The organism is Prosthecobacter sp. (assembly GCF_046154365.1).
GTDB lineage: Bacteria > Verrucomicrobiota > Verrucomicrobiia > Verrucomicrobiales > Verrucomicrobiaceae > Prosthecobacter.
In genome coordinates this window covers 1-96,093 of sequence record NZ_JBJXFV010000166.1, presented here as the reverse complement: position 1 = coordinate 96,093, position 96,093 = coordinate 1, and the positions used below count along the sequence as shown (strand labels likewise).

The window sequence follows — 96,093 nt, the reverse complement described above, 5'->3', positions numbered from 1 at the left end:
GTCAAAGAGGCTGTTTTGTGCGAGTGAATCGGGGGCGTTGAAGTGGCGCATGAGTGAAGGTGTGCCTTCTTGTACCAGCTCCCCGAGGCATGATCAAGCACCTTGGACTTTTTTGCGCTCGCGTCTGGGAAGGATTATATCTTTCATTACAAGTCCGACGGCACGCTGCTCCGAGCTTGGGGTGGCAACATCGGTGAGGCGCGGGACCAATTGAAGCACTGGGGGCCGCATGGTGGCGCGTTTGACGAGCGCGATGGCACGCCGCGTGTCGTCATCGGCATGAGCGACCAGCAGGAAATCCGCCGCTTCACGCCGGGGGGGCGGTTCATCGACGAACTGCCGTTTCCTGGTGGTAATCCACGTGACATCGTGCTTTTCGGCCTGCACACGATCATTCCTCATCTCGGCGACAACTGGCCGAAGGACAAGAATGCGCCAGGGTTCATCTCCATCGTCGATTCGAGTTGGAAGATCGTCTCAAACATCGGCGCACCGGCGGCGGTGTATGAGAACGGCGTGCTGCAGCCGATGAAGAGTGATGGAAAGACCTTCATTCATCCGCATGGCGTGGCGGTGGATGCGGAAGGAAACCTCTACGTGGCCCAGTTCGCCTCGCCTGCGGCTCCCTTGCTGAAACTGGAGCGGCTCAAGTGAGCGCAACATTTTGGCCCGAGGCCAGTTTTACTGAGGAGATGAAAACCGCGCATAGCTATGAAGTTGCCAAACCAACGCAGCGGCGGAACATGCCCGCCATGCGCCCCCTGGCCTTGTTTTTAGCCCTCGCCACGACTGCTGTTGCTCAGTCAGAAGACACCAAGCCACCTCCGCCGAAACCGGGTGAGGGGCCGTCGTTCCGCGATGGCGAGCGTCGCGGGCCGCCAGGCATGATGCCCGGCATGGGCGGGAAGCCCACGCGGGGCTTCGATGGTTTTGAAAAGCTGTCCGAAGCGGAGCGCGGCAAGGTGCGTGCAGCCTTTGAAAAGGCTTGGCAGCGGCCCGAGGTGATCGAATCGCGTGATCAGGCGATGAAGGCGAACGAGGAACTGCGCAACACGCTGCACAAGGCGCTCAAGGAAATTGATCCCGAGGTCGTGGGCATTTTGGAGAAGATCAAACCGCCGTTCCCGATGGACCAGCGTGGCCTGCCGGAGATGCCGAAGCCGGATTCACCGGAGTTTGGCCGCATGGCGGCGATTCGCTTGGGTGCCGAGATGATGTCCGTGTCGAAACCCGAACGCCGTGAGGAAACCCGGCGCTTTCATGACCGCATCATGCAGTTCCCGCGTCTGAAAGAGGCGCTGGAAAAGCTGGAACAACTGCCGCCGGACCAGCGCATGGCCGCCTTCCAGCGTTTGCGAGATGTTTATCGCGAGGTTGCTGGCGAGGAGTTCAAAAAGGTACGGGAAAAATTTGAGGGCAAGGACGGTGGCAGCGGCGGCTTCCGCCGACCGCCGGAAGGGGGCAAGCCCCCTGAATCGGAGCAGAAGTGAGTCACCAATGGTTTCCGCTCATGTATCGGCTTGTGATGTTTCTCCTCATCGGTGCTTCAGCTTTTGCTGGGGACGTCCGTGTGCGCGGATCGATTGTCGGTCGTGTTGAAAATGACGGCACCGTGCGCATCAGCGGCAGCATCGTCGGAAAATTCGAGAACAACGGCGACATTCGCGTCAATGGCAGCATCAAAGGCCGCATTGAGAGCAGTGGGAGCATTCGCAAGAACGGCAGCCTCGTGGGCGAGGTCGAATCCAACGGCGATGTGCGCAAAGGCGGCAGCATCATCGGAAAAATCGAGGTGAACGGCGATGTCCGCGAACGCGGCAGCATCATCGGTCGTGCCGAGGGCATGACGAAGGAGCAGGCGGCGGTGCTGTTCTTCTTCGACTTCTTTGAAGTGCGATAATGGAACTGAAATGCTGGCTGATAGGGCGTTTTCATTCTCTGGGATTGTTGATTATTAGTAACAAGTCAGTTCATCCTCACCGCAGAGCCTGACGACCAACTGACCGCCGCCAACCAGAGGTAAATCCACCACCGTTTCTAAAAATGAGTGAGTCCATCCAGCCTCACCTAGACCCAGGGCGGCCGCCTGTTTAGCGCAAAGTGCGCCAATCAAGTTTTAAAGCCTTCCAGCGCGAAGCGTGAAAATGCCCTGCAAACACGGCCCAGATGCGAGATTTGGGCTTGCCACCTGGGTTTGGGTCTGAGTAGCATGCTCCGCATGAAGCATTCCCTTCTCCTCCGCATCGGGGTCGCGACGCTGTTCGTGGCCGTTTCGTCATCACTCATGGCCGCCGCTGGCGACGCTGAGTGGAAAAAAGTCGAGGCAGCACTCGACGCCATCAAAAACCCGAAGGAGAAGCCCAAATCACGCGAGGAGGCGATCGCGAATCTCAAGGCGGGCTTGAAGGAGTTCGACGCAGCTCATGCGGACGCGATGAAGGCATCGACCGCGAATCCGGTGCGCTGGAGCGCGGCGGTGTTCAATGCCAAGATCGAGAAATCACGCGGCATCGTCGGAGCGCCGCCGGTTGAGAACCTGACGGCAGAGCTTGAGGCTCTCGTCAAAGCCGGCGATGCCAGCACCGAGGACAAGGCTGCGGCGGAGAAGGCGCTCAAAACCATCAAGACCATGGCGGAGCTGAAATCGAAGCCATTGAATCTGAAATTCACCGCTGTGGATGGACGAGAGGTCGATCTGGAGAAAATGCGCGGCAAGGTCGTGCTCATCGACTTCTGGGCCACCTGGTGCGGGCCGTGCGTGGCGGAACTGCCCAACGTGTTGAAGGCCTACAAAGAGCTGCATCCGAAGGGATTTGAGATCGTCGGCATCTCGCTCGACTCGGACAAGGCCAAGCTGGAGAAGTTCGTGAAGGACAAGGGCATGGAGTGGCCGCAGTTCTTTGACGGCAAAGGCTGGAAGAACGAGATTTCCTCCGGCTTCAGCATTAATTCCATTCCGGCCATGTGGCTGGTGAACCAGGACGGCATGGTCATCGACACCGCCGCCCGTGGCGGACTCGAGGAGAAGGTGGCGAAGCTGCTGAAGTAGCGCATCACCGTTGGTTTTGGCTTTCATCAGCATATTGGATTCTATTCCGGTAAATGGGAAATTAGCATTTGCCAATTTACCGGAATTGCGTCCAATATGCCGCCATAACCATGAAAGCACTCGTCAAAGCACACGCGGAGCGCGGACTCTGGCTCCAGGATGTACCGGAGCCGCAGGTCGGCATCAATGATGTCCTCATCAAGGTCCGCAAGACCGGCATCTGCGGCACTGACCTGCACATCTACAAATGGGATGCCTGGGCGCAGAAGACGATCCCCGTGCCGATGGTGGTGGGGCATGAGTTTGTGGGCGAAGTTGTCGCCGTCGGCAGCAACGTGAACGACTTCCATCCCGGCGAGATCGTCAGTGCCGAGGGCCACGTTGTCTGCGGTCGCTGCCGCAACTGCCTCGCTGGCCGCCGTCATCTCTGCAAAGACACTGTCGGCATCGGCGTGAATCGCACCGGGGCCTTCGCCGAATACATCAGTGTGCCGATGACCAACGTCTGGCACCATCGCGAAGGCGTGGACGAGGAAGTGGCGAGCATCTTCGATCCCTTCGGCAACGCCGTGCATACCGCACTGGCTTTTGAATGCATGGGCGAGGACGTGCTCATCACCGGCGCAGGCCCCATCGGCATCATGGCCATTCCTGTCGTCAAACACGCGGGTGCGCGTCATGTCGTGATCACCGACGTGAACGAGTATCGCCTCGATCTCGCACGCCAAATGGGCGCAACGGTCGCTTTGAACGTCAAAACCGGCAGCATCTCCGACGTGCAGAAGCAGCTCGGGATGAAGGAAGGATTCGATGTCGGCCTGGAGATGAGCGGCAACGCCGCCGCCTTCCGCGACATGATCGACAACATGTGTCACGGCGGCAAGATCGCCATGCTTGGCATCCCCAGCGAGCAGATCGCGATCGACTGGAACAAGGTCATCTTCAACATGCTCACCATCCATGGCATCTATGGCCGCGAGATGTACGAGACCTGGTATCAGATGAGTGTCATGCTCGAAAGCGGCGTGAACATCAAACCTGTCATCACCCACCGCTTCCACTATACCGACTTCGAACAAGGCTTCGCCGCGATGGAATCCGGCAACTGCGGTAAAGTCGTGCTGGACTGGACTTATTGAACCATGTCCTCACCCGAACAACCTACCACTCTCGATGAGCGTCGTGCGCAGACACACTCGCTCAGCTGCGTTCAGGCGCAGAACATTCACTGTGGCTCGTCCGCGAGGCGTCCGCTCTTCAATTTGTGGGCCGACAAAACAGAAATGAAGCGCCCATTCATCGAGACGCGGATGAAACAAAACCTCCACCTAGCCAGTCAGCGGATCGACTCCAGAGAGGTTTGGTCCTTTGCGTCGATTGCATTGAAAGTACGCGAAACAGAGATTTTGCTCAACAGTCTCCCCACCATGTTGTTCCGCGATGATATGATCCACCTCGTGCGGGAGCAGCACTTCGTTCTCGTGAATGCCGCAGTACTCGCATTGGCTTCCAGCGCGTTCGATGACAAGCCTGCGCAAAGCGACGCTGATGCGCGTGGTGCTCACGCCACCTGCGTGAGTTTTTTCCGCGCTTCTGCTTTCAAGATGGAGACCAATGAGTCGAGCTGTGCCAGTTCGTCCAGCTCGGCTACCTCTTCAGGTGCCAGACTGCCAGCGGTGCTCTTTTCCAGAAGATCACGGCTGCGTTCTGCGAGCTGTGCCGAAGGCTTAAACGTCACGATGGCCGCTGGCGTCGGTCCACTCGCGAGAAACTCGATCACCTCACGGCCAGCTCCTGCCGTGGCAGACCACACGTCACGCAGCCCGCGCTCCAGAATCGAAATGAGCTGCCCAGGCTCCGTCGGCAGGCGTTTCGCTATGGATTCCGGAAGATCGAGGGTGACTTGCATGCCGATAGTTTGATGTCTCACCGCCGGAATTCCAACCTGTTTCTTTAATCCTACCATGAACCTGCGCCTCATCACTCTCCTCGGTCTTTTATCAACTGCTCATGCCGAACTGAGCGTGCCAGGCTTCACCGCTTACATTGAGCCGGATTTTCGCGGACTTGAGGTTTCGAAGGAAAAAGGCATCACACACTGGCAAAACGACACGCAACGAGTGCTATGGTTCGGTGAAGTCAAAACGCCGGGAAAACTCAGAGCGAAAATCAAACTCAGTGGCGATGAAGGTCGCAAGCTGCGCCTCAACATCGCTGAGACGAAGCGCGAGGCCGTCGTGACGGATGGCGTGGCGGCGTTCGGCGACTTTGAAATCGCGAAGGCAGGCTATGTGCGCTTTGAACTCGTGTCGCTGAGCGATTCGGATGGCAAAGGCATCATTGAATCGCTGGTGCTCGATGGACCTGCCACCACGGACGCGAACTTCAATCTCGATCCGCGTCGCAATGCCGCCTCGGTGCATTTGATGTATCCGACGCCGAAGGACGAAAAGATCGCGATGTTCTACAACGAGGTCACGGCGGTGAAGGAGCCGCTGTACACGTTCTACATGGCCTGCGGTTTCTCGCGCGGCTACTTCGGCATGCAGATCAATTCAGCGTCGGAGCGACGCATCATTTTCTCGGTGTGGGATGCCGGCAGCGGCCAGAAGGCCGACGACCGTTCCGCCGTCGCTGCCGATGATCAGACGCAGCTCCTCGCTAAGGGTGAAGGCGTGGAGGCGAGCGTCTTCGGCAATGAAGGCACGGGCGGGCACTCGCATCTCGTTTATCCGTGGAAGACGGGCGAGACGCAGAAGTTTGTCGTCGCCGTGAAGCCGGATGGTTCTCACACGACTTACAGCGGCTACTGGTTCCATCCCGAAAAGAAGGCTTGGATGCTCATCGCGAGCTTTCGCGCACCGAAGGACGGCAAGTATCTGCGCGGCCTGCATTCCTTCAGCGAGAACTTCGGCGGTCAAAACGGCCATCAGCAGCGCAAAGCGCTCTATGGACCGCAATGGATCGCCAACGCTGATGGCAAGTGGACCGAACTCACCACCGCGAAGTTCAGCCACGATCCCACGGGCAAAGCGCATCGCCTCGACCGCTTCATGGGCGTCGAAGCCGGCAAATTCTTCCTTTCGCACGGCGGCTTCGTCGAAGGCTTCACGAAATACGGTGAGCCCTTCACACGCCCTGCCACGAACACGCCACCCACGTTCAAGCTGCCATGAATGCTGCTTTCCAAGACCATCTCACGTCTCAACTCGACGCCATCCGAGCCGCAGGCACTTACAAGCGTGAACGTGTGCTCAGCACGCCGCAGGGCACGCTCGTGCGTGCGAACGGCGGCGCGGCGGTGCTGAACATGTGCGCGAACAACTACCTCGGTCTCGCACAACATCCCAAGGTTCGACAAGCAGCGCATGAGGCGCTGGAGCATTGGGGCTACGGACTGGCGAGCGTGCGCTTCATTTGCGGCACACAGGGTGTCCACAAAGAGCTGGAGGCCAGTTTGGGCGACTTTCTCGGCACGGAGGGCACGATCCTCTATGGATCGTGCTTCGACGCGAATGGCGGCCTGTTTGAGACGATCCTCGGCCCCGAGGACGCGATCATCAGCGATGAACTCAACCACGCGTCGATCATCGACGGCGTGCGCCTGTGCAAAGCGCAGCGCTACCGCTACAAGAACTGCGACATGGCCGATCTGGAGGCGCAATTGATCTCGGCGGATGCCAAAGGCGCGCGCTTCAAGCTCATCGCGACCGACGGTGTGTTCTCGATGGACGGCTGCATCGCACCGCTGAAGGCGATTTGCGATCTCGCGGACAAATACAATGCTTTGGTGATGGTCGATGACTCCCACGCTGTCGGCTTCATGGGCAAGACGGGTCGCGGCACGCATGAGCACTGCGGTGTCATGGGCCGCATCGACATTTTAACCGGAACGCTCGGTAAAGCCCTCGGCGGCGCCAGCGGTGGCTACACGAGCGGGCGCAAAGAGATCATCGAGCTGCTGCGCCAGCGCTCGCGGCCTTATTTGTTCTCGAACACGCTCTGCCCGAGCATCGCGGGCGCTTCCATCGCCGCGCTCAACCTGCTCAAGCAGTCCACCAAGCTCCGCGACACGCTTGAGGCTAACACGCGCTACTTCCGTGCCGCGATGACCGAGGCCGGCTTCGATATCGCACCGGGAGAGCATCCCATTGTGCCAGTGATGCTCGGTGATGCCGCTTTGGCCTCGAAGTTCGCCGACGTGATGCTGGAGCACGGTGTCTATGTCATTGGTTTCAGCTTTCCAGTCGTGCCGCAGGGCAAAGCCCGCATCCGCACGCAGATCAGCGCCGCACACACGCGGGATGATTTGGAGAAGGCGGTGAAGGCGTTTGTACACGTGAAGCGCGAGCTTGGAGTCTTATCATCGAAAACAAACCCATCGCGACCATCCTGCATGCCATGAAGCCTCAGACGAAGGGATTGATGACCGTGGCTCCGCAACGTTTGAAATCATCCACGTTGCGCGTGGCGACGGTGAGGCTATGCCGTTTGGCGCTCGCCGCGATCAGCGTGTCGCGGATTTCAATGGTGAAGCCAGAACTCTTGACCGCAGTGACGATGGGTCCCCACTCCAGGGCGGTTTCGAGAGTCCAGTCGAGACAGGGGATTTCCGCCTTCAACCGTGCAAACCAAACGGATAGGGCGCGCTTCTTTTGGCCTTCTGGCAGAGCCACGATGCCACGCCAAATTTCGGCCATTACCACGGCATCGACGACACAGTCATCGCGGTTGGCTCTGAGCCACGCTTTTACTTTGTCGCTGGCGAGCGTCTTGGTGGGTTCGGACAGCACGTTGACATCCATGAGGAACTTCATTCGAAGCAGGATGCTGGCAGTTCATCCGTCGTCTGGCGGTTCGAGGAGGGTTCATGCCAGTCGTGTGCCGGGCAGTCGAAGAGGATGTCGAGCCAGGACAGTCTTTGGTGGGCAGGCTCGTCTTCGGTGCGAACGCGGAGCCGGTACTCGCCGCGGCCAAGCCGCTCAATGTCGCAGGTCTGCCCGTCCCGCACGCGGTCTGACTCACGGAACAGAGGAGGGATTTCGATGAAACCGTTGGCTGAGATGGTCGCTGTCATGCACGGAGACTACCTGACAGGCCGGGATTCGTCAACGCGCCAACCTTTCGCCTCCAACCATGCACAAGCTCCTCACTCTTCTCCTCTTGCTGACGATCACCACCCATGCGGAGGATTTGTACAAACAACCTTCCAAGCCGCGCAAAGTGACGAAGATCAGCTCGAAAGATGCCACGGCTTTGGTGGACACGAATGACGTACCGGATTTGAAGGAGTGGGGCAACAAGGCGGGCACGTTGTGCGTCGAGTGGTTTCCGAAAATTGCCGCGCTGCTGCCGAGCGAGGGCTTTGAGGCTCCGAAGCAGGTCACGCTGTATTTTGATCCGGCGATGAAGGGCGTGGCACATGCGGCGAATGGGAAGATCACGATCTCTGCCGCCTTTGTGCGGTCACATCCCGATGACTGGGGCATGGTGGTGCATGAACTGACACATGTGGTGCAAGCGTATCCGCCGGGCGGGCCGGGCTGGCTGGTGGAGGGCATCGCGGACTACATCCGCATCGTGCATTTCGAGCTGCAAGCTCCGCGACCCAAGCTGACACGTCTTGCGAGCTACAAGGACGCCTACAAGACCACGGCGATGTTTCTGGAGTGGGTTGAGAAGAATCACACAGCGGGCCTTGTCGTGAAAATGAACGCAGCTCTGCGCAAAGGCGAATACAACGATAAATTATGGTCCGAGTTGACTGGAAGGCCGGTGGACGAGCTGTGGGAAACGTTCATCCGATCGTTCAAACTTCGAGACATGGAGTCTGAGGCCTCTGATAAGAAAACCAAATGATCATGCCTACTTGGATCGAATACTTCGCCGTCGCAGTGTGCGCGATCTCTGCTGTGCTGGCAGCGGAGGGGAAGCGGATGGATTTGTTTGGGGTGATGGTGCTGGCGCTGGTGACGGCGGTGGGCGGTGGGACGATTCGTGATTTGTGCCTCGGTGTGCGGCCAGTGTTTTGGATCGAGCAGCCGCATCAGGTGTGGACGGCACTGATCGCGGCGGTGGTGACGTTTGTGGCGGCACGGTTCGTCCACATGCCAGCGAAGATGCTCGCTATCGCGGATGCGTTTGGATTGGCGTTGTTTGGCATTGTCGGGACGGAGAAGGCGCTCGCGTTTGGCACGCCTGAGATCGTGGCGATCCTGCTCGGTATCGTCACCGGCGTGGCGGGCGGCATTTTGCGGGATGTGCTGCGCGGCGAGCTGCCGCTGGTGTTTCAGCCAGATGTGAATCTGTATGCGACGGCGGTGTTTGCCGGTGCGCTGGTGTTTGTGCTGCTGCAAAAGTGGCTTCCGCTATCGGAAAGCCATCGCTACATCGGGATGGCGGTGATTTTGGTGCTGCGACTGGCCGCGATGCGGTGGAAGCTGAGGCTGCCGACGTTTCAGAGTCGAAGTGGCGCGTTGTAGCGCGGAATTCCGATTCCGCGAAGGGGTGATCTCGGTATCGGAATACCGAGCTACAAGACGTGCTTCTCGAAAGGTGCTGCGGAGTCGTGGTGTTTCAGAATCATGAACCGACGCCATTTCATCACCACGACTGCCGCCACCGCTCTTTCCGTGCCGTTTGTGCGGGCGCAGAGCAAGACTTCGCTCCATGGGAGCATCATTGGGCACGGTGAGTATCGGTATCGAGTGGATCTGGAATGGTGCCAGGCGAAGCGGGAGGTGCATCCGGTGAAGAACTGCCATGAGATGGTCCTGGATGCGCAGAAGCGGCTGATCATGATCACGGACGAGGCGAAGAACAACGTGCTGATCTTCGACAAGGAAGGGAAGGTGCTGGACGCGTGGACGTTGAAGCTGCGTGGCGGACACGGGCTGAGTTTGGATGCGCGGGACGGCAAGGAGACGCTGCTGCTTTGCGATCCGAGTGGCGGCCGTGTGGTGAAGACGACTCTGGCAGGCGAGATCGTGCTAGAACTGCCGCATGCGAAGGATTGCGGCGCCTATGACGCGGTGACGAAGTATGCACCGACGGAGGCCGTGGCGGCACCGAATGGCGACATCTACGTGGCGGACGGCTACGGCTCGCAGTTCATCCTGCATTTCGATGCGAGTGGAAAATTCATCCGCAAGTTCGGCGGCACCAGCACGCAGGCGATGAACGCGGGCAAATTCATGCAGGCGCATGGCGTGACGATCGACATGCGCGGGCCTGAACCGCTGGTGCTGTGCACGGAGCGTGTGCGCAATGAATTCCATTGGTACAAGCTCGACGGCACCTACTCGCACTCGGTTTACCTGCCGGGAGCATTCATGAGCCGTCCGGTGATCGCGGGGGATCTGCTGCTCTCCGGCGTGTGCTTTGGCATGAAGCCGAATGATTTCCGCATGTGGCGTGAGCGCGGGTTCATCATCATTCTGGACAAGAATAACCGCGTGATCTCGTGCCCTGGAGGCCAGCAGCCGAAGTATGAGGGCGAGCAGTCCAGCCTGCTGCTGCAGGACCAGCCGGTCTTCCGCAATGTGCATGATGTGTGCGTGGATGACGCGGGTGATCTATATGGCTGCCAGTGGAATGCGGACCAGGTGTATCCGTATAAGCTGCACCGGGTGTGATGTGAGTCCTGCCGCAGGCTCAGGCGTGCAGGTAGGCCATCATGCCGTCGTAACCGTGAGTGACCTCAATGGAGTGGTGCCCGATCTCTGCCAGAATCTGCCGCGTAAGATTCAGCTTGGCCTCAAGGAAGGTGTCGTCGTGCATGGGGTCGTGGTGGGTCACGATCCAGCGGGGGATGCCGGCCAGTTTCATGAGCACGCAGGCGTTGGGGACGGAACAGTGCCCCCAGCCGATTTTCTGCGGATATTCTTCGGCGGTGTATTGCGCCTCGTGGATGACGACATCCGCTCCGGCGATAAATTCGATGACTTTATCAAACGGGCGCACGAGACCGTGGTCGCGCGTGAGGTCGTGGGGCGGGCCGATGTGGCCCTGGAGGAATTCATCATCGGGCATCCACACCAGGGTGCGCCCGGCGGCCTCGATCTTGTAGCCGACGGTGGGCAGCGGATGATGGGAGAACTCCCAAGTGATCCTGGCACCGCCGATTTCCACTGGGGTGTCTGACAGCAGGCGGAACTGCAGGTTTGAGTGCATGTCCTCCAATTGCACGGGGAAGTAATCCCGGTCGAGCTGGCCGCGAAAGATGGCCTCTAAATCCTTGCCGAACCCCTTGGAGCCATAGACGATGATTTCGAAGCCGGGGACGTAGGCGGGGATGAAAAAGGGAAAGCCCTGGATGTGGTCCCAGTGCGTGTGGGTGATGAAGAGGTGCATCTTGCGAATCTTGCCGCTCATGACCTCGATGCCCAGATCGCGGATGCCGCTGCCGGCGTCGAAGATGATCAGTTCGTCGCCGATGCTGAAGGACATGCACGAGGTGTTGCCACCATGCCGCTGAAACCGCGCGCCGAGCGTCGGGGTGGAGCCGCGGGTGCCCCAGAGCCGGAAGTGCGGACGCCCGGTCTTGAGCGTGGGAATCCAGGCTTCGTCACGTGATTGTTCCGGCGTGGAACCGGCAGGCACGGACGGATGCTGGCCGAACACGGCGGTCACCTTCGCGACGAGCGCGGCGGCATCCGAGGACTTGATGAAGTAATCCACCGCGCCGAGTTGCGCGGCGATTTCGCGCTCGGTCTTGAAGTCTTTGGCGCTGCAGACCACCACGGCGAGACTGCGGGTGCTGGCATCTTCGCGGAGCCGTTTGAGCACCTCGATACCGTCCAGTTTAGGCATCATGATGTCGAGCAGCAAGAGGTCAGGAGGATCGCTGCGTGCCATTTGCAGGCATTCCTCGCCATCGCGGGCGATCTGCACTTCATAGCCGGCTTGCTTCAGCGCGTGGGCCATACTCATGGCGATGACGTTGACATCCTCGGCAAGAAGGATGCGGCGCTTGCGAGAGGTGGCGGGCGTGTTCATATCAGGATCCATTGAGCAGCAGTTGCACAACATCTACGCCGACCACGCACATGTCGTCGTCGAAGTTTCCGGTGGCGGCGGTTTGCCTGATGCTGGCGAGCAGTTTGTCGAAAAGTTCCGGTGTGGGCAGGCGGGAGAGTCCGGTTACGGCGGTGCGCAGCCCGTCTTTGTCAAAGATGCTGCCGTCGGTGCGCTCAACCTCGTAGAGGCCGTCGGTGAAGATCATCACCATGTCCTGTGCTGACACGGGACGGCGGGACTCTGTGAACTCGGCCGTGTCGAAGATGCCTAGGGCGGGGCCGGCCTCGGTGTCCGCCATGATCGGTTCGGCGGAGCTGTCCGAGCGCCGCACGTGCAGTGCGGAAGGATGCCCGGCGCTGGAAGAGCGCAGTTCTGCCTGCTCAAGGTCCACGACCAGGTAGAACGCGGTGGCAAACATCTGGGTGGGAGTCTGTTTGAGAATGGTGCAGAGGCTGCGATTGATTTCGGTGAGGAAACGTCCCGGCGCGTCTGCGATCGGCCTGAGTTCCTCCATCAGGCCGCGCAGAATGGAGGCCACGAGGGCGGCCCTAACGCCATGCCCCATGACATCGCACACCAGCACAGCGGCCTTGGTGTCCGAGAGTGCGCGGATGTCAAAGAAGTCACCACCGAGTTCGGTGGTGGTGGTGTAACGATAGCAGAACTGGAGGGCGCTCTGCTCCGGCGATGACCGTCCGGGAAACACGGGATAATGCCGGGGGATGAAGGCGGCCTGGAGTTCGCGGGCCATTTCGAGGTCGGCCGCCATCTCGGTGTTTTTTTCGCGCAACTGACAGGCCTGTTCTTCGAGCTTCTCTTTGGCCTTGCTCAGCTCGAGATTTTTCTGCACCGCCGTCTCGTAGGTGGAGAGCAGCAGATCGATGGAGTGGATGCCAGTGGCATGGAGCTGGTATTTGCGGCCGGCAAAGAAGAACTCCGTCACCGGGCGGCCATTCGCGGCGCGGCGCAGTTCGAGATTGGCCAGTACATACTGGACGCGCGAGAGCAGGAACTCCTCGTCGTACGGTTTGACGATAAAATTGTCCGCGCCGCATTCGAGGCCGCGCAGGATGTCTCTGGGATCGGAGAGCGAGGTCAGCAGGATGACCGGGAGCCCTTGCAGCTTCGGGTCATCTTTGATCCGCTGGCACAGCTCATAGCCGTCCATCTCCGGCATGTTGATGTCAGTGATGACGAGCGTGGGCACCTGCGTGGCGAGTGCGGCGAGCGCTTCGGTGCCGTTGCGGGCGGTCGTGACTCGGTAACCGTGATGACTCAGCACATGCATGAGTTTCAGCGCCTGCGTGGGACTGTCCTCGACGATGAGGATGCTGATGCCTTGTGTCGCGGATTGCTCAGTCGTGTTCATGGTGTGGCGGTGGAAAGCTGGCGTGGCACAGTGGCGGCGAGCGATTGCAGCAGTGCGGTGATGCGCTCCGGGTTGCCCACATGCACCGCCGCACCCAGACGGATGGCTTCTCCGGGCATGCCGTGGACGATGGAGCTCGCTTCATCCTGTGCGATGGTTACTGCGCCGCAGTCACGCATCAGCTTGAGTTCTTCCGCGCCATCGCGTCCCATGCCGGTGAGCAGCACTCCGACGGCTTGTGAGCCGTAGTTTTTGGCAATGGAGCGAAAAAGAAACGAAACGGAAGGCCGCAGGCCGTGCTCGGCGGGTTCCAGACCGAAGACAAGACGACCATCGGTCTCGACGCGCAACTGGCCGCCGTCCGGCGCGACATAAGCGGTGCCTGGCTGGACCAATTCACCATGCCGCGCGAGGCGGACTGGCATTCCGGTGGTATTTTTGAGCCAGTCCACGAGGCCTTGCACAAAGCCGGAGCTGATGTGCTGGACGATGACGATGGGCAGCGGAAACGGCTTGGACAAACCGGCGAGCACCGTGTGCAGCACCGGCGGGCCGCCAGTCGAGGCCCCGATCACGACCAGCCGTACCCTAGCACCCGCACGCGGCAGCACTGCGGTCTCCGTGGCCCGTGCCGCCATCCGCTGTTTCGTCCAGCGCCGGACGACACGGACCTCAGCCATCGCTTTCACAATGTTGATGAGCTTGAGCACTCCTGCGGCGTGGTTGGGATGCCCGACACCTGCCGGTTTTCCGATCGCTGCCACCGCTCCAGCCTCCATCGCGCGGAAGGTTTTTTCCACATCCACCGGATCGTAGCTGCCACTGACGATGATGATGGGCAGCGGCTGAGTTTCCATGATCTGTCGTGTGACCTCGTAGCCGTCCATGCCGGGCATGTGGATGTCCATCGTTACCACGTCGGGCTTGTGCCGGCCGAGCGCCGCAATGGCTTCCACGCCGCTGTGGGCACCGCCAACGACTTCAAACGCGGGATCAGACTGCAGCAGGTGCGCGATGAAATCCCGGCTCACTGCGGAGTCGTCCACGACGAGAACTTTGATTTTGCGGGAGATCATGGACGAGGAGTCGATAGTTGAGAGTTGATGGTTGATAGTCAGGGGAACGCTGCGGGGCCATCAACTATCAACTCAAGACCATCAACGTGGGGTATCATGGTCATACAAGTTTGCGAATCACCTCCAGCAAGTTGCTCTGATCAAAACTGCTTTTTACAATGTAGGCGTCCGCTCCCACATCAATGCCGCGTTCTTGATGAGCGCGCGAACTGAGCGCGGTGACGAGCACGACGGGGAGTTCCGCGAGTTTTTTGTCCGCGCGGATTTTTGCGGTGAGCTCGAAGCCGTCCATGCGCGGCATTTCCACATCGGAGACCACCAGATCGAAAGCGCGGCTTTTCAGTGCGGTGAGCGCATCCACGCCGTCAACGGCGGTGGTCACCTGGTAGCCGGAAGATTCGAGGATGTTCTTCAACAACATGCGCGAGGTGACAGAATCATCGGTGACGAGGATATGCAGCGCATGGGGAGTATCTCCTGCCTGTAGGGCGCCCGCAGCAGGGCGGCGGCCCGTGCCCGCCAGGCGCACGGCGGACTTGAGCAGGTCGGCCGCATGCAGGATGACCACGGGCACGCCCGAGCCCAGAACGGTGGCGCCGGCGACGTTGCGGACGCGCAGCAGCGGCTTGCCAATGTTTTTCACCAGCACCTCCTGCTCGTAGAACACTTCGTCCACCGCAAAGCCGATGCGTTTATCTCCAGCGCCGAGCACCACCACCTCAATGAATCCGCCTTGCTCCGCCTGGAGGCGCGGCGGCAGCTCCAGCACTTCATGGAGCCGCACGAAGCTGATGGCATGACCGTCGAGACTCATTGTTTCCGTGTTTTCCACGGTTTGGATGTCGTCACGCTTGATGCGCTTGATGCGTTCAACATTGGTGGTGGGAATGACGAACGACTGCCCGCCCGTGCCTACCAGGATGCCTTTGAAGGTGGCGAGGGTGATCGGCAGCACGATGCGGAAGATCGTGCCCGTGCCGGGCACCGTCTCGATGGCAATCTGCCCGCCGAGCTTCTCCACTTTTTCACGGACAATCGCCATGCCCAGCCCGCGTCCCGAAATCTCGGTGATGATCGGGCTGGTCGAGACGCCCGAATCGAAAATATGAACGAGCGCGGCTTGCTCATCGAGCTGGAGCGCGTCATCCGCCGACAGCGTGCCGTTGCGGATGGCGACCGCTTTCACCATCTCCAGGTCGATCCCGCGACCGTCGTCACTGATGACGATTTCGACTTTGCCGGCGTCCCGCTGAGAGACGGCCACGGTGAGGTTGCCGCAGGACGGTTTGTGCGCCTGGGCACGCCCGGCGGGTTGTTCGAGACCGTGGTCGATGCTGTTTCGCACGAGATGAATCAGCGGGTCCTTCATCTCTTGAAGGATGCGTTTGTCGATCTCGACTTCGCGACCACGGAGGCTGATGTCGGCCTCTTTGCCTACGGTGCGGGCGAGATCGCGCACCAGCTTTGGCAGCAGATCGAGCAAGACGCTGCTTGGCAGCATCACGAGGCGCTTCGCATCCTCCAGGAGACCGTCCACGAGTGTGCTGATGCCGCGTTCGTCGCGCTCGGCCGTGCCCGTGAGCAAGGCGAGGCGCTTGGCGAACGAGCGCATGTGGTTTTGGTTCCAATCCAAAAAATCACCCAGCTTTGTCAGCGCAGTCACGCTTTGGTCCCCGAGGCTGGGACGTGCCCAATCGCGTACTTTTGCGCACTCTTTGTGCCAAGCTTCGAGCTCATCCTCCAGTCCGCGTAAATCCATCACGTGCTGTCTGGCGATGAGTTTCACGGCGACCATTTCCTCCGCCTGGCGCAGCAGAGAATCCATTTTTGCCATCGGGATACGGACGGTTTCGGAGAGGTGTGGGCCTGCGGAGGGCAGGTCAGATGGAACCGGGCCGGCCGGATTCCCAAGATGGGACGAAATGGAATCAGGCGAGCTTGGTTCGGCAGAATTGCACACGCGCCCTTTTACCGGGACCGGCTGCGGCGCGGGTGGTGGATCATGCAGTTCACCGAGCTGCCGGACCATGTCAGTCACCGCCTTTTTTTCCGCCATGGTTTTCACCACATCCGGCAGTCGAAGCAGTTTATCCACGAGATCGAGGGCACGGTTCAAGGTGTCGAAGGTTTCCGCTGCCATACTGACCGGCTGGAGCTGCCACTTGGAAAAAATGCTCTCCAACGCCTGGCAGACTGCCTCGATGTCAGTGCGGTTCACTGCGCGTGCCGCGCCTTTTAGACTGTGGGCATCACGAAACACGAACTCGATGATCTCCTTGCGCCGGAGTGCCTGGGGATTTTTTTCCAGCTCAAGGAGGCCGGACGTCATGGCCTGTAGATGCTCACCGGCTTCCACCGCAAAAGCCTCGCGCAATTTGATGAGAAATTCTTCGTCGGTCATGACAGAACTCCGGTTGATGGCCTGAAACTCACCTGCGGAGTTAAACTCAGATGCCTCCACCAATGGCTGATGCTCCGGCCATCAACCATCAACCATTCACTATCAACTGAGGGTTCCAGGTTCACACTTTGAAGCGGGCCACCAATTGTTTCAGTTTTTGTCCGAGATCATGCAACTGCTGCGCGGCGGTCTCCGCCTGCTTGGTGCTGGTGACGGTCTGGGTGCTCGCGATCTTGATGTTTTCCATCGCCAGCGCGACCTGGTCCATGCCGACGAACTGCTGTTGGTTCGTTGCCGCGATCTGCGTCGCCGCCTGGGCCGCCTCGGCAATGTTGCCCGAGAGCGCACTGATGGACTCTCCGGCGGAGTTTGACTGGCGTACGCCTGCTTCCACGGCCTTGCTGCCCTGCTCGGTGGCCAGCACGGCACTGCTCGTGGCTTTTTGGATGTCATTCAAGATGGCGCGGACCTGGGTGGTGGCTTGCTTGGACTGTTCGGCGAGTGATTTCACCTCCTGCGCCACGACGGAGAAGCCTTTGCCTTCCTCACCTGCTCTTGCCGCTTCGATGGCGGCGCTCACGGCCAGCAGCTTCGACTGTGCGGCAAGGTCGTCCACCGTCGCGATGATCTCGCCGATGGCCTGGCCCTGCGCGCTGAGGCTGAGAATGCTCTCCGCCACCAGACCCATCTGCTGGCGGATGCCGCCCATGCCTTCGATGGTCTGATCCACCGCCCGCTTGCCACCGCGTGCGACATCGGCGGCTTTCTGCGATTCTTCAGCCACTGATTTCGCTTTCTGGCTGGAGATTTGCGAAGTTTGCTTCACTTCCTCGACGGTCGCTGTCGTCTCGGTGATCGCCGCCGCGGTTTCAGCTGCGCCGGCCGCAAGCTGCGTGGTGGAGGCCATGATCTCGCTCGCCGAGGAAGCGAGGACGTTCACCGCCTCCAACAGTTCCTGCATGATGCGGCGCAGGCCCGCCAGCATGTTCGCAAAGGCATTGCCGAGCACATCGCGCTCGGATCGCGGCGTGATCTGCGCCGTCAGGTCGCCGTCGGCGATTTGTCTGGCGCGGTCTGAAAGCACTGACAGCGACTGCGTCATCCGCTGGAAAGTCTTCATCAACGCCCCGACCTCGTCACCACGATCCACACCGGTGAATTCAACATTCAGATCGCCGTTGGCGATTTTGTCCGCCGCAACGGCGATTTTTTCGAGCGGCTGCGCAATCAGGCGGCCCAGGCCGACGATCATCAAGATCGCCGTCAGGACCGCGCAGCCACTTAGAATACCGAAGACGACCTGTGCCTGTGCCAGCCGGGCTCTTGACCTTTCGGTCAGTACTTGAGTGAACTCACGTGAGATGGTGCGGATCTTCTCAAACCGTTCGGATTGTGGTCCGAGAACAAGGGTGGCGGCTTCCTCCTTTTTCTGCTGGCGGATGAGCGGAATCACCTCGGTGTCACGAACTTGCACGAATTCCATGCGGATGGAGGTGATCTGCTCGACGTACGGCAGCATTTCAGCATCACGCCGATACAGCGCGTCCAGCCGCTTGAGAACTTCGGTGTTGTCGCTCGAGTAACCGTGCACTTCCTGCAATTTTGATTCCACCTCAGTCCCGGCGGGCTGGAGTATGGCGGCGAGCAAAGCCGAGCGCTGACCGTTGAAGTTGTTCCGCAGCGACATCGCGTCGGCGATGCTGATTTCGGCATCACGGACCGCGTACATCGAAGTCCAGGCCGTGATGATGACCGCGACGAGCACGAGAATCACGATGCCGAAGCCCGTTGTCAGTTTGGAACTTGTCTTGAGGTTGATGAACCAGCGCATGGGTTTGCCTTTCGTTTGGTGTTGGATTCAGGGGGACACTTCCTCGTTAACGAGGATGCGGTTGTCGGAGAGTATCTTCGCGGCGTCGAGCACGACGAGCCGTTCGCTGGTGATGCCACGTAGATAGTCGGCACGGCGGCCGGTCAGCGTGGGCAGTGCTGGTTGCAGTTCATCCAGGCGGATGCGGCGCACGCCGAGGATGGTGTCGGCCAGGATGCCAACCTGCATGTCGTCGTGCTGGATGATGATGATCTTGTTCAGCTCCGTGATGCCTTTGGCAGGCAGGTCGAAAAACTTTTTGAGGTCTATGACCGTGCGGATCTCACCGCGGAGATTGATGATGCCGAGTACGAACGGTGGCGCGCAGGGCACCGGTGTCAGCTCCTTCAGCAGACTGACCTCCTTCACCTGCGCCAGGGCAATGGCGTAGTGCTCGCTGGCCAGTTCAAATTCGACCGTCTCCAGGATGTCCCCCGCCACCTCCTGGGCTTGTGGCTCCCGCGCGAGTTCCTGCGCACGTTTCTTCAACAGCCTGCGCTCCGCCTCGGCCGAAAGCGCGAATCCCGTCTCGATGGCCGCACGGGCTGCGTCTATCTGGCGGCGAACTTCTGTCCAGTCTGTCGGTGCCGGTGTTTTCATGCGGCCACCTCCTGCATGGATGCCAGAATCGCGAGCATGCGCCCAGCGGTGGTGCCGTCGGATTCAGGCAGCACCGCTTCAGGCGACTGCTTGCGCAGCAGCGCGCGGGCATTTTCAAAGCAGCGCCCGGCATCGCGGCTGCGGCCCAGTCGCAGCATGAGATTGCCGAGGGTAAAGTGCGCCACGATAAAATTCTGGTCGAGATACAAGGCGCGTTTGATCGCCAGTGCGGCTTCTTCGATGGCATTCTGCTCATGCAATATGACGCCACGCAGGTAGTGGCTGGCGGCGGAAAGCTTGTTTGTCTCGATGGCCTGGTCGCAGGCCTTGAGAGCTGCGGCCAGGCTGCCTTCATTGGCCAGGCGCCGCGCCTCGGCGATGAAATCCGGCAACACCGGGGCAGCAGCAGCCACCACCGGTTGGGAAGGCTGGGGCGTCGGTGTCACCGCAGTGAGTGCCGCCGGCTCGAGCGTCAACATCGGCGTCAGCAGCTCCGCTCTCTGGGGTGCCGGGCCGCCTTTGCGGTAAGCCGCAGTGCCGGAAAATCCTGCAGGAGAGAAGTCGGTGAACAATTCCTGCGACGCCTCCGCAGCGCTGATGAACAGCCAGCCGGGGTCAACCAAGGAGCGGTGGAGATTGGCGATGACCTTGCGCAGTTGCTCGCGCGAAAAATACATCAGCACATTGCGGCAGAAGATGATGTCCAGCGCATTGGTGTTGTTCATCAGCGATGGAAACACATCCTCCGCCAGATTCAGACAACCGAACTCAACCATCCGCCGAATGTCCGGCAGCACCTCAAAGCGCCCCTCCACGGTCTGCCGAAAAAACTGATGCTTCATCCCGTCCGGCACGCCGCGGAACGACCACGGGCCATACACGCCTTGGACCGCTTTTTGCAAAAAACGCGGGTTGAGGTCGGTGCCCAGAATCGATATCTGCCAGTCCTTAAAATCTGGCAGAGCACGGTGCAGCGCCATGGCGATGGAGTAAGGCTCTTCTCCAGTGCAGCAGCCGGCGCTCCAGATGCGCAGCCGTTTCGCCTGTCCCCGCCGTGCCTGCACGATGGCGGGAATCACCTGCGTTTCCAGCGCTTCAAACGACTGCGGATCGCGGAAGAAGTATGTTTCGCCGATCGTCAGATGCGCCGCCAGCGATTCGATCTGCTTGGCGCCCAAGACGGAGCCTGCCATCTTTCGTGCGCAGGCCTCGGTGCTTTCAAAACCCAGTTCTTTTGCCGCTGCGCCCAGGCCGCGCTCCAGATCTGACCAGCGTTCACGCGGATAGTGCAGTCCCAGCCGGGCTTCCACTGAGTGGCTGACCGCCTCCAAAAGTTCCGTTGTGAGCATGGATGTCATGGCTGCGGGTTGAGCATCAGCTGCAATGCCGCGTGATCTTCGATCGAAAGAAATCGCTCCAAATCGTGCACAAGCACCAGGCTGCCATCGCGCTTCATCACACCTGTGACCATGTCCAGTTGCGGCAGGATGCCCGCCGTTGGCGTGATCTGCACTTCGCCTCGAGAAACCACACTCGTCACCGAGTTCACCAGCAGCGCGACCGTGCGCCAGTACGTATGGGCGATGACGAGGTGGTCGGTCGTGCGCACTTCACGTGTTGGCAGGCCAAATCGTGTCCACAAATCAAACACCGGCACGATTCGCCCCTGAAAATTGATCACCCCACGAACGCCGTGCGGGGCCTCAGGTATGGGAGTGACCTCGACGGCCCTCACAACCCGCTCCACCACCGCCAGCGCCACGGCGAACTCCTGTTCATCGAGATTGAAGACCACCCACGCGTCTGCACCGTTTTGCATGCTTCTTGCCGGGGGAGAATGCTTTGGGGAGGCTGGTAGTGGTGAATCCATGTCAGATATCTCCATTGATCAGTTCGCAAACCTACATAAGCCATGCGGCGATGTTTTAGGCTCGGCTCGGAAACCCACAGCGCAAGTTTTTTCCTATCAACTGCCCGGTACAAGCGGTGGCGGGTGTGAGAGAGGCACGACTTGCCGGGCGTAGTTGATGGCGTCCATGCAGCCGCACTTTCCAACCACGCCATTCAACCGCCGCGACTGGCTGCGCGTCGGTGGGCTGGGCTGTTTGGGGCTGTCGCTGCCGCAAATGCTCAAAGCGAAATCGCTGCGCAGCAAGGATGCGTCGTTTGGCCGGGCGAAGAGCTGCATCATCCTGTTTCTCAGCGGGGGGCCGCCGCAGCATGAGACGTTCGATCCGAAACCGGACGCACCGCTGGAGATTCGCGGTGATTTCAAATCGATCCCGACTTCCGTGCCGGGGATTCATTTCTCCGAGACGCTGCCGCGCACGGCGAAGCTGATGCAGCACCTCGCGGTGATCCGCTCGATTACCACGGGCATCAATGCGCACTCCACCAGCGGCTGTTTCATGCTCACGGGCTATGCACCGGCGTCCAAAGCTGAAAGCGTGCCGCCGAGTGCGAATGACTGGCCCAGCATCGCGTCGGTCGTTGGTGCGTTGAAACCGAGCGAGCGTTCGCCGCTGTCGTCGGTCGTTTTGCCGGAGCGCCTTGAGAACAACGGCAACGTCGTCTGGCCCGGCCAAAACGGTGGCTTCATGGGTGCGCCGTGGCATCCGCAGCTCATCAAGTGCAACCCCAGTGCCGAGCGCTTGCGCATCGAAGGCATGAGTTTGACCGACGGCATGACGGATCTGCGGTTCTCCGAACGCGGCAGCTTGCTGCGGCAGTTGGACGTGCAATTCCGTCGCTCGCTGGCGAACCCGCTCATGGAGGAGGCGGAGGCGATGCAGCAGCGCGCCTTTGATTTGATCCACTCGGAGGCCAGTCGTGCCGCATTGGAGATCGAGCGTGAGCCTGCGGTGATGCGGGAGCGCTACGGCAGGCATAAATTCGGCCAGAGCGTGCTGCTGGCGCGTCGGCTGGTGGAAGCCGGTGTGCGGCTGGTGCAGGTTAACTGGCCACGTGAACCCGGCGATGACAAGGAGGGCAGTCCGCTGTGGGACACGCATCAGCGCAACGGTCCGCGTGTGCGCGAGGTGTTGTGTCCGCAGTTCGACATGGCTTACTCAACGCTCATCCAGGATCTGCACTCGCGTGGTTTGCTCGATGAAACACTCGTTGTTGTCATGGGCGAGTTTGGCCGCTCGCCCATCATCAACAAAAGCGGCGGTCGCGATCATTGGGGCAATGTCTTTTCCGTCGCCATGGCCGGAGCGGGCATCGCCGGTGGTCAAATCATCGGCGCGAGCGACAAGATCGGCGGATTCCCGGAAGACCGGCCCGTGCGTCCGCCGGATCTCGCCGCCACCATTTTCCACCTGCTTGGCATTCATCCCAATCACGAATTCATGGACGCGTTGCAGCGCCCGCGCACTGTCACTGACAGCGGCGTGCCGCTGCGCGAACTCGTCGGGGTCTAATTTCATTCTCATGCGTCATCTCATCCTCTCCCTCCTCCTCACCGTCACCGCACTGGCTGCGGAACTGCCCCAAGAACAGCGCATCGTCTTCCTTGGCGATTCAATCACGCAAGGCGGAGGTTACATCGAGATCATCGAGGCCGCGCTGATCGCGCAGCATCCTGAGGTGACGAAGGAAATCATTCCGCTCGGTCTGAGCAGCGAGACGGTGAGTGGTTTGAGCGAAGACGGCCATGCGGGCGGCAAGTTTCCGCGTCCTGACCTGCACGAGCGTCTCGACCGCGTGCTGGAAAAGGCGAAGCCACAGCTCGTCTTCGCGTGCTACGGCATGAACGACGGCATTTACCTCCCGCTCGGTGCCGTGCGCACGAAGGCCTTCCAGGACGGTATGAAGAAGTTGCACGACAAAGTCACCGCTGCCGGTGCCCGCATTATTCATCTCACGCCGCCGGTGTTTGATCCGGTGCCGATCAAGGCACGCGTGGTGCCGGGCGATCAAGTGAAGCCGGGGCAGTTCTACGCCGGCTACAACGAGGTGCTCGACTTCTACGCGGACTGGTTGCTCGACATGCGCAGCGAGGCGAAATGGAGCGTCTTAGACATCCACGGGCCGATGAATGCCGCCATCGCGGAACAGCGGAAGAGCGATCCTGAGTTCACCTTTTCCAAAGACGGCGTGCATCCCGGCCCGGAGGGTCATCTGCTCATGGCGCATGCTGTTCTCGATGCCTGGGGCCTCAAGGTGAAAGCCGATGGCACGCCCGATCATCCGAATGGCGCGGCGATCCTCGCGGTGATCAAAAAGAAGCACGCGATCCTGCGCCCCGCGTGGTTGAGTCATGTCGGACACAAGCGCCCCGGCAACGCGCCCGGTTTGCCACTGCCCGAAGCCGAGGCAAAGGCCGCTGAATTCGATGCCGAGGCCCGCAAGCTCGCGAAGTCGAAGGAGATCGTCTTCCCGAACCAAGCTGCTGAATGGAACGGCTACCCGAAATACGAACTCACCATCGCAGGCAAGCCCGTGACCGTCGTCGCGCCGAAAACCGCCGCCGCAGGCCGTCCGTGGGTGTGGCATGGCGAGTTCTTCGGCCACAAGCCCGCGCCGGACATAGCGCTGCTCGGCAAAGGCTTCCACATCGTTTCTATGAAGATCAACGACATGCTCGGCTGCCCCGATGCGGTGAAGCTGTGGAACCAATGCTATGCGGAACTCACCACGAGCTATGGCTTGAGCACGAAGCCAGCTCTTGTCGGCCTCAGCCGTGGTGGTTTGTATTGCTACAACTGGGCCATCGCCAATCCCGACAAAGTCTCCTGCATCTACGGCGACGCGCCCGTGTGCGACTTCAAGAGCTGGCCTGGCGGCAAGGGCAAAGGGAAGGGCGACCCGCGGAACTGGGGCTTTGTGCTGAAGCTGTGGGGTTTCAAAGACGAGGCTGAGGCGTTCGCTTACAAGGGCAATCCCGTGGACAGTCTTGCCCCGCTGGCGAAGAACCATGTGCCGTTGCTGCATGTCTTCGGTGATGCCGACGATGTCGTGCCGTGGGAGGAAAACACCGGCTTGATCGAGTCACGCTACAAGGCGCTGGGTGGAGACATCACGCTGATCCGCAAACCCGGCATCGGGCATCATCCGCATGGCTTGGCGGACTCGACGCCGATTGTCGAGTTCATCGCGAAGCATGCGAAGTAAGCCACGCGTCCACTCGCGGACTACGCATCCAAGCCAAACGCCGTGTGGACGACGCGGGCGGCGTTTTCGATCTCGCTTTCGTCCACGATGACGGCGGTCTTGATCTCGCTGGTGGAGATCATCTGGATGTTGATCTTCGCATCCGCGAGGGCCTTGAACATCTTGGCGGCGACGCCGCTGTGGCTGCGCATGCCGATGCCGACGACGCTGAGCTTGGCGATGCTGCTCTGCGTGCGGAGCTGGGCTTCGTCACCGAGAGTTGGGAGGATAAGCTTCAATGCGGCTTCGGCCTTGGCGAGATCAGCGGCGCTGAGAGTGAAGGAGATGTCGGTGATGCCGTCGAAGCTGACGTTTTGCACGATCATGTCGATCATGATGTTCGCGCTGGCGATGGCACCGAAGATGGCGGCGCTAATGCCGGGACGGTCGGCGACGTCGTCGATGGTGACCTTGGCCTGGTTGCGTTCGAGGCTGACGCCACGGACGACGACGGCTTCCATGCCGGGGGATTCTTCTTTCACGATGGTTCCGGGGTTGTGGTTCATGCTGTTGCGCACTTCGAAGCGCACACCAAATTTGTTCGCAAACTCGACGCTGCGGCTCTGCATCACCTTGGAGCCGGAGGAGGCCATTTCGAGCATCTCCTCATAGCTGATCTCAGGGATCTTCTGCGCGGTCTTCACGACACGCGGGTCGCAGGTATAAACGCCGTCCACGTCGGTGTAGATCTGGCAGAGGTCGGCTTTAATGGCCGCGGCCATGGCGATGGCGGTTAAATCGCTGCCACCGCGGCCCAGCGTGGTGATTTCGCCGCTGGCGGTCTCGCCTTGGAAGCCGGCGAGCATGACGATGTTGCCTTCATCGAGCATCTTCTTCACGGCATCGGGCGTGATGTTGACGATGCGGGCCTTGGTATGCACGCGGTCGGTGGAAATGCCAGCCTGTGCGCCGGTGAGTGACACCGCTTTGCCGCCGAGAGCATTGATGGCCATGGCGGTGAGGGCGGTGGTGGTCTGCTCACCCGTGGCGAGCAGCACATCCATCTCGCGCTCGACGGGCTCGCGTTCAGGCGAGACTTCCTTTGCCAGCTTGATGAGCGTGTCCGTCACGCCGGACATCGCGGAGACAACAGCGACGACCTGATTGCCCGCACGCTGCGTTTCCAGGATGCGACGTGCGCAATTGCGGATGCGCTCGGGATTGCCGACGGAGGTGCCGCCGTATTTCTGGACGATGAGGGCCATGCTGGGATTGGGGAAAGGGCGCGGAAAATGGCACGGTGAACCGGAGGCGCAAGGGCGGAATCACTGCGGGCAGAGTGTCGGCCCCGGCGGATGTCTGAGCGCGCGCCAGCCCTTCCTGCGGCAGCCCTGGCCGGGGCTGCTGGAATGAAGGCTGGGCTGCCGCCACCGGCCATGTTATGAAATGGCAGAATTTTTGCCGCGTTTGGCGGCTCGCACGTCATGCAGCAGTAATGACATCATCTTCCACATCCCTTTGTCCTGTTTGCGGCTGCCCCCTGGAGACCGCCGAGGCAGGTGCCTGCCCGCGCTGCCTCATGCTGGCCGCCATGGAACCAACCGCGCATTCGAGCGAGGCCTCGCGCCAGCCACCGCCGTCGCTCGAGGAGGTCAGCGCGGCGTTTCCACAGCTCGAAATCCTCGAACTGATCGGCCAGGGCGGCATGGGCTGCGTCTTCAAGGCGCGGCAGCCGAAGCTGAACCGGCTCGTCGCGCTGAAGCTGCTGCCGGCCTCGCTCGCGGAGCGCGATGCGGCGTTTGCGGGGCGTTTCGAGCGCGAGGGGCAGCTCCTCGCGCGGCTGCATCATCCGAACATCGTCGCGGTGCATGACTCCGGCACGGCGGGCGAATTTTTCTACCTCATCATGGAGTTCGTCGATGGCGTGAATCTGCGCCAGGCCATGCGTGCGCGACGCTTCACGCCGGTGCAGGCGCTGGCCATCGTGCCGCACATCTGTGACGCGCTGCAATACGCGCACGACGAGGGCGTGCTGCACCGCGACATCAAGCCGGAGAACATCCTGCTTGATGCGAAAGGCCGCGTGAAACTCGCCGACTTCGGCATCGCGAAACTGCTCGCCGAGTCCGAAGTGCCAGCCAACGACGCCGCGCCCGCCGACGCCGGTCTCACGCACGCGGGCACTGCGCTCGGCACGCCGAGCTACATGTCCCCCGAGCAGCGCGACACGCCCGCAGACGTGGATCACCGTGCGGACATCTACTCGCTCGGCGTCGTCTTTTACGAACTCCTCACCGGCGAACTCCCACAGGACCCGCTTGCGCGCCCTTCGGCGAAAAGCGCCGCCGATCCGCGCGTGGACGCCATCGTGCAGCAGGCGCTGGAAAAGGAACGCGGTCGCCGCCAGCACAGCGCGGGCGAGGTGAAGACGCAGGTGGAGACCGTGGTTGCCACTCCCGGCGGCAGCCAGGGCGGGGAAGCTCAGGTTTCCAGCGCCCCGCCGCGCTTCCGCAAAATCGGCAGCGGCACGCTGAGCACGCCGGAGTTGCTCGCCACCGCCGAGGGGCAGTTCTTCGCCTACCGCACGCGCGGGCAGCTCATTCTCGATGAGCGGCAGCTCACGCACTCGCGCACCGGGGTGGACACCGTCATCCCGCTGGCAGCCATCCGCGATCTGAGCCTCGGCAGGTATCCGCGCACGATGGCCCCGGCGGGCATTGACCTCATCAGCCTGAGCTTCGAGGAAGGCGGCCAGCGCAGGCAGGTCCTGCTTTTCCCGATGCAAGGATGGTTCGGTTTCCCCTCGAGCGCGAACGCGCACGTTGCCGAGTGGCTCGTGGCGATCCGCGAAGCCGTCACCGCCGCCACGGGCCACACGCCCGGCTCGACACCGGCGGACAAATTGGGCGTGCCATCCAGCTCACGAAGCGTGCTGGTGCTGACGTTAGGCGCACCGCTGTGCGCGCTGTTGGTCTTGACGGGCAGCTTGATTTACCTCGCGATCATGCGCCAGACCCCCGGCGCTCCCACAACCTTTCCATTCAACATCAATCCGATGTGGGTCGTGTTCGCGCTGCCTTTCCTGTTTCCATTGGTCGCCTTCCGTCTCCCGTGGCTGCTGCATCGGCGGGCGCGGAAAGGCAGTTCGTCCGCCACAGTCTCCGGGCAGGCGGTTCTGCCGCCGGACAGCCCGGCGAGCACGCCGCGCTACTCGCGTATGGCCATCGTGGGGGCGGTGTGGTTCGGAGTGGCGTTGGTTGGCATCTTGACGGTTGCGGGTCCGATTCAGAAGGGGCTGCCGTGGTGGCAAACGCTGCTCAGTCTCATGATTTTATTGCCGACGGTGTCCGCGCCCTTCGGCACGACGATCCTCGGCTGGGTCGCCGTCTCACAAATCCGGCGCTCGGCGGGACGGCTCCATGGCCTGCGCCTCGCGGTGGCCGATGGTTTGATGTTCCCGCTGCTGCTTCTGGACGGTCTGCTGGGTGGGGCTTGGTGGTTCATTGCGCGATGGCTCGTCGATTTCCTCGCCAACGAGCCGATGCACATTCGCGCGCTCAGCGACCCTGAGCACGTCCATCTGGGTTTCGTGACACGGCTGGCGAACGATCTGGCGCATCACGGCACCAGCAGCGTTTTATTCGTCTTCGGGGCGGCTGTGACGGCCATCGCGGCGGACTATTTCATCATCCGCGCCGTCTGGCGCGCGGTGAGGCGGCTATCAGCCAACTCCATCGCAAACGCCCCCGCAGCCCCGCTCAAGACGAACCTCTTGATTCCCCTCGTGCCGCTCGTGCGCAACTGCGGCTCCGGTCGCAAGGCGGTGACGCTGGTCGTGGCCTTCACGCTCGCCGCGCTGATTGGCTACCGGGCATGGAGCATGGCAGGCGGTGCGCCGATTCCCTGGTCTCCAAGCGTAGCGGTCGGGCTGATCCCTGCCGCAGTCTTCGTTGCGATCCTCATGGTGCTGGTCGTCCGCAATGCCGTGGCCGACCGCAAACCCGTGAGGTTGGCCGTGGGCATGCTTGGGCTTCTGGCCATCGCAGTCGCCGCATTGATGGTCTTCAAGAGCATGGCACCGCAGACCGATCTCATTCAATTGGCTGCCAACGATCCCGCCAGGCACTTTCCCTCGGGCGCGCACATCGGTGGCAACCATCACAGCGTGATGGTGACTCACGATAAAGCCCAAACGGCTTTGCACTATGTCCTCTACTACGCTGGGGACTTCGGGACGACTTCCTCCGGGACGCAGAACCTCGTCACGAAAACCTGGGTGGACGAGGGAGCGGTGAAATTGAAAAACGGGCGCACCTTCGGCTACCGGCGCGAGGGGCGCTATCCCGACGAGCTGCATGTGAACGGCACCCCCTACGACTTGCGCAAAGGGCGCGTGCTCGTACTGCGCGACGACGGCACGGCGGAGCAGTTGAAGCTGTTCCCGCCTCTCACGGTGGCGCGTGATCCAGAGGCTCTGGCGAAGCTGCTGACCGCACCATCGGCGTCCATCCCGCAGCACATCGAATTCAAAGTTCTCCGCGTCGAGAACCCTCCCGGCACGCGGAACATCCTCCTGCACTTCGAGCGCGACTCGAATTATGGCCTCGCCCTCGAAGTGTGGCAGGACGTGACGCGGTTGCAGGGCCGTCCCGGTCCCGCGCCTGACCAGCGAGATTGGCGGCAGAAGGAATGGGTGGGCGTCAACGACCCTCGCGTGTTGAGATGGGCGTTGCCGCAGGAATTCACCCCGGACGAAGCGAAGGCGCTGGCGAAGGAAATGGAGCGAAAGTGGAAAGGCTCCCATCCGCTGCCGGATGGCGCGGTGCCGGAGTTTGCCACCGCGCTGCATCGCGATGGCTGGAAGTATCACCTCGTCACAAAGGTGCTGCGCGAGCCGGGTTCGCCACGTCCGCCCGCGCCGGCTGGAGCCTTGTTCACCAGCGAGCAACGGATCAACTGGCCTGCCGATGCGCTGGTGCGGTTGACTCTCGACCAATCGACGAACGGCGGACCAAAGACGCGCCTGGGAGAGGAGCTTGTCTTCAAGACTGCGCCGGACCGCGCGACAGGATTTGTCCTGCGCTGGCACGCCTACCCTGCGCAGCAGGGGAAGTTCGGGAATCAATGGATTCTGGATTTGGTGGACCCGGACACCGGCGTGATCTTTCACCGCGTCGAAAACCGCTTTGCCATTCCGGTGAAGCTGATCTCGCCCGATCATCTCCCGCTTCCCGAAAAAAACCAAAGCCACATCCTAGCGGAACCGGGATCGTATTCACCGTTCCATTTGCTCCGTGCGGAACAACCCGGCCCGCCCGGCGCGGCTATCACGGCCTGGTGGGATCTACAGGCCGTCGTCGAGTTCATCAGTCCGACCGAGAAGGGGGTCGTGCCGGCGTTCCAGTTGCCCTCATTGCCAGCGGGCGGCCCGCGCTAAAAAAATCCACGTCGCCAATCAACCCATGAAAACAAGCCTCACCGTCTTCGCCACCACGCGCTGGACGCTCGTGCGCCACGCCACCGGCCACAGTGCCGAGGGCCAAGCGGCTCTGAGTGAGCTGTGCGCGGCGTATTACGAGCCGGTCGTCGCTTTCCTCCGCCGCAGCGGGAGCGCAGCGGATGCGGCACGGGAGACGGCGCATGAGTTCTTCGAGGTGATCTTGGAAAAGCCGGCGCTCGGCGGCGCGGAGCCGGGGCGCGGGCGGTTCCGCAGCTACCTGCTCGGCGCGCTGAAACATCACCTCAGCCATCGTCGCGAGCACAATGCGCGGCAAAAGCGCGGCGGCGGCGTGGAAAACGTGGCGCTGGCTGCGGGCACCGACACTTCGCCCGGCATCGACCCCGGCGATCAACAGACGCTGCCGCCGGATCGCGAGTTTGACCGCCAGTGGGCGCTCCATGTGTTGCGCCGGGCCACGGCTGCGCTGGCGGCCGAATGGGCCGCTGCAGGTCGTGCGGCTGAGTTTGCACTGCTGCAGCCCTTCATCGCCGGTGATCCAGACCACGGTGACATCGCGTTGCTGGCGGAACAACAGGCGCAAAGTGCCGCCACACTGCGCAAAACGCTCAGCCGACTGCGGCAGGCATTTCGGCAGAAGGTCAAAGCAGAAATCGCGCCCACCCTGGATGTCGGCAACGATGCGAATGACGAAATGCGCGAGCTGCTGCAGGCACTGACGCCGTGACTGCTCAGCCGGCAGCGCGGTGTTGCTCCGCAGCGGTCAATTCGCGCCACTGGCCTGGCTGGAGCGTCAGATCGGCCAAACGCAGGCCACCGATGCTCACGCGGATGAGCCTGAGCGTGGGAAAACCAACGGCGGCGGTCATGCGGCGGACCTGGCGGTTTTTGCCTTCGGTGAGAGTGAGTTCGAGCCACGAAGTCGGCACGGATTTGCGGAAGCGGATGGGCGGATCACGTGGCGGGTGGGCGGGTTCGGTGTCGAGACGCTGCGCCTTGCAGGGGAGGGTGCGGAATTCCTTCAAATCGACGCCGGAGCGCAGTTTGCGTAGCGCTTCGTCACTGATTTCGCCTTCGACCTGAGCGTGGTAACTGCGCGGATGAGCGTGGCGTGGATTGAGCAGTCGGTCGTTCCAGTGTGCTTCATCGCTGAGCAGCAGGAGTCCTTCCGAGTCACGATCCAAGCGACCGATGGCATAGACATGTGGTGGGAAGCCGAACTCGGCCAACGTGCGATGCGATGGATGCTCCTGCGTGAACTGGGAGAGGACATCGAAAGGCTTGTAGAAGGCGATGAGCATCACTTCTGCTTCAACGCTTCAAGCTCACGCGTCAGTTCAGCGCGGCGCTGCTGGTAGTGTGAGTGTGCGGTTTCACGCGTCTGACCATTCGCCACACCCATGACGCCAGCCACCAAGACAAACAGTCCCATGCCAATGGGAACAAGCTGGAAGATGCCCGGCGCACCGAATGAACTGGAGAACGAGGCCATGCCAAAGCAGACCACGGCGAAGAAAATGGCAAACGCGAGACCAAACGTGGGATTGCCCGGTGGGCGCGGGCCGTTGCGGCCTTGAACCATCGACTCCGCTTGTTCGATGCCCCACTCACGATCCAAGCGTTCGATCTCATTCTGCACGGTGATCACTTCAAGGCTCTCCGCCATCTTGCCGGTGTTCGCAGCGATCTTGGCGACTTCCTCGGTGAAAATGGAGTTGTCGGTGCGCTTCACCTCCAGACTGCTCTGGCAGAACTGGCAGGTGACGAAGCGGGTGTTTTCGGCCACTTGGAGCGGGGCGCCGCAGTGGTTGCAACGAACGGAGAGCGTTTCCATGCGCCGAGGCTAGCGGGAATGCTGAAGATTTTCAAGAGTGGTTCCAAGCCGCATCACATCTTCCAACGCGAGCCGCTGCTGCTCAAACTCCGCCTCGCTCATGCGACGCGGGATGTGGTGCGGCTTGTCGAAGACGATCGTGACCTTGGCAAAGGGCAACGGCAGGAGGAACTCGTCCCAGGTCTTGAACTGGATGAAGTGGCTGTAATGCAGATGCACGGGAATGATCGGTGTGCCGGTGAGCTGGGCGAGTTTCACGATGCCGGGCTGCACGCGATGCAGCGGGCCGCGTGGCCCGTCGGGTGTGATGCCGATCTCGTAGCCTTCATTGGATTTCTTGGCCAGCGCGATGAGGGCGCTCATGCCTTTCTCAGGCTTGGAACTCGACCCGCGCTCGGCTTCGATGCCGAAGCTCTCGCAGATGTCGGCGATGATCTGCCCATCGCCGCTGGGGCTGGTCAGAATGGTGCCGGGAACGTTGGCGAACCACTCATGATGCAGCCAGGGGATGAGAAACATGCGGTTGTGCCAGAAGGACCAGATCCAGCCTTTGCGCGTGGCATCAAACACACCCGCATCATCACGCACTTCCCAGCTCAACGTCGCGCCAATGCCGCGCATGAGCCATGCGATGATCTTGCCGACGTTCTTGATGCGGATTTTGGCCATGAATGCCGCATTGCATGGCGGTGTTCTGTGCGGTGGTCAAGATGCGGATGCCAGCCCATAAAATGGGCGGAAGAAAATCTTCCGCCCGGTGGCTTCGATCCTGGTGTGTGCGCTGTCGCTAACCTTTGCGCATGAACATGACAATCAGTGTGATCAAGCCGACGGCAAATGCACCGATGCCCACGGGAAACATCAAGGCGTCATCATCCGAACCATCGACGATGATGGCGCTGTCCTGCGCGTTGGCGGCGAGATAGCGCACCTTGACCAGCGGATCGGTGACGGACGTGTCGTTCGTTCGTGCGGAGAAGAAACTCGAGGTCACCTTGAAGGTCTTCGTCACGGGAGCACCACCCTGCGGGGTGAACGTGACATCGAAATTGTAGCTGCGTGAGCGCTTGCCGCTGCGCCGCGACTCGCCGCCCCCAATCATGCCGTCCACCGTGACGCCTTCTTTCTCCAGCTTGGCGAGCCGTTCTTTTTCCAAATGGCCGTTGTAGGTGAGAAACGGGCCGGCGATGACGGCAATGGCCGCGAACAGTTTGATTTTGGTGGGTGTCTCCATAGATGATTTCAGGGTGAGGGCGCGGTTTTATGGAAACCCTCGCAAATGGTCAATGAAATTATTGGAGGCCTGGTAATTTTTTTCGAACCTAGCTCACGGAACCGTTTTCATCAGCTCAATGACCGATTTGCCTGCTTCCCGGCGGAAATCGACGCGGTCGAAGATCTCGCTGATGACATGGAGGCCGAGGCCGCCGATGCGCTGGCCGGTGGAGGGCGGGGCGATGAGTTTGGCAAAGTCCTCGTTGGTGATGCCTTCACCGTGATGCTCGATGAAGATGCGGACCGAGTCGGCGTCTGACTCGATGCGGCAGGAGGCGGGGCGCTCGGTGCTGGTGGCGCAGTAGGCGTATTTGCAGATGTTGCTCATCACTTCATCGCAGCCGAGCACGATGAAGCCGGTGATGGCATCACTTAGGCCGTGATAACCCGCCCATGCCTCGATAAACTCGCGCACGAGGCGCAGCGTGTCGGGATGGCAGGAGAGGGCGAGTTCGCAGGGCGGCGGCGTGGAGTGATCGGTGATCGTCAGCACGGTGGCGTCGTCTTGATAACTCGCGCCATGGGCGAAGGTGCGCCATTGTTCGACGAGGTGGCTCAAGAAGCCGTCGCCACCATTGGTATGCTGCATGGCGGCGGCGAAGGCTTGGTCTTCGAAATACTCGCCCGCGCTGTTTTGCACTTCGAGGATGCCATCCGTGAAGAGCATCCAGTGGCGGCCGGTGCTGAAGGGCAGCACCCATTCTTCGTAACGTGCGGCACAGGAGATGCCGAGCGGCGCATTGCCGGGTGCAGGGACTTCTTTCCACGCCTTGCCGTCGAAGACCTGCGCACCGGGCAATCCAGCGCAGCAAAGATGCACCTGCCGCGACTTCGGGCACACCAGCATGGCGTTGATGGCGATGAAGCGGCCGGCTTTCATCACGCCGCAGAGTTTTTGGTTCAACGCGGTCATCCATTCCGCAAGATTCATGTTCACGCACAAATGTGCGGTCGATGCGATGAGCGTGGTGCCACGGGCCATGTCGAGCGCAGCAGGCAGGCCTTTGCCGCAGACGTCGCCGACACCGAGAAGGATTTTGCCGTCGTCGATCTGATGCCAGAAGAAAAAATCGCCACCGACTTCGCTGGCAGGCTCATAGAAGGTTTCCACGGCGACATCACCGAGGCGCACCTGGGGTGCTGGCAGGAAGGAGTTCTGAATTTCCGCTGCAAGGGAGAGCTGCTGACGATTTTCGGCCTCTTGAATGGCTTTCTTTTGCGATTCGAGCCGCAGCAACGTCACGGCGATGAGGCTGCCGAAGGTTTCAAAGATTTCCACATCCTGCGGCGTGAAGGCGGCGCTGTGATTGGGATTGATCGCCTGCATGACGCCGAGGCAGTGCTCGCCATTGAGCAGCGGGATCGTGACCATCGCACGGGTGACGAGTTCGGTCTTGTCCGCGACCGGGCGGAAGTGGCGGGGATCATTGAGCGCGTCCTCGATGTTGACGATTTTTTTCGTCGCATAGACATCACCGGCGATGCCCTTGCCCTTTGGTACGCGCACATCCATCGAATTGATAGGATCAAGCGTGGAGCGGATGAGCAAGTCCTCGCTGGGGCCGTCTGGCAGCAGGATGGAGCAGACTTCGCAGTCCATGACCTCACGCGATTGTTTGAGAATGTGATCGACCAGCTCAACGAGGTCGTGCGTGCTGCTCAAACGACGCGCCACGTCGATCAACACGGCCTGACGTAAGGCGATGGGCTGCGGATTACTCACGGCGTTTGAAGAGATTGAGGATGCCTTTCTTCTTTTCCTCCGGCGTGGCGCTTTCGGGCGGCATGGGGCTGGTGCCTGGCTTGGCGGCGGGTTTCGCACCGGATTCGAGTTCTTTGATGCGCACGGGATACGGCGTCTGGGTGCGGCGCATGTGCTCGATGATCTGCTCCTTGCTCGGCACTTCGTTTTCTTTACTGCCAAAGATCAGACGGCTGGGTTTTTCCGCGAGCGTGCCGGTGATGTATTCGCCCCAGACGACGAGGGCGCTCATCTCTTCGACCAGCGTGTGAACTTTGCGCATCGTGACGTCGAGATTTTTCTCCAAACCCGGACCGGAGGCGCCTTCGCCACCGGCGAGGAGCTTGTGCAGGTCGGTCGTGATCTCCTCAATGCGCGCCCTCAGGCCGGGTTTGCCATCGGCAGTGCCGGTGATGGTTTGATTTAGCTCCTTGGAGAAGGTTTCGAGGTTGGCGAGGATGGCATCCGCACGATTCGCGAGACCCTTATCTGCTGCGCCTTTCGGGCCTTTGACGAGTTCCTGGATGCCGGTGGCGGTTTCTTCGAGCTTGGTGGCAACGTCCTTGAGCTTCTGACCGAAGCCGGGTGTTTTGCCATCGCCCGCAAAGACGGTTTTCAGTTCTTCGGTGAACGATTCGATGTTGGCGAGCGAGTCGGTGATCTTTTGCGCAGCATCGCCTTTGCCAAGCGGGCTGGTGATTTTTTTGAGGTCGGCAGTGATGTCCCGGATGTTGGCAAAGATCGCATCGCCTCCAGGTAGCATCACCTCCAGCAGGCTGCCGAGGCTGGAGGACGTGAGCTTCGAGCCATCGGCCAGCGGGCCACCTTTGTCATCCATGCGCACGAGAGCGATGTGCTTTTCACCGAGAATGGATTCGGCGCTTATGAGGACATTGACGTTTGCCGGGATCGACGCCTGCTCAAACACCTCGATGTGAACGCGCACGGTGCGGCTGAGGACGAGGCGGTCGGCAGGGGCGAGGTGTTCGATGCGTTCGACGACACCGATGTTGTCGCCGGCATAGAGCACGGCGGTGTTGCGGCGGATGCCAGTCACGTCCTCGAAATCGACGGAGAAACGCAGGTGCGGTTTGCGCCAGGGATCGCCGGAGATCGCGAACAACAGCGCACCGAGCAGCACCAGCGAGCAAAGGATGACCAAAATGGCCACGAGGGCGTCATGCTTGTTTTTCATGGCTTTGAGGAGTGAATGGCGGAGCGTGAATACTTCCCGGTGTCGTTGATGCCAAGCAGTGTTTCCCGATACAGCAGCTCGCCGGAGTCATCGGTGCCGTCACCTTTGGGGTCGCCGTTGATGAACTGCTGCACGGCAGGATTGGGATGCGCTTTGATTTCCTCCGGCGTGCCAGCGGCGATGACCTTGCCCTGATTCGGGCCGGTGCCGAGCATGATGATGCGCGTGCCGATGCGGAAGACGCTGTTCATGTCATGGGTGACGACGACGACCGTGGCACCGATCTTCTGCGTGAGACGCTGCGTGAGCTCATCCACGACGGCGGTCATGATGGGGTCGAGTCCGGCGGTGGGTTCGTCGCTGAACACCAGCGGCGGGTCCAAGGCGAGCGCTCGGGCCAGTGCGGCACGCTTTTTCATGCCGCCGCTGATCTCCGAAGGCTTCTTGTGGCCGTGACCGGTCAGTCCGACCTGCTCCAGCTTCATTTTGACCACGGTGTCGATCAAGCCAGCATCGAGCTGTGTGTGTTCGACCAGCGGGAGCGCCACGTTCTCTGCCACGGTGAGCGATTGCAGCAGCGCACCGGATTGAAACAGCATGCCATAGCGGCCACGCAGTTTTTGCAGCGCTTCAGCGCGCATGGTGGTGATCTCCTGGCCGAAAACCTTGATGCTGCCGGAGGTGGGCTTCTCGGTGCCGATGAGATGACGCAGCAGCGTGCTTTTGCCGCAGCCGCTGCCACCCATGATGATGAAGGTGTCACCGGCATAGACTTTGAAGCTCACGCCATCGAGCACCTTCTGCGTTCCAAAATGCCGCACCAGCGAATCGACCTCGATGATCGGTTCGGCGGCTGCATCTGGTACGTGAGGCTTCATCAGAAGAAAAACAAGGCGGTGAGCACGGCGTTGGCGATGAAAACGCTGAGCAGCGAGACGACGACTGAGCGCGTGGTGGCGAGGCCGACGCCTTCAGCACCGCCGGAGACGTTTAAACCGATGCTGCAGGCGATGGTGACGATCAGAACGCCGAAGACGCCGCTCTTGAGCAGGCCGATGCCGACATCGCTCAGTTCGACGTATTGCAGCGCATGGCTCACAAAGTAGGCGGTGGACATGTTCAACGAGTAATGGCCGATCAACCAGCCGCCGGTGAGGCCGACGTAGATGCTGAATACGGTGAGCAGCGGCATCATGATGACCATCGCGAGGAAACGCGGCACGATGAGGTAGGACATCGGCGGGATGGCCATGACTTCGAGCGCTTCGATTTCTTCCGAGACTTTCATCGTGCCGAGTTCAGCAGTGACCGATGATCCACTGCGGCCAATGACGATCACCGCCGTGACCAGCGGCGCGAGTTCGCGAATGAGGCTGGAGGACACGAGGCCGGGCACATAGACCGTGGCACCGAGTTTTGCGAGCTGTGCGGCAGACTGCATCGCCAGCACGACACCGATGGTCAGGGCCGTCAGCGCCGCCATCGGCACCGCATGCACGCCGATGCGGACGATTTGCGCGTAGGTGTGGCCGATGCGCCACGGTTTGCCACGAAACGGAGCCGCAAAGAGCCAGTAGAGAAGACTGCCACACAATGCGAAGTATTGGCGGAAGGCTTCGATCATGCGCGGTGGGGCGAAGGCTTAACGCTTGCTCTTTAAGTCGGCGGCATTCAGCGCCTCCTCGACGGTGGGCAGGTGCAGGATGAAATCGCCGAGGCGGACGATCTTGAACGAGGCCTCCACGCGTCCTTGAATGCCGGTGAGCGCGAACTCGCTGCCAGCACCGCTCGCATGCTGGTAATACTCGACCACCACGGCCCAGACCGGTGTGTTAACGAAGGTGACCTTTGAGAAGTCGATGATCAGCCGCTTCACCTTGGCCTTCATCTGTTCGCGCACGAGTTTTTGAAACTCAGGCACCGTCGCGAGGTCGGCATCGCCCTCCAGTTCGATGACGACGGCGTTCGGGTGGGAGCGGAGGGTGGGTTTCATGGAGGAGGTCAAGCGGTCAACGGTCAAGAGGTCAAGCTGCCGCCAGTTCCCGCATGGGGCGCACGGAGACGGGCGGGAGAGTGGTTGGGCCGCCTTCATTGAGGAAATCGGTGATCAAATCTTCGGCGATGAGCACCAGCTTCGCATACACCTTGGCCTCGGTGTTGGCATGGCAGCAGTCGCCGCAAAGATCCGGGATGCTGCCGACAAAGCAGCCGTCCTCATCGCTCCAACGAACGAGTTTCATGTAGCGTTCCGCGTATTGCTGGGCCGGGGTTCTCATGACTTGGACTCCTGGATGCGTTGTTTGATCTGTTTCTCCTGGTAATGATGCGCATCCTCGCCGTCGCGTCCATCAATGATCGCAAAACGCGCAACACGGGGATGTTTGAACTTGCGATGATCGCCCTTGCCCTGGCCTTTGACCAGATAAAAACCGGATTGTTCCAGGTCGCGGATCAGTTCACGGATTTTGCGGGGCATGAGGGGTGGAATGACGAATGACGAATTTCCAAATGACGAATGTTTCGCCAATCATGTTTACAGCCAGCCGGTTTGATTCAAGCGCCCGGTCAATTCCATCTGCTTCTCGAGCTGCGCGGCATACAAGGCGGCGTTTGCGGCGTTGGGTTTGCAGCGGGTGGTTTCGTCGAGGGTGACGAGCTTGGCGCAGAGCGTTTCGTAGCTGACGCGTTCGCTGCCGCTTTGGTTGGCGTGGGCATACGCGGCCTGGATGGCACCGCCGAGCGCGGCGCCTTCGCTCGTGTTGAGTGTGACGACTTCGGCGTTGAAGCAGTCGGCGGCGATTTGACGCCAGGTGGCGCTCTTGCTGCCGCCGCCGGTGAGGCGGATCTCGGTCGGGTTCATGCCGAGGTCGCGAAAGCGCTTCAAACCATACGCAAGGCCGAGCGTGGCACCTTCGACGGCGGCACGGGCCATGTTGGCGGGCGTCATGTTGGTCGGACGCAGGCCGTGGATGACGCCGGTGCCGTTCGGGAGGTTGGGGGTGCGTTCACCATTGAGATATGGCAGGAACATCACGCCATCGGCACCTACGGGGGCGGATTTCACCGCGGTTTCGAGCTGCTTCAGATCCCAGCGAAACATCTCGCGCACCTGCTCGGTGACGACGGTGACGTTCATGGTGCAAACGAGCGGCAGCCATTGATCGGTGCTGTCGCAGAACGCGGCGACTTCACCCTGGCCATCCACGATAGGTGACGCAGCGACGCCATACAGCGTGCCGCTGGTGCCGAAGCTGGCGGTGACGACGCCGGGCTTGATGTTGCCGGTGCCGATCGCGCCCATCATGTTGTCGCCGCCGCCGGCGCTGATGATCACATCGAAGTTCAGGCCCCATTGCACGGCCAAGTCCTTGCGAATCGTGCCATGCACGGCCTTCGAGGAGCCAAGCGGCGGCAGCATGCCGCGCACGCTGGGGTCGATGTAATCGCAGATCTCATACGCCCACTGGCGGGTGTTCACATTGAGGATGCCCATGCCGGACGCGTCGCCGTATTCCATGCGCTTCACGCCGCTGAGCCAGAAGTTGATGTAATCATGCGGCAGCAGAATGGTCTTCGTCTTCGTAAAGTTCTCCGGCTCGTTCTGTTTCATCCATAGCAGCTTCGGAATCGTGTAGCCCGGCAGCATGGCATTGCCAGCGACGGCGATCACACCCGGTTGGCCACCGAAATGATGCGCGATCTCGGCGCACTGCGCCTGCGTGGAAGTGTCGCACCACAGTTTCGCTGCACGCACCGGTTTATCGTCCGCGCCGAGTGCGACAAGGCCGTGCTGCTGCCCGCTGACGCCGATGCCGGCGATCTTGGCCTTGTCTTTGCCAATTTGATCGAGGCACTGCCGCACCGAAGCATCCACCGCGTCGAGCCACGACTGCGGATCTTGTTCGAGATGGCCGGGAGGCAGGCCTTCGATCAAATCATACGAACTGTGCCCGGTGGCGATGATGTTGCCGCTGTCGAGGTCCAGAACGATGGCCTTGGTGCTCTGTGTGCCGCTGTCGATGCCGAGGAAATACATGGTTGGGAAAGAGTTGGGTTGGTTGGGAGGTTTTCGGCCAGTTGGTTCAAAGTTCAAGGTTCAAAGTTCGCGACCCGAGTCTGAACTCCTGCCTCAATCCTTCGACTGAATGTTCCCGGACTTGCGGATGGCGCGCATGAGACGCCAGCCGAGGTAGAGGGAGATCGTGTAGCCAACGGCACCGAAGATGGACACGCCGTAGAACAGCGGCTTGGCCTCGCGGCTCCAAAGCTCGCTGGAGCCGAGGAAGACGGCGGCGGTGAGGATGCCGAGGACGAGACGGTTGACGATGGGATCGAGATGGCGGTGATCAAGATGCACCGTGAGTGAGCCATCGCGAAAGCGGGCGAGCAGATCGGTCAGATCACGCGGCAGGGCGGTGAGCAGGCGGTCCCAGACGCGGAAGGTGCGGCGGGCGCGTTTGGCGATGCGACCGGGCGAGAAACGTCGCAGCATGAGGCGTGAGCAGTAGGGCTGCATCAGCTCTGCGAGGCTCACGTCCGGACTGAAGCGACGTGAGGTGCCTTCCAGCACGATGAGGGTTTTCAACAGCAGTGCCAATGTCGGTGGCAGGACGATGTGATGACTGCGGATGATCTCCACGAGATTGCTCAAGGCCGCGCCGACGTGGATTTCGTTCAGCGGATGGCCGGTGAAGTCGGCCATGAAGTCCTGGAGGTCGGCGCGGAGTTTTTCACGCGAACAGTCAGACGGCACGGCACCGAGGCGCAGCACCTGCTCGGCCACGAGTTCGGAATCGTTTTCCACGATGCCCATGAGCAGCGCTTCGACTTCATCACGCAGATCTTCGTCGATGCGGCCGACCATGCCGCAGTCGATGACACCAACGATGTTGCCGGGCAGCAGGATGAGATTGCAGGGATGCGGATCGGCGTGGTAGAAGCCGTCGCGGAAGACCATTTCGAGATACATGTTGGCCCCGCGTTTGGCGAACTCGCCCAAGTCTTCGCCGGACTGCTTCAGCGTTTCAATGTCCGCGCCGATGATGCCTTCTAGGTGCTCCATGGTCACGACTTGATGCGAGCAAAGATCGCTGAAGACCTCTGGAATACGCACGGTCGGGTCGTCGGCGAAGTTGCGACCAAACTCCTCCTGATTTTGCCGCTCGTAGGTGAAATCGAGTTCGCGCAGCAACGTGCGGCGGAACTGGCGCACCACCGCCAGCGGCTGATAGGCGCGCAAAGCCGGAGAATGCGTCTCCAGCAGCTCCGCGAGTGCCTGGACGATCTCCACATCCGTCGCGGCTTGTTCCGCCACGCCAGCACGGCGCACTTTGACCACCGCGCTCTGGCCGGTGTGCAGCAATACGGCATGCACTTGCGCGACGGAGGCGGCGGCGAGCGGGGTGTCGTCGAAACTGGCAAAGAGCTGCTCAATCGGCAGGCCTAGTTCTGTTTCAATCGTTGCGCGTGCCACGCTGGCGGCATCGGGCGGCACGTTGGCTTGCAATTGAGAGAGTTCTTCGGTCAGCTCGGGGCCGAGCAAATCTGCGCGGGTGCTGAGCATCTGCCCCAGCTTGATGAAGGTGGTGCCCAGCTCGGTGAGCGCCATGCGCGCACGGGCGGCCTGCGTCACGCCTGCGGTGAGTGAGTGGCCGTCCGCGCTTTTGAGCCGGTCCTGGAGCCAGGCGTATTTGAAACCGCCGAACAAGTCCGCCAGTCCGTATTTGCCGAGCACGGCGGCGATTTCCGCGATGCGCTTTGCATAACGTTCGAGTCGGGCCAGGGCGTCGATCTTCATGGTGAGGACGAGTGAAGGCGGAAACGCCCCTGTTTACAATGGGGAATGCAGCGCGTGCGTGCCGCATCTGTCCAGCAGACAGCAGGGATAGCCACGCATGAAAAATGGCAGAGCATGAGTCAGAAACTGAGGTGGCGGACTGTCTGCGAATTCGCCCGCAGCCAGGGGCGGTCAGCTCTTTTTGGCCTTCGATTTGGGCGCGGACGACTTCGGTGGTGGTGATGAGTTGTTCGCGTTTTGAACGCGGGTGCGTTCGGACTTCATCGGGATGGGGCTGAGGAGGATGGCATCGACGTGGACGATGCGCGGTGCGGAGATATGCACGGTGGTCGGTTCGGTGGCGATCTCGCCGCCGAAAGCCTGTGCTACGGACGCATCTGGCGGCAGGACGGCATGGTGCTGGCCCGTGCTTGCCTGTAAGTCGCGCAGAGGAGCGGTCTTGGCCTCCAGTTCAGCGAGTTCGCGCCGGGCGGCTGCGATCTGGCGCGTGAGTTCTGCGTGTTGCGCAGTGCCTTCCGCAGCGGCGGGTTTGGGGTCCTCGTCTTTGGTGGCCTTACGTTTGGCGATCTGCGGCCCGCCGTCGGTGTGGTTGGCCTGCGCGTCGCGGTACCGCTGTTCGACGGCGGTGAGGCGCTGCCGCACGTCGGCAAGCTGCTGTTTGGTGGCAGCGAGTTCCTGGCACTGCTGTTCGATTTCGGCACGGCGCGCCTGAGTTTCTTCGAGGCGTCGCGTTGCGGCGGCGAGGTCGGTCTGGGCACGGGCCAGCGCTGCTTCGGCGGCGGTGGTGGACTGCTGCAACTTGGTGGAGCGATCTGAGAGATCTTTGACGGCGGTCTCGGCACGCCGCTGCTCCTTGGCCAGCGTCTCAAGGGTGGCGGTGAGCGTGGCGTGCCGCGTCTCCGCCTCCTGGCAGCGGGCGTGGGCTTGTTCGAGCCGTTCCTCGCTGCCGCGGAGTTCTTCGATATGCGCTTCGACCGTTTCCAGATGCTGCGCGAGCTGTTCAAGCTGCGCGATCTTTTTCTCCGTCGTCTGCACCTGTTCGATGCGTGTGGCGGCGAGTTCCTGGCCTTCTTTGAGGCGGGCCTCCATCTCGATGACCTGCTGGCGTAGCGTGTTCAGCAAAACCTCGTCCTGCTCGCATTCATCACGCACTTGCGTGAGGCGTGCGTCGAGGGCGTCCACCTTCTCCTGAGCGGCGGCGGCGGTGTTGGTGAGGCGCTGCACTTCGGTGGATTTTTCGAAGTGCTGGGTGTTGAGGCGCTCAAGGGCGGCGGTTTTTTCTTCGTGCTGGCTGGAGAGTGTCTGGATGGCCTCCAGCCAATCGTGATGGGCGTTTTTGGCCTCTTGCACGGCGGCTTGGAACGGCGCGAGCTGCTGCTCCTCGGCACGGAGAGATTCCACCCGTGCATTGTGCATCGCACGCTCTTTCTCGGCGCGCTGCTGCCAATCGCGCAATTCCTTCTCGGCGGCATCCACTTCAGCCTTCAGTCGCGCTTTTTCTGCCTCCAAATGGGCGATTGCTTCCGCATGGTCGGCGGCGGGCACCGGAACTGCCGGAGGGGACTCTATCGGCGCCGCATCCGGCGGCATGGCTGCGTCTGGAAGTTCCAGGTCCAGCATGGCGATGAGCGGGCCGAAGGCGAGCCTATCACCGTGCAGCAGGGTGCAGCTCCGCTGGCGTTCGCCGTTGACGAAAGTGCCGGTGGCGGACTTCAAATCGAAGACTTGGATGCTGCCATCCGCGTTTTGCAGCAGTTCCGCGTGCTGCGGGGCGATGCGCTCGTCATCCACGACCACGTCATTGTCCTCGCCACGGCCAATGGTGATGCGTTCCGTGAGGGGAACCACCACTTCCTGTCCGTCTTCGAGAACGAAGGTGAGTTTTGCCATGGGGTGTCTGCTTTTTTACAGGATCAGCAATGTCGATGCCGAGGTTGGAATCAACCGGGCATTTGCGGCAAAGAGTGGTCTTGGTCCGTGTGTTTTTTCATGACGCGGTCGATGGCCGACTCGTAGTTTTTAAGTTCGGTATGGGCGAGATCGGCTTGCTGGCGCAGCTCGCTGCGCTGCCGCTCGGCCTCGGCGATGTCGGCACGGAGTTCGGCGAGTTTGCGCTCCAGTTCGGTGATTTTTTCACGGCGCTTTTCTTCTTCGTGGGCGGACGCTTCGAGCTGACGCAGCAGGGCGGTTTGACGCTCCTCTTCCTGACGAATTTTGGCCTCCAACTGGCGGCTATGCTCGCGCAGCATGGCTTCTGCGGCGGGGCCGCCGGAGCGGGGGCGGGTCTCCTCGCGGCTGCGTTCTTTGCGCAAGGACTCGAGGCGTGCTTCCTCACGCTGGACGCTTTCGCGCAGGTGATTGAGCCGGGAGCGCAACGTGGACTCCTGGCCGTTGCCAACAGCGGCACGCGGCTCTGGAGCAGCGTTGTGACCCGGTGCCGTGCTGGCATTGTGGCGGACGGCTTCACTGAGCGGCATGGCACGCGCCTGGGTGCGCGCGGTGACGATGAGGCTGTGGAGGCCGGCTTTTTCTTTTTCGATCTCGTGCCAGAGGTCGCGTGCCTCGGGGGAGTCCTGCGGCAGCGTGGCGAGGCGGGCGTAGAGCTGGTCCATGGCCTCCTTCCACTCGCGCAACGGCGTGAGTCGGGAGACGAGGTCCGCTAGCTCACGGCGGGTGCTGTCAAGACTGGCGGCAAGCTGCTGCTGCTGCGTGCGGTGGCCTGTTTCCGCCTCGGCGGCAAGCTGGCGCACCTCCTCGAAGCGTGTGCGTTCACTGCGTTCCGACGTGGCGAGGTTGGTGAGTTCGGCGCGCAGATCTTTCTCGCGTGCATACAGCACTTCGATGCGGCCTTTGGCGGCGCTTTCTTCACCTTCGAGTCCTTTGACAGAGGCCTGGTGCGTGACGATCAGCGCTGCGCCAGTCGTGATGTCGGTCTTCACCTCTGCGAGCTGCTGTTCGGTGGTGGCAAGCTGCTGCTTTACGTTTGCCAGTTTTTGCTCCGTGGCGGCGAGTTCCTGGCACTGCCGCTCGATTTCAGCCCGGCGCGTCCTCGTTTCTTCCAGACGTTGCGTTTCAGCAGCCAGTTCGGTGCTGCGGGTGGCGAGATCTGTTTCGCGTGCGGCGAGTTCGTTCTGAACGCGGTGAAGTGATGCTTCAGTGCGCTGCTGTGTCGCACGGGCCGTATCGGTGGCGGCGGTGACCTGCTGGTGATGATCCTGCAACACGCTGATGCGGGATTCGAGTTCCTTGATCGTCGCCTCGGAGCGCTGCTGCTCCTGACCGAGCGCGGCGATGGCGACCGTGAGCGCGGCATGCTGCGCCTCCGCCTCACGGCTGCGGGTCAGCGCCTGCACGAGCCGCTCCTCGGTGCCTGAGAGTTCTTTGATGTGTGCGTCGATCTGCGTGCGGCGCTGGGAGAGCTGCTCAAGTTTTTTCTCCACCGCCTTCACTTGGTCCTCGCGTGCTTCGGCAAGTTCCCGGCTTTCCTGGCTGCGTTCTTCAAGTTCGGCGATTTGCCGGCGCAGATCATCCAGCACGGCCTCGTCATGCGTGCATTCGGCACGGATCTGCTGGAGGTGGGCGAGTTCTTGATCCCGGTGCGTGGCAAGGCTTTGCAGCTCATGCCTCGCAGCATGCTCGTCGGCGTTGAGGCGCTGCAAATCGGCGGCTTTCTCGTCATGCTGGGCTGCGAGTCGTTGCAGCGCGGCCGTTTTCTCCTCGTGCGTGGTGGTGAGGGCCTGGATGGACTTGAGCCACTCACCGTGCGTGGCCTCGGCTTCCTTCACGGCGGCCCGCATGGGGGCGAGACGCTCCTCCTCGGCGCGGAGGGCCTCCACGCGGGTGTGGTGCATGCTGCGTTCCTTTTCAGCGCGCTCCTGCCAGTCGCGGAGTTCTTTTTGCGTGGTTTCCACCTCAGCTTGCAGCCGTGTTTTCTCGGCGTCGAACTGTGCGGCCTCCTGCTGCAGGGAATTCAGCCGCGCCTGCATTTCCTCGGGCGGCAGGGCGGTCTTGCCGGTGTCTTTCTTCGCAGTGCGGTCCTTTTTGCGTGTTCCGATCTTGCCCGCCTTCACCGGCTTGCCGTTGGTGGTAGGTTCGTCCAGATCGAGGACGGCGGTCAGTGGCCCAAAGGCCAGCCGGTCGCCGTGGCGGATGGTGTGGCTGCGCACCCGCTCGCCATTGACGTAAGTGCCGGCAGTGGAGTTCGCATCAAACACCTGAATGCTGCCGTCCGCATTGCGCACCAGCTCGGCATGGCGCTTCGAGACGCGGTCGTCATCGACGACCACATCATTGTCTTCTCCGCGCCCCAAAGTGATGCGCTCCGCGAGGAGAACCTCGATTTCCTGGCCGTCTTCGAGAACAAAGGTGAGTTTTGCCATGTTTGATGTGTGCCAGTTTTTACCGGCAGAACTTCGACAGCAAACTCGACTCTGTGTGTGGAATCAATCAAGCTTTTGTTGGATGCGCACGGAACTGTCCATGCTCTCTTGTCGGGCATGCACTCCGAAGCCGAAGCCAGTCTCTCGAAACGCTGCCCCGTCATGCGCCGCCTGATCAAGGCGCATGGCCCGTGCGAACTGAAGCCGCAGAAGCGCTCGCCCTACGAGGCGCTCGTCAGCGCCGTGGCGCACCAGCAGCTTCACGCGAACGCCGCCGAGGCGATTCTGCGGCGCTTCAAGGCGCTGTGGCCGGATACACGCTTCCCCAAGCCGGAACAGGTGCTCGCCGCCGATGAAACCATGCTGCGCGGCTGCGGCTTCTCCATGGGCAAACTGCTCGCCATCCGCGACATCGCCGCGAAGACGCTCAGCGGCCAGATTCCGACGCGTGCAGCGGCGCTGAAGCTCGCTGACGAGGAATTGATCGCACGTCTCGTCGAAGTGCGTGGCGTGGGCCGCTGGACGGTCGAAATGCTGCTGATCTTCACCTTGGGCCGCATGGATGTGTTTCCCAGCGACGACTACGGCGTGCGCAACGGCTGGCGCATCGCTAAGAAGCTCGACGAGATGCCCAAGCCGAAGGAATTCCGCCTGCTGGCCGAACGCTGGCAGCCGCACCGCACCCTGGCGGCGTGGTATCTGTGGCGTGCGGCGGATGCGGGGAAGTAGCCACAACGGGACCACTTAAACGCCTCGCTTCTTGCCTCACGCACGCGTATGGGCAGGGAATGTCTTTTCAATCCCTCGGTCTCGATCCCCACATTCTCCAAGCCATCAAAGAAGCCGGTTACACGGAACCCACGCCCATTCAATCGGCGGCCATTCCGGTCGTCATCGCAGGCGGGGACGTGATCGGCATCGCCCAGACCGGTACGGGCAAGACCGCCGCCTTCACGCTGCCGATCCTCACGCGTCTGACAGCGCATCCGGTGCCGCAGGGCCAGCGCCGCCGCACCCGCGTGCTCGTGCTCGCCCCCACGCGTGAACTCGTGGCGCAGATCGAGGAAAACGTGCTCGCCTACGCGCGGCATCTGCCGCTGAAGATTGCGAAAGTGTACGGTGGCGTCGGCGAAAAGCCGCAGAAGGACGCCCTGCGTGCCGGCAGCGACATCGTCGTCGCCTGTCCGGGCCGTTTGCTGGATTTGATGGGCCAGGGCTGCGCGGACTTTTCCCAGCTCGAATACCTCGTGCTCGATGAAGCCGACCGCATGCTCGACATGGGCTTCCTGCCCGACATCCGTCGCATCCTCCAGCAACTGCCGAAGAAGCGTCAGACGCTGATGTTCTCCGCCACGCTGTCGAAAGAGATCGAAAGCCTCACGCATGAGTTCCAGCGCGCGCCGAAGATCGTGCAGATCGGTAAACGTGCCAATCCGGCCGAAACCGTGACGCAGCTCGTCTATGAAGTGCATAAGCACCTCAAAATGCCGCTGCTCTCACATCTGCTCGAAGACGACAAACTGCAGATGGTGCTCGTTTTCAGCCGCACGAAGCACGGCGCGGACAAGATCGCCAAAAAGCTCGAACAAACCGGCGTGAAGTGCGCCACGCTGCACGCCAACCGTTCGCAAAACCAGCGCCTGCGTGCGCTGGACGACTTCAAAACGGGCAAGGTGCGTGTTTTGGTCGCCACCGACATCGCCGCACGCGGCATCGACGTGGATGGCATCTCGCACGTCGTGAATTTCGACTTCCCGCACATCGTGGAGGATTATGTCCACCGCATCGGCCGCACCGGTCGCGCGCATGCGATTGGCGACGCGATCAGCTTTGTTTCCCCCGATGAACAGGACGACGTGCGCAAACTGGAGCGCTTCATCAACCGCGGTCTCGTGCGCAAAAAAGCCGAAGGCTTCAACTACAACGCCGCCCCGCAGCCCATGAGCGATGACCGGCCCGAACGCCGCAATCAACGCCCGTTCCAACAACAGCAGCGCCGTCCGCAAGGGCAGGGTGGTCAAGGCGGTGGCCGTGGTGGTCAAGGCGGCCAGGGTGGCGAGCGTCGCGATTCGCGTGGTCCCGCCGCGCGGCCCAATGATTCACGTCGTCCGTCCTCGAACCCGCCGCCATCCAAGCCGCAAAGCGTGGTGCAGACCCAGGCCGCCGAGCGCGGTTTGTGGAAGCGGCTCACGGGCAGGGCGTGATGCTGAAAGATGGCTGCTAGGCGGGCGATGTATGGTAAACTCCGCCCGCATGAAACTCACCGCCTTCTTCAAACAAGTCCCCGAAGGCTACATCGCCTGGGTTGAGGAGCTACCTGGTGCCAACACGCAAGGTGCAACGCTCGATGAAGCGCGGGCCAATCTTCCCGAGGCGGTCGAAATGGTGTTGGAAGCGAACCGTCTGCTCGCTGAGGAGGCACTGGAGGGCGAAATCGTGAGTCGTGAACCGTTTGCCTTCGCGCTGGCATGAAGCTGCGTGACTGAATCACGCCTGCGCATTGTTCATTATGTCGGTGAGGGCGAAGTCGGAGGAGGGGGGATCACGGGGATCATGCGCCCAATCTGTTCTTTGACTAATTCCACGGTTTGATTGCCATGCATGAGAAATGGCATGCTCATAAGCAGAAGCATTCGTGTTCTATCCAGACGCTGGCGAACAAAAAACTCGTCATTGAGGCCTAAAACACGAATCTGAAATTTGGCCGCAGGCGTGGTGCCTACCAGCTTGTGAGTAACGGGATCTTCGAAAATCTGAAACCCGTAGTCCTGTTCTTTTGTAGGGTCGATGAAACGAAAACCCTGCTCTATGTCCCCAGGGGTAGGCCACTGGCTGCCTTTTCTTCCGTTGCAACGCCTTGTAGCGGGCATCAGGTTTGAGTACTCCTGAACAAAGTGGCTTTTCTTTCGAGGGTCAAAATGGTCCACTTCCAAGCCTCCTGATTCATTGAAGTGATGCACCATTGAATATGCACAACGATGCTCGAAGTCTCTCAACAAATAAGGGAGCGCCTTCCCGTATGTTGTTCGGCTAAAGGAGCGATCAGCGGTTCCTCTTTGCACCCGCCCAACCTGGGCCTGCGCAGAAGGAGAGGTATTCTTGCATTGCGGAGAGGAGTTTTTGCGTCGCTTCTTCATGCTGTGCGTGCCAGACCAGTTCATCGAACTTCATGGGAAATTTAAGGCGATTCCGAAGATGCTCCAATTGCTCCAACTCGATGATCTCAGTTGGACTTGCCTTACCCACGGCGTCTTTTTTTGCCAGTGTGATAAAGCGTCTTTCCGATTGATCGGTCCACTCCTCTAGGAGCAGTGTGATCTGCATCGGTGCCGCATTGGCCGTGCTGCTGACAGCAATTAATGCAGGGTTTACAGTTTCACTGGATTGAATTTCCCCTGCAATCGCCGTTTTTACATTGTCTGTTCCCTGTATGTCGCTGGTGAATGCCAATGCGGCAATCGGCAGTGCAGTCCGAACGCCCTTGCTCTTAGTGAATAGGGAAAGGCGGCTCATTTCTTTGGCGTGGCGAGAAGTTTCATGAACAAGCTCTGAATCAATGGCAGCGGACAACGTACCACCAAAGCGGCCGCTCCTTGAATTGTTGGCGCATCTTTCGCAGCTTTTGTTGAAGCCCCCGTTAAGGCAAGTTCGTGAAGCAAGAAAGAACCGAAAATCAATTCGCCCTCAGAGCCTCTGTGACTGACCTGAATCATGTCAGCCGGTGTCACCGAGCCGGTGTTCACGAGATCGCGAAGTTCGAAACTGACTTCAGATCTAGCAGGGGAAAGCTTTTCAAAAAATCCCTTCAGTGGAACGGAGGCATCTGTTACCGCCTGGTCGGAAAGGCTCACTCCGGCAGATGCCCGAGTCTGCCCAGCTCTGCCAAAGTGAATCAGCTTGAATCCATCAAGCTCCTCAAGGCAATAACGATCAGCAAAAATCTGCTGGCCAGAAATTCCCTTTTTGAGTTCAACTTTGACGACTTTGGACGGCGACGATGCGTTCACGCGTCAATTAAAGGAGGGCAAGCCTACAATGGCAAATGCGAAAACAGGCTCGCCGTGCCTAGATGACTGCATTGGTCACAAGCTTAATAATCAACCGGTCTGGTTAAATCTCACGTCGCCTTCTTCAAGAGCTTCGTTCCCGCCAGGCGGATGGCCTCCAGCGGCTCAAAAATGATCCACGCGGCGCATGCATTCCGCCAAGGCGCAAGACGATGCGGACGGCATGTGAAGCGGACACAGTTCATGCAGATTGCGTCAGGCATGATTGGGTGTTTTGCCTATTTCGCAAACCACCCCTTCGCGAGCGAACTCGTCGCGAAGAACTCCAGCAGTTGCTTCGCCACTTTCTCACGACCGCTGTTGCTGGGATGGGTGCCGTCGCCGGCGAAGTCGTCTTTGACATACTTGAGGTCGTCGAGCTTGCGGCCCTTTTCGCCTTCGGCCCAGAGATAGGGGCCCCAGACGAGCAGGGGTGACTTGGCGGAGGCGAGGGCTTCATCGCCTCCGATCTGCTTCTGAATGAGATGACGCACGGCGAAGGCGCCTTCATACGCATACGGCTCGGGATTGAGGGCGGTGCTGGCGTTACCGGCCCAGATGCGGCTGCCGAGGTAGGCGATGCGCAGATTCGGGAAACGCTGCTTCGCATTTTGCAGCACGGTGGTGGTGTCGGCTTCGAGCTTGGTGAGATGATCGGTCTTCGAGCCATTGGGGGCGGCGTTGGCCAGTTTGATCCACGCGACTTGAACTTGCTGCGGCGTGACTTCGGCCCGCTGCAGGCGGTTCATGGCTTCATCCCAGTTGCGGCCTTCGGGCGGTGCCCACGCGGCCATGGTTTGGCCGCCCTGCGCGCAATCGACGATGGTGAGCTTGCCGGATTTGCGGCTGTCTTTGTCAGCGATGCCTTTGAAGAACGAGAACTCCTGCGTGGCGTTCGACATGCTGATGGAAATGAGCACGATCTTGCCGCTGTCGGCCGGTTTGCCCTCGGCATCGAGCGGCTTGATCTGCGCGAGTGCCTCGGCGGCGGCTTTCTGGAGCGCTGCGGGCGGTTCGTTGCTGCCCTTGCCATAGAGGCCACCTTCTTCGCCTTCATAGACTTCATCGGCGGTCATGTCGGAGAGCGGCTTGAGCGATGCGGGAGCCTTGCGCTGTCCGGCGGTGCCGCCACCACCTCCACGATTTCCGCCGCCATTGCCGCCGCGACTGCGGACTTCCTTGGCGTGATCGAGGTATTTCTGATCGGCTTCGCTGAGCTTCTCGCCGCCCTGCTCACGACGAAAAAGATCCTGCGCCTTCTTCCAGTCGATGCCATCGGCTCCGGGACTGCCCGCAGGGCTGCCGGACGGTGAAGGTGAACCACCACTGCCATTGCGCTTCGCAAACGCCGCTCGCGCTTTATCGAGGTAGCCTTTTTCATCTTCGGTGAGCTTTTCGCCCGCAGTGTCGCGCTGATGAAGCTTCTGCGCCTTTTCCCAGTCGATGCCGTCCTGCCCCTGCGGCGGCAGATCGCCACTACCGCCCTGCTTTTTCATCTGCGCATCATGCGCGGCCTTGGCTGTTTCGATGTAGGCGGTTTCATCGGCGGTGAGAGTGCCGCCATTCTTCTGTTTCTCGAAAAGCTGGCGGGCTTTGTCGAAATCGACGGGCGTGTCGGCGGACTGGCTGCGCAGGGTCGCTGCGCTGAGGAGGGAGACCAGGGTTAGGAGGATGGTTGTCTTCATGGTGGCGCTGTGAAACACCGCAGGTGCGGTTTGGATGTGCGTCATTGTGGCCGCCGGGTTCCGGTAAGCACATGAAAATGCTTTCATCAGCATCTCTTGCGAACGTGCTGCAAGAGCGCCATCCGGCTTTTCGTCTTGTGTTGCGCCCGCCAACCCGTCAGCCTGCCAATCATGCACCGTCTCATTCTCTCCTTTCTCTTTGCCGCCTCCGCCCATGCCGAACTCACCGCCGAACAGCAGCAGGTGCCGCTGGAACAAGCGCCTGCCGATGCCAAGGCCGCGAAGATCGTGCTCATCGCCGGTGTGCCGAGCAACAAGCCGGGGCAGCACGAGTACTTCGCCGGTTGTGCGCTGCTGATGGATTGGCTCAAGGCCGTGCCCGGTGTCGCGCCGGTGATGGTGGCCGAAGGCTGGCCGAAAAATGAAGCGGTGCTCGATGGCGCACGCTGTGTGCTGATGTTCATGGATGGTGGTGACAAGCATTCCTTCCTCGAGGCCTCACGATGGGCGAAGATGCAATCGCTCGCGAAGGCGGGCACGGGCTTTGTCATTCTGCATCAGGGCGTCGATTGCAAGCCGGAGCGTGCCGCTGATTTCAAAGCGATGTTCGGTGCCGCGTTTCAGAGCGACATCGGCTGCCGCGGCCACTGGGATGTGGATTTCACCAGCATCCCCACGCATCCGATTCTCAGCGGTGTGAAGCCCTTCCCGCTGCTCAAAGACGGCTGGCTCTACAACCTCCACTTCGCCGAAACAGGCGTGACGCACCTGCTGCAATGCCCGATGCCCGACAGCAGCCGCAAATCCGACGCTGCCAAAGCGAACGCAGGCCGTGCTGAAACCGTGGCGTGGAGCTACGAGCGTGCGGATGGCGGTCGCAGCTTCGGCTTCACCGGTTGCGACCTGCATGCGAACTGGGCGGAAGCCAATCAACGTCGCCTGCTGCTCAATGGTATCCTTTGGAGCGCCAAACTCGACGTGCCAGCGAGCGGCGTGACTTCGGAGACGACTGCGGAGCAGATCGCGAAGAACTGGGATCGCAAAATCTTCGCACCGAAGGCGAAGAAGGCTGCTGAACCGGCCAAGGAGAAGGATTTGAAGGAGAAATAAATGCCGCGCCATTGGTGCAAGCGCGTCTCGGCGTCACACATTGAGGTCGGGGGTGATCGTTGCGCGGTTCGAGCGGCCTGAAGGGCCGCAGAATTCCAGCCCAGGGCGTCAGCCCTGGGAAACCACACAATCCAACGCGCATCTCCTCAGGCCGCGCTCCAACGGAGCGCGGGAGAACGCGCTTCAATCCCACACATACCGCTTGGCGGATTCGATTTCATACCGGGCGATAAATTTTCGACATTCCTCCTCAAATGGCATCACGCGATGATGCTGAAAACGAGGCGGACGTAAATTTTGGCGAGCGATTGAGGCATGGGGAATCGACGAAGATTCTCCCGCGCTCTTTCAGAGCGCAACCATTGGAGACACGTTGCTTGTGCGTGTCCCAGGGCTGGCGCCCTGGGCTGAGTCCTGCGGGCCGTTGGCCCGGCTCAAGGGCGCCGTGTTGGTTAATGCACTAAGTTCTGGAAATGCGGCGCGACCAACCCTTGTATTGAACTCCATGTCCACCGCCAACAGCACCCGCCGCGTCGTCATCGCGAGTTTCATCGGCACCACCATCGAGTGGTATGATTTTTTCCTCTACGGCACGGCCTCGGCGCTGGTGTTTAACAAGCTGTTCTTCCCCAACTACGAGCCGCTGACCGGCACGATGATCGCCTTTGCGACGTATGCGGTCGGATTTTTCGCGCGACCGGTCGGCGGCATCGTTTTCGGCCATTTTGGCGACAAGATCGGCCGCAAGTCGATGCTGGTGACGACGCTCATGCTCATGGGCGTGGCGACGGTGTTGATCGGCCTGCTGCCGACGTATTCGCAGATCGGTGTCTGGGCACCCATCCTGCTCGTGCTGCTGCGATTTGTTCAAGGCTTCGGCGTTGGTGGCGAATGGGGTGGCGCGGTGCTCATGGCCGTGGAGCATGCCAATAAAGAACGGCGCGGCTTTTACGCGAGCTGGGTTCAGGCCGGTGTGCCGGTAGGCTTGCTGCTGGCAAACGCGGTGTTCATGCTCGCCTCGTCGATGGATGAGAAAGCCTTTCTGTCCTGGGGCTGGCGGGTGCCGTTTCTGCTCGGCGTGCTGCTGCTCGGGGTTGGCATGTTCATCCGTTTGAAGATCATCGAGAGTCCGGTCTTCACGCAGGCCAAAACCGAGGACGCAGGCCCGAAGGTGCCGATCTTCGCCGTGCTGCGCGATCATCCGCGCAACGTGCTGCTCGCCATGGGCGCACGCTTTGCGGAAAACGCGTTCTTCTACATCTTCACCGTGCTCGTGCTCAGCTATGGCTCGCAGCAGCTCGGCATGCCGAAGGCCACGCTGCTCAACGCCGTGCTGATCGGCTCCGCCGTGCAGTTGATCGTGATTCCGTGCTTCGGGGCGCTGTCGGATCGCGTGGGTCGGCGGCCCGTGTATCTCGGTGGGGCTTTCTTCCTGATGCTGTTCGCATTTCCGTTCTTCTGGATGATCGAATCACGCCAAACCGTGCTTGTCGTGCTGGCGGTGGTGATCGGACTCATCGGCCATGCGGCCATGTATGGCCCGCAGGCGGCCTTTTTCTCCGAACTGTTCGGCACACGGGTACGCTACAGCGGCGCCTCGCTCGGCTATCAGCTCGCCTCACCACTGGCAGGCGGTCTTGCGCCGCTCATCGCCACCGCGTTGCTGGATCAAAGCCACGGCAGACCATGGCCGGTGGCGCTGTATCTCATCGGCATGGCGGTGATCACGCTCGTTTCGGTGTGGCTGGCGGAGGAGACGAGCAAGAAGGCGCTGTGAGGTCATTCGGATTCACCGCAGAGAGGCGGAGGAGCAGAGAACGCAGAGATTAAATCGATAAAACACTGCACACTCTGCCTCTTTGCCCCTCTGCGGCAAACCCGAGTCACCCACCGCGTCCAATTCCGCCCAAAAAGTGTCCAGTCAGCCCTGACGAAGCATTTGCACTTCCGCGCTTTCCGCCTCCCTTGCCGCCCCACCATGAACGAAGCCTTCCCCGACATTCAGAAAATTCAATTTGAAGGACCCAAGAGCCGTAATCCTCTCGCCTTCAAACATTATAACGCCGACGAAATCGTGGGCGGCAAAACGATGCGCGAGCAGTTGCGCTTCGGCGTCGCCTACTGGCACGCGATGCGCAACTCGCTCTCCGATCCTTTCGGCGGCGGCACTGCCCAGCGCCCGTGGGATGACGGCACCAACTCCGTCGCCAACGCCCAGCGCCGTGTGTGGGCCTGCTTCGAGTTCATGGACAAGCTCGGTGTCGATTACTACTGCTTCCACGATCGCGATGTCGCGCCCGAACTCGGCTCGCTCGCCGAAAGCAACGCCGCTTTTGATGCCGTCGCTGACGAACTCGAAAAAGCGCAGAAGCAGACCGGCAAGAAGCTCCTCTGGGGCACCGCCTGCCTCTTCTCCCATGCACGGTATTGCCAGGGAGCCTCCACCAGCCCGAACGCCGGCGTTTTCGCTTACGCTGCCGCGCAGGTGAAGAAGGCCATGGACGTCACGCATCGCCTCGGCGGTGAAGGTTACACCTTCTGGGGTGGTCGCGAAGGCTACGCCACGCTTTGGAACACCGACCTGAAGCGCGAGATCGACCACCTCGCCCGCCTGCTGCACATGGCGGTCGATTATAAGCAGAAGATCGGCTTCAAAGGCCAGTTCTACATCGAGCCAAAGCCGCGTGAACCTTCCACGCATCAGTACGACTCCGACGCCGCTGCCTGCTTGAACTTCCTGCGCGAGCACAACCTCATGGAGCACTTCAAGCTCAACCTCGAAACCAATCACGCCACCCTTGCTGGCCACAGCATGCGTCATGAGATGCAGGTCGCCATCGCCGCGAACGCGCTCGGCTCCGTCGATGCGAACACCGGCGACACCCTCATCGGCTGGGACACCGACCAGTTCCCGACGAACATCTATCTCACCACCGAGATCATGCTCGAAGTCCTCCGCATGGGCGGCCTCACCACCGGCGGCCTGAACTTCGACGCCAAGTGCCGTCGCGAATCCTTCGAGCCTGTTGATCTCTTCCACGCCCACATCGGCGGCATGGATGCCTTCGCCCGCGGCCTCAAGATCGCCCACGCGATGATCGCGGACGGTCGCATCAACGCTTTCATCAAGCAGCGCTACGCCACCTTCGACACCGGCATCGGTGCCAAGATCGAGAAAGGCGAAGTCGGCTTTGCTGAACTAGAAGCTCACGTACTCGCCAATGGCGAACCGCTCCTCGGCAGCGGCCGTCAGGAGATGATGGAAAACTTGGTGAACGACTATCTCTGAGTGATGCGGGCACTTCCATTCTCCGTAGCACTGCGAAGGATGAACCTGCCCGCAAAGCTGCTTTAACATGAATCATGGAGCGTCCGGCAACGGACGCCCTTTTTCATGGAGCGCGAGTATGGCGAAGCCTCAGACATCCTTCCCCCAGGGGAAACTCAGTGATCCAGTGCTGCTCTGCGACCGTCCCGCCTCTGCGGTTCAATCCAAATTAACCGCAGAGGCTGGACGGTCGCAGAGGCTCGTTGACAATCCTTGTCACGGTTCAAGAAGCGCCCGAGGTCAGGATGAGGTGAGCCTACTCGCCACTTTGTCGAGACGCGTGAACTGCACCCGCCTGCATCGCTTCGCGAAACGATGCGGGCAGGGGAATGCTAGGCGAGCAGCATACTCGCGCTCCATAGCCTCATTTCCGGCTCAGCTTGTAAAACAACCAGCCCCCAATGCCGAGGAAGATCACGTTGGGCAGCCACATGATGAGATGTGGCATTGCTGCCGGTTTGTCATTGAGCGTGTCCGCCAGAATGATGAACACGATGTACACCGTGGCGGTGATCAGGCTCAGCGCGAAGCCCGAGGACGTTTCGCGGCGCTGCGCCGTCACGCCGAGCGGGATGCCCACGAGGGCGAAGGTGAAGCAGGCCAGCGAGAAGCTGTAGCGCTTGCTCAGCTCGGTGAGCGAGAGAGAACGCGTCACATCCGTGAGCTTCTCACCGGTAAAAGTGTCTCTCCACGTCTGCACCTCCTCGGCCAGCGCACTCGTCCTTTTCATGCTCGCATTCAAGCGCACGGCGTCTTTTTGCAGCGACGAAAGTGGAAACTCGATGGGGAATTCCTTCATCCCGAGCGGTTTTGGCATTTCTGGCGGCGTGGTCTTCCCGGCCTTGGCTGGCATGGTCTCAATGCTCACATCCTTCAGCAGCATCGTGAAATCCAGCTTGCCCGGCACAGTTTCGATCAGACCACGGCGCGCATGGATGTAGCTGCCAGCCGCCGCGTTTTCGTCCAGCTTGATGATGTGCAGGTCGCGCAGCGTCTTGTCATCACGTTTGCCGGTGTAGATGCGATAGCCCGGCACGCGCTCCAGCACCTGTCCCTCCTGAAACAGCGTTTCGGGATTCTGCACTGCCACCTCGTAAAACAGCCGCTTCATGCGGTCCTTCGCTGCGGGTGCCAGGGTCACGTTTACCCAAAGACAGATGCCGCTCAGCAGCAGCGCCAGCGCAAACACCGGCGCGCAGATGCGTGTCATCGACATGCCCGTCATGCGTAGAGAAACCAGCTCGTTGTCGGCGGAGAGACGGCCAAACACCAGCAGGATGCCCGTCAGGAACGCCCATGGGATGGTGAAGATGAGCGAGAACGGAATCACCAGCGTCACGAACTCCAGGATCACCGACAGCGGCAGCTCGGTGTTGCCCAGCAGTTCGTCGAGCTTCTTGTACACATTCCCCAGCACCATCACACCGCTGAGCAGCGCCACGCCGATCAGCGTGGCTGATCCTACTTGGCGGACGAGGTAGCGGTCAAAGATGCGCGGAAACATGTGAGCGCGAGGCTAGCGAGATGTCACTGCCGGGCAATTTGAGATTGCCATAGCCCGATTCAAACGACCGCCTTCTTCACCTTGCCGAAATCCGTGCCCAAAAACCGTTTCGCGAGGTTCTCCGCCTGCTCGGAGTGATCCGTGAGGAAAATCTCCAGCGTCGGCTTCGATTTCATCGTCCGCAGCAGGCCGTCCTGCTCCAGTCGCGCCTTCACATGCGCCGCACAGGTGCTGGCGGAGTCCACGAGCCGCACTTTTTGACCCAGCATGCGTTTCAGCACGGGAATGAGCAGCGGATAATGCGTACAGCCGAGCACGAGCGTGTCGATGCCCTTGTCGAGCAGCGGCTTCAAATACTCCCGCAGCACGGATTTGAGCGCTGGATGATCAAGCCAGCCCTCCTCGACAAACGGCACCAGCAACGGCGTCGCCCGTGCCTCAATCATGATGTCAGGCCGCCGCATCGCGATCTCATGCTGATATGCGTGGCTGCGGATCGTCCCCGCCGTGCCGATGATGCCCACGCGCTCGCAATGCGCGTCCGCCAGCGTCGCTTCCACCCCAGGGCCCAGCACCCCGATCACCGGCACACGAAACGTCGCCTGCAACAGCGGCAGCGCATGCGCCGTGGCCGTGTTGCACGCCACCACCACCGCTTTGACACCGTTTGAGACGAGAAACTGCGTGTCCTCCATCGAGAACCGCCGGATCGTGTCCGGTGACTTTGATCCATAAGGCACGCGCGCCGTGTCGCCGAGATAGACGATCGACTCATTCGGCAAGAGATCCCGCAGCGCCCGCACGACCGTCAAACCTCCCACGCCGGAATCAAAGACGCCGAGAGGGCTGTTGGCGGTGACGGGAGTGCTCATGGGGTGGGTTCAGGTTGGTATTGCCAAAGGTTTCAAATTTTCGCAGAATCCCGCAACAAACCAGCTACCACCATGACCGCAACGAAGTTCATCACCTTTGGCATCGGCTGCCTACTGCTCCTGCCTTTCATCTGGTCGTTCATCCTGATGGTGCTGCCTCCAGCGAAACCTTCGGATGAGGCGAAGGCGTTATGGGAACAGGAGAAAGCCAAAATGCTCCAAGAAGCGGGTGATCAGAATGACCCTGATGGAATAGCGATGGGTTGGTCGGGCATGATAAGCTATCGAGGAGTAACCATGCATGAGCGGTTAGCGGGAGTTTGGCTGTTGGCTCCACGCACTTGGGTGGGCGTGCTTGGTTTGGTTGCTTCCGCGGCCGTGCTTTTCTGCCTCTTTGTCAGCAGTTTTTATTCGGTAATTGATGATTCGTTTGGGGTCGAAATACGTTACCCAAACCCTGAGGCGAATGCAGGAGGAATTCAGCCGCTGAGCGAAAAGGACAACGCTGGTTGGACCAATCCAACTCTAGAGAATGACCGGAAGAGTTCCAAATAGTCCGATCAACCCTTCCGCGTGATCTCCACCATCACAGTCTTCTGTGCATGCAGGCGGTTCTCCGCTTGCTCAAAGATCACCTCCGGAAGCGTTTCCATGACTTCATAGGTGATTTCTTTGCCACGATAGGCGGGGAGGCAGTGCATGACACTAGGCCTGCATGACACTAGGCCTGCATGACATTGGGTCTTGTCGCGAAAGCTTGCCAACGCTAGGATCAACCCATGGCCGTCACAGCCCCCATACCCAAGCCCACGCCCTCACGTCTGCTCCGAGAGCTGGACCAGTGGTCGTTGCGCGACTTGAACAAGCTCGTGCCAGGCCTGCTCTCACTGCGGGCACGCAAGCTGCCCAGCGTCGTCTCGCGGACAGAAGCCAGCCTGCTCAAGCGGATCACTGCCGGGCCGCCCGTGCGGGTCATGCGTGAGTACGACCGGCTGATGACCCGGCGTGTGGAGCAGCCGCTGAGTCAGGCAGAGCAGTGCCGGCTCGAGCAAATCATCGGTGAGATCGACCAGCATCATCTGCTGCATCTCCAATGGCTGGGCGAACTGGCGGCGCTCCGTCGGGTCACCCTGCCGGAGGTGGTGCGGCAGCTCGGCCTCAAGCGCTCACTTTAGCTGACACCTGCCATGTCACTGCGCCGAGCTGTCGCTGAGCGTGCCCATGGGCGTTGCGAGTACTGCCAGTGTCCGGAGGCGTATTCGAGCACGACCTATTGCCTGGAGCATATTGAGCCGCTTGCGGCGGGAGGCGCGACGAACCTGGAGAACCTCGCGTTTGCCTGCCAGGGTTGCAACGGCTTCAAGGGGGACAAGACTGCGATCTGGGATGTGGCGAGCCGCCAGGCAGTGCGCCTGTTTCATCCGCGCCGTGACCGCTGGACGCGGCACTTTGCCTGGAACGAGAACGGCCTGGACATGGTGCCGAAAACCCTCGTCGCTCGTGTCACGATAACAACACTCAAGCTCAACCGTCCCGCCCTGCGCAACCTGCGTGGTATTTTGATGCAGAGCATGATTCATCCGCCGGCATGAGTGGCGCAGGCTGTATTCGTCATTTTCTGGTGATCTCCACCATCACCGCCTTCTGCGCATGCAGCCGGTTCTCGGCTTGATCGAAGATTACCTCCGCATGCGCTTCCATGACTTCGTCGGTGATTTCTTTGCCGCGATACGCCGGCAGGCAGTGCATGACGAGCGCGCCGGGGTTGGCGTGCTTCATGAGGGCGGTGTTGATCTGCCAGGGCTTCAGCGTCTCGATGCGGTCGGCGCTTTCGGCTTCTTTGCCCATGCTGACCCACACGTCGGTGTAAACGACGTCGCAGGCACCCACGGCCTCGGCGGGATCATCGACGATGCTGACGCTGTTGCCGGGGACGCGCTGCATGAAGGTCTCCTGCGGCTGGAAGGCCTTGGGAGCGCCGATCACGAGTTCAAAGCCGAGTCTTGCGGAAGCCCAGATCCATGAGCGGGCGACGTTGCAGTCGCCATCGCCGAGGAAGCACACGCGCTTGCCCTTCCAGCCGCCGAGGCGTTCATGGATGGTCTGTAGATCGGCGAGGATCTGGCAGGGATGCTCGTCATCGGTCAGCGCATTGATCGTGGGGATGCCGCCGTATTGCGCGAACTCCACCACGTCCTGCTGCGCGAAGGTGCGGATGACCGCGCCGTGAATCATGCGGCCCATGACGCGTGCGGTGTCCTTGATCGGCTCGCCACGGCCAAGCTGAATGTCCGCGCCGGAAAGGAACATCACCGAGCCACCGAGTTCGCGAATGCCGACCTCAAAGCTCACGCGCGTGCGTGTCGATGATTTGGTGAAGATCAGCGCCCACTGCTGGCCGTTGAGCACTTGGGGCGATGCGGTGCGGTCCTTTTTCAGCACGCAGGCCAGATCGACGAGCTTTTCGATCTGCGCGCCGCTGAGTTCTTCGATGGAAAGGAGGTGGTTCATCAGAAAATGGAGATTTTGGGGTAAGGCGGAGCGGGCAAATGACGAATGACGAATTCCCGAATGACGAATCAGGCCCAATCGCCACCGATCAGGGGGACGGACCATTCGACATTCGTGCTTCGGAGTTCTTTCGTCATTCGGATTTACTCATTCGTCATTATTAGGCATCAAGAGCGTCAAGCACGCCCTTGAAGATGGCCAGGCCTTCGGCGGCATGCGCTGCGGTGATGTTGAGCGGTGAGAGCCAGCGCACGACGTTCGGACCGGCTGGCGTAACCATCATGCCGGCATCGAGCAGCTTTTGCGCGAGGAAGATGGATGGCAGCTTGCCGCCAGACTTTACGGCGATGGCTTCGGCGTTGAGTTCAAAGCCGATGAAGAGACCAAGCTGACGCACTTCCTTGATGAGAGGATGATTCCAGCCGCGAGTTGCCGCCGCGATGGCCGCACCGCGTTCTTTGGCATTCGCGCAGAGGTTTTCGTCTAAAATCGTGCGCAGCGTCGCGATGCCAACGGCGCAGGCGAGCGGCGAGCCGCCGTAAGTCGTGCCATGCGTGCCGGGGCCGAGCACCTTGCTCAAATCGCGCCGATCATTGACCCAGAACGAGCCAAGCGGGAAGCCGCTGCCGATCGCCTTGGCCCAACTGATGCCATCAGGTTGAATTTCATCGCCAGGAATGATGCTGCGCCAGCCGGCCATCTCCCCCGCACGGCCGAATCCGACCTGCACTTCGTCCAAGAGCAGCAGCAAGTCCTTCTCGCGGCACAATCGCTGCGCAGCGCGCAGAAATTCCGGCGTCACGGCATGCACGCCGCTTTCGCCCTGAATTGGCTCCAGCAGGATCGCGACGGTTTTATCCGTGATCGCGGCTTCGAGTGCCTTGGCATCATTGAAGGGTGCATAGACAAAACCCGGCGGCAGCGGACCGAAGCCACCGTGGATTTTCTCCTGCGCCGTCGCGGTCATCGCGCCAAAAGTGCGGCCGTGGAAGGAACCCGTGAACGTGATGATCTCGTAGCGACCACCGGTCTGCTGGCCGTATTTCCGCGCCAGTTTGAGCAGGCCCTCATTCGCCTCGGCACCGCTGTTGCAAAAGAAGCACTTGCCGGGAATCTGCACGCATTCCTCGACCAAGATGCGGGCCAGTTCGGCCTGCTTGTCGATGCAATACCAGTTCGAGACATGGATGAGCGTGTTTGCCTGCTCCGTGAGCGCTTTCACGACTGGCGGCGGACAATGTCCAAGTGGGCACACAGCCACACCACCCGCGAAGTCGAGATACTTTTTTCCATCGCGATCCCAAACGTAAGCGCCTTCGCCACGCACGGGCCACACATCGTAACGGCCGTAGTTTGGCAGGAGGAATTCCTGCATCAGTTGATCACTCGTTCTCATCGCGTTGTTACAAATGGATTTCCGTGCCGATGCCGCCGTCGGTGAAGATTTCGAGGATGAGTGCATGCGGCAGTCGGCCATCAATGAGATGCACTTTGCCGACACCACCACGCAGCGAATCGAGCGATGAGTCCACTTTTGGGATCATACCGCCACTGATGATGCCTTCGGCCTTCAATTGGGCTATGGAGGCTTCGTCGAGGCTCGGAATGAGTGTCGAGTCATCCTTCGGGTCACGCATGACGCCGCGCACGTCGCTGAGGAAGATGAGCTTGGTGGCCTTGAGCCGTTTGGCGAGGCCGCAGGCGGCCAGATCGGCGTTCACGTTGAGCGTTTTGCCAGAGGCGAGTTCACGCGCCACAGGTGACACGACAGGCACAAATTCGCCGGCAACGGCGGCTTGGATCAAACCGAGCTTGCAATCATTCACCTCGCCGACCCAGCCGAGATCGCCCTTCATTTTCTCGCCGAGGAAGACTTCCGTGCCGGGAATGCCGACGGCTTTGCCACCGAAGGCATTGATCTTGGTCACGATCTCCGGGTTGATCACGCGGGCGAGTGTGTCTTCGACGATCTTGATCGTCTCATCATCGGTGACGCGCATGCCGCTGATAAACTTCGCCTGCAACCCGGCTTCATTCATCGCCTTCGAGATCGCTTTGCCGCCGCCATGCACGATGACGGGGTTGATGCCCACGGCTTCGAGGAACACGACATCGCGCAGAAAGGAATCGACCTGCACCGGGTCTTCCATCGCACTGCCGCCGACCTTGATCAGAAACGTGCAGCCACGGAAGCGTTGCATGTAAGGTAGGGCTTCGAGAAGTACGGCTGATTTGGTGATTTGGGTGTCGAGGGCGGACATGTTTGGAAAACTGGCGGGGGCGCAAAGGAGCGGATTTAGGCCCAGCGTCAAGCCCGGCGGGCTTCTGCGGCCCTGCGTTTTAAGGCGGCAGGTCGATGGCCTTCATCTGCACTGGAAGTTAATGCTTCGCGATCCAATCGACCAACTGCCGGCGCTGCACAGGCAGCTTCCGATGAAAACTGTCTTCGATGGCCGCCGCGGCCATGCCGGTCTCGCCTTCTGGGATGATGCCGAGCAGTTCACCGAGGCGTTGCTCGAAGCGGGTGATCAGGGCGGGCACCGGGTCTTTCGTGGCGAGGTAATCGAGCGCTTTGACGAGCAGTTCGTGAATCTCGGGGATCGGTGAGCCGGTTTCGGCGACGAGGGTGATCAGTTTGACGACGTAGGTGGCGGCAAGGACGCGGCCGTAGCTTGCACGCAGGCCGAGGCGTGGATTCGTCCAGCGTGCCTCGGCCAGGGTGTGCAGATCGCCGGACTTGCTGCGCACGAAGCGCAGTTCGGCGGAGACGAAGAGATCGAGCACGCCATTGAGCGGCGATTTGGGCCGCAGCGCACCCTTCGCCATCGTTTTGAACAGGCCAAGATCAGGCGAGCACCATTGCACAATGAGGCTCGTCTCCGCGTAACGCGTGCGTCCGATGAGGATGGCCTCGGTTTTTTCCATGATGACAAAGGCGTTGAACTCGCGCGCCCAGCCGCTATCTACGCCGCATGGAAAAGACCAGCAAGACCATCCTCACCGACCTCCAAGCCCTCGACACCACCGCTCTGAAGGCAAGGTTGGGGGAACTCCGGAGGTATCTTTGACGTCCCGAAATTAACCGACGAACTGGCCATGCTGGAGGACCGCATGGGCGCTCCCGGCTTCTGGGATAGTGCGAATGCGGCGCGCAAGACGATCGACCGCACCAATGTCATCAAAAAGAAACTCGGTCCGCTCCAGGAGCTGGAGCAGCGTGCTGCGGACTTTGACGGACTCATCGACCTCGCGAAAGACGCGGGCGACATGGACACCTGGCGCGAAGTCGATCAGGAGCACACGAAGCTCGAAGAGGATGTCGCCGCGTTTGAACTCAGCCAGCTTCTCAGCGGGCCGTTTGATCGTGGCAATGCCTTCATTGTCATCCACTCCGGTGCCGGTGGCACGGAGGCCTGTGACTGGGCAGACATGCTGATGCGCATGTATCAGCGCTGGTGCCAGCGCCGTGGCTACAAGGTCGAACTCATCGACCACGAAGCGGGTGACGACGTGGGCACGCGCTCCGCCACGCTCGAAATCATCGGCGAAAACGCCTTTGGCTTCCTGCAAACCGAGCGCGGTGTGCATCGCCTCGTGCGCATCTCGCCCTTCGATGCGGCGAAGAAGCGCCACACCTCCTTTGCCTCGATTGATGTCACGCCGGACTCCGAGGAGGACATCGACATCGTGGTGCGTGACGAAGACCTCCGCGTCGATACCTATCGTGCCGGCGGCAAAGGCGGCCAGAACGTGAACAAGGTCGAAACCGCCGTGCGCCTCACACACATTCCCAGCGGCGTCATCGTCGCCTGCCAGATCGAGCGTAGTCAGCCAAAAAACCGCGCCAAAGCGATGGCGATGCTCAAGGCGAAGCTGTTTCAGATCGAGGAAGATAAGCGCAAGGCCGAGATCGATCGCCAGTATGGCGAGAAGAGCGAGATCGGTTTCGGCAGCCAGATTCGCAGCTACGTTTTCCAACCCTATCAGATGGTCAAAGACCACCGCACCGGCGAAAAGACCAGCGGCGTCCAAGCCGTGATGGATGGCGACCTCGACGCCTTTATGGAAGCCAAGCTGCGCGGCCGGAAGGCGGGTGATGGCGACAAGGATGAGGATGTGTAGCTGCTCGATGCTTGATCCTAGATGCTGGATGTCGGAAGATCAGCGCCATGAGCTATCAAAATCTCGAAATCTGGCAACTGGCCTGCAAAGCCACGATTGAAATCCATACGATGACGTTGAGCAAGCTGCCGAAGTTTGAGATGTATGAGGAAGGATCGCAAATCCGCCGTTCATCCAAGTCAGTCCGCTCCAACATCGTGGAGTGCTATGGCAGACGTGAATACAAACAGGATTTCGTGCTGCGGTTGACCTATGCTCTGGCTTCCAACGACGAAACCATCGACCATCTCGACACCCTGCGCGAAACAGGCTCACTGGTGGATGTACCGCTTTATGAGAACCTGCACGAACACCTGACTCACCTTGGCAAGAAACTCAATCTCTTCATCCAAGCCGTCCGCGAAGGTCACCGATCCTCGAAATAGCCTTCTGAAATCCAGCATCCAGCATCTAGCCCCATGAAGCCTGTCTTCGAGAAAGTGCCCAAGCGCCAGTGGGAGTCTTTCCACTGCGAGGTGGTGCGTGGGCCGGACTACGGCACGCGCTGGCACTTCCATCCCGAGTATCAGCTCACGCTGGCGATTGAGAGCCGCGGGCACCGAGTGGTGGGCGATAGCATCAAGCCGCTCATTGATGGCGACATCGTGCTCATCGGTTCGAACCTGCCGCATGTTTGGCATCAGGACACGGGAGTGAAAACGCGGCAGGTGCATGCGATCATCGTGCGGTTTGACGAAGCCTTCCTTGGCCGCGATTTCATGGCGCTGCCGGAGATGGAGCCGGTGAAGCGGCTGCTGCAACGTGCCGCACGCGGCCTGGAGGTGCGCGGAGCATCGTGTCCCGTCATCACCGAGCACATGCAGCGTCTCGCGCAGAGTGAGGGCCTCGCACGGGTGATCGAATTGCTCGCGATTCTCGATGTGCTGGCCAAGTCGGGCGATTTGAAGCCGCTGGCGAGCGCCAACTTCGAACCCAAGCTCGAATCTGCCGATCAGGGCCGGATGGAGCGCGTGTGCGACTTCATTCACACGCATTTGACCGAGGAAATCGACCGCGAACGCCTCGCGAAGCTTGCGCATCTCAGCCTGGGAGCTTTCAGCCGCTTCTTCCACTCACGCACCGGCAAAACGGTGCCGCAGTATGTGAACGAGGTCCGTATCGGTCGCGCCTGTGGCATGCTGGCGGAGGATGTGTCAAACATCACCGACATCGCCATGGACTGCGGCTACCGCAATCTCGCCAACTTCAACCGCCGCTTCCGCGAAGTCATGGACACCACGCCCAGCGCCTACCGGCAGAAGTTTCGCGGCATGGCGCGGCCGTAGGCCGGATGTGTTCGGCGCGATGAATGTTGCAAACACGATGGGCGCCTTCGCCGAACTATCCGGCTGGTTTGGGTGGCGGCGCACGGCCTTTGATGTGTCGAGCATCACATAGAGCCGGATAGTTTGGCGAACTCACGATGGTGGCTGCGTAGCACTTTTCCGCCAAACACATCCGGCCAACGACTTGCACGCGGCTTCTTCCAATGAGATAGCAAGACCATGAGTCAGATGCTTGAACCGGACCTTTCCGTGGTGGACCTCCGCTCCTATTTCGTGCGGAAGCGCAATGCCTTGCTCGTGCGCGGTCGTTTTAGTCCGCTGTATCTCGATTACTACCTGCATCTCATGCAGCATGCCCTTCAGAATGCCGAGCCGCTGGATCAGATGCTCAAAGACGCGCTGGCTGCGCTGGCGCTGCATCTGTGCTCGCGCCCGCAGGATGAGAGCTGCGCGTGGACCATTCATGTGAAGGAGCCGCAGCGGGCGAATGTCTTCGTCACTGGCAGCACGCGGCCAGGTCGCGTGACGGGTCGCGTCTTCACCGAGGACGTACGGCAGGAGGGCGAAGCGATGTTCATCGCGCAAACCACGCGCCCGGATCAGCAGCCGCGTCAGAGCCTGATTGAATTCCATGGCTGCGACATGCTGAAGGCCGTGGAAAAGTTTTACACCACCAGCGAGCAGCGTCTCACGCGCTTTTTCCGCCTGGACGATGAGGAGTTCGTGCAGATTTCCGCTGAGCCCGACTGCGATGAAATCTGGCTCTCCGAGCTGGCGCTGGAAAACGTGCTGGAACTCGAAACCACCGAGCATCTGACGCTCCTGGAGACACGCGGCTATGTGTTCGAGTGCGGCTGTTCCGTGGAGCGCTTGATGCCCATCATCATGCGCCTGCCGCAGGACGATCTGGATCACATCTTTGCCGACGGTATCGCGCAGATCACCTGTCCGCGTTGTGGCTCGGTGTATCGCACGCCGAAGGCGAGTTTTGAAGAATGGCGGCAGCAGCAGTCGTAGCGCATGAAACTCGCCCTCATCCGCCGCCAGTTCTCCGCCACCGGCGGTGCAGAGCTGTATGTACAGCGATTGCTTGGTGCCATGGCCGCAGCGGGACATGAGACGCATCTGTTTGCCGAAAAGTGGCAGGGCCAGGCTGCGGGCGTGCAGTTTCACGCCATCAACGTCGAGGCATCACGTGCGGAACGACCGCTGCGCTTTGCCGAGATGGTGAACGCTGCTTTAACACAGGAAAAGTTCGACTGCGTCTTCAGTCTGGAGCGCACGCTCAAGCAGGACGTGTATCGCGCTGGCGATGGCCTGCATCGCGTGTGGCTGGAGCGGCGCAAACAGTTCTCGCCATGGTGGAAACGGCTGCTCGTCGGCATGGGAGCCTTTCATCGCAACATGATGGCGCTCGAAGCGCGCACGTTTGATCCTGCGAACACGAAATGCCTCATCGTGAACTCCGAAATGGTGCGTGGCGAGATCGCGCAGCACTTCCCCGCCTTTCCCCAGGAACGAGTGCATCTGGTGCGCAACGGCGTCGAAGTGAAGCGCTTTCAAAACGTGGATCGCAACGCTGCGCGGAAGCGTTTCGGCCTCGCGGACGATGATTTCGTCATGGTCTTCGTCGGTTCCGGCTGGGAGCGCAAGGGACTGCCGTGGTTGCTGAAGTTCATGGCCGGACGCAGCGACGATCCCAAACTCAAACTGCTCGTCGTCACGCGGGATCGCATGCGTGGCAAAGTGCCGCCGAATGTCATTCTCACTGGACCGTTGCCCGATGTCGAAACCGCCTATGCCGCGGCGGATCTGCTCACGTTCCTGCCGATTTACGAGCCTTGCTCCAATGTGGTGAGCGAGGCGCTGGCGACCGGCATTCCCGTCATCACGACCGCCTTCAACGGTGCGGGTGAACTGATCGACTCCGGCGTCAACGGCCACGTTCTCGACGACCCACGTGATCTTGCCACGCTGGGCATGTGCGTGAATCACTGGCTGGCACGCGGTCATGCCGGGAAGGTCGCGACGCGGCAGCCCCTCGATCTCGAAACCAATGTGCAACACACGCTGCAGGTGCTGGAACTGGCGGCGAAAACGCGTGACTGACCATGACTCCCGAAGAAGCCACCGCTGCGGCGTCGCGTTTGTGCGCGGCGTGCGGGATGTGCTGTGACGGGACGCTGTTTCACATCGTGCGCATGCAGCCGACGGATTCGGTGGGGGCGTTGAATGCGCTGGGGTTGAAGCTCAAGAAGAAGAAAGGGCAGAACTGCATCGAGCAGCCGTGCGCGATGTTTAAAAACATGCAGTGCTCGATTTACGCAGGCAGGCCGGAGCGCTGCCGCTTGTTTGAGTGCCAGCAGCTCAAACGTCTGGCCGCCGGGACGATCACAGAAGCGCAGGCGATGGCGACGATTCACGAGGCGCGGCGGCGGGTGGATGAGGTGCTGGGATTGATCGAGCAGGCGGGGCATCACAACCTCAAGCAGCCGCTGACGGTGCGCTATGACCGCGTCATGGCGCTGCCGTTGAGCGACGAATGGGAGCCTGAGCAGGTGATTTTGCGCGAGGAACTGCGGGCGCTGATGACGGGATTGCAGGTGCTGCTGAGCCTGGAGTTCAAGCCGCCGCTGCCGCCGATACATGAAGAAAGCAGCGTGCAGGCCGATCCTGTGCCATGATGGGAAATGGAAATGAACCTTTTGAAACTCCTCGGCAGCGCGGAGTACCTCCCGTCGAACGTCCCTGAGCTGCTGATGCAACTGGGCATGAAGCCCAATCAACAGCAGGTGCTGCAAGGCCTGCTCAAGAGCCTGGAGAAGCAGGGCAAGATCGTCCGCACCAAGGGCAACCGCTACATCGTGGCGAAAGAGGCGGACTTGATCCCCGGCGTGATTCAAATCACGCGCGGTGGCCGTGGCTTTGTGCAGCCGGATGAGGCGGGCATCACGGAGATCAGCATCTCGGACAACAACACGGGCACGGCAATGCATGGCGACCGTGTCTTGGTGCGCCTCGATGTGAAGCCGGGGCAGCAGGACAAGAGCGGCAGCGTGGTGCGCGTGCTGGAGCGCAAGCGCACGCAGTTTGTCGGCACCTTGCAGCGCTCGAAGCAGTTCCTGCACGTCACGCCGGATGATCCGCGGCTGCCGGGGGCGATCTATGTGTCTGAACCACGCGATGTGGGCCGCAAGCCGAACGTGGGGGACAAAGTGGTCGTTGAAATCACGCAGTGGGAATCCAAGCAGACGGCTCCTGAAGGCGAGATCATCGAGGTGCTCGGCCCGCCGGATGAGGAGGGTGTCGATATGCTCTCCGTGCTGCGTCATTATGACCTGCCGCTGCATTTTCCGAGGAACGTGCTGCATGAGGCGCAGACGATCGCCAAATCGCGGCCCGACAACCAGCCGAGCGCGCAGGAGTGCGCCAACCGCGTCGATTGCCGGCCGCACAATGTCATCACGATTGATCCTGATGACGCGAAGGACTTTGATGATGCGATCTGCCTTCAAAAGCACGGCGATCAGTGGCAGTTGTGGGTTCACATCGCCGATGTGTCGCATTACGTGATGCCGGGCAGCGCCTTGGATATCGAAGCCAAGAAGCGCGGCAACTCGACCTACCTCGTGGATCGCGTGATCCCGATGCTGCCGGAGGCGCTGAGCAATGAACTGTGCTCGTTGAAGCCAAACGTGGACCGTTTGACGAAGTGCGTGGAGTTCGTGCTGTCGAAAGACGGGAAGGTGATCAGCTCGAAGTTTTATGCCGCCGTGATCCGCTCGAAGCGCCGCTTCACCTACAAAGAGGCGTTTGCCGCCATCCAGGTGCCGCCGGCGAATGAGACGGAGCAGATGCTGCATGATGCGCATGCTATGGCGCAGAAGGTGCGGCATCATCGCTTCAAGAACGGCTCGCTCGATCTCGATTTCCCGGAGAACAAGATCCGGCTCGACGAGCACGGCAAAGTGCTGCGCATCGAGCGCATCGAGAACGATGTCTCGCATCAGTTGATTGAGGAATACATGCTGCTGGCCAATGAAGCCGTCGCAGGCCGTCTCATGGGCTTGAACCGGCCTTCCGTGTATCGCGTTCACGAATCACCGAAAGAACAGCGGCTCAACGACTACCGTGAGAGCGTGCTGAGCCATCGCGTGGCGTGTGGAAACCTCAATCATCGCCCCGAGGTGCAGAAACTGCTCAGCAAGCTCGGCACGCTGCCGATTGGCCCGGCGTTGAAGATTGGTTTCCTGCGTTCGCTCATGCGTGCGCGTTACGCGGTGGAACCGCTCGGCCATTATGGCCTCGCGAAGACGAAGTACACGCATTTCACCTCGCCGATCCGCCGTTACGCCGATCTCGTCGTGCATCGCTCCTTGTTCGACAAAGTGGAGTTGCAGGTGGGCATCGCGAAGCAGATCGCCGATCACATCAGCACCACGGAAAAGAACTCCTCCGACGCTGAACGCGACAGCAAGGAGGTGAAGCTCTACGCCTACCTCAAGGCCCAGATCGCCTCGAAAAAACCGCAGCCTTATGCCGCGCTCGTCACCGATGTGCGGAACTTCGGCTTCTTCGTCGATGTGCCGGATCTCGGCCTCAGCGGCGTGGTGCCGCTCTCCGCGATTCCCGATGACTTCTTCATCTTCGATCCCGCCACCCGCGAACTCACCGGCCGTCACACGCGTCGCGTGATCCGTCTCGGCGACAACCTCGTCGTGCAAATCTACAAGGTGGACAGCATCAAGAAGCAGGTGGATTTCATGCTCGTGCCCTCACGCGACCGTTCGACGCGCCAGGATCGCTCGGAGCGGCCCGAACGTCGCGGCCCACCTCATCGTGAATCCCGTCCGGCACCTGCTCCGCGCAAGCCGGGACATGGGCACAAGCAGGCGCAGAAGCGGCGAAAGTAGCCATCTCGCTCCGCGAGATGAGCGGAGAGCTGGCGCAGGAATAAAGCGATTCCGAATTTCGAAAGCGCTGCGTGAGGACGTGAGCGCCATGCTCATCACGCGGAGCGCTGATGGCTACTTTGCTTCGCCTCAACCCAGTCCCACCGCATCGCGCACGCGGTTGAGAGTCTTGCGGGCCACGGCACGAGCTTTCTCGGCTCCTGCGGCGAGGACTTTGTCCACGTAGCCTTGGTCGGCGAGGATTTCATCGCGGCGGGCACGGAAGGGGGCGAAGTAGTCGGTGACGCCTTGCAGGAGGCGCTTTTTGAAGTCGCCGTAGCCGACACCGCCGTTGAGGTGATCGTTGACCATCGAGGCGTAATCGGCCTCGGAGGCGACGAGTTTGTAGAGGGCGAGGATGTTGCTGCCTTCGACGGGTTTGGGGGATTCGACGGGCGTGGAGTCGGTCTTGATGCCCATGATCTTCTTTTTGAGCGGTCCCGGCTCTTCAAACAGCGGGATGGTGTTGTCGTAGCTCTTGCTCATCTTCTGGCCGTCGAGGCCGGGGACGACGGCGGTGGATTCCTGGATGCGCGGATTGGGCAGCTTGAACAGGCCGGCACCAAAGGTCTCGTTCATCTTGATGGCGATGTCGCGGGTGACCTCGACGTGCTGCTTCTGATCGCGACCGACGGGCACGACATCGCTCTCATACAGCAGGATGTCCGCCGCCATGAGTACGGGATAGGCAAAGAGACCGTGCGAGGCGCTGATGCCGTTGGCGATCTTGTCCTTGTAGCTGTGGCAGCGCTCCAGCAGGCCCATGGGTGTGACAGTGCTGAGAATCCACGCGAGTTCGGTGTGCTCCGGCACATCGCTTTGGCGGAAGAAGACGCACTTCGTCGGATCGAGGCCGCAGGCGAGGAAATCGACCGCGAGTTCGCGCACGTAGCCGCGCAGTGCCTTGCCGTCGTGGACGGAGGTGAGGGAATGGTAGTCGGCGATGAAGTAATAGGCGTCGCCTTCATGCTGCAGCTTCAGCGCCGGCTCCATCATGCCGAAGTAATTGCCGATGTGGAGTCTGCCGCTGGGTTGGAGGCCGGAAAGGATGCGCATAGGGGAAGGTTGATGGTTGAGAGTGGATGGTTGATGGCCTGAGACAGAAGGAGGCGAAGCTCTGCATGCCGCGACAACGGTTTAGCTTCAGGCCATCAACTATCAACCACCAACCATCAACTCAGCCTCACGGCTGCCACACCAGCGGCCGGTCCCAGGCCTTGAGGGCGGCATTCCATTCGTCGTGCCACTTTGAATAGCTGGCGGCGGGGTGCGCGCCGGGAATGGAGTCGAACTCGAAGCGGATGGTGATGGTTTTGCTGTCAGCGGCGGTGTTGAGCTGCCAGCGCGTGAAGGTGCCAGTGGCGGACTGGTTCAAGGCTTGTACGGAAGCGGAGGTGACACCCTGGATGTTTTCAACAATGACTTCGGAGCGGAAGCGGAATGGATAGCGCACGAGAAAGGGCGTCTGGCGGGCTTTGACGAACGTGGTGACGAGGTAGTCGGTCTCCCACAGAGCGGGCAGGACGGCGCGGTGGAGGCCGCCTTCATCATGCAGGCGGCCCGGCACATCGTAGCTGATGGTGAGGCGTGCCGGGTCGGTATTGCTGGCGAGGGTCGCAAAGGTGAAGCTATGCACCTGCACTCGTGCATTTTTTTCGAGAATGCTCTGCGCCTTGCGCAACTGCGCAGCGGTATCCAGGCCGGTGAAGGCGCTGCGCATTCCGGCGGCGTAGTAGCCGTGCAGGGTGAGCGTTTCCTCGACGTGCCATGCATCGCCTTCCGGACGAATGATGCGGCGGCTGGCCACGCGGCAACTGTCGGCCGCAGGTTCTGCCTGCGGCGTGCCGAGACGCACCTGGCCGGGCTGCAGGATGAGAGCGTGCGAGTGCCACAGGTCGTCGGCAGGCCAGGCGTCAGGCGGGAGGTTTTTGTTGGTGGTGTCGATGAGCCATCCGGCACCGAGAGAGGGGACATGCACGACCATGTGATTGAACTGGTCGAGCGTGGGCAGGGCAGGCTGGGTGCGCCAGTTGGTGTTCACGAGGGCGAGATGACTTTCGATGCCGGCGGCAGTGAGAAGCTGATGCAGGAGCAACGCCTGGTCTTTGCAGTCGCCATACTGCTGCTGGAGGGTCTGAGCGGCGGGATTCGGACGGCGTGCGCGAGTGCCGAACTCGATGGCCGTGTAACTTATCTCCTTCTGCACATGTCCTGCGAGTGCGGCGATTTTTTCACGCGGCGTTTTCATGCCACTGGTCAGTTGTGCGGCGAGTTCGGTCACTTTGCTCTCTGGTTTGAAGCGTTCCTGGATGTCTTTGAGAAACTTTTCGCCGATCTCCGCCCAAGTGCCTTCCATGCCACCGAAGCAGACGCCGGGGACGCGGTCTTCGTAGTATCCGTTCATGGGTTCATCGGGATCGAAGGGCAGGTTGAAGCCCATCCAGGCGAGCAGGTTTTTCTCGCGCACGGTCTGCAACGCTTCGGTGTGCGCGGTGGTGGTCTGCACTTGGTCGATGACACCCGTGACGAAAACGATGTCCGCCGCGCTGTCGCCAAAGAGCTTCCGCTCAAAGGTGAAGGTCTCGGTCTTGCCGAAATCTTCAGTGCTCACCTCGTATTCGACGGTGCAGCCGGGGCGCAGGCCGGGAATCTGGAAATGGAGCTTCTTGCGGTGGGAGGCGCTGCCATTGTCGATGTCCATCACATAGGCGTCACCGGGCGCGGAGCCGATGATTTTGCCGGTCTCATCGCGCACCTCGACGCGATTGATGAAAATGCGTTCGCTGAGCGGATCGAAGGCGAACTCGATGCTGCTGAGGTCGTTGGCGCCTTCGGTGGTGTAGATGTGCGCCCGGCGGTGCCAGGTGTGACGCATGGGCTTGGCGGGGTCGAAGTGGTAGCCCTTGGCGGTGAGCAGCCAGGCATAGGGCTGATCACTGCCGTAGTCTTTGGCGGCGGGATGCGCCGTGAGCGCCTGCTGCACGACGGCGGGCAGAGCGACGGCTTCGACGGGTGTTTTAATGTCGGAGTTGCTGCCCTGACCGAGCATGGCGGAGGCGCGGCGCACGGCGTCCTGCACCGTTTCGTTCTCGGGATCTTTTTTGGCGACTTTTTCAAAGGTCAGCTTGGCTTCGCGGTACCATTTCCGGCCCATCTGACTCCAGCCGAGGATCATGAGAGCACGGGGCGCTTCTTTGCCATCTGCGAGGAGTTTTTCGGCGACGACGGCGGCACGCGCATGTTCGTCGGCGTCGTTGAGTGCTTCGCCTAAATCGTAGCTGACGCGGCGGTCGTCTGGGAACTCGGTGGCGAGTTCTTCGAACAGTTGGATGCCGCGCTTGGCATCCCCGGCGGAGGCGACGGTTTGTGCATGCCAGCGGCGGGAGTTGATGCCGGGGAATTTTTTCATCCAGGCTTCGGCGGACTGGGCGGCGAGTGCGAACTGTTCCTTGCCGTTGAGGTGCTGGAGCCAGTCGAGGGTTTTGTTTTCATCCTTGAGTCCGGCGCTGATGGCCTGAAGGAAGGCGGCGTTGGCAGCCTCGTTGTTATTGTTGCCTGACAGGATGTATGCATGGCGCAGGTGCAGTGTGGGACTCTTGGGAAAAGATGGCATCTGAGGTGCGAGGAGTTGCAGCGCCTCCTTGAACTGCCCCAGCTGCTCCATGGCGTCGGCGGCGTTGCCGAGAATGGCGGCATCCTTGGAAGTCTGCTCGAAGCCGCGTTTGAACCACTGCGCGGCTGCCTTGAACTGGTCGCGCTTGTAGAGGGCGATGCCGATGTCATTGAATACCAGTCCGGCATCCTGCCGCTGAGATGCCTGTAGCGCGGGCGGCTGGCCCTGGGGTGGCAGGAGGGTGATGGCATCAAGTGCGGCGCGCACACGCGCGAGGTCGCCTTTCTTTTTTGTGACCCAGCCGACGTGCAGGTGAGCCAAACGGTCCTTCATGGCCACCCGCAGGACGTAGTCGTACGCGGTATCGTCCACGGTACGGCTGCCGGTGATTTCCAAACCGTCACCCCAGGCGCAAGGCCAGGGTTTGGCGACCCAGCCTTCATCGGAAGGATACGGAATGTCCAGGCGGCCCAGCAGCGCGGTGGCTAGGGATTCGAGGTCCGGTGCTTTCTCGCCGAGATCGACGGGAATGACCAGCAGTGCCTCCAGCGGGCGCAGCGCGGCGAAATCGGCGAGCGCCTGGCCGTGAGCGGGCCATTGTTTCCAGTCGTTGGCCTGAAGTTGCGTGCGGTAACCCCAGGCGGGCCGTTCCACATTCGCAATGACCGCACTGGGCGAACCGATGCGCTTTTCATCAAGCACCTTGAACGATTCCATCAACGTGCGGAACTCCGGTGCGAGCCGTTCCCGGCCGGCGGACGGCCCCCAGCAGGTGATCTGCCAGGAGAAACCGGGGCGCGTCGTGACCCACTGGTCGAAGTACATCGGAATGCCCAGCGCTTCCGTCGTGCGTACGATGCAGGTGCGGCGCATGAAGTCGATCCCGTTGAGGGTGATCTTCTCCGTCTTGTCATCTTCAACACTGGTGGCGGCGGCGGCGAGGTTCGCCTTCACCGCATCCATCAGATCTTCGATGGCCATGTCTGCGTCCAGATGCTCGCCGAGCACCATGGCATAGCCTTCGGGCCCGGAACGACGGAAGGCGATGCAGGCGAGCTTGTTGAGCGAGGAGGCGTTCATCTTCACCCAACGCGGCGGTGCGGTCAGCGCGCAGTTGAACTCCTCGCTGGTGACGGTTTTGTCCGGTGAATTTTGGGCAGCGAGTTCTTCAGCCAGGATCCGGGTGCGCAGCGCCATCACGGCACCAGCGCCGGCGATCAGCAAAAAAATGCCGCCGATGACCAGCGTCCAAACGGCTTGGGCACGTCCTTGGGTGAGGCGGGTGCGGTCATAGCAGGCCAGACCGACAATCGCGAGCACGAAGGCGCTGAGAAACAAGACCACGGCGACCAGTCCCGCGATGGTTTGTGCGATGCCTGCCCAAGCAGGCAGAAAAAGGCCCACACCTTGACCGAGAGCCGCGGCAAGCCAGCCGGTCAGCATGAGTGTCAGCGCGATGACGCAGAGTTTGCTGGTGGTCGGGCGCTTGAGCAGGCTGAGGCATTTGAGAATACCGATCAGCGTGGGCAGCGCGATGATGAAAAATCCAACGGCTTGTCCTGCTTGGTAGGCGTTCGAGTTGACGTCCGCGAGTGTGTGAAAAATCATACGCGCATGCTTTTAGGGCATGGCGTGTGTTTCTGGCAATCGAAAAGGCATCAAAGCGGACGCTGTTTTTGAAGTGCTGCCGCTTTCGCCGCATCCGCTGGTCTTCGTGAGTTGAATGGCTCGATGAAAGCGGTGGCTGCGCTCATGACTCGCTGTGAGACCACAGTCCAAATCAAGCCGCACGCTTCGGTGGCACGATAAACAGCGGCACGGTGGCCTTGTGGCGGATGTCGCCGATGAGGTGGTGCGTGGTGCTATTCCAGCAGATCCCGCAGCGCTGAGGTGTTGGCCTTGGAATCGAAGACGGCCTCCAGCGGCGTGCGGAAGCCCGGCACCGCCACGCTGATGAGCGTGCCGCTGCTGGATTTCATCTTCAAATCGTAGCAGCCAGCCACCAGCACATGCTGCTCCAGCACGCGCTGTTCGGCGTCCACGATCCAGTATTCCTGCACGCCGTGGGCCGCGTAGTCTTGGAACTTCACGCCGCGATCCCGCGCCTCAGTGCATTCTGAAATGACCTCGACGATAAGATCGGGGATGGGGAATTTCATGGTGTCCTGCCGGAAGGCGGCGGCCTTGTCCTTGCCAAAGAAGACGACATCCGGCTCATAGTCGTTGCGCGGGAAGACACATAGGCACTTCTCGATCTTCACCTCGCCGAGTTGCTTCGCCCGAACATACGAGCCGACTAGCGTGGCAATGTTGTAAGTCACATCCAGATGCGCATTGCGGGCTGGAGAATGCAGCACCACCTCGCCCTCGATGAACTCCACTTTCATCTCCGGCGTCATCTCCTCATAAAATTTCCCCCGCCGCTGGCGCTCCAACGCGAGGAGGTTCGAGAGTTCATCCACTAGTTCCGGCAGGAACGGGGAGGATTGAATCGGCGCTAGAAGTTCGGCGAACGCTGACATGCGAGGGAGGATAGCCGTTCGGGACGATTCGACAAGTCTCGATCAAGGCTGCGCGGGAGCGCGTGCCGAAGTCGTCAAGCCAGCCGTTTGCGTGCGGCGATCAGCCCGTGCTTGGGGCCAAAAATAAAGGCCAGGGCGAACAACGCCGCCTGGGCGAGGACGATGCAGGCGCCAGTGGCACCGTTGATGAAGAAGCTGACATAGACGCCGAGGCAGCTGGCCAGCACGGAGGAGCTGGCGGCAATGATGAGCATGTGATCGAATCGATCCGTGAGCAGGCGGGCGGTGCAGCCGGGGGTGATGAGCATCGCCACCACAAGGATGATGCCGACGGCCTGGAGCGAGGCGACGATGGTGGCGGCGAGCAGGGCCAGCAGCAGGTAGTAGAGCAAGGTGGTGTTCAAGCCGATGGCGCGGGCATGGGCGGCGTCGAAGCAGAACAGCAGCAGATCTTTGCGCATGAACAGGATGACCACCAGCGTCAGCACGGAAGCAACGATGGTCTGGATCATGTCGTCACGTTCGATGCCGAGGATGTTGCCGAACAGGATGTGGTTCAAGTGCGCCTCGGTCTCCACTTTGGTGAAGAGCACAAGGCCGAAGGCGAACAGGCCGGTGAAGACGATGCCCATGACGGTGTCTTCCTTGATGCGCGTGTTGGATTTGATCCAGCCGGTGGCCGTGGCGCAGAACAGGCCGGAGGCGAAGGCACCCACGGCCAGCGGCCAGCCGAGCATGTAGGCACCGACGACGCCGGGTAGCACGGCGTGGGAGATGGCGTCGCCCATGAGCGACCAGCCTTTGAGCACCAGGTAACACGATAGCACCGCGCACACGGCTCCGACGAGAGCGCCGACGAGCAGCGCCTCCAGCATGAAGCTGTATTGAAACGGGGCGAGGAGGTTCATGAGGCGGCAGCGGCGCGGCGCTGAGTGCGTGCGGCGAGAAGACCGTGCTTCGGCGCGAGCACGAGCGCGACGAGGAAGACGAGCGTCTGCAACACCACGATGCAGCCGCCGGTGGAGCCGTTGAGGAAGTAGCTGGCATACGCACCCACCACACCGCATGTCACTCCGGTGATGGTGGCGATGACGAGCATTTTGCCGAAGCGATCCGTGAGCAGGTAAGCCGTGGCACCGGGCGTGACGAGCATCGCCACGACCAGACACGCGCCCACCGTCTGCAAGGCCGCGACGGCGGTGGCGGAGAGCAGCGCGAGCAGCAGAAAATGCAAAAAGCGTGTGTTCAAGCCGATGCTGCGCGCATGGCTTTCATCGAAGCAATACAGCAGCAGGTCGCGCCACTTCACGCTCAGCACGAGAATTGAAAGAGCAGAGATGATGAGCACTTGCAGGATGTCCGGGTCGGAGATGGCGAGGATGTTGCCAAAAATGATCGTGCGCAGGTTGAGATTGCTCGGAAACAGCGAGAGCAGCAGCAAGCCGAGCGCGAAGAAGCTGGTGAAAACCACGCCGATGACCGCATCTTCGCGCAGGCGTGAGTTGTTCTTCACCCAGCCCATGCTCAGCGCCGCCAAAATGCCCGCGACGAACGCTCCGACAGAAAACGGCAGTCCTAGCATCCACGCGAGCGACACGCCGGGAACCACCGCATGCGACAGCGCGTCGCCCATGAGCGACCAGCCCTTCAGAGTGATGAAGCACGACAAAAATGCGCACACGCCGCCGATGAGGCCGCTGACCACGATGGCCTTCACCATGTAGTCGTAGTGGAAGGGTGTGAGGAGGTCGGGGGACACTTGGAAGAAAATGGAGGATGGAAGATTGAAGATGGCTAAGAGCAGAAACTTGAGGACTTTTCGATCATGCGTTGAAGTTTGCCGCCGAGCTGCTGGAAGACGGCATCGTGAGTGTGGTGTTGGTCTGGAGTGATGTAACCGCAGTCCAAGGCTTGATCGAGCCAGCTTTGCGTCTCCATGGCCTCGCCCTGTGCTTCATTGAGCTTATTGATGAAAGCCGCCTCGTAACGACGTCTGGCCCAGGCTTCAGCGATCATGGCTGCAACAGCACGCGATGAGCGGCGGACTTGATCCACGAGTGAGAAGCGCTCTTCACGCGGAAAGGTGCGAGTCAGCAGGAAGACCTTTCCAGCACCACCACGAGCCAGGCTATAGACATCCAAGTCTCGAAAGGACTGAATGGTCTTATTTCTCGGCGTGATGTCGCTCATGATCTCAATTCTCCATCTTCTATCTTCCATCCTCAATCTCCTCCCGCTCCTTCACCAGTTTCTCCCTGCCATGGCGGTCCGTGTACTCCAAATGCCCGTCCTTGCCGAAGACCAGCGGGCGTTCATCATCGGTGAGCAGCTTCACGGTTCTGCCATCGTGTTCCTGGATGGTCGATTGCTCGAAACGGAACTGCCGCAGCACGCCGCCGAAGGCACGGGAGAGGTTGTCTTCGGTGAAGACCTGCTCGGTGGGACCGAAGGCGAGCACGGTGCGGTTGACGAGCACGACCTGGTCGCAGAATTCGGGCACGCTGCCGAGGTTGTGGGTGGAAACGAGAATGATGTGGCCCTCATCGCGCAAATCACGCAGCAGCTCGATGATGGCGGACTCGGTCTGCACATCCACGCCGGTGAATGGCTCGTCCAGCAGCATGATGCGGCCTTTTTGCGCCAGCGCACGGGCAAGAAAGACGCGTTTCTTTTGTCCGCCGGAGAGTTCGCCGATCTGGCGGTCTGAGAAGTCGCTCATGCCCACGCGCTCCAGGCATTCCTGCGCGATGCGTTTGTCCTCCGCACGCGGGATGCGCAGGAAGTTCATGTGGCCGTAGCGGCCCATCATCACCACATCCCACACGCTGACAGGGAAGGTCCAGTCCACCTCCTCGCTCTGCGGTACATAGGCGACGAGTTTGCGCTTTCTCGATGCTTCGACCGTGAGTCCGGCGATGCGCACGCTGCCCTTCGCCGGGCGCAGGAAGCCCATGATCGCCTTGAACAGCGTGCTTTTGCCGCTGCCGTTGACGCCGACCAATGCGCAGATCGTGCCGGCCCCGAGCGTGAAGGAAGCATCCCGCAGCGCGACCAGGCCGTTCGTATAGGCCACGGTGACATCGGTGACTTCAATCGAGAGCGGCGGAGCGGTGTCGTGCATGAATCAGGGTTGAGTAAACGCCTTCACGATGGTGTCGGCGTTGTATTGCAGCAGCTTCAGGAACGTCGGCGCGGGGCCGTCATCTGCGGTGAGCGAATCGACATACAACACGCCGCCGTAGTGCGCACCGGTTTCCTTCGCCACTTGCAGCATGGCCTTGTCGCTGATGGTGCTTTCGGAGAACACGACGGGAATCTTGCTGGCACGCACGGTGTCCACGACTTTCTGCACCTGCTGTGGCGTGCCTTCCTGATCGGCGTTGATGGGCCAGAGATAAAGTTCCTTCATGGCATAGTTGCGTGTCAGATAGGAAAACGCGCCCTCGCAGCTCACGAGCCAGCGCTGGTCCGCCGGAATGGCCTCCAGCGCCTTGCGCACGGGTTCATCTACGGCGCGTAGCTCGGCGGTGTAGGCGGCGGCGTTCTTCGTGTAGGTGGCCTCGTTCGCGGGATCCAGTTTCACCAGCGCCTTGCGGATGTTTTCGACGTAGATGATGGCGTTCGCAGGCGACATCCAGGAATGCGGGTTCGGCTTGCCGGTGTAAGGCCCTTCGCCGATGCCCATCGGCTCGACGCCTTCGGTCAGCACCACGCTGGGCACGTCCTTCACCTGCTGGAGAAATTTTTCAAACCAGCGCTCCAGCCCCAGGCCGTTCCACAGCACGAGATCGGCGTCCTGCGCCTTCACCAGGTCCAGCGGTGTCGGTTCATAGTCGTGAATCTCCGCGCCCGGCTTGGTGATGGACTCCACGATCGCCGCCGTGCCTGCGACATTCTGCGCCATGTCCTGGATGATGGTGAAGGTGGTCAGGATGCGCTTCGGCCCTGTTTTGGGCTTGGGCGCAGCCGGATCGCATGCGGCCAATGCGACGCATAGCATGGCGAGGGAGAGACGTGTTTTCATCGTGTGTGGTAGTTGGTGATTCTTTAATAACGAAAGCTCATGCCGCTGAAGACGCCGATGTCTTCGGCCGCACGGTTCAGGCCGATGCGCACACCGGCGTCGAACACCAGGCTGTCGGTGACAGCGAAAGTCAGTCCGCCGTCCAGCAGCACACGGCAGTCCGTTGATGGACCCGCGACGCCGACCAGTTCCACATACATGCCGAGCTGTTCGGTGAGGCTGATGCCCACGGTAGCCGTTTGCATCCACTCGATGTCGTAGCCGCGTGTGTTCGGATCGCTCACCAGGTCCATTTGGGCCATCAATCCGAGGTTCACACGGTCATTGATCGCGATGGCCAGCGGCACGATCAAGCCGCCTTCCCATTCGTTGTTGCTCAGTCGCGTGCTGGTGGGGATTTTCACATACGGCATGAGGGCCAGGGCCGTGGTGCCCGCGTCGTTGCCCCACATGTTCATCTTGAAGCGCAGGGTGACATCGCTGAAGCCGGACAGTTTGTCCGTCACTTCATCGGTCGTGGATCGTTCCTGCGTGTAGGTGTCGAAAATGACCTGCAGGTCGGTGTTGTGCGTCACACCCACCTTGAAGTTCATCAGGCCGTAGCTCCAGGCCTGGTTGCGCACGGAATCGGCAGGATCAGGGCTGAGATCGCGGCTGTAGTCGAAGAAGCTCATCTCGAGCTGAAAGTGCCCGGCAGGCACCGTGTAGGGCGATTCCGTCGTGTCCGGCCGGTCCGTGCTCATCTCCCGCATTTGGTCGCGAGGCGTGGGATTGAACAGATGCCAGGCACCCTTGTTCTCCGCAGCGGCAGGGAGGCAGATCATACCGAAAAGTGCGCCGAGGGCCGTGACGGCGAGGCGAGTTGGAGGTCGGCGGTGCATGAGTGGCGTTATTGCTTGGGTTATCAAAGTTAGTCTGGGCTAATTCCATCACGGTTGCGGTGCCTGCAACTTCAAAGTTAGCCCAGGCTAAATTTTGTTTTCTCCGCTGAAAAATCATTTCCACGAGTTCCGCCTGCCTGCTATGGCAGCACCGCCATGCCCGCCAAACGCCAGGAGCACACCAGCCATCTCGGTTCACCCGCCATCGAGGACTACCTCGAGCAGATTCACAATCTCATCGCCGCCAAGGGCTACGCCCGCGTGGTGGACATCGCACAGAACCTCGGCATCTCGCAGGCCAGCGTCACGAACATGATCCAGAAGCTCGATGCCGAGGATCTCGTGGTCTATGAGCGCTACCGCGGCGTGGTGCTGACCGAGGCGGGCCGCAAAGTCGGTGCCGAGATCGCCCGGCGTCATGAAGTGCTCACGCGCCTGCTCGCCGGCTTCGGCCTCGATCCCAAAACCGTTCACGAAGACGTGGAAGGCATGGAGCATCACATCAGCCGCCAGACGTTGGAAGTGCTGACGCTGCTGATGGAGGAACTGGAAGGCAATTCCGAGCTGCTGCGGAAGCTGAAGCGAAAATTGGCGAAAAATAGCGCCTGAGTCGGTCAAACGAACGGCGCAATCGGCACGCCACGCTTCGCACCAGTGCCGCCGTAGATGTTGAAGCTGCCGCTGCCGGCGGGGATGAGATCGTGCGGCGACACGCCCATCAGCTTGCCAATGGTGGCGTGGAAATCGAGCACGGTGACGGGGTTTTCGATGACGCGGGTGCCGGTTTCATCCGTCTTGCCGTAAGCCTGGCCGCCTTTGACACCACCGCCGGCGATGAAGGATGAAAAGGCGATGGGATGATGATCGCGACCGGAGCCGTTGATCTTCGGCGAGCGGCCAAACTCGGTGGTGAGCACCACGAGCGTGCTTTCCAGCAATCCGCGTGCTTCCAAATCCTCCAGTAGCGTGGCCACGGCATTATCGACGACTTTGGCGAGTGCCTCGACCGTTGTGAAGTTGTTGGAATGCGTGTCCCAGCCGCCGAGTTCGATCTCGACGAACTTCGTGCCGCGTTCGACGAGTCGGCGTGCCAGCAGCACGCCCTGGCCGAAGTAGTTGGCCCCGTAGTCGTTTACCAGTTTGCCTTTTTCCTGCGTGATGTCGAAGGCGTCGAGATCCTTGCTGGTCATGAGCTTGATGGCGTCGGCAAAGACATCGGAATGCGCCTTCACTCCGTCCATCGGGAAACGTTTGAGGAAGTCGCTGTTGAGCTTCTCGGCGAGGCCGGTGCGCTTGCGCAGGTTCGTCATGGAGTCGCCGTTTTGAAGCTGAGTGTGCTCCAGACCTTTGCTGGCATCGAGTACCGGCACCGGTGCATAGCGCGCATCCATGAAGCCGCTGCTGGGATGACCGGCGAGGTCGGCGAGACGAATGTAGGCGGGCAGGGTGGATGCACCCTGCGTGACCTGCCGTGCAACCCAAGCGCCGAGCGCGGGATGCTTCATCGAGGCGGAGACTTCGTAGCCGGTGAGCACTTTGTACATGCCTGGCTCATGCGCGCCCTGCGTGTGATGCATGGAGCGCACGACGGCGACTTTTTTGCCATGCTCCGCGAGCTTCGGAAAGTAGCCGGAGATCTGCAAATCCGGGGACTTCGTCTTGATGGTGCGCGTGGAGCCCTGATAACCTGCTGGTGCATCCGGCTTTGTGTCAAAGGTGTCGAGGTGGCTCATGCCGCCGCGCATGTAGAGATAGATGACGTGACCGGCGAATTTTGGCGCGTTGGTTTCCAGCGCATGTGCAAGGCCCGCTGGCGGAACGAGGCTGACGCCAAGGCAGGTCTTGGCCATGCGGGTGATGAATTCACGGCGAGCGAGGTCATCGAGTCGGTTGAGGGGATGGTGCATGGTCTTGATGGTTACTTTTGAAACATGAATTCCGCCGTGGAGAGCAGCATGCGGGCGAGCGCTTTCGCATTGCGGGTGTCGCCGAGCGTTTCCTGACACGCGTCGAGTTCTTCCTGAGTGGGTTCACGGGTGAGCACGGCAAGGAAGGCACCACGGGCGGCTTCGCGGATGTTGTTGGCACCACGCAGGCTTTCCGCGAGCGGACTTCCCGAACGGGCGACGTGATCAAAGAAGCTGCTGTTCAGCATGAGCAGTGCCTGCGGCACGGTGGAGGCGCTCCACGCGTCACCGATGAAGTCACGATTGCCCTGGCCGAACATGCGCAGGAAATGGCCGTCCGGCGCGGGCTGTGGCAGTTCGGAGGCACGCTCCAGGCCGCCACCGGCGAATTCCTTCGCCATTTCTTTGCGAAGGCGTGCGCGGCGCTGGTCTGCTTTCATTTCGCGCTCATCTTCTCCGGCCATCTTGCGTGCGACGCCGGTGACATCGCTGGTTTTTTTGGCTCCGACGGCGGCTTCGAGCGCGGCGACGCCGGGTGGATCGAAGTTCAGCTTCACATCGAGATCTTTGACTGCGAGCGCCATCATCGAGTCCCACACCTGCTCGGCGCTCAAGCGTCGCACGACGGGGCCGGGAAAACGATAAACGACTTCGCTGTCCTTGGGCGGCAGTCCAGCCTCACGCTGGTAGGCGCGGGTGAGGCAGAGGATGCGGAAAATCTGCCGCACGTCGTATTTCGCCTCACGCACGACATGGACGAGGTATTGGGCGAGGTCGGGATTCGCGCAGTCGGCAATCTCGCGCACCTGATCCACGCGTCCGGCGAAGGGCAGGCCGAAAAGTTTGGCCCAGAGACGATTTGCGAGCGTGAGGCTGAAGCGCGTGTTTTGCGGCGCGGTGACCCATGTGCCCAATGTTTCCGCAGGGCGTGCCCCTGCGGGTGGTGGTTCGCCATAGAGCACGGCGGCGGGGATGACATCGCCAGGTTTGCCATCGGGGTATTGGTAGTCATCCGGCAGCACGGCGGGATCGCCCATGCCATTGACCACACCCGCGCCACCTGCTGCACGCTGGAGAGCCATCAGCGCCTCCTTGATGCGTTCATACTTTTGCTGCCGTTCGTAGTTCATGCCGGCCATCGCCAGCCGGTCGTAACGCTCGGCGGCCTCGCGGATGTTTTTGGCTTCGACGGTGCCGACGGCGTCGTCTTTAGATGCCGTCTTGATGCCGGAAGTCCAGGCGAGGAACTGGTGGTAGTCTTTTCGCGTCCAGCGGTTGTAAGGATGATCGTGGCACTGCGCGCAGGAGATTTGCGTGCCGAGGAAGAGCGTGGCGGTGCTCTCGATGTTCGCAGCACGATTCTCGCCATCGCGCAGGTAATAACCCGCCGCAGGCGCACGCCAGCCGTAGCCCTCGGGGCTGAGCAGTTCACGCGTCCAGACATCGAAGGGTTTGTTGTCGCGGATGCTCTGCTTGACCCAGGCGAGATAGAAATCGCCCTGCACGCCCTCGGCGAGATCATCCTTCGCGCGCAGCAGATCGCACCAGTAGTTGAACATGTGGCTGACGTGGCCGTTGGAGGCGAGCAGTTCGTTGATCACGCGGCTGCGCTTGTCGGGTTCCTTCGCGATGAAGAAGCGCTTCGTTTCATCAACGCTGGGGATGCGGCCGACGAGGTCGAGGTAAACGCGGCGCAGCCAGATGGCGTCGCTGGCGAGCGGGCGCGGCTCCTGCGCGTGCTTGGTCAGGTCGGCTTCGATGAGTTGATCAATGCGTGCAGCGACAGCCTGCAGCTTGGAAACATCCACGGCCTCGTTTTGCGTCGAGATGATGACTTCTTTTGCCCGCATCGAGGTCCAGGAGCCGAAATTCGCGCCTTCATCGACCCAGCGACGGATGAGGGCGATCTCGTCCGCGCTGAGCGGTTTGCCTTCGTTCGCCGGCGGCATGAGGTCGTCATCGTCCTTTTTGAGCGAGATGGATTTCACCAGTGTGCTTTTGTCCGGCTTGTGCGGGAGCACGAGATTGTCCGAGCGGCTTTTTTCGCGGATCAGTTCGAGGTCATCGAGGCGCACGCCGCCTTTGGGTTTCTTCAGCTTGCCGCTGTGGCATTCAAAACAGGAGCGTTCGAAGATGGGAAGAACATGCTTTTCGAAGTCAATTTTCGTACTGGCGTCTGGCACCGTTAGCGGCAGATCGGCCTGAGGCTTTGACGCGAGTTTCATCGGCGGTGGCAGCGTGGATTGCGCCATCGCGGGAGGTGCGGGAACTGCGGTGGGCGCGGGAGGCACAGGGGGCTCCGGCTTTTTTTCCACGACTGTGGGTGTTGGAGCCGGGGCAGGGACTGCTGCCAGCGTCGCGGCCGGTGCCGGTTGGGGCGTTGCGCTGATGACTGGCGGTGGCGGTGCGGCTGGTTTAAACGATGGAAATGAAAAAGTGATGGCAGGGACGGACTTCGGCGCATTCGCGATGATGTGGCCGTGCAGGATCACACGCTTGCCGGTGCGCTGGGCGACGGTGGGGCCGAGATCGAGCCACAAAAACACATCCGGCCATGCCAGAGTGCCGCTGATGAAGCCGATGAGCACGGCGGCGGCGGCTGTGGTCCAGCGCGGCATCGCGGTGAACCAGCGTCGCTGTTTGCGCACGCCAATCGTCGCCGCCTCGATGCTGAGCATGAGATCCTCGACTGGTGATACGCCCACGCTGGCTTCGATGGCTTCTGCCAGTGCCTCGGGTGTGCCGATCTTCTCAAGATGCACCCGCAGCAGCGCATCCATGCCGAGTTGCTGCTCCAGCTCCTTGAGCGTGTCAGGATCAGCCGCCAGCGCCCGCCACTCGTCGTTGGAAAGGGCATCCTCCAAGGCCTTGTAGATGATTTCGTCGTCGTTCATGCCGGGGTTTGTTGGAGCTGGGATTCGATGCATTTGCGCAGTTGCTGACGCACTCGCATCAGCAGCGTGCGCACCGCCAGCGTGCTGCGGCCGGTGCGCTGGGCGATTTCGTCGCTGCTGAGCTGCAACTCGTAGCGCAGGTCCAGCACCGTGCGTTGGTGGGGGCCCAGTTTTTCGAGGCAGGCGGCAAGGCGGTCTGACTCGTCGCTCACCGGCTTGTCCACGGCCCCCAGCGTCATCTCCCAGCGTATCATTTCGGAGTAGCGCTCATGCTTGATGGTTTCCCGTGCATACGCCTTCAGCCGGTCGCGCAGCAGATTGTGCGCGATGCTGCGCAGCCACGGCTGCATCGACCCCTCGGTGAAATCGCCGAGGTTTTGATACGCGAAGACGAAGGTGTCGTGCGCCACTTCGTCGATGAGGTCAGGCACGGGAGCGCGGAGGGCCAGGAACGAGCGCAGCCGCTGCAAATGCTGCTCCATCAGCTTGCGGAACGCCGCTTCATCACCGCGTTCGACCAGTCTTGCCAAGGAAGCATCGGTGGGTGGCGTGGAGCTGGAAGGAGGAGTCATGCAATCTGGTTATGGACGCCGGGAGCATGAGTGTGGCAATTTTTTTCAAAGAATCGGCATTCCTGGCCGCTTCACCTTGCGCCTGGATAACCTGGCGGCGGTGGCGGTATTCCTGAAGGCGGTGCCGTGGTGCCGTAACCAGCGGGCGGTGCGCCGAAGCTGGAACGAGGCGGGGCGCTGTAGTTTGTGGTCGGCGGTGGCGTGCCGTAACTCGCAGGCGGTGCGCCATAACTCGCAGGCGGTGCGCCATAACTTCCGGCGGGTGCCTGTCCGCCGGGAATCGTTTTGGCCGTCACCGTGACATCACCGAGCTGGCGGTACGGGATTTGAATGTACTCGGCTGCTGCCCGCGAGAGATTGATGACGCGGTTCGGGTAGTAGGGGAAGCGGTCGTTGACGATGACCTTCACGGTGCGGCCGTTGTAGTTGTTTTTGACCTTCACCTCCGTGCCAAACGGTAGTGTGTTATGCGCGGCGGTCCAGCCCTGCGGGTTGTAGATCGCCCCCCCGCTGGTGTAACGGCCCGCGTATTGGTCCGCGATATAGGAGGCATGGCCGCGTGCTTGATAGGCGGGTTTGGTGCAGTTCGCCAGCAGGGCCGGCAACGCGATGACAAGAAATCGAAGGAGCACGGGGATGTTCATGATCTGCTGGCGCCGAGCATAACCGGATTGGCACGCGGCACAATCCCGGCAATGATCCGCCGATGAAAAGACGCGTTATCATCACCAGTGTTCTCGTTCTGCTGCCGTTTGCGGCCAGTTGGTGGGCGGCGAACGAGCTGGCGCATCCGCCGCGTCGGCCATTGCAGGACTACCATCATGAATTTCTCGCTGATCCAGCGGCGCATGGCGTGGTGTTGAAATCCTTCATCTGCGATGATGGCACGCCCGTCATCGTGTGTGAGCCTGACCCGCGTGGAACGCTGGGAAAGCGTGGACAGGCCGTTCGAGAGCAGTTGCTGAAGAAAAACCTCAAACTGTCTCCCTCGGGCAGCATCATTGGCAATCTGGTGCTCGTGCATGGCCGTCGTGGCAGAAAAGAAGACTACCTGCTCATCGCGGAGCGCTTCTGCGCCGCTGGCTTCCGCTGCATCCTGCCGGATCTGCCCGCGCATGGCGATCATCCGGGTACCGTGGCCTGCTACGGCGTGAAGGAGTCACATATCCCGGCGATGGTGTTGCACGAGGCGGCGGCGAAGTTTGGCTTTGAGGCGAAACCGGCGGGCATCATGGGTATTTCGATGGGTGGGGCGGTCAGCATTCGCTCCGCTTCCGCTCAGGATGCGCCGTGGCGTGCTGCCGCGCTGGTCTCGACGTTCGACTCGCTGGAAAACGTCGTGCAGCATCAAGCTTGTGGCTTTGTTGGCGAAGCGTGCGGTTCCGGCTGGCAAAACCTCACCGGCCGGCTGTTTGCCTGGAAAACAGGCATGCCGCTCAATGCCGCGAACTCCACCATACTCGTTTCCACACTGCATTGTCCGACGCTGATCACCCATGGCACGGCGGATCGCGTGATTCCCATCGAATGTGGCCGCCGTTTGTATGCAGCGCTGCCAGCGGGTATCGAAAAGCGCTGGATCGAAATCCCCGGAGCGGATCACGACAACATGCTCGTCACCGACTTTCCGATCTATGCCGAGATGGCGGAATGGATGCTGCGCTACGTGCCGGATTCGAAATGATCCAAGCGCGGGGTTGTAGCGCGGAATTCCGATTCCGCGACGGTGCCGACTCGGTATCGGAATACCGAGCTACATCGCCGGAATTCGCAGCTCCACGCCACCACAATCGTTGCAGGCGGCAATGCCGGTTTGAAACTCAGCGCCGCAACGTGGGCAGGTGGGCAGTTTCGCGTTGGATGGTGGATCGTAATCCGCTTCAGCGATATTTTCGTGGCGGAAGAAGGCATGCAACGCTTCCGCTTCGAGCGGCAACGCATCATTCTGTGGCCAGCCGGGAATGTAGCGTGCTTCACGCCAGAACTGGCACGCGGTCTGCAACCAGGCTTTTTCCTCCAGCAATCCACGCCATGCGAGCGGATGCGGTGGTTCTGGATCGGTCGTGAGACTCACAGCATCCGCCGCCCGCATGGCAAGCTGCGGCAGGAAGGCGATGCCGAGCGCACGCCAGCGGCGATACGGGATGACGGGCGTCTGTTTGCGGGTGGTGCGCAGGAACAGCCATGATTGGATGATTTGCAGCACCAGCAGCACCGCAGCAGCACCCAGCACCAGCAGGCTGTCGCCAAAGCGGTGATACACGACGCTGATGATGCCAAAACACCAGATGAAATGAGTCGTGGCGAGCCTGCGCAGCGAGCGCGTGTGCTTGGCAGCTTCGCTGGCGGTCTTCGCCGCAGCTTTGGTGTCGAGCGAGGTGCGGGCGTGTTTTAGAAAGGCGCGGCGGCGTTGATCCGGCGTCATGCCGCGCCATTCAGCGAGACGTTGCTGCCAGACTTTCGCCAGCGAGGGCGATGGCAGCCGCACGCTGGTGCTGGGATCGAGGTGCAGCGTGGTTTCATCGACACGCAGGCTGAGTTGGTCCCATGTGATGCTGGCACTCATGCTGTCGCTCAATCGCACACTGAGCGCCGCGTGTTCAGGAACGAACAACCACGGCAGCGCAAGCGTGTGTGCCTGCAACGGCGGCAGCGCGGTGAGCAGCAGCGGTGAGCCGCCGCCGATTTGAAAGCGTGACCACGGCCGGATCGTGCTCCAGCGCGATTTTTCCGCGCCTGCGGCCATCCATGCGGCGGATGGCACGAGGCGCAGGCATTCGATGAGATAGAGCAGCGCGAAGACTGCGAACAGCGTCTGGCCGTCGGTCATGCGCTAGGCGTCAGGAGGCTGCTGGCGTGCGCCGAAGAGTTTGCCGAGCAGTTTTTTCAAACCCGCCAGCACACCGACGACGAGCAGGATCGCGCCCTTGCCCAGTTTGGCGAAAAACACGCCCAGTTTCGCAAACAGGCCCATTTTTGCGGCGGCAAAGGCACCGGTGCCGGCGATCAGCGCGGTGAGGCCATATTTCGCCACTTTGTCGCCCTCACGGAACTCCGCGTAGCGCTGGCCTTCTACATAGGCAAAGCCGTTCATGATCTGCTGAAATTCATTCAGCAATGGTTGCAGTTCATCCGGGCCGCAGACCAACTGCACTTCCATGACGCCCGTTCGGCCGAGCAGGCGTGTTTCATAATTGATGGAGATACCACCTGAGTTCACGCTCTTGACCTGCAACGCCCACTCCAGCGTGTGGGTCTTGTCATTGTAGCGCGGTGGAATGGCCCAGCCTTCGAGGGCGAGTTCATTCAGCCCGCGTTCTTTGCGCACTTCGTTGGAGGCCGCTACTTGCTCTCGTTTGGTTTTCAGCAGGGCGTCGGCGTCGATCTTGTCCTTTTCATCGTCCTTCACATGACCGGCGTCGTCGTAGCTGAAAATGATCCACGGGCCAAAGCCCTCGGTGGTGAGCATGCCGGAGGCGGAAGACATGGGCAGGTTGCCAAACAACTCCAGCACCTTGCTGGTGGCGCTGCCGTGCGTGAAGCGGTAGCCCTTTGGAATAGCGACCTTGGCCATGCCGCCGAGATCCCCCGCGCCTTCGCGGACCCAGCCGACCTTCTCCATGTCGGCGAGCAGTTTCTTATCCTCTTCGCTCATGGCCTGTTCGGCCGGTTGCTGAGCGTGGAGAGTGGAAAAAACTGCCAGGCAGGCCAGCAGCACGATGGGAGAAGTGAATGAGCGCTTCATGCGGAGCGCAGTCTGGCAGGTTCAGCGTGAGATCGTCAAGACGAGGTTTTCACCTGCATCGTGTTTTTGGCAGGTGTGCCGGGGCGTGCAGGCTCAGCGTTTGTCGTCCGTGCCGCTGGTGGCCTGGCCGCCGCGCATCTTGGCCTTCAGGCGCGACCAGAAATCATCATCCTGCTTGGGCTCGTCCTTGGATTTGTCGGCAGCGCTGCTTTTGAACGCAGGGACATCCACGCTGGTGGTGCGCGAGCCGCCGCTGTTCGTGTCGGCGAGCGCCCGGCCATAGGGCGCGAAGTTGTTCACCGGCACGTCGTATTTCTGCGTGCTGGAGGACAGCACGCGGCGGGCGTTGATGAACTGCGTGGGGCTGTAGTAGTTCGATGAATCACGGGCGAACTGGCTGCGGTTCATGCCGATGTGCAGGTTCTTGCGCACTTCGAGGTGCAGATGCACGGCGTACATGCCGTTGTTGCCGCCCATGGTGCCGACGAGCTGGCCTTTTTCGACGAGGTCATGCAGCTTCGCTTTGCGCTCATGCAGGTGGGCGTAGAGGGAGTCCACCATGGCGATCTTGCCGTCAGCCTCGCGGAAAATGTGGCGCACAATGACGCAGTTGCCCCAGCCGACGCCGATGTTTTGGGTGAAGATCACCACGCCGCGGCCGATCGCGTAAATCGGCACGCCGAGATCGCTGTCACCGCCGCCGTTGCCGTTCCAGTCCTCACCGAGATGGCCGTTGGGCCAGTAGCCACGAAATTTGTAGTAGCCCGTTGCGTCCGGCTTGCCGACGGGAAAATCAAAGCCGTCCGCGAGGCGCACCCGCATCGTCGAACCGGACTGGGCGGCGGCAGGCGTGATGAGCAGCAGGATGGCGGCACATGCGTACAACAGCACCGGCCACCGTGAAGGATGGCGGCGCACGGGCGTCGCAGTTGGGTTGGAGGCACTGGCTGGCATGCCGGAAGGGGCGCGACGGTAGCCGAATTCGTTGCAAAGGCCAGCTTGAAAAGCAGTGGCATGCGGTTGAGTGCCCGCTGCCGCGAATTTTCCAGATCGAATGCAGTGAGTGAAGTGAGGCGTGCTTGCAATGCTCTGCGGCACGCCCGACAGTCGCCGCTCCCCAGTTCTCAACCAATTCTTACCTTTCCCCATCACCCATGCCTGACTGGCTTGCGATCATCCTCCTCGGCATCATTGAAGGTGTCACCGAATTCCTGCCCATTTCCTCCACCGGTCATCTGCTCATCCCGCAGAACCTGGGCTGGCTGCCGGCGAAAAGCGATCTGTTCAACGTGGTGATCCAAAGTGGTGCGGTGCTGGCGGTGCTGGCCGTTTTCACTCATAAGTTGAAACATCTGGCTACCACGCTGGGCGATGCCAGCACGCGCGATTATCTCGCGAAGCTCTTCGTGTCTTTCTTTATCACCGCCATTGGCGGCCTCTTGATCAAAAAATTCGGCATCAAGCTGCCGGAAACGATTCCGCCCGTCGCGTGGGCCACGTTGATCGGTGGCGTGATCATTTTGGTGCTGGAATTTCTGCACCAAGGCAAGACCGGCACCGCAAACATCACTTGGACCGTGGTGATCGCCGTAGCGCTGGCGCAATTGCTCGCGGCGGTGTTTCCCGGCACGTCGCGTTCAGGTGCGAGCATCCTCATGGCGCTGGCCTTTGGCGTCGCCCGTCCGGCGGCCACGGAGTTTTCGTTCTTGCTGGGTATTCCCACCTTGATGGCTGCCGGCGGCTATAAAATCCTCTCCGCCATCAAGGATGGCGAGGCGGGGAACGAAGACTGGGGCATGGTCGTGCTCGGGACCGTGGTTTCCGCCATTTCCGCCTTCATCGTGGTGAAATGGCTCATCCGCTTCGTGCAGGGGCATACGTTCAACGGCTTCGCGTGGTATCGCATCGCCCTCGGCACGGCGTTGCTCATCTGGGCTTACCAGGGAGGACATTGACCATGCTCACGATGGCACGCGGCTGGTTCCGCCGTTCGGTGTTTAAAACCATCCGTTTCCTCAAGCACCCGCGCAAACTGCGGCAGCGCCCCGTCATGCGCTGGTTCGCACGGCATTTCCTCGACAAGCATGTGTGGCGGCCCACGCAGCACACGCTCGCGGGCGGCACCGCCGTCGGCATGTTCATCACACTGCAACTGCTGCCGATCCAGATGCCCACGGCCACGATTCTCGCCGCCATCTTTCGCGTGAACATTCCCGTCGCCATCGCGCTGTGCTGGTTGAGCAACCCATTTACCATCCCGTTCATCGCCTGGCTGGAGTATGCCATCGGCAAATGGTTCCTGGCGCTCTACACCAAGGTCCCCACCACGCCGTTTCCCAAGCATCTGCCGGAGTCGATGGTCGATGCCTGGATGGTGCTCAAGGAGCATGCGCCCGTCATGCTCGTCGGCGGCATCATCCTCGGGGCCATCGGTGCCCTCATCAGTTACATCGCCACCTGGGGCACCTGGGAAGTCACTTCGCGCATGGAGTTGGCGAAAAAGCTGCGCGCGGCGAAGGCGGCCGCCGTGTGAGACGTCCGGGCTTTGTTGCCGGAGAGACTGCGCCATGCCACCGGCGCAGCCGACCCAATAAAGCGTGACGGCCTTGCAGCGATCTGCTGGAACAGAAAACAGAAATGCCTAGCATCTTCTCGACAGATGCCATACGAGCCGTTGCCTGCATCCGTTTTGTTAGGCGTTGCGGGTCTTGTCATTGGAGTTGCGTCGGAGAAGGAGATACGCGCTGACCAAGGTGAGGAGCGAGGCAAGAAATGCTACGACGGAGACGATCCCAATCCTGAGCGTCCAGGAATATGCAACCGGAACATCCTCCTGTGTGCCTGAAACGAGGCGGACGAAGGGAAGGATGTGACCCGGTATGCTGTCAGTAAGATACGCCGTAACCTGCCAGACAATGAATAGCGCGGAAGCTCCAAGACCGAGCCATGCGACTTTGATGCATTCACGAAGTGTCATTTGAGAGTGTGCGTAGCGACGCCTAACGCTTCGGATCAGGCGACGGCGAGCGGGAAGCGTCGATGACACGACAGATGCCATACGAGCCGTTGCCTGCATCCGTTTTGTTCGGCTTTGGTTGTTCTGTGGATGGTCGTGTCATCGGATCATTGGCCAAGGCATCCGGATGCCTCGAATGTAGGCGATGAAGATCAGGGCGGCAATCGTGTAGCTGGCGACGTTACCCCAGAATGTCGCCCGAATGACTTGCCCGGTGGGAATCATCTGCAACCAACGACGAAGCAGCAAACACTCCACCGCCCAACTCAACACAAAAGCGCCAAGCCACGCAGCCGCCGTTCTCTGCAAGTCGAGCATCGGCACAGAGAAGCCGACAAGTGCGAAAGTGCCAACAAAGAAGCTAGCGACGTTGGCAAGCAGGACTTGGCCAAAGAGCCAAACAAATCTCTCACGCTTTTGAATGAACAGCCAGATGACGAAAGCCTCCAGTGGAAGCTCTACGATCACATGCAATCCGAAGAACTTAAAACTATACGGGAATGCACCAACCCAGATACTGTTGGCTAGGATGGCTGGAAGCTGCATATCGGATCAGGTCGTGGCGCTGTGCTCTTAGCCGAACGTCCCGGATCAGGCGACGGCGAGCGCAAGACGTGGCTGACACGACAGATGCTATACGAGCCGTTGCCTGCATCCGTTTTGTTCGGCTTCTTGGGGGACTACTTGGGTTGGGGAGTGAATGTCAGTTGGATTGTTTGGAACAATGCGGTGTATTTGATCACTAGGTTTCCTTCGCTCATGCTTGCATCAGCACTACTGATCCATTCATTATAGCCAAAAATTACCCCTTCCCGGCTCATGGAAAAGCTTCCCTTCTCTTTATCGTATGTCCACTTGCCCTTTTTTCCGGCAAATTCACATGTGCCGTCTTGAAATAGCTTCCATAAAGCCCCGACCTTACATTCAGGAACAAAGGCAAAGAAGTCTGCGCCATCTTTGCCATCAACCAATGTAGATTTTATCACCCATCGACCAACCAGCGAATCGGGAACATCACCTGCGAATGATGAGATGGAGCCACACATTGCTAAAATAGTAAACAAAAGATGCTGAAGGCACGTGCGGCTGTTGAGCCAGTAACCGACGGGTTGGATAGAGGTATGTTGCATATTTCGAGTTCGTTGAGTTGATGGATTAATTAAGGTGGCGGGCAATGGAGCCGAACATTAAGCAGTGTATCCGAGCAGGAGGCGGAAACAAGGCTCGTTTTCCGGGTGGCGCGTGGCCCGCCTTCTGGTCGGATACACTGCTGTTGGACTGAGCCGCTGCGTGCCCACGATTCCCTTA

Annotated in this window: 90 protein-coding genes and 1 pseudogene; 34 read left to right on the top strand and 57 right to left on the bottom strand. The window is 60.7% G+C overall.

Annotation, left to right across the window (positions count from 1 at the left end; all coding sequences use genetic code 11):
* Positions 1–102 precede the first annotated feature (102 nt).
* From ACKVY0_RS21450 to tdh, 5 genes are all read left to right on the top strand, one after another.
* Positions 103–654 carry a hypothetical protein gene (locus ACKVY0_RS21450; RefSeq protein ID WP_409216894.1) on the top strand — a complete coding sequence of 184 codons (552 nt, stop codon included), beginning with the start codon at positions 103–105 and terminating at the stop codon, positions 652–654.
* Positions 655–692: 38 nt separating this feature from the next.
* The gene (locus ACKVY0_RS21445) at positions 693–1,490 is read left to right on the top strand and encodes a hypothetical protein (protein WP_409216893.1); all 798 of its coding nucleotides are present in this window, start codon (positions 693–695) and stop codon (positions 1,488–1,490) included.
* Between the two features lie 20 nt (positions 1,491–1,510).
* Positions 1,511–1,900 carry a polymer-forming cytoskeletal family protein gene (locus ACKVY0_RS21440; RefSeq protein ID WP_409216892.1) on the top strand — a complete coding sequence of 130 codons (390 nt, stop codon included), beginning with the start codon at positions 1,511–1,513 and terminating at the stop codon, positions 1,898–1,900.
* Positions 1,901–2,218: 318 nt separating this feature from the next.
* Complete coding sequence (locus ACKVY0_RS21435; RefSeq protein ID WP_409216891.1) at positions 2,219–3,049, top strand: TlpA family protein disulfide reductase; 831 nt, start codon at positions 2,219–2,221, stop codon at positions 3,047–3,049.
* 110 nt (positions 3,050–3,159) lie between these two features.
* Positions 3,160–4,188: an L-threonine 3-dehydrogenase gene (gene tdh, locus ACKVY0_RS21430; RefSeq protein ID WP_409216890.1), complete on the top strand. Its 1,029-nt coding sequence runs from the start codon at positions 3,160–3,162 to the stop codon at positions 4,186–4,188.
* A gap of 189 nt (positions 4,189–4,377) precedes the next feature.
* Here tdh and ACKVY0_RS21425 read toward each other — a convergent pair whose 3' ends face one another.
* Entirely contained in the window at positions 4,378–4,614 is a 237-nt protein-coding gene (locus tag ACKVY0_RS21425) for an HNH endonuclease (RefSeq protein ID WP_409216889.1), read from the bottom strand.
* Positions 4,611–4,958 (bottom strand): hypothetical protein, encoded by a 348-nt coding sequence (locus ACKVY0_RS21420; RefSeq protein ID WP_409216888.1) that lies wholly within the window; start codon positions 4,956–4,958, stop codon positions 4,611–4,613. Before ACKVY0_RS21420 ends, ACKVY0_RS21425 begins: the two co-directional genes overlap by 4 nt.
* 55 nt (positions 4,959–5,013) lie before the next feature.
* On the opposite strand from ACKVY0_RS21420, the gene ACKVY0_RS21415 reads away from it, so the two are divergent.
* Positions 5,014–6,225, top strand: a complete 1,212-nt coding sequence (locus ACKVY0_RS21415; RefSeq protein WP_409216887.1) for a DUF3472 domain-containing protein — start codon at positions 5,014–5,016, stop codon at positions 6,223–6,225.
* The gene (locus ACKVY0_RS21410) at positions 6,222–7,454 is read left to right on the top strand and encodes a glycine C-acetyltransferase (protein WP_409216886.1); all 1,233 of its coding nucleotides are present in this window, start codon (positions 6,222–6,224) and stop codon (positions 7,452–7,454) included. The genes ACKVY0_RS21415 and ACKVY0_RS21410 overlap by 4 nt, the downstream gene beginning before the upstream one ends.
* A 4-nt stretch (positions 7,455–7,458) precedes the next feature.
* Here the strand turns inward: ACKVY0_RS21410 and ACKVY0_RS21405 are convergent, their stop codons facing one another.
* Both ACKVY0_RS21405 and ACKVY0_RS21400 read right to left on the bottom strand, forming a co-directional pair.
* Positions 7,459–7,866, bottom strand: a complete 408-nt coding sequence (locus tag ACKVY0_RS21405) for a PIN domain-containing protein (protein WP_409216885.1) — start codon at positions 7,864–7,866, stop codon at positions 7,459–7,461.
* Positions 7,863–8,126 carry a hypothetical protein gene (locus ACKVY0_RS21400; RefSeq protein ID WP_409216884.1) on the bottom strand — a complete coding sequence of 88 codons (264 nt, stop codon included), beginning with the start codon at positions 8,124–8,126 and terminating at the stop codon, positions 7,863–7,865. The genes ACKVY0_RS21405 and ACKVY0_RS21400 overlap by 4 nt, the downstream gene beginning before the upstream one ends.
* Positions 8,127–8,185: 59 nt before the next feature.
* Here ACKVY0_RS21400 and ACKVY0_RS21395 point away from each other — a divergent pair, with 59 nt between their 5' ends.
* The 3 genes from ACKVY0_RS21395 to ACKVY0_RS21385 all read left to right on the top strand — a co-directional run bounded on the left by ACKVY0_RS21395 (position 8,186) and on the right by ACKVY0_RS21385 (position 10,683).
* Positions 8,186–8,908: a basic secretory protein-like protein gene (locus tag ACKVY0_RS21395; protein ID WP_409216883.1), complete on the top strand. Its 723-nt coding sequence runs from the start codon at positions 8,186–8,188 to the stop codon at positions 8,906–8,908.
* Positions 8,909–8,910: 2 nt separating this feature from the next.
* The gene (locus ACKVY0_RS21390) at positions 8,911–9,531 is read left to right on the top strand and encodes a trimeric intracellular cation channel family protein (protein ID WP_409216882.1); all 621 of its coding nucleotides are present in this window, start codon (positions 8,911–8,913) and stop codon (positions 9,529–9,531) included.
* 102 nt (positions 9,532–9,633) lie between these two features.
* Positions 9,634–10,683: a 6-bladed beta-propeller gene (locus ACKVY0_RS21385; RefSeq protein ID WP_409216881.1), complete on the top strand. Its 1,050-nt coding sequence runs from the start codon at positions 9,634–9,636 to the stop codon at positions 10,681–10,683.
* A 19-nt stretch (positions 10,684–10,702) separates the two neighbouring features.
* Here ACKVY0_RS21385 and ACKVY0_RS21380 read toward each other — a convergent pair whose 3' ends face one another.
* From ACKVY0_RS21380 to ACKVY0_RS21345, 8 genes are all read right to left on the bottom strand, one after another.
* Entirely contained in the window at positions 10,703–12,046 is a 1,344-nt protein-coding gene (locus ACKVY0_RS21380) for a response regulator (protein WP_409216880.1), read from the bottom strand.
* 1 nt (position 12,047) lies between these two features.
* Positions 12,048–13,436 carry a SpoIIE family protein phosphatase gene (locus ACKVY0_RS21375; RefSeq protein WP_409216879.1) on the bottom strand — a complete coding sequence of 463 codons (1,389 nt, stop codon included), beginning with the start codon at positions 13,434–13,436 and terminating at the stop codon, positions 12,048–12,050.
* A complete protein-coding gene (cheB, locus tag ACKVY0_RS21370) occupies positions 13,433–14,512 on the bottom strand; it encodes a chemotaxis-specific protein-glutamate methyltransferase CheB (protein WP_409216878.1) in 1,080 nt (359 codons plus the stop codon). Before cheB ends, ACKVY0_RS21375 begins: the two co-directional genes overlap by 4 nt.
* A gap of 100 nt (positions 14,513–14,612) precedes the next feature.
* The gene (locus ACKVY0_RS21365) at positions 14,613–16,913 is read right to left on the bottom strand and encodes a response regulator (protein WP_409216877.1); all 2,301 of its coding nucleotides are present in this window, start codon (positions 16,911–16,913) and stop codon (positions 14,613–14,615) included.
* A 121-nt stretch (positions 16,914–17,034) separates the two neighbouring features.
* A complete protein-coding gene (locus ACKVY0_RS21360; protein ID WP_409216876.1) occupies positions 17,035–18,744 on the bottom strand; it encodes a methyl-accepting chemotaxis protein in 1,710 nt (569 codons plus the stop codon).
* A 27-nt stretch (positions 18,745–18,771) separates the two neighbouring features.
* Positions 18,772–19,383: a chemotaxis protein CheW gene (locus tag ACKVY0_RS21355; protein ID WP_409216875.1), complete on the bottom strand. Its 612-nt coding sequence runs from the start codon at positions 19,381–19,383 to the stop codon at positions 18,772–18,774.
* Positions 19,380–20,741, bottom strand: coding sequence for a CheR family methyltransferase (locus tag ACKVY0_RS21350; protein WP_409216874.1), 1,362 nt, complete (start codon positions 20,739–20,741; stop codon positions 19,380–19,382). The genes ACKVY0_RS21355 and ACKVY0_RS21350 overlap by 4 nt, the downstream gene beginning before the upstream one ends.
* A complete protein-coding gene (locus ACKVY0_RS21345) occupies positions 20,738–21,202 on the bottom strand; it encodes a chemotaxis protein CheW (protein WP_409216873.1) in 465 nt (154 codons plus the stop codon). The genes ACKVY0_RS21350 and ACKVY0_RS21345 overlap by 4 nt, the downstream gene beginning before the upstream one ends.
* A 217-nt stretch (positions 21,203–21,419) precedes the next feature.
* Between ACKVY0_RS21345 and ACKVY0_RS21340 the strand changes: the two genes are divergently transcribed.
* Together ACKVY0_RS21340 and ACKVY0_RS21335 are read left to right on the top strand one after the other, a co-directional pair.
* Positions 21,420–22,805, top strand: a complete 1,386-nt coding sequence (locus tag ACKVY0_RS21340; protein ID WP_409216872.1) for a DUF1501 domain-containing protein — start codon at positions 21,420–21,422, stop codon at positions 22,803–22,805.
* Positions 22,806–22,815: 10 nt separating this feature from the next.
* Positions 22,816–24,498, top strand: coding sequence for a GDSL-type esterase/lipase family protein (locus ACKVY0_RS21335; protein ID WP_409216871.1), 1,683 nt, complete (start codon positions 22,816–22,818; stop codon positions 24,496–24,498).
* Between the two features lie 20 nt (positions 24,499–24,518).
* Here the strand turns inward: ACKVY0_RS21335 and ACKVY0_RS21330 are convergent, their stop codons facing one another.
* Positions 24,519–25,742, bottom strand: a complete 1,224-nt coding sequence (locus ACKVY0_RS21330; protein WP_409216870.1) for an aspartate kinase — start codon at positions 25,740–25,742, stop codon at positions 24,519–24,521.
* A gap of 326 nt (positions 25,743–26,068) precedes the next feature.
* On the opposite strand from ACKVY0_RS21330, the gene ACKVY0_RS21325 reads away from it, so the two are divergent.
* Both ACKVY0_RS21325 and ACKVY0_RS21320 read left to right on the top strand, forming a co-directional pair.
* Entirely contained in the window at positions 26,069–29,914 is a 3,846-nt protein-coding gene (locus ACKVY0_RS21325; protein ID WP_409216869.1) for a protein kinase domain-containing protein, read from the top strand.
* Between the two features lie 25 nt (positions 29,915–29,939).
* On the top strand, positions 29,940–30,662 hold the full coding sequence (locus ACKVY0_RS21320; RefSeq protein ID WP_409216868.1) for a sigma-70 family RNA polymerase sigma factor: 723 nt from the start codon (positions 29,940–29,942) through the stop codon (positions 30,660–30,662).
* Positions 30,663–30,666: 4 nt separating this feature from the next.
* Here the strand turns inward: ACKVY0_RS21320 and ACKVY0_RS21315 are convergent, their stop codons facing one another.
* From ACKVY0_RS21315 to ACKVY0_RS21245, 15 genes are all read right to left on the bottom strand, one after another.
* Positions 30,667–31,236: a pseudouridine synthase gene (locus ACKVY0_RS21315; RefSeq protein WP_409216867.1), complete on the bottom strand. Its 570-nt coding sequence runs from the start codon at positions 31,234–31,236 to the stop codon at positions 30,667–30,669.
* Complete coding sequence (locus ACKVY0_RS21310; RefSeq protein ID WP_409216866.1) at positions 31,236–31,769, bottom strand: hypothetical protein; 534 nt, start codon at positions 31,767–31,769, stop codon at positions 31,236–31,238. The genes ACKVY0_RS21315 and ACKVY0_RS21310 overlap by 1 nt, the downstream gene beginning before the upstream one ends.
* Before the next feature lie 9 nt (positions 31,770–31,778).
* Positions 31,779–32,438, bottom strand: coding sequence for a lysophospholipid acyltransferase family protein (locus ACKVY0_RS21305; RefSeq protein ID WP_409216865.1), 660 nt, complete (start codon positions 32,436–32,438; stop codon positions 31,779–31,781).
* 118 nt (positions 32,439–32,556) lie between these two features.
* Complete coding sequence (locus tag ACKVY0_RS21300) at positions 32,557–33,003, bottom strand: DUF3592 domain-containing protein (protein ID WP_409216864.1); 447 nt, start codon at positions 33,001–33,003, stop codon at positions 32,557–32,559.
* A 93-nt stretch (positions 33,004–33,096) separates the two neighbouring features.
* Positions 33,097–34,767, bottom strand: coding sequence for a SpoIIE family protein phosphatase (locus tag ACKVY0_RS21295; protein WP_409216863.1), 1,671 nt, complete (start codon positions 34,765–34,767; stop codon positions 33,097–33,099).
* The gene (locus tag ACKVY0_RS21290; RefSeq protein WP_409216862.1) at positions 34,760–35,980 is read right to left on the bottom strand and encodes an MlaD family protein; all 1,221 of its coding nucleotides are present in this window, start codon (positions 35,978–35,980) and stop codon (positions 34,760–34,762) included. The genes ACKVY0_RS21295 and ACKVY0_RS21290 overlap by 8 nt, the downstream gene beginning before the upstream one ends.
* Positions 35,977–36,858 (bottom strand): ABC transporter ATP-binding protein, encoded by an 882-nt coding sequence (locus ACKVY0_RS21285; RefSeq protein WP_409216861.1) that lies wholly within the window; start codon positions 36,856–36,858, stop codon positions 35,977–35,979. The genes ACKVY0_RS21290 and ACKVY0_RS21285 overlap by 4 nt, the downstream gene beginning before the upstream one ends.
* Positions 36,858–37,604 carry an MlaE family ABC transporter permease gene (locus ACKVY0_RS21280; RefSeq protein WP_409216860.1) on the bottom strand — a complete coding sequence of 249 codons (747 nt, stop codon included), beginning with the start codon at positions 37,602–37,604 and terminating at the stop codon, positions 36,858–36,860. Before ACKVY0_RS21280 ends, ACKVY0_RS21285 begins: the two co-directional genes overlap by 1 nt.
* An 18-nt stretch (positions 37,605–37,622) precedes the next feature.
* On the bottom strand, positions 37,623–37,973 hold the full coding sequence (locus tag ACKVY0_RS21275) for an STAS domain-containing protein (protein ID WP_409216859.1): 351 nt from the start codon (positions 37,971–37,973) through the stop codon (positions 37,623–37,625).
* A 31-nt stretch (positions 37,974–38,004) separates the two neighbouring features.
* The gene (locus ACKVY0_RS21270; RefSeq protein ID WP_409216858.1) at positions 38,005–38,256 is read right to left on the bottom strand and encodes a hypothetical protein; all 252 of its coding nucleotides are present in this window, start codon (positions 38,254–38,256) and stop codon (positions 38,005–38,007) included.
* Positions 38,253–38,456 (bottom strand): type II toxin-antitoxin system HicA family toxin, encoded by a 204-nt coding sequence (locus tag ACKVY0_RS21265; protein ID WP_409216857.1) that lies wholly within the window; start codon positions 38,454–38,456, stop codon positions 38,253–38,255. The genes ACKVY0_RS21270 and ACKVY0_RS21265 overlap by 4 nt, the downstream gene beginning before the upstream one ends.
* Positions 38,457–38,513: 57 nt before the next feature.
* Positions 38,514–40,016: a xylulokinase gene (gene xylB / locus ACKVY0_RS21260; RefSeq protein WP_409216856.1), complete on the bottom strand. Its 1,503-nt coding sequence runs from the start codon at positions 40,014–40,016 to the stop codon at positions 38,514–38,516.
* A 93-nt stretch (positions 40,017–40,109) separates the two neighbouring features.
* On the bottom strand, positions 40,110–41,777 hold the full coding sequence (locus ACKVY0_RS21255) for an ABC1 kinase family protein (protein ID WP_409216855.1): 1,668 nt from the start codon (positions 41,775–41,777) through the stop codon (positions 40,110–40,112).
* 171 nt (positions 41,778–41,948) lie between these two features.
* Positions 41,949–43,667: an FHA domain-containing protein gene (locus ACKVY0_RS21250; RefSeq protein WP_409216854.1), complete on the bottom strand. Its 1,719-nt coding sequence runs from the start codon at positions 43,665–43,667 to the stop codon at positions 41,949–41,951.
* 50 nt (positions 43,668–43,717) lie between these two features.
* Complete coding sequence (locus ACKVY0_RS21245; RefSeq protein ID WP_409216853.1) at positions 43,718–46,156, bottom strand: FHA domain-containing protein; 2,439 nt, start codon at positions 46,154–46,156, stop codon at positions 43,718–43,720.
* A gap of 117 nt (positions 46,157–46,273) precedes the next feature.
* Here ACKVY0_RS21245 and ACKVY0_RS21240 point away from each other — a divergent pair, with 117 nt between their 5' ends.
* Genes ACKVY0_RS21240 through ACKVY0_RS21230 form a run of 3 tightly spaced genes read left to right on the top strand, consistent with a single transcriptional unit; the run spans position 46,274 to position 48,628 of the window.
* The gene (locus ACKVY0_RS21240; protein ID WP_409216852.1) at positions 46,274–46,885 is read left to right on the top strand and encodes a DNA-3-methyladenine glycosylase family protein; all 612 of its coding nucleotides are present in this window, start codon (positions 46,274–46,276) and stop codon (positions 46,883–46,885) included.
* A 59-nt stretch (positions 46,886–46,944) separates the two neighbouring features.
* Positions 46,945–48,360 (top strand): DEAD/DEAH box helicase, encoded by a 1,416-nt coding sequence (locus tag ACKVY0_RS21235; RefSeq protein WP_409216851.1) that lies wholly within the window; start codon positions 46,945–46,947, stop codon positions 48,358–48,360.
* A gap of 49 nt (positions 48,361–48,409) precedes the next feature.
* Entirely contained in the window at positions 48,410–48,628 is a 219-nt protein-coding gene (locus ACKVY0_RS21230; RefSeq protein ID WP_409216850.1) for a type II toxin-antitoxin system HicB family antitoxin, read from the top strand.
* A 35-nt stretch (positions 48,629–48,663) separates the two neighbouring features.
* Here ACKVY0_RS21230 and ACKVY0_RS21225 read toward each other — a convergent pair whose 3' ends face one another.
* The 4 genes from ACKVY0_RS21225 to ACKVY0_RS21210 form a co-directional block, all read right to left on the bottom strand.
* Positions 48,664–49,119 (bottom strand): HNH endonuclease signature motif containing protein, encoded by a 456-nt coding sequence (locus ACKVY0_RS21225; RefSeq protein WP_409216849.1) that lies wholly within the window; start codon positions 49,117–49,119, stop codon positions 48,664–48,666.
* A 79-nt stretch (positions 49,120–49,198) separates the two neighbouring features.
* Positions 49,199–49,669 carry a hypothetical protein gene (locus ACKVY0_RS21220; protein WP_409216848.1) on the bottom strand — a complete coding sequence of 157 codons (471 nt, stop codon included), beginning with the start codon at positions 49,667–49,669 and terminating at the stop codon, positions 49,199–49,201.
* On the bottom strand, positions 49,666–50,163 hold the full coding sequence (locus ACKVY0_RS21215) for a hypothetical protein (RefSeq protein WP_409216847.1): 498 nt from the start codon (positions 50,161–50,163) through the stop codon (positions 49,666–49,668). Before ACKVY0_RS21215 ends, ACKVY0_RS21220 begins: the two co-directional genes overlap by 4 nt.
* Positions 50,164–50,441: 278 nt before the next feature.
* Positions 50,442–51,887 carry a hypothetical protein gene (locus tag ACKVY0_RS21210; protein WP_409216846.1) on the bottom strand — a complete coding sequence of 482 codons (1,446 nt, stop codon included), beginning with the start codon at positions 51,885–51,887 and terminating at the stop codon, positions 50,442–50,444.
* Between the two features lie 171 nt (positions 51,888–52,058).
* Here ACKVY0_RS21210 and ACKVY0_RS21205 point away from each other — a divergent pair, with 171 nt between their 5' ends.
* From ACKVY0_RS21205 to xylA, 3 genes are all read left to right on the top strand, one after another.
* On the top strand, positions 52,059–52,997 hold the full coding sequence (locus tag ACKVY0_RS21205) for a ThuA domain-containing protein (RefSeq protein ID WP_409216845.1): 939 nt from the start codon (positions 52,059–52,061) through the stop codon (positions 52,995–52,997).
* Positions 52,998–53,502: 505 nt separating this feature from the next.
* Positions 53,503–54,774 carry an MFS transporter gene (locus tag ACKVY0_RS21200; RefSeq protein WP_409216844.1) on the top strand — a complete coding sequence of 424 codons (1,272 nt, stop codon included), beginning with the start codon at positions 53,503–53,505 and terminating at the stop codon, positions 54,772–54,774.
* 201 nt (positions 54,775–54,975) lie between these two features.
* On the top strand, positions 54,976–56,286 hold the full coding sequence (xylA, locus tag ACKVY0_RS21195) for a xylose isomerase (RefSeq protein WP_409216843.1): 1,311 nt from the start codon (positions 54,976–54,978) through the stop codon (positions 56,284–56,286).
* 403 nt (positions 56,287–56,689) lie between these two features.
* Here the strand turns inward: xylA and ACKVY0_RS21190 are convergent, their stop codons facing one another.
* Together ACKVY0_RS21190 and murI are read right to left on the bottom strand one after the other, a co-directional pair.
* A complete protein-coding gene (locus ACKVY0_RS21190; RefSeq protein WP_409216842.1) occupies positions 56,690–57,829 on the bottom strand; it encodes an LptF/LptG family permease in 1,140 nt (379 codons plus the stop codon).
* Between the two features lie 59 nt (positions 57,830–57,888).
* Complete coding sequence (murI, locus tag ACKVY0_RS21185) at positions 57,889–58,701, bottom strand: glutamate racemase (protein WP_409216841.1); 813 nt, start codon at positions 58,699–58,701, stop codon at positions 57,889–57,891.
* Between the two features lie 72 nt (positions 58,702–58,773).
* Here murI and ACKVY0_RS21180 point away from each other — a divergent pair, with 72 nt between their 5' ends.
* Positions 58,774–59,256, top strand: coding sequence for a hypothetical protein (locus ACKVY0_RS21180; RefSeq protein WP_409216840.1), 483 nt, complete (start codon positions 58,774–58,776; stop codon positions 59,254–59,256).
* A gap of 5 nt (positions 59,257–59,261) precedes the next feature.
* Here ACKVY0_RS21180 and ACKVY0_RS21175 read toward each other — a convergent pair.
* A pseudogene (locus tag ACKVY0_RS21175) lies at positions 59,262–59,414 on the bottom strand (ornithine carbamoyltransferase); the annotation flags it as partial.
* A 66-nt stretch (positions 59,415–59,480) separates the two neighbouring features.
* Between ACKVY0_RS21175 and ACKVY0_RS21170 the strand changes: the two are divergent.
* Both ACKVY0_RS21170 and ACKVY0_RS21165 read left to right on the top strand, forming a co-directional pair.
* Entirely contained in the window at positions 59,481–59,876 is a 396-nt protein-coding gene (locus ACKVY0_RS21170) for a hypothetical protein (RefSeq protein WP_409216839.1), read from the top strand.
* A gap of 12 nt (positions 59,877–59,888) precedes the next feature.
* Positions 59,889–60,293, top strand: coding sequence for an HNH endonuclease (locus ACKVY0_RS21165; protein ID WP_409216838.1), 405 nt, complete (start codon positions 59,889–59,891; stop codon positions 60,291–60,293).
* 19 nt (positions 60,294–60,312) lie between these two features.
* Here ACKVY0_RS21165 and argF read toward each other — a convergent pair whose 3' ends face one another.
* The 4 genes from argF to recO form a co-directional block, all read right to left on the bottom strand.
* Positions 60,313–61,212 carry an ornithine carbamoyltransferase gene (gene argF / locus ACKVY0_RS21160; protein WP_409216837.1) on the bottom strand — a complete coding sequence of 300 codons (900 nt, stop codon included), beginning with the start codon at positions 61,210–61,212 and terminating at the stop codon, positions 60,313–60,315.
* Positions 61,213–61,372: 160 nt separating this feature from the next.
* The gene (locus ACKVY0_RS21155; protein ID WP_409216836.1) at positions 61,373–62,608 is read right to left on the bottom strand and encodes an aspartate aminotransferase family protein; all 1,236 of its coding nucleotides are present in this window, start codon (positions 62,606–62,608) and stop codon (positions 61,373–61,375) included.
* A 7-nt stretch (positions 62,609–62,615) separates the two neighbouring features.
* Positions 62,616–63,473 carry an acetylglutamate kinase gene (gene argB, locus ACKVY0_RS21150; protein ID WP_409216835.1) on the bottom strand — a complete coding sequence of 286 codons (858 nt, stop codon included), beginning with the start codon at positions 63,471–63,473 and terminating at the stop codon, positions 62,616–62,618.
* A gap of 118 nt (positions 63,474–63,591) precedes the next feature.
* Positions 63,592–64,137, bottom strand: coding sequence for a DNA repair protein RecO (gene recO, locus ACKVY0_RS21145; protein ID WP_409216834.1), 546 nt, complete (start codon positions 64,135–64,137; stop codon positions 63,592–63,594).
* A gap of 47 nt (positions 64,138–64,184) precedes the next feature.
* Here recO and prfB point away from each other — a divergent pair.
* From prfB to rnr, 7 genes are all read left to right on the top strand, one after another.
* Positions 64,185–65,334 (top strand): peptide chain release factor 2 gene (gene prfB, locus ACKVY0_RS21140; protein ID WP_409216833.1). Its coding sequence is split into 2 segments (ribosomal slippage): positions 64,185–64,271 and positions 64,273–65,334, totalling 1,149 coding nucleotides; the frame shifts between segments, so codons are not numbered across the junction.
* 47 nt (positions 65,335–65,381) lie between these two features.
* Positions 65,382–65,759, top strand: a complete 378-nt coding sequence (locus tag ACKVY0_RS21135) for a four helix bundle protein (protein WP_409216832.1) — start codon at positions 65,382–65,384, stop codon at positions 65,757–65,759.
* A gap of 33 nt (positions 65,760–65,792) precedes the next feature.
* Positions 65,793–66,659, top strand: a complete 867-nt coding sequence (locus tag ACKVY0_RS21130; RefSeq protein WP_409216831.1) for a helix-turn-helix domain-containing protein — start codon at positions 65,793–65,795, stop codon at positions 66,657–66,659.
* Between the two features lie 219 nt (positions 66,660–66,878).
* Complete coding sequence (locus ACKVY0_RS21125; protein ID WP_409216830.1) at positions 66,879–67,676, top strand: Hsp33 family molecular chaperone HslO; 798 nt, start codon at positions 66,879–66,881, stop codon at positions 67,674–67,676.
* 3 nt (positions 67,677–67,679) lie between these two features.
* A complete protein-coding gene (locus ACKVY0_RS21120) occupies positions 67,680–68,768 on the top strand; it encodes a glycosyltransferase family 4 protein (RefSeq protein ID WP_409216829.1) in 1,089 nt (362 codons plus the stop codon).
* A 2-nt stretch (positions 68,769–68,770) separates the two neighbouring features.
* Positions 68,771–69,343: a YkgJ family cysteine cluster protein gene (locus ACKVY0_RS21115; RefSeq protein ID WP_409216828.1), complete on the top strand. Its 573-nt coding sequence runs from the start codon at positions 68,771–68,773 to the stop codon at positions 69,341–69,343.
* A 12-nt stretch (positions 69,344–69,355) separates the two neighbouring features.
* Complete coding sequence (gene rnr / locus ACKVY0_RS21110; protein WP_409216827.1) at positions 69,356–71,572, top strand: ribonuclease R; 2,217 nt, start codon at positions 69,356–69,358, stop codon at positions 71,570–71,572.
* A 129-nt stretch (positions 71,573–71,701) separates the two neighbouring features.
* Here rnr and trpS read toward each other — a convergent pair whose 3' ends face one another.
* The 9 genes from trpS to ACKVY0_RS21065 all read right to left on the bottom strand — a co-directional run bounded on the left by trpS (position 71,702) and on the right by ACKVY0_RS21065 (position 82,651).
* Positions 71,702–72,667, bottom strand: coding sequence for a tryptophan--tRNA ligase (trpS, locus tag ACKVY0_RS21105; RefSeq protein WP_409216826.1), 966 nt, complete (start codon positions 72,665–72,667; stop codon positions 71,702–71,704).
* Between the two features lie 127 nt (positions 72,668–72,794).
* Complete coding sequence (locus ACKVY0_RS21100; RefSeq protein WP_409216825.1) at positions 72,795–76,832, bottom strand: DUF3857 domain-containing protein; 4,038 nt, start codon at positions 76,830–76,832, stop codon at positions 72,795–72,797.
* 254 nt (positions 76,833–77,086) lie between these two features.
* Positions 77,087–77,746, bottom strand: coding sequence for a Uma2 family endonuclease (locus tag ACKVY0_RS21095; RefSeq protein ID WP_409216824.1), 660 nt, complete (start codon positions 77,744–77,746; stop codon positions 77,087–77,089).
* A gap of 74 nt (positions 77,747–77,820) precedes the next feature.
* Positions 77,821–78,654 (bottom strand): metal ABC transporter permease, encoded by an 834-nt coding sequence (locus ACKVY0_RS21090; RefSeq protein WP_409216823.1) that lies wholly within the window; start codon positions 78,652–78,654, stop codon positions 77,821–77,823.
* A complete protein-coding gene (locus ACKVY0_RS21085; protein ID WP_409216896.1) occupies positions 78,651–79,466 on the bottom strand; it encodes a metal ABC transporter permease in 816 nt (271 codons plus the stop codon). The genes ACKVY0_RS21090 and ACKVY0_RS21085 overlap by 4 nt, the downstream gene beginning before the upstream one ends.
* A gap of 74 nt (positions 79,467–79,540) precedes the next feature.
* A complete protein-coding gene (locus ACKVY0_RS21080; RefSeq protein ID WP_409216822.1) occupies positions 79,541–79,936 on the bottom strand; it encodes a four helix bundle protein in 396 nt (131 codons plus the stop codon).
* 19 nt (positions 79,937–79,955) lie between these two features.
* Positions 79,956–80,867: a metal ABC transporter ATP-binding protein gene (locus tag ACKVY0_RS21075; RefSeq protein WP_409216821.1), complete on the bottom strand. Its 912-nt coding sequence runs from the start codon at positions 80,865–80,867 to the stop codon at positions 79,956–79,958.
* Positions 80,868–80,870: 3 nt separating this feature from the next.
* A complete protein-coding gene (locus ACKVY0_RS21070; RefSeq protein WP_409216895.1) occupies positions 80,871–81,746 on the bottom strand; it encodes a metal ABC transporter substrate-binding protein in 876 nt (291 codons plus the stop codon).
* A gap of 47 nt (positions 81,747–81,793) precedes the next feature.
* Positions 81,794–82,651 carry a transporter gene (locus ACKVY0_RS21065; RefSeq protein ID WP_409216820.1) on the bottom strand — a complete coding sequence of 286 codons (858 nt, stop codon included), beginning with the start codon at positions 82,649–82,651 and terminating at the stop codon, positions 81,794–81,796.
* Between the two features lie 156 nt (positions 82,652–82,807).
* Between ACKVY0_RS21065 and mntR the strand changes: the two genes are divergently transcribed.
* Positions 82,808–83,260 (top strand): transcriptional regulator MntR, encoded by a 453-nt coding sequence (gene mntR, locus ACKVY0_RS21060; RefSeq protein WP_409216819.1) that lies wholly within the window; start codon positions 82,808–82,810, stop codon positions 83,258–83,260.
* 5 nt (positions 83,261–83,265) lie between these two features.
* Here the strand turns inward: mntR and ACKVY0_RS21055 are convergent, their stop codons facing one another.
* The 4 genes from ACKVY0_RS21055 to ACKVY0_RS21040 form a co-directional block, all read right to left on the bottom strand.
* Positions 83,266–84,558: a DUF1501 domain-containing protein gene (locus ACKVY0_RS21055; RefSeq protein ID WP_409216818.1), complete on the bottom strand. Its 1,293-nt coding sequence runs from the start codon at positions 84,556–84,558 to the stop codon at positions 83,266–83,268.
* A gap of 11 nt (positions 84,559–84,569) precedes the next feature.
* Positions 84,570–87,452, bottom strand: coding sequence for a DUF1549 domain-containing protein (locus ACKVY0_RS21050; protein ID WP_409216817.1), 2,883 nt, complete (start codon positions 87,450–87,452; stop codon positions 84,570–84,572).
* Complete coding sequence (locus ACKVY0_RS21045) at positions 87,449–88,024, bottom strand: RNA polymerase sigma factor (protein ID WP_409216816.1); 576 nt, start codon at positions 88,022–88,024, stop codon at positions 87,449–87,451. The genes ACKVY0_RS21050 and ACKVY0_RS21045 overlap by 4 nt, the downstream gene beginning before the upstream one ends.
* 71 nt (positions 88,025–88,095) lie before the next feature.
* Positions 88,096–88,668 carry a septal ring lytic transglycosylase RlpA family protein gene (locus ACKVY0_RS21040; protein ID WP_409216815.1) on the bottom strand — a complete coding sequence of 191 codons (573 nt, stop codon included), beginning with the start codon at positions 88,666–88,668 and terminating at the stop codon, positions 88,096–88,098.
* 62 nt (positions 88,669–88,730) lie between these two features.
* Between ACKVY0_RS21040 and ACKVY0_RS21035 the strand changes: the two genes are divergently transcribed.
* Positions 88,731–89,708, top strand: coding sequence for an alpha/beta hydrolase (locus ACKVY0_RS21035; RefSeq protein ID WP_409216814.1), 978 nt, complete (start codon positions 88,731–88,733; stop codon positions 89,706–89,708).
* Between the two features lie 69 nt (positions 89,709–89,777).
* Here the strand turns inward: ACKVY0_RS21035 and ACKVY0_RS21030 are convergent, their stop codons facing one another.
* The 3 genes from ACKVY0_RS21030 to ACKVY0_RS21020 form a co-directional block, all read right to left on the bottom strand.
* Positions 89,778–90,854 (bottom strand): hypothetical protein, encoded by a 1,077-nt coding sequence (locus ACKVY0_RS21030; RefSeq protein WP_409216813.1) that lies wholly within the window; start codon positions 90,852–90,854, stop codon positions 89,778–89,780.
* 3 nt (positions 90,855–90,857) lie between these two features.
* Positions 90,858–91,769, bottom strand: a complete 912-nt coding sequence (locus ACKVY0_RS21025; RefSeq protein ID WP_409216812.1) for a DUF2167 domain-containing protein — start codon at positions 91,767–91,769, stop codon at positions 90,858–90,860.
* A 93-nt stretch (positions 91,770–91,862) separates the two neighbouring features.
* Positions 91,863–92,687, bottom strand: coding sequence for a M23 family metallopeptidase (locus ACKVY0_RS21020; RefSeq protein WP_409216811.1), 825 nt, complete (start codon positions 92,685–92,687; stop codon positions 91,863–91,865).
* Between the two features lie 236 nt (positions 92,688–92,923).
* Here ACKVY0_RS21020 and ACKVY0_RS21015 point away from each other — a divergent pair, with 236 nt between their 5' ends.
* Both ACKVY0_RS21015 and ACKVY0_RS21010 read left to right on the top strand, forming a co-directional pair.
* Positions 92,924–93,724 (top strand): undecaprenyl-diphosphate phosphatase, encoded by an 801-nt coding sequence (locus ACKVY0_RS21015; protein ID WP_409216810.1) that lies wholly within the window; start codon positions 92,924–92,926, stop codon positions 93,722–93,724.
* Positions 93,725–93,726: 2 nt separating this feature from the next.
* Positions 93,727–94,302 carry a DUF2062 domain-containing protein gene (locus ACKVY0_RS21010; RefSeq protein WP_409216809.1) on the top strand — a complete coding sequence of 192 codons (576 nt, stop codon included), beginning with the start codon at positions 93,727–93,729 and terminating at the stop codon, positions 94,300–94,302.
* Between the two features lie 582 nt (positions 94,303–94,884).
* On the opposite strand, the gene ACKVY0_RS21005 is transcribed toward ACKVY0_RS21010, so the two are convergent.
* Both ACKVY0_RS21005 and ACKVY0_RS21000 read right to left on the bottom strand, forming a co-directional pair.
* Entirely contained in the window at positions 94,885–95,331 is a 447-nt protein-coding gene (locus ACKVY0_RS21005; protein WP_409216808.1) for a hypothetical protein, read from the bottom strand.
* A gap of 134 nt (positions 95,332–95,465) precedes the next feature.
* Positions 95,466–95,915 carry a hypothetical protein gene (locus tag ACKVY0_RS21000; protein WP_409216807.1) on the bottom strand — a complete coding sequence of 150 codons (450 nt, stop codon included), beginning with the start codon at positions 95,913–95,915 and terminating at the stop codon, positions 95,466–95,468.
* Positions 95,916–96,093 lie beyond the last annotated feature (178 nt).

Excerpts from the sequence above, each read along its gene's own strand:
- ACKVY0_RS21445 (WP_409216893.1), top strand. The coding sequence starts at position 693 with ATGAAAACCGCGCATAGCTATGAAGTTGCCAAACCAACGCAGCGGCGG.
- ACKVY0_RS21440 (WP_409216892.1), top strand. The coding sequence starts at position 1,511 with ATGTATCGGCTTGTGATGTTTCTCCTCATCGGTGCTTCAGCTTTTGCT.
- ACKVY0_RS21435 (WP_409216891.1), top strand. The coding sequence starts at position 2,219 with ATGAAGCATTCCCTTCTCCTCCGCATCGGGGTCGCGACGCTGTTCGTG.
- tdh (WP_409216890.1), top strand. The coding sequence starts at position 3,160 with ATGAAAGCACTCGTCAAAGCACACGCGGAGCGCGGACTCTGGCTCCAG.
- ACKVY0_RS21420 (WP_409216888.1), bottom strand. The coding sequence starts at position 4,958 with ATGCAAGTCACCCTCGATCTTCCGGAATCCATAGCGAAACGCCTGCCG.
- ACKVY0_RS21415 (WP_409216887.1), top strand. The coding sequence starts at position 5,014 with ATGAACCTGCGCCTCATCACTCTCCTCGGTCTTTTATCAACTGCTCAT.
- ACKVY0_RS21410 (WP_409216886.1), top strand. The coding sequence starts at position 6,222 with ATGAATGCTGCTTTCCAAGACCATCTCACGTCTCAACTCGACGCCATC.
- ACKVY0_RS21405 (WP_409216885.1), bottom strand. The coding sequence starts at position 7,866 with ATGAAGTTCCTCATGGATGTCAACGTGCTGTCCGAACCCACCAAGACG.
- ACKVY0_RS21400 (WP_409216884.1), bottom strand. The coding sequence starts at position 8,126 with ATGACAGCGACCATCTCAGCCAACGGTTTCATCGAAATCCCTCCTCTG.
- ACKVY0_RS21395 (WP_409216883.1), top strand. The coding sequence starts at position 8,186 with ATGCACAAGCTCCTCACTCTTCTCCTCTTGCTGACGATCACCACCCAT.
- ACKVY0_RS21390 (WP_409216882.1), top strand. The coding sequence starts at position 8,911 with ATGCCTACTTGGATCGAATACTTCGCCGTCGCAGTGTGCGCGATCTCT.
- ACKVY0_RS21385 (WP_409216881.1), top strand. The coding sequence starts at position 9,634 with ATGAACCGACGCCATTTCATCACCACGACTGCCGCCACCGCTCTTTCC.
- ACKVY0_RS21380 (WP_409216880.1), bottom strand. The coding sequence starts at position 12,046 with ATGAACACGCCCGCCACCTCTCGCAAGCGCCGCATCCTTCTTGCCGAG.
- ACKVY0_RS21375 (WP_409216879.1), bottom strand. The coding sequence starts at position 13,436 with ATGAACACGACTGAGCAATCCGCGACACAAGGCATCAGCATCCTCATC.
- cheB (WP_409216878.1), bottom strand. The coding sequence starts at position 14,512 with ATGATCTCCCGCAAAATCAAAGTTCTCGTCGTGGACGACTCCGCAGTG.
- ACKVY0_RS21365 (WP_409216877.1), bottom strand. The coding sequence starts at position 16,913 with ATGACCGACGAAGAATTTCTCATCAAATTGCGCGAGGCTTTTGCGGTG.
- ACKVY0_RS21360 (WP_409216876.1), bottom strand. The coding sequence starts at position 18,744 with ATGCGCTGGTTCATCAACCTCAAGACAAGTTCCAAACTGACAACGGGC.
- ACKVY0_RS21355 (WP_409216875.1), bottom strand. The coding sequence starts at position 19,383 with ATGAAAACACCGGCACCGACAGACTGGACAGAAGTTCGCCGCCAGATA.
- ACKVY0_RS21350 (WP_409216874.1), bottom strand. The coding sequence starts at position 20,741 with ATGACATCCATGCTCACAACGGAACTTTTGGAGGCGGTCAGCCACTCA.
- ACKVY0_RS21345 (WP_409216873.1), bottom strand. The coding sequence starts at position 21,202 with ATGCAAAACGGTGCAGACGCGTGGGTGGTCTTCAATCTCGATGAACAG.
- ACKVY0_RS21340 (WP_409216872.1), top strand. The coding sequence starts at position 21,420 with ATGCAGCCGCACTTTCCAACCACGCCATTCAACCGCCGCGACTGGCTG.
- ACKVY0_RS21335 (WP_409216871.1), top strand. The coding sequence starts at position 22,816 with ATGCGTCATCTCATCCTCTCCCTCCTCCTCACCGTCACCGCACTGGCT.
- ACKVY0_RS21330 (WP_409216870.1), bottom strand. The coding sequence starts at position 25,742 with ATGGCCCTCATCGTCCAGAAATACGGCGGCACCTCCGTCGGCAATCCC.
- ACKVY0_RS21325 (WP_409216869.1), top strand. The coding sequence starts at position 26,069 with ATGGAACCAACCGCGCATTCGAGCGAGGCCTCGCGCCAGCCACCGCCG.
- ACKVY0_RS21320 (WP_409216868.1), top strand. The coding sequence starts at position 29,940 with ATGAAAACAAGCCTCACCGTCTTCGCCACCACGCGCTGGACGCTCGTG.
- ACKVY0_RS21315 (WP_409216867.1), bottom strand. The coding sequence starts at position 31,236 with ATGCTCATCGCCTTCTACAAGCCTTTCGATGTCCTCTCCCAGTTCACG.
- ACKVY0_RS21310 (WP_409216866.1), bottom strand. The coding sequence starts at position 31,769 with ATGGAAACGCTCTCCGTTCGTTGCAACCACTGCGGCGCCCCGCTCCAA.
- ACKVY0_RS21305 (WP_409216865.1), bottom strand. The coding sequence starts at position 32,438 with ATGGCCAAAATCCGCATCAAGAACGTCGGCAAGATCATCGCATGGCTC.
- ACKVY0_RS21300 (WP_409216864.1), bottom strand. The coding sequence starts at position 33,003 with ATGGAGACACCCACCAAAATCAAACTGTTCGCGGCCATTGCCGTCATC.
- ACKVY0_RS21290 (WP_409216862.1), bottom strand. The coding sequence starts at position 35,980 with ATGAAAAACAAGCATGACGCCCTCGTGGCCATTTTGGTCATCCTTTGC.
- ACKVY0_RS21285 (WP_409216861.1), bottom strand. The coding sequence starts at position 36,858 with ATGAAGCCTCACGTACCAGATGCAGCCGCCGAACCGATCATCGAGGTC.
- ACKVY0_RS21280 (WP_409216860.1), bottom strand. The coding sequence starts at position 37,604 with ATGATCGAAGCCTTCCGCCAATACTTCGCATTGTGTGGCAGTCTTCTC.
- ACKVY0_RS21275 (WP_409216859.1), bottom strand. The coding sequence starts at position 37,973 with ATGAAACCCACCCTCCGCTCCCACCCGAACGCCGTCGTCATCGAACTG.
- ACKVY0_RS21270 (WP_409216858.1), bottom strand. The coding sequence starts at position 38,256 with ATGAGAACCCCGGCCCAGCAATACGCGGAACGCTACATGAAACTCGTT.
- ACKVY0_RS21265 (WP_409216857.1), bottom strand. The coding sequence starts at position 38,456 with ATGCCCCGCAAAATCCGTGAACTGATCCGCGACCTGGAACAATCCGGT.
- xylB (WP_409216856.1), bottom strand. The coding sequence starts at position 40,016 with ATGTATTTCCTCGGCATCGACAGCGGCACACAGAGCACCAAGGCCATC.
- ACKVY0_RS21255 (WP_409216855.1), bottom strand. The coding sequence starts at position 41,777 with ATGAAGATCGACGCCCTGGCCCGACTCGAACGTTATGCAAAGCGCATC.
- ACKVY0_RS21250 (WP_409216854.1), bottom strand. The coding sequence starts at position 43,667 with ATGGCAAAACTCACCTTCGTTCTCGAAGACGGACAGGAAGTGGTGGTT.
- ACKVY0_RS21245 (WP_409216853.1), bottom strand. The coding sequence starts at position 46,156 with ATGGCAAAACTCACCTTTGTTCTCGAAGACGGCCAGGAAATCGAGGTT.
- ACKVY0_RS21240 (WP_409216852.1), top strand. The coding sequence starts at position 46,274 with ATGCACTCCGAAGCCGAAGCCAGTCTCTCGAAACGCTGCCCCGTCATG.
- ACKVY0_RS21235 (WP_409216851.1), top strand. The coding sequence starts at position 46,945 with ATGTCTTTTCAATCCCTCGGTCTCGATCCCCACATTCTCCAAGCCATC.
- ACKVY0_RS21230 (WP_409216850.1), top strand. The coding sequence starts at position 48,410 with ATGAAACTCACCGCCTTCTTCAAACAAGTCCCCGAAGGCTACATCGCC.
- ACKVY0_RS21225 (WP_409216849.1), bottom strand. The coding sequence starts at position 49,119 with ATGGTGCATCACTTCAATGAATCAGGAGGCTTGGAAGTGGACCATTTT.
- ACKVY0_RS21220 (WP_409216848.1), bottom strand. The coding sequence starts at position 49,669 with ATGAGCCGCCTTTCCCTATTCACTAAGAGCAAGGGCGTTCGGACTGCA.
- ACKVY0_RS21210 (WP_409216846.1), bottom strand. The coding sequence starts at position 51,887 with ATGAAGACAACCATCCTCCTAACCCTGGTCTCCCTCCTCAGCGCAGCG.
- ACKVY0_RS21205 (WP_409216845.1), top strand. The coding sequence starts at position 52,059 with ATGCACCGTCTCATTCTCTCCTTTCTCTTTGCCGCCTCCGCCCATGCC.
- ACKVY0_RS21200 (WP_409216844.1), top strand. The coding sequence starts at position 53,503 with ATGTCCACCGCCAACAGCACCCGCCGCGTCGTCATCGCGAGTTTCATC.
- xylA (WP_409216843.1), top strand. The coding sequence starts at position 54,976 with ATGAACGAAGCCTTCCCCGACATTCAGAAAATTCAATTTGAAGGACCC.
- ACKVY0_RS21190 (WP_409216842.1), bottom strand. The coding sequence starts at position 57,829 with ATGTTTCCGCGCATCTTTGACCGCTACCTCGTCCGCCAAGTAGGATCA.
- murI (WP_409216841.1), bottom strand. The coding sequence starts at position 58,701 with ATGAGCACTCCCGTCACCGCCAACAGCCCTCTCGGCGTCTTTGATTCC.
- ACKVY0_RS21180 (WP_409216840.1), top strand. The coding sequence starts at position 58,774 with ATGACCGCAACGAAGTTCATCACCTTTGGCATCGGCTGCCTACTGCTC.
- ACKVY0_RS21170 (WP_409216839.1), top strand. The coding sequence starts at position 59,481 with ATGGCCGTCACAGCCCCCATACCCAAGCCCACGCCCTCACGTCTGCTC.
- ACKVY0_RS21165 (WP_409216838.1), top strand. The coding sequence starts at position 59,889 with ATGTCACTGCGCCGAGCTGTCGCTGAGCGTGCCCATGGGCGTTGCGAG.
- argF (WP_409216837.1), bottom strand. The coding sequence starts at position 61,212 with ATGAACCACCTCCTTTCCATCGAAGAACTCAGCGGCGCGCAGATCGAA.
- ACKVY0_RS21155 (WP_409216836.1), bottom strand. The coding sequence starts at position 62,608 with ATGAGAACGAGTGATCAACTGATGCAGGAATTCCTCCTGCCAAACTAC.
- argB (WP_409216835.1), bottom strand. The coding sequence starts at position 63,473 with ATGTCCGCCCTCGACACCCAAATCACCAAATCAGCCGTACTTCTCGAA.
- recO (WP_409216834.1), bottom strand. The coding sequence starts at position 64,137 with ATGGAAAAAACCGAGGCCATCCTCATCGGACGCACGCGTTACGCGGAG.
- ACKVY0_RS21135 (WP_409216832.1), top strand. The coding sequence starts at position 65,382 with ATGAGCTATCAAAATCTCGAAATCTGGCAACTGGCCTGCAAAGCCACG.
- ACKVY0_RS21130 (WP_409216831.1), top strand. The coding sequence starts at position 65,793 with ATGAAGCCTGTCTTCGAGAAAGTGCCCAAGCGCCAGTGGGAGTCTTTC.
- ACKVY0_RS21125 (WP_409216830.1), top strand. The coding sequence starts at position 66,879 with ATGAGTCAGATGCTTGAACCGGACCTTTCCGTGGTGGACCTCCGCTCC.
- ACKVY0_RS21120 (WP_409216829.1), top strand. The coding sequence starts at position 67,680 with ATGAAACTCGCCCTCATCCGCCGCCAGTTCTCCGCCACCGGCGGTGCA.
- ACKVY0_RS21115 (WP_409216828.1), top strand. The coding sequence starts at position 68,771 with ATGACTCCCGAAGAAGCCACCGCTGCGGCGTCGCGTTTGTGCGCGGCG.
- rnr (WP_409216827.1), top strand. The coding sequence starts at position 69,356 with ATGAACCTTTTGAAACTCCTCGGCAGCGCGGAGTACCTCCCGTCGAAC.
- trpS (WP_409216826.1), bottom strand. The coding sequence starts at position 72,667 with ATGCGCATCCTTTCCGGCCTCCAACCCAGCGGCAGACTCCACATCGGC.
- ACKVY0_RS21100 (WP_409216825.1), bottom strand. The coding sequence starts at position 76,832 with ATGATTTTTCACACACTCGCGGACGTCAACTCGAACGCCTACCAAGCA.
- ACKVY0_RS21095 (WP_409216824.1), bottom strand. The coding sequence starts at position 77,746 with ATGTCAGCGTTCGCCGAACTTCTAGCGCCGATTCAATCCTCCCCGTTC.
- ACKVY0_RS21090 (WP_409216823.1), bottom strand. The coding sequence starts at position 78,654 with ATGAACCTCCTCGCCCCGTTTCAATACAGCTTCATGCTGGAGGCGCTG.
- ACKVY0_RS21085 (WP_409216896.1), bottom strand. The coding sequence starts at position 79,466 with ATGGTGAAGGCCATCGTGGTCAGCGGCCTCATCGGCGGCGTGTGCGCA.
- ACKVY0_RS21080 (WP_409216822.1), bottom strand. The coding sequence starts at position 79,936 with ATGAGCGACATCACGCCGAGAAATAAGACCATTCAGTCCTTTCGAGAC.
- ACKVY0_RS21075 (WP_409216821.1), bottom strand. The coding sequence starts at position 80,867 with ATGCACGACACCGCTCCGCCGCTCTCGATTGAAGTCACCGATGTCACC.
- ACKVY0_RS21070 (WP_409216895.1), bottom strand. The coding sequence starts at position 81,746 with ATGCTATGCGTCGCATTGGCCGCATGCGATCCGGCTGCGCCCAAGCCC.
- ACKVY0_RS21065 (WP_409216820.1), bottom strand. The coding sequence starts at position 82,651 with ATGCACCGCCGACCTCCAACTCGCCTCGCCGTCACGGCCCTCGGCGCA.
- mntR (WP_409216819.1), top strand. The coding sequence starts at position 82,808 with ATGCCCGCCAAACGCCAGGAGCACACCAGCCATCTCGGTTCACCCGCC.
- ACKVY0_RS21055 (WP_409216818.1), bottom strand. The coding sequence starts at position 84,558 with ATGCACCATCCCCTCAACCGACTCGATGACCTCGCTCGCCGTGAATTC.
- ACKVY0_RS21050 (WP_409216817.1), bottom strand. The coding sequence starts at position 87,452 with ATGAACGACGACGAAATCATCTACAAGGCCTTGGAGGATGCCCTTTCC.
- ACKVY0_RS21045 (WP_409216816.1), bottom strand. The coding sequence starts at position 88,024 with ATGACTCCTCCTTCCAGCTCCACGCCACCCACCGATGCTTCCTTGGCA.
- ACKVY0_RS21040 (WP_409216815.1), bottom strand. The coding sequence starts at position 88,668 with ATGAACATCCCCGTGCTCCTTCGATTTCTTGTCATCGCGTTGCCGGCC.
- ACKVY0_RS21035 (WP_409216814.1), top strand. The coding sequence starts at position 88,731 with ATGAAAAGACGCGTTATCATCACCAGTGTTCTCGTTCTGCTGCCGTTT.
- ACKVY0_RS21030 (WP_409216813.1), bottom strand. The coding sequence starts at position 90,854 with ATGACCGACGGCCAGACGCTGTTCGCAGTCTTCGCGCTGCTCTATCTC.
- ACKVY0_RS21025 (WP_409216812.1), bottom strand. The coding sequence starts at position 91,769 with ATGAAGCGCTCATTCACTTCTCCCATCGTGCTGCTGGCCTGCCTGGCA.
- ACKVY0_RS21015 (WP_409216810.1), top strand. The coding sequence starts at position 92,924 with ATGCCTGACTGGCTTGCGATCATCCTCCTCGGCATCATTGAAGGTGTC.
- ACKVY0_RS21010 (WP_409216809.1), top strand. The coding sequence starts at position 93,727 with ATGCTCACGATGGCACGCGGCTGGTTCCGCCGTTCGGTGTTTAAAACC.
- ACKVY0_RS21005 (WP_409216808.1), bottom strand. The coding sequence starts at position 95,331 with ATGCAGCTTCCAGCCATCCTAGCCAACAGTATCTGGGTTGGTGCATTC.
- ACKVY0_RS21000 (WP_409216807.1), bottom strand. The coding sequence starts at position 95,915 with ATGCAACATACCTCTATCCAACCCGTCGGTTACTGGCTCAACAGCCGC.